99 protein-coding genes and 4 tRNA genes (2 of these 103 cut by a window edge) are annotated in these 115,343 nt (G+C 42.9%); 32 read left to right on the top strand and 71 right to left on the bottom strand.

The window, feature by feature from the left end; translation table 11 throughout:
* The 3 genes from smc to MSG93_RS15615 form a co-directional block, all read right to left on the bottom strand.
* Window positions 1–1,298, bottom strand: the beginning of a protein-coding gene (gene smc, locus MSG93_RS15605; protein WP_324622436.1) for a chromosome segregation protein SMC. 2,152 nt of this gene lie to the left of the window's left edge; only the first 1,298 of its 3,450 coding nucleotides appear in the window; the start codon lies at window positions 1,296–1,298; its stop codon lies beyond the left edge, outside the window.
* A 10-nt stretch (window positions 1,299–1,308) separates the two neighbouring features.
* Entirely contained in the window at window positions 1,309–2,004 is a 696-nt protein-coding gene (locus tag MSG93_RS15610; RefSeq protein WP_312049628.1) for a GntR family transcriptional regulator, read from the bottom strand.
* 367 nt (window positions 2,005–2,371) lie between these two features.
* Complete coding sequence (locus MSG93_RS15615; protein ID WP_150955288.1) at window positions 2,372–3,172, bottom strand: sulfite exporter TauE/SafE family protein; 801 nt, start codon at window positions 3,170–3,172, stop codon at window positions 2,372–2,374.
* A gap of 6 nt (window positions 3,173–3,178) precedes the next feature.
* On the opposite strand from MSG93_RS15615, the gene MSG93_RS15620 reads away from it, so the two are divergent.
* Entirely contained in the window at window positions 3,179–3,955 is a 777-nt protein-coding gene (locus tag MSG93_RS15620; RefSeq protein WP_324622437.1) for a biotin--[acetyl-CoA-carboxylase] ligase, read from the top strand.
* Window positions 3,956–3,970: 15 nt separating this feature from the next.
* Complete coding sequence (locus MSG93_RS15625; RefSeq protein WP_032874788.1) at window positions 3,971–4,714, top strand: pantothenate kinase; 744 nt, start codon at window positions 3,971–3,973, stop codon at window positions 4,712–4,714.
* Here MSG93_RS15625 and MSG93_RS15630 read toward each other — a convergent pair.
* On the bottom strand, window positions 4,684–5,271 hold the full coding sequence (locus MSG93_RS15630; RefSeq protein ID WP_324622438.1) for an RBBP9/YdeN family alpha/beta hydrolase: 588 nt from the start codon (window positions 5,269–5,271) through the stop codon (window positions 4,684–4,686). The two genes, MSG93_RS15625 and MSG93_RS15630, sit on opposite strands and share 31 nt — an antisense overlap.
* 161 nt (window positions 5,272–5,432) lie before the next feature.
* On the bottom strand, window positions 5,433–6,842 hold the full coding sequence (gene ffh, locus MSG93_RS15635) for a signal recognition particle protein (RefSeq protein ID WP_004770827.1): 1,410 nt from the start codon (window positions 6,840–6,842) through the stop codon (window positions 5,433–5,435).
* A 147-nt stretch (window positions 6,843–6,989) separates the two neighbouring features.
* Here ffh and MSG93_RS15640 point away from each other — a divergent pair, with 147 nt between their 5' ends.
* Both MSG93_RS15640 and MSG93_RS15645 read left to right on the top strand, forming a co-directional pair.
* Window positions 6,990–7,799 carry a cytochrome C assembly family protein gene (locus MSG93_RS15640; RefSeq protein WP_324622439.1) on the top strand — a complete coding sequence of 270 codons (810 nt, stop codon included), beginning with the start codon at window positions 6,990–6,992 and terminating at the stop codon, window positions 7,797–7,799.
* A 78-nt stretch (window positions 7,800–7,877) separates the two neighbouring features.
* Window positions 7,878–8,807: a tRNA dihydrouridine synthase gene (locus tag MSG93_RS15645; protein WP_005283752.1), complete on the top strand. Its 930-nt coding sequence runs from the start codon at window positions 7,878–7,880 to the stop codon at window positions 8,805–8,807.
* Between the two features lie 67 nt (window positions 8,808–8,874).
* On the opposite strand, the gene MSG93_RS15650 is transcribed toward MSG93_RS15645, so the two are convergent.
* From MSG93_RS15650 to MSG93_RS15690, 9 genes are all read right to left on the bottom strand, one after another.
* On the bottom strand, window positions 8,875–9,894 hold the full coding sequence (locus MSG93_RS15650; RefSeq protein ID WP_324622440.1) for a DUF6160 family protein: 1,020 nt from the start codon (window positions 9,892–9,894) through the stop codon (window positions 8,875–8,877).
* A gap of 115 nt (window positions 9,895–10,009) precedes the next feature.
* Window positions 10,010–11,506: a hypothetical protein gene (locus MSG93_RS15655; RefSeq protein ID WP_324622441.1), complete on the bottom strand. Its 1,497-nt coding sequence runs from the start codon at window positions 11,504–11,506 to the stop codon at window positions 10,010–10,012.
* Window positions 11,507–11,524: 18 nt separating this feature from the next.
* Entirely contained in the window at window positions 11,525–13,924 is a 2,400-nt protein-coding gene (locus MSG93_RS15660; protein ID WP_324622442.1) for a DUF6160 family protein, read from the bottom strand.
* A gap of 18 nt (window positions 13,925–13,942) precedes the next feature.
* On the bottom strand, window positions 13,943–14,641 hold the full coding sequence (locus tag MSG93_RS15665) for a hypothetical protein (protein WP_324622443.1): 699 nt from the start codon (window positions 14,639–14,641) through the stop codon (window positions 13,943–13,945).
* 12 nt (window positions 14,642–14,653) lie between these two features.
* On the bottom strand, window positions 14,654–16,735 hold the full coding sequence (locus MSG93_RS15670) for a hypothetical protein (protein WP_324622444.1): 2,082 nt from the start codon (window positions 16,733–16,735) through the stop codon (window positions 14,654–14,656).
* Between the two features lie 503 nt (window positions 16,736–17,238).
* A complete protein-coding gene (locus tag MSG93_RS15675; protein ID WP_324622445.1) occupies window positions 17,239–18,939 on the bottom strand; it encodes a ShlB/FhaC/HecB family hemolysin secretion/activation protein in 1,701 nt (566 codons plus the stop codon).
* Between the two features lie 80 nt (window positions 18,940–19,019).
* Window positions 19,020–21,977, bottom strand: a complete 2,958-nt coding sequence (locus MSG93_RS15680; protein ID WP_324622446.1) for a filamentous hemagglutinin N-terminal domain-containing protein — start codon at window positions 21,975–21,977, stop codon at window positions 19,020–19,022.
* Between the two features lie 339 nt (window positions 21,978–22,316).
* Window positions 22,317–22,886: a dCTP deaminase gene (gene dcd / locus MSG93_RS15685; protein ID WP_002120290.1), complete on the bottom strand. Its 570-nt coding sequence runs from the start codon at window positions 22,884–22,886 to the stop codon at window positions 22,317–22,319.
* A gap of 107 nt (window positions 22,887–22,993) precedes the next feature.
* Window positions 22,994–23,587 (bottom strand): LysE family translocator, encoded by a 594-nt coding sequence (locus tag MSG93_RS15690; RefSeq protein ID WP_324622448.1) that lies wholly within the window; start codon window positions 23,585–23,587, stop codon window positions 22,994–22,996.
* Between the two features lie 313 nt (window positions 23,588–23,900).
* On the opposite strand from MSG93_RS15690, the gene MSG93_RS15695 reads away from it, so the two are divergent.
* Window positions 23,901–24,458 (top strand): DUF2062 domain-containing protein, encoded by a 558-nt coding sequence (locus tag MSG93_RS15695; RefSeq protein WP_005283725.1) that lies wholly within the window; start codon window positions 23,901–23,903, stop codon window positions 24,456–24,458.
* A gap of 24 nt (window positions 24,459–24,482) precedes the next feature.
* On the opposite strand, the gene MSG93_RS15700 is transcribed toward MSG93_RS15695, so the two are convergent.
* The 4 genes from MSG93_RS15700 to MSG93_RS15715 form a co-directional block, all read right to left on the bottom strand.
* Window positions 24,483–25,358, bottom strand: coding sequence for a 5'-methylthioadenosine/S-adenosylhomocysteine nucleosidase (locus MSG93_RS15700; protein ID WP_324622449.1), 876 nt, complete (start codon window positions 25,356–25,358; stop codon window positions 24,483–24,485).
* 147 nt (window positions 25,359–25,505) lie between these two features.
* Window positions 25,506–26,735 (bottom strand): iron-sulfur cluster carrier protein ApbC, encoded by a 1,230-nt coding sequence (apbC, locus tag MSG93_RS15705; protein WP_324622450.1) that lies wholly within the window; start codon window positions 26,733–26,735, stop codon window positions 25,506–25,508.
* Between the two features lie 301 nt (window positions 26,736–27,036).
* Window positions 27,037–27,486 (bottom strand): hypothetical protein, encoded by a 450-nt coding sequence (locus MSG93_RS15710; RefSeq protein ID WP_324622451.1) that lies wholly within the window; start codon window positions 27,484–27,486, stop codon window positions 27,037–27,039.
* 187 nt (window positions 27,487–27,673) lie between these two features.
* Window positions 27,674–28,210, bottom strand: a complete 537-nt coding sequence (locus tag MSG93_RS15715) for a GNAT family N-acetyltransferase (protein WP_324622452.1) — start codon at window positions 28,208–28,210, stop codon at window positions 27,674–27,676.
* A gap of 109 nt (window positions 28,211–28,319) precedes the next feature.
* On the opposite strand from MSG93_RS15715, the gene MSG93_RS15720 reads away from it, so the two are divergent.
* Window positions 28,320–28,817, top strand: coding sequence for a hypothetical protein (locus MSG93_RS15720; RefSeq protein ID WP_005283714.1), 498 nt, complete (start codon window positions 28,320–28,322; stop codon window positions 28,815–28,817).
* A 56-nt stretch (window positions 28,818–28,873) separates the two neighbouring features.
* Here MSG93_RS15720 and MSG93_RS15725 read toward each other — a convergent pair whose 3' ends face one another.
* Window positions 28,874–29,320: a hypothetical protein gene (locus MSG93_RS15725; protein WP_324622453.1), complete on the bottom strand. Its 447-nt coding sequence runs from the start codon at window positions 29,318–29,320 to the stop codon at window positions 28,874–28,876.
* Window positions 29,321–29,669: 349 nt separating this feature from the next.
* Here MSG93_RS15725 and metG point away from each other — a divergent pair, with 349 nt between their 5' ends.
* The 3 genes from metG (at window position 29,670) to MSG93_RS15740 (ending at window position 33,408) form a co-directional block, all read left to right on the top strand.
* Window positions 29,670–31,727, top strand: coding sequence for a methionine--tRNA ligase (gene metG / locus MSG93_RS15730; RefSeq protein WP_324622454.1), 2,058 nt, complete (start codon window positions 29,670–29,672; stop codon window positions 31,725–31,727).
* Window positions 31,728–31,798: 71 nt separating this feature from the next.
* On the top strand, window positions 31,799–32,242 hold the full coding sequence (locus MSG93_RS15735; protein WP_324622455.1) for a hypothetical protein: 444 nt from the start codon (window positions 31,799–31,801) through the stop codon (window positions 32,240–32,242).
* Window positions 32,243–32,436: 194 nt separating this feature from the next.
* Window positions 32,437–33,408: an MBL fold metallo-hydrolase gene (locus tag MSG93_RS15740; RefSeq protein WP_324622456.1), complete on the top strand. Its 972-nt coding sequence runs from the start codon at window positions 32,437–32,439 to the stop codon at window positions 33,406–33,408.
* Window positions 33,409–33,470: 62 nt separating this feature from the next.
* On the opposite strand, the gene MSG93_RS15745 is transcribed toward MSG93_RS15740, so the two are convergent.
* The 3 genes from MSG93_RS15745 to MSG93_RS15755 form a co-directional block, all read right to left on the bottom strand.
* The gene (locus MSG93_RS15745; RefSeq protein WP_005228946.1) at window positions 33,471–34,094 is read right to left on the bottom strand and encodes a LysE family translocator; all 624 of its coding nucleotides are present in this window, start codon (window positions 34,092–34,094) and stop codon (window positions 33,471–33,473) included.
* A gap of 140 nt (window positions 34,095–34,234) precedes the next feature.
* The gene (locus tag MSG93_RS15750) at window positions 34,235–34,996 is read right to left on the bottom strand and encodes a class I SAM-dependent methyltransferase (RefSeq protein WP_324622458.1); all 762 of its coding nucleotides are present in this window, start codon (window positions 34,994–34,996) and stop codon (window positions 34,235–34,237) included.
* A 96-nt stretch (window positions 34,997–35,092) separates the two neighbouring features.
* Window positions 35,093–35,773, bottom strand: a complete 681-nt coding sequence (locus MSG93_RS15755; protein WP_005283696.1) for a DUF1345 domain-containing protein — start codon at window positions 35,771–35,773, stop codon at window positions 35,093–35,095.
* A gap of 185 nt (window positions 35,774–35,958) precedes the next feature.
* Here MSG93_RS15755 and MSG93_RS15760 point away from each other — a divergent pair, with 185 nt between their 5' ends.
* From MSG93_RS15760 to MSG93_RS15780, 5 genes are all read left to right on the top strand, one after another.
* Entirely contained in the window at window positions 35,959–36,507 is a 549-nt protein-coding gene (locus tag MSG93_RS15760; RefSeq protein WP_005228943.1) for a TetR/AcrR family transcriptional regulator, read from the top strand.
* Window positions 36,508–36,520: 13 nt separating this feature from the next.
* Window positions 36,521–38,167, top strand: coding sequence for an MFS transporter (locus MSG93_RS15765; protein WP_199949666.1), 1,647 nt, complete (start codon window positions 36,521–36,523; stop codon window positions 38,165–38,167).
* A gap of 125 nt (window positions 38,168–38,292) precedes the next feature.
* The gene (locus tag MSG93_RS15770) at window positions 38,293–39,360 is read left to right on the top strand and encodes an HlyD family secretion protein (protein ID WP_420714320.1); all 1,068 of its coding nucleotides are present in this window, start codon (window positions 38,293–38,295) and stop codon (window positions 39,358–39,360) included.
* A 65-nt stretch (window positions 39,361–39,425) separates the two neighbouring features.
* The gene (locus tag MSG93_RS15775) at window positions 39,426–40,298 is read left to right on the top strand and encodes a 1-aminocyclopropane-1-carboxylate deaminase/D-cysteine desulfhydrase (protein WP_324622460.1); all 873 of its coding nucleotides are present in this window, start codon (window positions 39,426–39,428) and stop codon (window positions 40,296–40,298) included.
* Window positions 40,299–40,353: 55 nt separating this feature from the next.
* Window positions 40,354–41,550, top strand: coding sequence for an NAD(P)/FAD-dependent oxidoreductase (locus MSG93_RS15780; protein WP_324622461.1), 1,197 nt, complete (start codon window positions 40,354–40,356; stop codon window positions 41,548–41,550).
* A 46-nt stretch (window positions 41,551–41,596) separates the two neighbouring features.
* Here MSG93_RS15780 and MSG93_RS15785 read toward each other — a convergent pair whose 3' ends face one another.
* The 3 genes from MSG93_RS15785 to MSG93_RS15795 form a co-directional block, all read right to left on the bottom strand.
* A complete protein-coding gene (locus MSG93_RS15785; RefSeq protein WP_005228938.1) occupies window positions 41,597–41,776 on the bottom strand; it encodes a hypothetical protein in 180 nt (59 codons plus the stop codon).
* Window positions 41,777–42,053: 277 nt separating this feature from the next.
* Window positions 42,054–43,751, bottom strand: a complete 1,698-nt coding sequence (locus MSG93_RS15790; protein ID WP_324622462.1) for a mechanosensitive ion channel — start codon at window positions 43,749–43,751, stop codon at window positions 42,054–42,056.
* A gap of 230 nt (window positions 43,752–43,981) precedes the next feature.
* The gene (locus MSG93_RS15795) at window positions 43,982–44,182 is read right to left on the bottom strand and encodes a hypothetical protein (protein ID WP_005228936.1); all 201 of its coding nucleotides are present in this window, start codon (window positions 44,180–44,182) and stop codon (window positions 43,982–43,984) included.
* Window positions 44,183–44,388: 206 nt separating this feature from the next.
* On the opposite strand from MSG93_RS15795, the gene MSG93_RS15800 reads away from it, so the two are divergent.
* Complete coding sequence (locus MSG93_RS15800; RefSeq protein WP_004770789.1) at window positions 44,389–44,811, top strand: hypothetical protein; 423 nt, start codon at window positions 44,389–44,391, stop codon at window positions 44,809–44,811.
* A gap of 29 nt (window positions 44,812–44,840) precedes the next feature.
* Here MSG93_RS15800 and MSG93_RS15805 read toward each other — a convergent pair whose 3' ends face one another.
* Window positions 44,841–45,164 (bottom strand): hypothetical protein, encoded by a 324-nt coding sequence (locus tag MSG93_RS15805; protein ID WP_324622463.1) that lies wholly within the window; start codon window positions 45,162–45,164, stop codon window positions 44,841–44,843.
* 51 nt (window positions 45,165–45,215) lie between these two features.
* Entirely contained in the window at window positions 45,216–45,977 is a 762-nt protein-coding gene (locus MSG93_RS15810) for a ferredoxin--NADP reductase (protein ID WP_324622464.1), read from the bottom strand.
* A gap of 84 nt (window positions 45,978–46,061) precedes the next feature.
* On the opposite strand from MSG93_RS15810, the gene gigC reads away from it, so the two are divergent.
* On the top strand, window positions 46,062–46,946 hold the full coding sequence (gigC, locus tag MSG93_RS15815) for a LysR family transcriptional regulator GigC (protein ID WP_005228933.1): 885 nt from the start codon (window positions 46,062–46,064) through the stop codon (window positions 46,944–46,946).
* A 52-nt stretch (window positions 46,947–46,998) separates the two neighbouring features.
* On the opposite strand, the gene MSG93_RS15820 is transcribed toward gigC, so the two are convergent.
* The 17 genes from MSG93_RS15820 to MSG93_RS15900 all read right to left on the bottom strand — a co-directional run bounded on the left by MSG93_RS15820 (window position 46,999) and on the right by MSG93_RS15900 (window position 66,436).
* On the bottom strand, window positions 46,999–49,179 hold the full coding sequence (locus tag MSG93_RS15820; protein WP_324622465.1) for a TonB-dependent receptor: 2,181 nt from the start codon (window positions 49,177–49,179) through the stop codon (window positions 46,999–47,001).
* Window positions 49,180–49,418: 239 nt separating this feature from the next.
* On the bottom strand, window positions 49,419–50,114 hold the full coding sequence (locus tag MSG93_RS15825; RefSeq protein WP_324622466.1) for a cold shock domain-containing protein: 696 nt from the start codon (window positions 50,112–50,114) through the stop codon (window positions 49,419–49,421).
* Window positions 50,115–50,229: 115 nt separating this feature from the next.
* A complete protein-coding gene (locus tag MSG93_RS15830; RefSeq protein ID WP_005283667.1) occupies window positions 50,230–50,520 on the bottom strand; it encodes a cold shock domain-containing protein in 291 nt (96 codons plus the stop codon).
* A gap of 123 nt (window positions 50,521–50,643) precedes the next feature.
* The gene (gene upp, locus MSG93_RS15835; protein ID WP_324622467.1) at window positions 50,644–51,279 is read right to left on the bottom strand and encodes a uracil phosphoribosyltransferase; all 636 of its coding nucleotides are present in this window, start codon (window positions 51,277–51,279) and stop codon (window positions 50,644–50,646) included.
* A 106-nt stretch (window positions 51,280–51,385) separates the two neighbouring features.
* Window positions 51,386–52,882: an NADH-quinone oxidoreductase subunit NuoN gene (gene nuoN / locus MSG93_RS15840; RefSeq protein ID WP_005228929.1), complete on the bottom strand. Its 1,497-nt coding sequence runs from the start codon at window positions 52,880–52,882 to the stop codon at window positions 51,386–51,388.
* Between the two features lie 3 nt (window positions 52,883–52,885).
* Window positions 52,886–54,484, bottom strand: coding sequence for an NADH-quinone oxidoreductase subunit M (gene nuoM, locus MSG93_RS15845; protein WP_005228928.1), 1,599 nt, complete (start codon window positions 54,482–54,484; stop codon window positions 52,886–52,888).
* A 1-nt stretch (window position 54,485) separates the two neighbouring features.
* Complete coding sequence (nuoL, locus tag MSG93_RS15850; RefSeq protein WP_032868073.1) at window positions 54,486–56,381, bottom strand: NADH-quinone oxidoreductase subunit L; 1,896 nt, start codon at window positions 56,379–56,381, stop codon at window positions 54,486–54,488.
* A complete protein-coding gene (gene nuoK, locus MSG93_RS15855) occupies window positions 56,378–56,686 on the bottom strand; it encodes an NADH-quinone oxidoreductase subunit NuoK (protein ID WP_004770776.1) in 309 nt (102 codons plus the stop codon). Before nuoK ends, nuoL begins: the two co-directional genes overlap by 4 nt.
* Window positions 56,686–57,204, bottom strand: coding sequence for an NADH-quinone oxidoreductase subunit J (nuoJ, locus tag MSG93_RS15860; RefSeq protein WP_171062196.1), 519 nt, complete (start codon window positions 57,202–57,204; stop codon window positions 56,686–56,688). Before nuoJ ends, nuoK begins: the two co-directional genes overlap by 1 nt.
* Window positions 57,204–57,746, bottom strand: a complete 543-nt coding sequence (gene nuoI / locus MSG93_RS15865; RefSeq protein ID WP_005228926.1) for an NADH-quinone oxidoreductase subunit NuoI — start codon at window positions 57,744–57,746, stop codon at window positions 57,204–57,206. Before nuoI ends, nuoJ begins: the two co-directional genes overlap by 1 nt.
* 18 nt (window positions 57,747–57,764) lie before the next feature.
* Complete coding sequence (gene nuoH / locus MSG93_RS15870) at window positions 57,765–58,781, bottom strand: NADH-quinone oxidoreductase subunit NuoH (RefSeq protein WP_004770773.1); 1,017 nt, start codon at window positions 58,779–58,781, stop codon at window positions 57,765–57,767.
* Between the two features lie 3 nt (window positions 58,782–58,784).
* A complete protein-coding gene (nuoG, locus tag MSG93_RS15875; RefSeq protein WP_324622468.1) occupies window positions 58,785–61,469 on the bottom strand; it encodes an NADH-quinone oxidoreductase subunit NuoG in 2,685 nt (894 codons plus the stop codon).
* Between the two features lie 11 nt (window positions 61,470–61,480).
* Entirely contained in the window at window positions 61,481–62,806 is a 1,326-nt protein-coding gene (gene nuoF / locus MSG93_RS15880) for an NADH-quinone oxidoreductase subunit NuoF (RefSeq protein ID WP_324622469.1), read from the bottom strand.
* Complete coding sequence (gene nuoE / locus MSG93_RS15885; RefSeq protein WP_004770767.1) at window positions 62,803–63,312, bottom strand: NADH-quinone oxidoreductase subunit NuoE; 510 nt, start codon at window positions 63,310–63,312, stop codon at window positions 62,803–62,805. Before nuoE ends, nuoF begins: the two co-directional genes overlap by 4 nt.
* Before the next feature lie 12 nt (window positions 63,313–63,324).
* Window positions 63,325–65,112, bottom strand: a complete 1,788-nt coding sequence (nuoC, locus tag MSG93_RS15890) for an NADH-quinone oxidoreductase subunit C/D (protein WP_005228923.1) — start codon at window positions 65,110–65,112, stop codon at window positions 63,325–63,327.
* A gap of 88 nt (window positions 65,113–65,200) precedes the next feature.
* Complete coding sequence (locus MSG93_RS15895) at window positions 65,201–65,878, bottom strand: NuoB/complex I 20 kDa subunit family protein (protein ID WP_004638049.1); 678 nt, start codon at window positions 65,876–65,878, stop codon at window positions 65,201–65,203.
* 6 nt (window positions 65,879–65,884) lie between these two features.
* The gene (locus MSG93_RS15900) at window positions 65,885–66,436 is read right to left on the bottom strand and encodes an NADH-quinone oxidoreductase subunit A (protein ID WP_005228915.1); all 552 of its coding nucleotides are present in this window, start codon (window positions 66,434–66,436) and stop codon (window positions 65,885–65,887) included.
* 581 nt (window positions 66,437–67,017) lie between these two features.
* Here MSG93_RS15900 and MSG93_RS15905 point away from each other — a divergent pair.
* Window positions 67,018–67,374, top strand: coding sequence for a hypothetical protein (locus MSG93_RS15905; protein WP_005228913.1), 357 nt, complete (start codon window positions 67,018–67,020; stop codon window positions 67,372–67,374).
* 115 nt (window positions 67,375–67,489) lie between these two features.
* On the opposite strand, the gene bfmS is transcribed toward MSG93_RS15905, so the two are convergent.
* Window positions 67,490–69,130: a sensor histidine kinase BfmS gene (gene bfmS, locus MSG93_RS15910; protein WP_005228911.1), complete on the bottom strand. Its 1,641-nt coding sequence runs from the start codon at window positions 69,128–69,130 to the stop codon at window positions 67,490–67,492.
* Window positions 69,131–69,237: 107 nt separating this feature from the next.
* Window positions 69,238–69,954 carry a response regulator transcription factor BfmR gene (gene bfmR, locus MSG93_RS15915; RefSeq protein WP_004770762.1) on the bottom strand — a complete coding sequence of 239 codons (717 nt, stop codon included), beginning with the start codon at window positions 69,952–69,954 and terminating at the stop codon, window positions 69,238–69,240.
* Between the two features lie 544 nt (window positions 69,955–70,498).
* Here bfmR and MSG93_RS15920 point away from each other — a divergent pair.
* From MSG93_RS15920 to MSG93_RS15930, 3 genes are all read left to right on the top strand, one after another.
* Window positions 70,499–73,339, top strand: a complete 2,841-nt coding sequence (locus MSG93_RS15920; RefSeq protein WP_005283648.1) for a ribonucleoside-diphosphate reductase subunit alpha — start codon at window positions 70,499–70,501, stop codon at window positions 73,337–73,339.
* A gap of 69 nt (window positions 73,340–73,408) precedes the next feature.
* Window positions 73,409–73,540, top strand: a complete 132-nt coding sequence (locus tag MSG93_RS15925; protein WP_004655460.1) for a hypothetical protein — start codon at window positions 73,409–73,411, stop codon at window positions 73,538–73,540.
* Window positions 73,541–73,683: 143 nt separating this feature from the next.
* Complete coding sequence (locus tag MSG93_RS15930; protein WP_324622470.1) at window positions 73,684–74,967, top strand: ribonucleotide-diphosphate reductase subunit beta; 1,284 nt, start codon at window positions 73,684–73,686, stop codon at window positions 74,965–74,967.
* A gap of 451 nt (window positions 74,968–75,418) precedes the next feature.
* Here the strand turns inward: MSG93_RS15930 and MSG93_RS15935 are convergent, their stop codons facing one another.
* From MSG93_RS15935 to MSG93_RS15955, 5 genes are all read right to left on the bottom strand, one after another.
* Window positions 75,419–79,345 (bottom strand): hypothetical protein, encoded by a 3,927-nt coding sequence (locus tag MSG93_RS15935; protein WP_324622471.1) that lies wholly within the window; start codon window positions 79,343–79,345, stop codon window positions 75,419–75,421.
* A 516-nt stretch (window positions 79,346–79,861) separates the two neighbouring features.
* Window positions 79,862–80,422, bottom strand: a complete 561-nt coding sequence (locus MSG93_RS15940) for a helix-turn-helix domain-containing protein (protein WP_324622472.1) — start codon at window positions 80,420–80,422, stop codon at window positions 79,862–79,864.
* 706 nt (window positions 80,423–81,128) lie between these two features.
* Entirely contained in the window at window positions 81,129–81,611 is a 483-nt protein-coding gene (locus MSG93_RS15945) for a hypothetical protein (RefSeq protein ID WP_227554523.1), read from the bottom strand.
* A gap of 385 nt (window positions 81,612–81,996) precedes the next feature.
* Complete coding sequence (locus MSG93_RS15950) at window positions 81,997–82,611, bottom strand: hypothetical protein (protein ID WP_324622473.1); 615 nt, start codon at window positions 82,609–82,611, stop codon at window positions 81,997–81,999.
* 175 nt (window positions 82,612–82,786) lie between these two features.
* Window positions 82,787–83,176 (bottom strand): hypothetical protein, encoded by a 390-nt coding sequence (locus MSG93_RS15955; protein ID WP_324622474.1) that lies wholly within the window; start codon window positions 83,174–83,176, stop codon window positions 82,787–82,789.
* Window positions 83,177–83,952: 776 nt separating this feature from the next.
* On the opposite strand from MSG93_RS15955, the gene mqo reads away from it, so the two are divergent.
* From mqo to MSG93_RS15970, 3 genes are all read left to right on the top strand, one after another.
* Window positions 83,953–85,593, top strand: a complete 1,641-nt coding sequence (gene mqo, locus MSG93_RS15960; protein WP_005228893.1) for a malate dehydrogenase (quinone) — start codon at window positions 83,953–83,955, stop codon at window positions 85,591–85,593.
* A 97-nt stretch (window positions 85,594–85,690) separates the two neighbouring features.
* Window positions 85,691–86,932: an MFS transporter gene (locus tag MSG93_RS15965; protein WP_324622475.1), complete on the top strand. Its 1,242-nt coding sequence runs from the start codon at window positions 85,691–85,693 to the stop codon at window positions 86,930–86,932.
* A gap of 42 nt (window positions 86,933–86,974) precedes the next feature.
* Window positions 86,975–87,430 (top strand): hypothetical protein, encoded by a 456-nt coding sequence (locus tag MSG93_RS15970; protein ID WP_005228889.1) that lies wholly within the window; start codon window positions 86,975–86,977, stop codon window positions 87,428–87,430.
* A 53-nt stretch (window positions 87,431–87,483) separates the two neighbouring features.
* Here the strand turns inward: MSG93_RS15970 and MSG93_RS15975 are convergent, their stop codons facing one another.
* Together MSG93_RS15975 and MSG93_RS15980 are read right to left on the bottom strand one after the other, a co-directional pair.
* Window positions 87,484–89,544: a choline transporter gene (locus MSG93_RS15975; protein WP_005228888.1), complete on the bottom strand. Its 2,061-nt coding sequence runs from the start codon at window positions 89,542–89,544 to the stop codon at window positions 87,484–87,486.
* Window positions 89,545–89,660: 116 nt separating this feature from the next.
* Window positions 89,661–91,271, bottom strand: a complete 1,611-nt coding sequence (locus tag MSG93_RS15980) for a BCCT family transporter (protein ID WP_005228887.1) — start codon at window positions 91,269–91,271, stop codon at window positions 89,661–89,663.
* Between the two features lie 264 nt (window positions 91,272–91,535).
* Between MSG93_RS15980 and betI the strand changes: the two genes are divergently transcribed.
* The 4 genes from betI to MSG93_RS16000 all read left to right on the top strand — a co-directional run bounded on the left by betI (window position 91,536) and on the right by MSG93_RS16000 (window position 96,262).
* Complete coding sequence (gene betI, locus MSG93_RS15985; RefSeq protein WP_005228886.1) at window positions 91,536–92,162, top strand: transcriptional regulator BetI; 627 nt, start codon at window positions 91,536–91,538, stop codon at window positions 92,160–92,162.
* Complete coding sequence (gene betB, locus MSG93_RS15990) at window positions 92,155–93,627, top strand: betaine-aldehyde dehydrogenase (RefSeq protein WP_324622476.1); 1,473 nt, start codon at window positions 92,155–92,157, stop codon at window positions 93,625–93,627. Before betI ends, betB begins: the two co-directional genes overlap by 8 nt.
* Before the next feature lie 90 nt (window positions 93,628–93,717).
* Window positions 93,718–95,412, top strand: a complete 1,695-nt coding sequence (betA, locus tag MSG93_RS15995) for a choline dehydrogenase (RefSeq protein ID WP_202741234.1) — start codon at window positions 93,718–93,720, stop codon at window positions 95,410–95,412.
* Window positions 95,413–95,479: 67 nt separating this feature from the next.
* Window positions 95,480–96,262, top strand: coding sequence for a TorF family putative porin (locus MSG93_RS16000; protein ID WP_005283579.1), 783 nt, complete (start codon window positions 95,480–95,482; stop codon window positions 96,260–96,262).
* Between the two features lie 57 nt (window positions 96,263–96,319).
* Here MSG93_RS16000 and MSG93_RS16005 read toward each other — a convergent pair whose 3' ends face one another.
* On the bottom strand, window positions 96,320–97,495 hold the full coding sequence (locus tag MSG93_RS16005) for a zinc-binding dehydrogenase (RefSeq protein WP_005283576.1): 1,176 nt from the start codon (window positions 97,493–97,495) through the stop codon (window positions 96,320–96,322).
* 355 nt (window positions 97,496–97,850) lie between these two features.
* Between MSG93_RS16005 and MSG93_RS16010 the strand changes: the two genes are divergently transcribed.
* From MSG93_RS16010 to MSG93_RS16020, 3 genes are all read left to right on the top strand, one after another.
* Entirely contained in the window at window positions 97,851–98,729 is an 879-nt protein-coding gene (locus MSG93_RS16010) for a phosphoribosyltransferase family protein (RefSeq protein WP_324622477.1), read from the top strand.
* Between the two features lie 25 nt (window positions 98,730–98,754).
* Window positions 98,755–100,242: a nicotinate phosphoribosyltransferase gene (locus MSG93_RS16015; protein WP_324622478.1), complete on the top strand. Its 1,488-nt coding sequence runs from the start codon at window positions 98,755–98,757 to the stop codon at window positions 100,240–100,242.
* A 320-nt stretch (window positions 100,243–100,562) separates the two neighbouring features.
* Window positions 100,563–101,318, top strand: a complete 756-nt coding sequence (locus MSG93_RS16020; RefSeq protein WP_324622479.1) for an NUDIX hydrolase — start codon at window positions 100,563–100,565, stop codon at window positions 101,316–101,318.
* Between the two features lie 23 nt (window positions 101,319–101,341).
* Here the strand turns inward: MSG93_RS16020 and MSG93_RS16025 are convergent, their stop codons facing one another.
* The 16 genes from MSG93_RS16025 to rpe all read right to left on the bottom strand — a co-directional run bounded on the left by MSG93_RS16025 (window position 101,342) and on the right by rpe (window position 114,082).
* The gene (locus MSG93_RS16025) at window positions 101,342–102,946 is read right to left on the bottom strand and encodes a GMC family oxidoreductase (RefSeq protein ID WP_032868291.1); all 1,605 of its coding nucleotides are present in this window, start codon (window positions 102,944–102,946) and stop codon (window positions 101,342–101,344) included.
* Window positions 102,947–103,123: 177 nt separating this feature from the next.
* Window positions 103,124–103,525: a nuclease-related domain-containing protein gene (locus tag MSG93_RS16030; protein WP_324622480.1), complete on the bottom strand. Its 402-nt coding sequence runs from the start codon at window positions 103,523–103,525 to the stop codon at window positions 103,124–103,126.
* A gap of 53 nt (window positions 103,526–103,578) precedes the next feature.
* Complete coding sequence (locus tag MSG93_RS16035) at window positions 103,579–104,046, bottom strand: DMT family transporter (protein ID WP_324622482.1); 468 nt, start codon at window positions 104,044–104,046, stop codon at window positions 103,579–103,581.
* Window positions 104,047–104,794: 748 nt separating this feature from the next.
* Window positions 104,795–104,871: transfer RNA gene (locus MSG93_RS16040), tRNA-Pro, on the bottom strand.
* Between the two features lie 4 nt (window positions 104,872–104,875).
* Window positions 104,876–104,951, bottom strand: a tRNA-His gene (locus MSG93_RS16045).
* Window positions 104,952–104,986: 35 nt separating this feature from the next.
* Window positions 104,987–105,063, bottom strand: a tRNA-Arg gene (locus MSG93_RS16050).
* Between the two features lie 70 nt (window positions 105,064–105,133).
* Window positions 105,134–105,210 (bottom strand) — tRNA-Pro (locus MSG93_RS16055).
* 140 nt (window positions 105,211–105,350) lie between these two features.
* On the bottom strand, window positions 105,351–106,415 hold the full coding sequence (gene nadA, locus MSG93_RS16060; RefSeq protein ID WP_005228872.1) for a quinolinate synthase NadA: 1,065 nt from the start codon (window positions 106,413–106,415) through the stop codon (window positions 105,351–105,353).
* 143 nt (window positions 106,416–106,558) lie between these two features.
* Window positions 106,559–107,779, bottom strand: a complete 1,221-nt coding sequence (gene argJ, locus MSG93_RS16065; RefSeq protein WP_324622483.1) for a bifunctional glutamate N-acetyltransferase/amino-acid acetyltransferase ArgJ — start codon at window positions 107,777–107,779, stop codon at window positions 106,559–106,561.
* Between the two features lie 349 nt (window positions 107,780–108,128).
* Entirely contained in the window at window positions 108,129–108,617 is a 489-nt protein-coding gene (locus tag MSG93_RS16070; protein ID WP_324622484.1) for a methylated-DNA--[protein]-cysteine S-methyltransferase, read from the bottom strand.
* A gap of 18 nt (window positions 108,618–108,635) precedes the next feature.
* A complete protein-coding gene (locus tag MSG93_RS16075; protein WP_005228866.1) occupies window positions 108,636–108,953 on the bottom strand; it encodes a DMT family transporter in 318 nt (105 codons plus the stop codon).
* Between the two features lie 160 nt (window positions 108,954–109,113).
* The gene (locus MSG93_RS16080) at window positions 109,114–109,605 is read right to left on the bottom strand and encodes a cobalt transporter (protein ID WP_324622485.1); all 492 of its coding nucleotides are present in this window, start codon (window positions 109,603–109,605) and stop codon (window positions 109,114–109,116) included.
* Between the two features lie 82 nt (window positions 109,606–109,687).
* Window positions 109,688–110,593 carry a copper resistance protein B gene (locus MSG93_RS16085; RefSeq protein WP_324622486.1) on the bottom strand — a complete coding sequence of 302 codons (906 nt, stop codon included), beginning with the start codon at window positions 110,591–110,593 and terminating at the stop codon, window positions 109,688–109,690.
* Window positions 110,580–112,535 (bottom strand): multicopper oxidase domain-containing protein, encoded by a 1,956-nt coding sequence (locus MSG93_RS16090; RefSeq protein WP_324622487.1) that lies wholly within the window; start codon window positions 112,533–112,535, stop codon window positions 110,580–110,582. The genes MSG93_RS16085 and MSG93_RS16090 overlap by 14 nt, the downstream gene beginning before the upstream one ends.
* Window positions 112,536–112,610: 75 nt before the next feature.
* Window positions 112,611–113,027 (bottom strand): hypothetical protein, encoded by a 417-nt coding sequence (locus MSG93_RS16095; protein WP_199974525.1) that lies wholly within the window; start codon window positions 113,025–113,027, stop codon window positions 112,611–112,613.
* Window positions 113,028–113,395: 368 nt separating this feature from the next.
* Window positions 113,396–114,082: a ribulose-phosphate 3-epimerase gene (gene rpe, locus MSG93_RS16100; RefSeq protein ID WP_032874902.1), complete on the bottom strand. Its 687-nt coding sequence runs from the start codon at window positions 114,080–114,082 to the stop codon at window positions 113,396–113,398.
* On the opposite strand from rpe, the gene MSG93_RS16105 reads away from it, so the two are divergent.
* Both MSG93_RS16105 and MSG93_RS16110 read left to right on the top strand, forming a co-directional pair.
* Window positions 114,081–114,269, top strand: a complete 189-nt coding sequence (locus tag MSG93_RS16105; protein ID WP_202741222.1) for a hypothetical protein — start codon at window positions 114,081–114,083, stop codon at window positions 114,267–114,269. The two genes, rpe and MSG93_RS16105, sit on opposite strands and share 2 nt — an antisense overlap.
* Window positions 114,266–114,541, top strand: a complete 276-nt coding sequence (locus tag MSG93_RS16110) for a DUF2218 domain-containing protein (protein ID WP_005283533.1) — start codon at window positions 114,266–114,268, stop codon at window positions 114,539–114,541. Before MSG93_RS16105 ends, MSG93_RS16110 begins: the two co-directional genes overlap by 4 nt.
* 26 nt (window positions 114,542–114,567) lie before the next feature.
* On the opposite strand, the gene fghA is transcribed toward MSG93_RS16110, so the two are convergent.
* On the bottom strand, window positions 114,568–115,343 hold the 3' portion of the coding sequence (gene fghA, locus MSG93_RS16115; RefSeq protein WP_324622488.1) for an S-formylglutathione hydrolase. The gene runs 70 nt beyond the window's last position; the window shows 776 of its 846 coding nt (coding positions 71–846); its start codon lies beyond the right edge, outside the window; it ends in the stop codon at window positions 114,568–114,570.

Here is a 115,343-nt window from a genome sequence, read left to right on the forward strand (position 1 = left end):
ACCTGCGCACGGATCTGACCACTTTGCGATTGTAGCGTTTGCTTTTGCTGTTCGATTCGCAGCACATTTTTGGCAAGCTGCTCAATTTGTGCAGCCATCTGCAATTTTTGCTGTTGCTGTTTGTCGACCTGGGCTTTCAGTTGCTCAAACTGCTGCAATGCCTGCTTGTGCTGAGCCTGTACATCACTCACATTTTGTTCAGCCGTTTGTGTTTGCTGTTCTAATGCCAACAATGTTTCATTTTGCTCATCAAACTGGGCAGATAAAGTTTCGATCTGGAGTTCAGACAACTGTAAACGTTCTTTGGTCTGGATTTTTTGCTGCTCAAGCTGCACCAGGCTACTGCTATTCTGCTGGTACAGACTCTGCTTCTGTTCCAGTGTCATTTTCAGCTCAGCCAGTTTTTTCTCTGCCTGTTGCCACTCCTGTTGCAACGGTGAAGACTGCTGAATCAGACGCTGGAATAAAGCACTGGTTGCTTCCAGATCATGTTCAATAGTCTGTGACTCGGAACGCACCAGCTTAAAATTTTCACCCAATGCCGTCATTTCAACGGTATATTCTTGCTGTAGTTTTTGGCTTTGATTGGCTTGGAAAGACAGAATCTCAATTTTTAAAGTACGGATCTGACCTTCTAAGGTTTTGTATTGAATCGCAGCTTCAGCTTGACGCTTCAAACTTCTCAGCTGTGATTTCAGTTCTGCGGCAATATCATCTAAACGCGCCAGATTCTGTTCAGTATGTTCTAAATGCTGCAAAGTCTCGCGACGACGCGCCTGATAACGTGATACCCCAGCCGCTTCTTCAATAAAGACCCGCATTTCTTCAGGCTTGGCATCCACCAGACGGTTGATCATGCCCTGTTCAATCACCGCATAAGAGCGCGGTCCTAAACCGGTCCCCAAGAAAATATCGGTAATATCACGACGACGGCAACGTGTGCCATTCAAAAAGTATTCAGACTTGCCTTCACGCGTTACCTGACGACGGACGGCCAGCTCATTATAGGCGTTATATGCCCCACCCAATTTGCCATAGGTATTGTCAAAACGAAGTTCGACACTGGCGACACCAACAGGTTTACGCTTGGCGGTCCCGGTAAAGATGACATCCTGCATGCTACCGCCACGCAATTGACGTGCGTTGGACTCGCCCATAACCCAGCGAATCGCATCAATGACATTGGATTTACCACAACCGTTCGGCCCCACAACCGCAGTTCGGTTCGCCTTGAAATTTAATGTTGTACTATCGGCGAAAGATTTAAAGCCTGAAAGTTTTAAACTACTTAAACGCATACTGCCCTAACTAGCGGCGTGAGCGTCTAGCCCAGGCCAATTCAATCTGTTTCATACGTGTCAGAGATTCCAACACAAGGTTACGCAAGTGTCGACAAAAATCTTCCATAAATAAAGCGGCTTGTTGTGATTTTCGGATCAAAATAGCATCAATCACCAGCTTAAACAGGGTAAATGATTCTTGCAGCTCCCGACGCGAGGTATTCAGGGTGAGAAAATAGCTACGACGCAAGGACGGCAACAGTTCCTTATAAAATTGCATCAGGTATGGATTTGCCACCATTTCATGTTGTTCGGCTAAATATTTAAAAATCGCATCGTAAAATTTTTCAATGTCACCAGCGCGTACGAACTCCACCAATTGATCCAGTAAAGTTTGTAAATGCTCTGCTTCATTGACACGCCAGGTTTCGCTAATCCGTTGCACGATATGCCCGAGTACCATCACATTGGTATCAAACAACGCTTTGACCTGTTGTGCCGACATTTCCGAGACAATCGCACCACGTCGTGGAAAAATCTCGATTAAATAGGTACGTTCCAGTAATAACAATGCTTCACGGACAGAACCGCGACTGACATCCAGTTCTTTTGCAATGCGCAACTCTTGAATACGTTCGCCTTCAACCAGCTCGCCGCTAATAATTTGTTCACTAATATATTTTGCAATCTGTTCAGAAAGACTATCAGCCTCTTCGAGATTCATGAGCGCCTCACTATCTTTGTTATACGCATTGTCCAATGCTATTTACGCTTTTTTGTTTTAACTGATCTCACCCTATAAATTCTATATCATTGTCTGACAATTTTATTGCTTTTTAAGCCAATCGTCCTGAAAAAACACCGATCCATTCTCAAGATAGACTAAAAAATCATTTTTTCTCTGTTAAGTATCAAATATTTATCTTTTTGATGAGTCGTGAACCATTCATCTGATCCAGCATTAGTTTCATGAAATAAATCACAAAAAATATTATTTATATTAAAGCAATCGCAATTTAATCATGGATGAATACCCACATAAGCGTCTTCATCCATTGTTGACGTTCATAACCGAAGAGATAAATTAAAACCTACATCAGCCCTTTGTAGATGAAATAACAGCCCACCACCACCAGTAAGCCGGCAAAGCATTTTTTCAACATGGCGGGCGATAAGCGATGAGCAACTTTGGCACCAAATTTCGCGGTGATAAAGCTCATGACACTAATGCCCAAAAAAGCATAAACATGGACATAGCCAATGGTATTGGGAACGTTAATCTGCTCTTTGGCTCCAAACCACATAAAGCCCAGAGCACCCGCCACAGCAATCGGTAATCCACAAGCAGCAGAGGTTGCCACGGCTTTTTGCATCACCACCCCATGCCGGTTCAGGTAAGGAACGGTTAAGCTGCCACCGCCAATACCAAAGATCGCCGATGCCACACCAATGCCACCACCTGCAGCCAGCTGTAACGCTGCGGATGGCAAGTGTCGATTTGGATCAACCACAGCATGGGCCCCTTTAAACATCTTATAAGCCATCCAGACCGCAAATACGCCAATTACCAGTTGCAAATGCTGCCCTGACATCAAGTCGGCAATACCGGCGCCTAAGAATGAACCCGCTACCAGTCCCGGTGCCAGATTACGGAACACGGACCACAGCACCGCACCTTTCTTATGATGGGCTGTTACCGAACTGATTGAGGTCACAATAATGGTGGCTAATGATGTCCCCACTGCAATATGCATAATGACATTCGGGTCATAATTCATTTGCGTGAACACAATATATAAAATCGGCACAATAATTAAGCCACCGCCCACGCCAAACAGCCCCGCAGCAAATCCGGCAATTGCACCAATCAGCAAATATATGATTAACTCCATAAACACATGACCACGCTACTTGTAAAAATGATGGATGATTTCGCAACACGCCAGCTTCAACAGTTATTGAACGCAAAAAATCAGTTTCCCGAAGTGGTCTTACTCAAGACCACCACGACATCAACCAATGATGATATGCGTGAGATTGCAGAAAAAGGGATTACCACAGGACTGGTGTGTAGTGCACAACAAACACAAGGTCGTGGTCAACATCAACGGCCATGGTCCTCTCCTGAAGGAAACATTTATTTAAGCACACTGATCCAGACCAAGACAGCACTCGACGGTCGTCTGGCATTGGAAATTGCGTTAAATATTCTACAGATGCCGAGCTTACACGGTCTTCACCTACAAGTGAAATGGCCCAACGATTTATATAGCCCTCAAGGCAAATGGGGTGGCATTCTGGTCGAACCGCTATCGACCCATCAAGCGATTATTGGGGTGGGTATCAACCTCACCACACCACCGGTAGAAAATCCAGACCAGCAAATTAGCTCATTACAAATGCTCGGTTTAGATCCGATTGACCGAATCGGCTTAATTGCCGAGCTCTACACAGCAATCCAGCAGGCTGCCCAGTGGTTTGAGCATGGTAGTTATAATCTGGCAGAGCGTTTTAACCACCATGCTATCTGGCTCAATCAGCAAGTTGAATTTGAACATACTCTAGGCAAGGTGCAAGGGCTATTCCAAGGGATTTCCAATGAAGGGGCAGTATTGATCAAGACCGATCAAATCCAGCAATTTTATCAAGGCCGTTTACGTCTCGCATCGATCTGAGGAAGTGAAGATTCTATGAAAAGTTTATGGCTTGATATTGGTAATACCCGCCTAAAATACTGGATTACGCAAAACGATCAGGTGCTTGAACATGCAGCCGAATTACACCTGCAATCCCCTGCTGATCTGTTGCTCGGTTTAATCCAGCATTTTCGTCATCAAAAGCTAACCCAGGTCGGTATTTCCTCAGTCCTGGATTCAGAGAATAATCAGCGGATTCAGATGATTCTGGATATTCTGGATATCCCGATTATCTTTGCCAAAGTGCATGCCGAGTATGCCGGCCTGAGATGCGGTTATGATGTGCCAAGCCAACTCGGGATTGACCGTTGGCTGCAAGTATTGGCTGTGGCCAAAGCTGATGAAAACTTTTGTGTGATTGGTTGCGGGACAGCGCTGACCATCGATCTGGTGGAAGGATTACAGCATTTGGGCGGTTATATTCTGCCAAATTTATATCTGCAACGGGATTCACTGATCCAGAATACCAAAGGGATCAAAATTCCAGACTCTGCTTTTGATAATTTAAAACCGGGTCATAACACGGTCGATGCAGTCCATCACGGTATTCTGCTGGGTCTGATCAGTACCATTGATCAAATCATGCAGCAATCCCCGAAAAAGTTGATCTTAACCGGTGGCGATGCCGCTTTGTTTGCCAAGTTCCTTGGTCATTATCAGCCTCAAGTCGAATCCGATTTACTGTTGCAAGGTTTAAAACACTATGCTCAGCTCAATTCAGCTTTGAGCAAGGTCTGAAGTGCCTGCAACAACTGTGGAAATTCCTTAAAACCATCTTCCGCACGGAAATGCCCTGCCTGAGTGACCTCAATCAGTTGGGCATTCAGCAGGTTTGAAAATTTAAAGGTCAATGGCACAGGAATCACGGGATCATTACTGGAAAAGAACACCAGTCGTCGCTGAATATTCGCCCTCAGCATGCCGCTCTCAAACTGGGCCTGCTGAATAAAAGCATTAAATTCTGGACGTTGAGCAATCGGGTCATTAAAACCCGCAATAAAAATTCCCGCCTTGATGCGCATGTGCTGCAATTTCTTGGCTAAAAATCTTGAGAGCGCCACACAGGACAGCCCATGTGCCACGACAATACTCCGCTCATTCAGTCCTTTTAATTGCGCTTCCAGACAAGTTTGCCAAATCTCGGCTTCAGGATGACTGGCATCGGCAAGAAATACACGCTCAACGATCAGATCATCGCTTTTCAATTGGTGTTCTAACCAGGCATACCAATGCTGGTCGGGATCGGCATGTTCACAATGCAGAATAAATACGCTATTTTTTGAATTATGTGACATATTTAACACTATTTTTCAATAAAAACATAAACTTATAAAGTATATTGCTCTTTTTTAATCACGCTTAACATTGCTATTTTGTATCAATTTTATACAACACTACTCACAACATGAGCATAAAAAAAGGCGCATTACGCGCCTTTTCAGGAAGTCGATAGAACTTACTTTTTCTGGTCATTACTACCAAATAAAGGGCCCATTCCACCGCCACCGCCGAATTGTTTTTGCATATTACCCAATGATTTCAGCATTTTGCTCATACCTGATGGATTCGCAAATTTCTTCATCATTTTCGCCATTTGTGCCTGTTGCTTGATCAGTTTATTCACTTCAGCAACGTCCATACCACAGCCGGCAGCAATACGTTTTTTACGACTTGGGTTAATCAGATCAGGATTACGACGTTCCTTGATCGTCATGGACTGAATGATGGCTTCCATACGCTTGACTTGCTTTTCAGGGTTGGCTTTTTCAATTGCGTCCTGAATACCCGCATTGCTCATGCCTGGTAATTTATCCAGGAAGCCCATCATGCCGCCCATTTTGCTCATTTGCTCAAACTGCATCAGCATATCTTCAAAGTTGAAGTTACCGCCTTTTTGCAGTTTTTTCGCCATTTTCTCGGCTTTTTCTTTGTCGATCTTGCGTTCAACTTCTTCGACCAAAGAAAGGACGTCACCCATCCCCAAGATACGTTGTGCAACACGATCCGGATGGAATGGCTCAAGAGCATCCAGTTTTTCACCAATACCCAAGAACTTGATTGGTTTACCGGTAATGGCACGAACCGAAAGTGCTGCACCACCGCGTGCATCACCATCGGTTTTGGTGAGAATCACACCCGTTAAAGCTAAAGCATCATTAAAGGCTTTGGCAGTATTGGCAGCATCCTGACCGGTCATTGCATCGACAACGAATAAAGTCTCGGTTGGTTTCACCGCCGCATGTAATTCTTTGATCTCGTCCATCATGTCTTCATCGACATGTAAACGACCTGCGGTATCGACAATCAGAACATCAGCAAACTGGATTTTCGCCTGCTCAATGGCACGATTGACAATATCAATCGGCTTTTCAGACGCTTCAGATGGAATGAAACCGACACCGACTTCATTCGATACTGTTTCTAACTGCTTGATCGCTGCTGGACGGTATACGTCGGCAGACACCGTCATCACTTTTTTCTTTTGGCGTTCTTTTAAGAAACGTGCCAATTTTGCAGCAGTCGTGGTTTTACCCGCGCCCTGCAAACCGGCAAGTAGTACAACCACCGGTGGTTTTGCACTTAAATCTAATGTTTCATTAGCCTCACCCATCATCTTGGTGAGTTCATCATAGACAATCTTTACAAATGCCTGACCAGGAGAAAGCTGAGTCATGACTTCCTGACCGAGCGCTTCTTCCTTAACTTTCGCGATAAATTCACGAGTTACAGGTAACGCGACATCGGCTTCAAGAAGTGCCATACGTACTTCACGCAGGGTATCTTTAATATTGTCTTCGGTCAGCTGCCCTGAGCCAGTAACATTTCTTAAACTCTGTGTGAGTCGTTCTGTTAAGGTATCAAACATTGCGAAATCCGCTTAAAATGGCTAGTTGCAAAAAAATCTTTCTTAAAATAGAAAATTTATGCATAAGATGCTATAGGATACTGTAGTTCGAAGCGAATTTATATCTTATATGGCGAATATTATTCATCCTCCTAAAAAAGGTTTGACATGATCAGTCTCCCCTTGGTTTACACAATTTTGGCACTTATCGCCTATACCAGTTCATTTTGGTATTTGTTTATTCGATTGATGTCAAAACGTACTCCAAATCTTTGGTGTTATGGCCTGATGGTCGGTTTAGGACTGGTGCTACATGCCACCGTTCTTTCCCAAGACATGCTGACATCTATTGGGGTGAACTATGATGTATTCAACCTGATGTCCTTCACTTCCGGACTGATGTTGGCACTGAGTCTGATCCTGAGCCTGATTCGCCCGATCCTGCCTCTCAACCTGATCGGCACCCCTGTAGCTGCCTTTGGTTTAATTCTGGGCTTCGCATTTAGCCAACCCAATCAGGTGATTGAACAACATAGCTTTGGTCTGGACCTACATATCATTCTGTCACTGGCAGCTTATGCTGTGCTACTGATGGCGACCATCCATGCGGTGCTTTTATGGTTTCAGGACCGGGAACTGAAAAAGAAACAAAAACGACGCATCTGGGTGAATTTACTTCCGCCCTTTCAGGTCATGGAATCTGTGTTATTTGACCTGATTATTACTGGATTTGGCCTGCTTACTGCCGCATTATTGTTCGGCTTCTTTACCATTGATAACTTTTTTGCCCAACATCTCGCACACAAAACTGCATTTAGTATCATTTCATGGTTCTTGTACGGCGCGTTATTGATCGGACATTACAAATTTGGCTGGCGTGGACGTAAAGCAATTCGTTTTACCATTAGCGGCTTTGTCCTGCTTGCGATTGGTTTTATGGGAAGCAAATTTGTTTTAGAAATGATATTAGGACGTTAGTTTTTACATTTTAATAAAAACTAGACAGCCTATCTGAAAATGCGTATAACGCTGTTTTCGCTTCGCTAGGTAAAAATCGTGAAACTTGTACTCGCTCCAATGGAAGGTCTGACTGATCCGATCATGCGTGATGTGCTCACCCATGTTGGCAGTTTTGATTGGTGCGTGACCGAGTTTATCCGTATTACCGATAGCATTCAGCCCGATCATATCTACTACAGCTTTTGTCCAGAACTCAAAAATGGCGGCAAAACTGCGGCTGGCACCCCGGTACATGTACAGTTTCTAGGTAACAATCCAGAGATGCTCGCAGCCAATGCAGCCAAAGTGGTTGAACTGGGTGCACCTGCAATTGACCTGAATTTTGGTTGTCCGGCCAAAACCGTAAATCGCCATCGTGGTGGTTCTGTATTACTGGATGAGCCGGAAACCGTACATCTGTTGGTCAAAGCCGTTCGTGATGCCGTACCAGCACATATCCCAGTCTCAGCCAAAATGCGTTTGGGCTATCTTGATGAAAATCATACCTTAGACAATGCCCATGCCATTGAAGATGCTGGCGCCAGCTGGCTCACCGTACATGCGCGCACCAAAGCGGATGGTTATACCCCGCCAGCCTATTGGGAAAAGATTCAACCGATTACCAAAGCATTAAAAATCAATGTCATTGCCAATGGTGAAATCTGGAACAATACCCATGCAAAAGCCTGTCTGGAACAATCTCATTGCCAAGATTTAATGATTGGCCGCGGTGCGGTGACTACACCAGATTTAACCTTATGCATTCGTCAGGATATGGATCATGCGCTGCTATCTTGGCAAGACTTGGTAGAACTGCAGCTACGCTTCTTGAGTGGTCAATACAAGACCGAAATTGGCATGGTCGGACGTTATAAGCAATGGTTAGGAATGATGACCAAGGCCTATCCTGAAGCCCAGCAACTGTGGGCACACGTGAAGAAGATCAAACAGCTTGAAGATATCCTTCAGTATTTAAAACAAAGCTGAGGCTTGTACTTAAGTTTAAATAAAAAAAAGCGGCCTAAGCCGCTTTGGAAAACCCAAAAATACTTCATTACATGCCACTGACTTTCATCTTCAGGTTCGTTACAGAAGCACCCGTCATACCAATATTACCAATGGAAGCATTAGGTAAATTATTAAAAGCACCAGCCTGCTGAGCACCACTTGTACCTAATAACACATTGTTTAATTGTAAATCGAACTTGTTGCTTGTGCCAGTATTGCCAAAAATCACTCCACCTTTATCCGTTGTACCAGAAGGACCATAGATTCCAGCATAAAATCCTTTCAGCCCAAAAGGATTACCATTATTGCCGGTCAGTTTAAAGTCAAAACTTGCACCAACAGGTGCTGTCGTCGAGTTTCCTGGCGTCGCATAATCTGAAACCAGCATAATGTTACATCCCGTCCCTGTGCCACAGATAGACTCGATCGCACCATCAAACATCACCATATGCCCTTGTGGTGCGGCACCCATTTGAATATTCATGCTAGGTTTATTTGCTGCAAAAACAATATCAATTCCACCTACACGCAATAATTCTTTCACATCACTTTTTAGTAAGGTCCCAGAACTAAAAATAGAATTACGTGTATAAGTGCTTCCATTTAAACTGGAAAGAGAAGCAGGGCCAGCAGTGTAAATCGAAAATGGAGAAATCCGAAGACCCGTTACATTATTATTAAAAGCTAAGGCGATATTCGCAAATGCACCGCCTTTTGCTGCGGAACCAGCATCCGTATCCACGGCAGCTTTAAAACCGAGTATTGTCTCGGCCGTGCCATTTAGGCCAGTCACTTTTACGGGTAGAGCCGTGGCTTGCCCAGCTACGCCAGCAATCACCAAACCTGCACGGTTGGTATATGAAGGAGATGTATAGCCACCATAAGACAGGCCATCATTATCAATAATCGCCATTTGATTAAATTGAACATTGGCTTGAACACCGATCGTTAAGCCATCTTGGCCCGTCATTGCAGAAAGACTTTGATCATCCATCGGCTGCATTGCCATTGAGATCGGGCTCAATAACAATAGCGAAAACCATCCTAATTTCTTGTTTTTATTCATTGTCCTCATCCGTAGACAAATGTTTAAAATATGTACTATAGCTTAGCATACTTAAAATAAAACATTAACTGCTATTGCTATAAAGGCAGCTTTTATAAAATTTTCTATAAAAATTCTAACAGAACTTTAAACCGCCAAAACAGTTAGAAACAGGCTTCTGGTTACTGTCAAGTAAGAGGTTTTCCAAGACCATCACCGCACGTGCATTGTCTGCTAGCCGTACATCACCAATTCCTTTATAAATAGGAGTTCCGAATAATGCCCCAAATGCCTCCCCAATACTGAGGTCAATTCGATTATTTGACAAATAATCTGTAATAAAGGTAGCTATTTGAGGAAGTACATCCTGCATCGGAATACCTGTCGTTGGATTTAAGGCACCAAAATCTAATGGATCTTTAAAGGATAGCCACCAACCTGGTTGTGCGATATCTGCAGCGTCGGCACCTGGCCATTGTAAAGCGGTATTCTGTAAAGCGAGATATCCACCACTAGTAATTGGTAGGTTATGAATTAGGTTAAAGTTTTGATTCACCTGCACATTGGCTTTAAGATTAGTAATATAGGAGCAATTAGTTTTATTAATCACTGCAGCACAACCAGCTGATGTAGTCCCTTTTGCCCCCATAAAGAATGTTGCTTCATCAACTAGTCCAAGAATTGACTCATCTAAAGTCATCGCAATTCCACCATTATCTGCACCAATCGCAATAGTAGGAATCGGCACATCTTTTACTACCAAATTTAATTGTTTCATTCGACTGCCAGTTACGATAGTTTCAGGGAAATTAAATGCTACCGTTTGGCTAGGCACATTAATACCCCAGATCGGACTCCCATTATAATTATACAAATTCTCAGAACCCTGTGCTCCAGCAGGATTTTGGTAGCTTCCAGATCCAGATGTCATTTTATTTGAATTCGTAAATGCAACTCGATCCATTCCAAGTGCTCTTATTTTCGCATAAATCAATTGGTCTGCTGTTGTACCAAACATTGCTGAGTCCGTAAAAGCATTTACAGGCGTTTGACCAACCTTGATAAATCCACTAAATGTATTGATCCCTCCTCCTGTAGATACACCATTACCATTAATATCGTTAGTGGTACCTGCCGATAAATAGCCTAAAATTTCTTCAGCACTAAGGCGAAAACCCGAAACCTCTCGTGTTGAGGCACTATTTGGATTCTTGATTGCAAACTCAATAAAAGGATTGGTCAGCATCGCACTAGTATTAGCACGGCCCTTGGACCATGTCGGGGTACCATCAGCCAATTTTCCATCGGGTGGCCCACTCAGTGAAACATTCTCCATATCGATATCACAGGCTCCTGCGCCATTTCGACCACCACAACCCAATTGTAAACCACGAATATTAGCATTTAATTCTAATTTTGCTTCCAGACCCAATTTATAATAGCCAAAATTCTTTAAAGCATTCGAAGTATCAGGTGCCGTATAACCCAATGATAATAATGCCTGTCCTCGAGCAGCAGATAACTCACTATCACTCATTTCAACCAAACCATTACTGGCCCAGGTCTGTGTTGCAAATACAGACATGAGTAAACAAGAGGTCAATATTGATTTCTGCATTCCTTTTTTCATCATTTTCTTCCTGTTATTCAGTTAATTACGCGGTCTGATCGAGAATTCAGTCCGGAGTTGTCCACCCGTCATCACCATCTCTCCAAGACGTTGTGCTTTATTATTGGCGGCATCTACCCGTGGATAAAAGTTAATGTCTTGCACCCGGAAAACATCATTCGGTGTCCGGTCTGGATTAAAGTTAAAACCAAGATTAAAACCAACATTGTCTTTGTTCACTACAATCGCGTTATTAAACTGAACTAAGCCGGTCATATTGTCGAAACCGATGCTGGCTTCATCAATTGGGTCACTAATTTGTAATGAGCCATCTTTGAGACGATAGCGCCCAATAAAAGACAATCTGTTGCCATTATTCGCTGTAATTTCATTATTGGGTACCAAACTCAAATTCATATCTCCCAAGAATTTCAGCTTAAGACCGAATAGCACATCATCTTTGGTATTAAATGGATTGACGATAACTGGTGTCGCACTGTTAGGGTTGCTATAAGTAGGTAGGTATCCGGCAGCAATTTCAGCTGCCATCACCATCAACAGGTCTTTTAACTCAACATTGACATTTCCACCTTCAAACCCCATGCTGCCATAGCCACGTAATAACATATCAATATTACGTAGTCCCATATAATAATTCTTATCGCCATCTACAATTAAAATTGAAGTGGTTTTACTTCCATCGGCATTGCGTCCTTCTGTGCTTAATGCCACCGCAAGTCCTAGACGCTGTGAATTGGTCACTGCTGAGCGAGTAATACTATTGTTCAGATTATTTAAACCAAAAACCTCACCGGTATAATTGGTTGCGTAAGTCGCCAGATTGGCATTAACGTTATAGAATGGTAGACCTAGCCCCCATTTATTAGTTAAGCCAGCATTCGATGCAATGGCGTTGCCAGCAGACACACCACTACTTGAGGTAAAACGACCTCTCCTAGAAAGTGCTTGGAAGTCAGCTCCACGAACAGCCACCACTAGACTATAAGGATTCACAGCATTATTATGAATTTGCTGGATATAATCAGTCGCACTGGTTAGGGTACCGCCATTGCCCCCCAAACGTGCATTACGTAGCACGGAGTTTTCAGGCATTCTTAAATTCCGTGTATTGGCAAGGTTAATATATACATTGCCGCTGTCAAAATATGCACGTTGATTCGAGTTAATCACTAAAGGACTTAAGTCTCCGAACTCAAAACCAAAGGTATTCGAGCCTGCACCACCAATTTCTAATGTGGTTGCCTTGCTGTCGTCCCCACCTAACATGGCATCTCCTTTTTGGGTAAACTCCCCTCGGAGACGAAGTGCCAGACCACTAGAGCCCATCACCGTTCCATTGGCTCCGGTGGCCGTCGTGCCAGAGTCACTAGCGAAACCTAAAACATTGTTTAAAGTATGGGTATTAGTGGCATTATTATCCGCAGGCGCAGCTAGCCCATTGGCACTAGTTCCTCTAACCTGAAGCGCACCGTTGACAATACGCCCACTCATCCCAAGACGAATCAATCCTTTACTGTTATCCAGGTTATAGACTGGATTACTTGGATTAATGGTTGTATTACTTTTGGTCATTAATTCAATATTTAAGCCTGAACTGGTCCCGGCATACGTTCCGGTTGCAGCTCCTAACTGATTGGGGTCTGTCACACGCGTAAAGTCGACATAACCGTAGGTGCTATCTGGACTGGTGGTCTTGGTTGCCGAATTACTGCCCAAATTGGTTTGTAAAATCAAACCCTTAACCGGGTCAACATACATTGCGCCCTTGCCTAAAAAGTTAAAGTTAAAATTCTTTAAAATAAGCTGGTTATATTCATTTGTTGTACCAGTTCCCAAACCCGCATATAAATTAATGTTCTGTAAACCTAGCTGCAAAGAGGATTGTGAATTTGCACTAAATAAACCATCTTTGGTATTAAAAGCAATAATTTGTGGGGAACCTGTCTGAATCGCGAAGTTACCAATACTGGCATTACAGCTGACAGTTGGCGTTTGGGCACAAATCTGGAAACTTCCAACCGAAATGGTCGATGGCATACTTTTGATTTGCAGATCTAGACCTGTTTTAGAACCGCTTGAACCGGTATTAATTTTATAATCGGTACCCAAGTTATAATTACCTGCACCCGCGCCCGCATCATAGGCAAGGTTTTTACGAACCCTGACATCATTTGCAACAGCTCGCAGCGTCTGCTCCGCGTTGCTGGCCATTCCTGCCCGGTCTTCCCAGTACAGTTGATCGACCTTAATTTCATCATAGGTGGTTTGTAAAGATACCCCGTCCTGACCATTCACCTGTCTTAGATCGGTATCTTGCAACTCCTGCAATGCATGTGCTGTGTGAGTCAGACATAAGATACTACTTGCCAGTGTTGTTAAAACAAAATGGCGTTTCTTGTTTTTATTGACCTTCCGTTTCATACCCATTCCCTTTTTATTTTAACAACGTGGATGTGATGTACCACAGGAAAAGATTTTAACCTGGCCTGTCATAGACAGGTTGCCATTCATATTTACACCAATAAAACCTTTTTCCTTATTGGCATCAAAGCCAGTGCCACCATACGTTGTAGCAGGTGTCAAATACCCTGGTAGGTTGGTAGAACCTGCAGAACAGTTTTGATTACCCTCCGTACATGTATCGGTTTCTATAGATAAGGATTGGAAACCAACATTACGAAACTGAATGGGCTTTACTGGATCAAAACCTAACTTGATCGCGGCATGACTAAGACCACCATAAATCACGTCTTCACCATCGAGCTTGATTTGTTGAATATTGACAGTCCCTTGAATCCCCTTCATGACTAACCACTGCTTACGCCCTGTGGCAGAAGGCACACGATTACCTTGAGTATCATACGTATCTTGCGTGCCATCGTGATAACGGTTATTTAATGACAAGGCAAGCCGACAATAGAGTAAATCTGCACATAAAAAATTTGCATTATCATCCTGATTTAAAATCATTTTTAAAGAGAGATCTGCGCCCGCCTGACCCGTAACATTCTCCAGACTGGTGTCATCCAAACTTTCCATCGCATAAAGAGAAGTTGAAAGTAATAGCACACCCCATCCTTTGATTAAGCTCACTAGCAGATCACGATAATCGTAATTTTTATGATTGTTAAACTTCATCGTCTTATATCCTTATAAGCCCGTTGTGGTTAGCTTAAGATGCTGAATCAGTAGACCATCAATTGCAGCTGAACCAAAGTTATTGTTGACCGTTGCACCTGGTGGCTGCATATTATTAATACGCCCAGCAATATCTGTTGGTGTGGTGGTTTGGATGCCTAAGATCTGATTATTAAAGTTTTGACGCCATGTAGTTTCGTAGGGATTTGGACGATTTAAAGAAGGATGAGGCTGTCCTGTCACAGGTGCTTTAGGGGAAACAGGGTTCCAAGTTGTACTCCACGCCTGCCAGGTAGTTGGTAATTGACAAAAGCAGGAAAGACTAAAAGAAGTGTTATATCCACGAGTTCTTCCCCAAACCTGAGTAAAATCTTCCTGCATTGCACTTGATAGACCAGTCCCCGATTTTAATTCACCAATCGAAACACCATAAGAACCTATTCCTTTATGGGCAGATAGTTTATTGGTCGTAGTATCATAATCCGTCGCACCAATCGTAATACTACTGTGTGTCGCGCTACTTCCTTGATAACCAGCAACAGTCGAAGTACCACACCGGTAAATATTACAAGTTGAACCTAAATAGGTAACCCCTGGATCGACTGATGCCGCTGGGTCAATATTTTCATAACGGGTATAAATACGGCGATACACCTCTTGTGCGTTTGGAATACGCGCCAATTCAATCGAGAAATTATTGCCATCTGTACTAAGCATTAAAGGTTGATATAAATTACCTAAAACCAGATTTACATTCATATCATAGAGAAAAATACCGTCTGCATTGGTATTAGCCTGGAAATTGGGCACTGCACCGCCTAATGCCGGGGTACTATTATCGTAAGTTCCACCTGCTATTTCTTGCGTACTAATCCGAAATACACTGGTTGATGTTGGTGCTGTCCAGTCATTGGTGCCTTTTGCTCTTAAACGACGTGTAGTAAATCCATTTTGATTGTAACACTGCCCTACTTGTACAGATCCACCCACAGTATTTGGTTTAGGTGATGTACACATACCCCCACTTGGAAAACTTCCTGAAACAGTGGCGTTAGTGGGCGGATCATAAGAGGTACGAATACCATTGGTATTATTTGATGCATTAGCTTGTGCGCTAGTAATCGTTGTACCTGTTGCCAATACGCCATTCTCAAAAAAGGTATTTGTCGTTGGATCATAATCAACTTGTACAATTTCACGCGTCGTAGTTTGATTGCTGACCGTGCCACGCTTGGTATCGGTTGCTCCACTGTTAAGACGGACTAATCCTGCTACACCAAAGGTTTTGTTATAGTTAGTATTCATCCCGTAGTTAAAGGTTTTTACCGTCGGGACGTTATTAATCTTCAAAGTTGCATTATAAGTCCCCCCCATAGATGGTGTCACACCGTCCAAGGTTTGAAATACTTTCAGGTTCGAACCATTGATACTAAAGCCATCCCACACCGTAGCAAGACGTAAACGATTACTTAACCCATTTAAACCATTTTCAGCAACAGTTGCGTCCCGTTGAAAAATATCAGTCCATAAACCCAATTTTAAATTGTAAGCAGAGGACTCTGCTGTACCTGCTGCAGGCAGCACCATTTTACGCAAAGGCGCTTCAAGTGCTAAATAGGTGACATTGCTGATTGTGCCTGCAAAGTTAGGAACGTTTTGGTCATTTAATGTAGTAAGCACCCAAGGGTTATCTGCAGTGCCCCAAGAGTCAATAGGACGACCATATAAAGTCCCCCAATCACTACCATCAATAGCAGCACCTAAATTTTTATTGGATTGTGATATAGATAGCCCATACAACCATGCATCTGCTTTTTTATAACCTTTTGCAGTGGCAGTGGCGCTTAAAGGCCCAACAGGAATTAGACGGATCGAACCTGCGCCATATGTTCCAGCGCCATTGTTGGCATTGTCTGCACCATTAAAACGGAAAGAAAAATTTTCAGGCAGAAGTGCGATCCCTTCACCTGTGGTTTCACTCAAAGCATCATCGGAAATTTCTTGTAATGCAAAAACAGATTGACTTACGCATAAGCTAATAAAACTTGCTAAAACAGTTTTTTTAAATAAAACCGTAGAAGTTAATTTAGTCATCTTGACCTTCCTATTACTTGATGCTCCGCATCATCATTCTTTTTCTAACATCCTTTTTTTGAGTGACGCCCTACAAACTCTAGGAAAAACTGCATTTATGCTTCACTCAAATGCAGGCAATCTGCCTACCTAATCTCATTCTTCATTATGCTGATAATTTACACAAATGCAAAATAATTTAGGTAAACGGTATACTTTCCGATGAGTGAAATACACCTTTGAATATTTTTAATATAATTAGATCGATGATTTTCATCTTGTTATTATTTTCTATATAGTCAAATTAAGCTTTTCACCAAGCGCCCATGATTGTTGCAAAATGTAAGTGCATGGCTTACGCTTCAACAGCTTTAATTTATGCATTGATCAACATTTCTGTTATACAAATTTTTATAATTTGTATTGATAGCAACCCAAGATTAATCAGATAGCGCTAAAAATATAGCCGTATTGATCTCTCACATCTAATCAAACACGTCTCATTTAAATTATCAAATGAGACATTAAAACCTCCACCCTATTGCAAATTGTAACCGTGGTTGCTTATCCTGATCACTTTTCGCAGCTGACGTATTTCGCCATGCTAGGGTGGTATTAAAATCGAAATCTCGATACCCTCCGCTCAATCCTATGCCTGTACTGGCTAAAGTGCGGCTATTTTTATCAGCAAGGTAGGGATTTTTATTTTGCTGAGTTTGCCCGAACTCCTGAAATAAATACGGGGTTAAAAACGGAGTCAGTTGATAATAAATATGAATTGATGTCCCCCAGCCTTGATCTCCAAGACCTTCTGCTACTGGATAAGCACGCATCGGAGCCAAAGAAAATTTTTCCGCAGAATCGAGGTTCTTTGAGGCGAGCTGCCCGTAGAGTTCACTGGTTAACCATGATGATGCCGTTAATCTCTGTTGTCTGGCAAGTTTAAGTTCGTATTTATTAAAACTACCTTGAGTCTTCGCAGATAAACGATCTATGTTTAAAGCAGAAGGACTTTGTATTTTCAAATTTCCGACTGTAGCGATCAGTTCAAGTTGATTCATACCACCTTTGGCTTTGCCGACACCCCAATCATCGATATGATTAAAATTCAGTGCAATTCGACTGGCGTCTATCTGCTTTGAAGTTTCTGTATCAGTCGCTGCAATTTCATCGAATAGCTTTCTTTTTTCAGCCAACAGCTTTAAATTCAAATTCGTTTTTTGGCTTCGAATCAATGGATAAGTTAGGTTTAAATTATAGTTTTCAGAGCTTCCTGTAGCGTCTAATAATTTAAATTGTTCTCCCAGTTCATACTCTGTTCGGCTATAGCCTCCCCCAAGCAGTAAGCCATTTCCTGCAATTGGAAAGTGGGCATTCAAGGCACCTGAGATTAAGTCTTGATTACTGCCTAACACTTGTACCGATAACCTTTCTCCATAGCCTAACAAGCTGTGACTTTCCAGATATCCCGAAAGTCGATATTTTCCTGTATAGCGACTACCAGAATTATCGACACCGATACGCCCTAGCCAGGTTGGCTGCCCCAGAATATCCAAAACAAGATCTGTTTGTCCTGTTTCCTCACCAGCCTGTAGGTTGGCCTGAATTTGTCCTACACCTGATAAATCAGAGATGAGAAGCAATGTTTGGTTGCTTTGTTGCTGTTGTAAAGCTTGATCAAGAGGAATCTGATCGGTATAGCGCTGAATCGTTGTATCTTTAAGTTTAGACTGATTCATTAAAATAACTTTGCCAAGTTTTCCTTCTAATACTCGAATGACTAATATTCCATTTTCTAACTTTTGTTGAGGTAGATAAGCTTTGGCTAAAAAATATCCCTGTTTTTTATAATATTGTGTAATTCGGTCTGTCCCTGCCTGTAGGTCGGCAAGTACATTGTTCCTATTTTCTAAAGATTCAACCAGCCTATGCAGAACTAAAGCTTCAATTTGTTGATTGCCTTCAATTTGAACTTTGTTAATCCATATTGGCGTTTGATCCTGACTATAATTTTTCTGCGATGATTCAGAACCCAAATACTGTTGATCTGTTTTAGGCGTTTGTTTGAATTGTGCAGGACCTAGTTGTTTGGTAATGGTTCCACTATCTGGTATAACCGTTTCGGCCTGCGCAGTTAAGCTGCTTGCAAGAGTACAAACGAGCCATACAAACTTATAGCTACTACGATATAGCATTTCTTTCTTTTTATTGAAATATAACGTCATTGTTCATCTAGCTTTATTACGGGTTGATTTGACAGACAAGAATTCAAAATTCTTGCCTGCCTCTCACTTTTATTTTTAAATTAATGATTATAGCGAAGCCATGGGGCCTTCTGATCTTCGTCAATCACCCACATTGAGGTTGAGTTTGGATCTGAAACATCGGCAATATCCCAACCTGAGAAAGTTAAGATTTGTTGAAGTTCAGCCGTGGTTTTGCCAATACCTCCAGCACTGTTAGATTGACCTGATGTTTCAGTATTCCAGTAGCTCTCATTCACTGTACCTAAAGAGGAGCTATTTTCTCCAATAAGTCCCCCAATATTATTTACGCCTGTTACAGCTCCATTCGAATAGCTATATTCAATCGTTCCTGCATTACTACCAATCAACCCACCCACTGAGCTATTCCCGTCCACCCAGCTTGTTGAATATGAATTTGTAACAGTACCATCATTTCGACCAACTAATCCCCCAACAACCAAATCACCTTTGACTAGCCCCGTAGAAAAACTTTCCTGAATTATACTGTTAGGTGTATTATAACCAACTAGACCACCAACATATTGACTTTGGACAACACTATTTCCGATTACATTACCAGTAGAATAACTATTATTAACATACAAGCGTGATATTTGAGAATTACCTACGACTTGTCCTACTAAGCCTCCCAACGCAGATAATCCACTAATATTTCCAGTTGCATAACTATGATCTATATAATAATTTTCATTTTGTCTAGGAGAATACGTGAGCACCCCTGCTAAACCACCCGCGCCAATGAAAGCAAACTCTGGATGCCAATTTCCATTGATATACGCTCCTGATAAAATATCGCCTGTCGCATAGCTATTATAAATGCCTACTGCTTGGCCTGCTAAACCGCCAGCATAGGCCCCAAATGTAACTCCAGTATTATCTTTATCCCATTGTTCTGCTAATCGAGATAAATCTGCAAAAGCAATATTACCAGTTGCATAACTATCATAAATAGGCAGAAGGCTCATTCCAACTAAGCCTCCAACTCCCATAAAGCTTGTCACTTGCGTATCTGAATAGCTATGACTAATTTTACCCTGATTATTACCAAAATATGGATCTCCCGCTTGACCAATCAAACCACCAGTAAATAACAGTCCATCCACACGACCTGTACTATAAGTATTTTTAACATTGCCATCAAAATGAAGCCCTGATAAAGCTCCAACATAAGCGAATCCATCCAAAGATATATTAGTTAAACCAATATCCCTTAACTCACTTCCATAAGTAATGCCAAATAAACCTTGGGGCAAAGCTTCTATTTGACTAACACCATTTGGTTTATGGATTGTTAAACTATCTATCTGATGACCAAGTCCATGAAAATTACCTTGAAAAATAGGGACTGCTGAAGAAATTCCTTCACCTTGTAAATATTGATAAACATCCCCGACCCTAAGCTGCCCAACAGCATAAAAACCCTCACCATTATTCCAATCGGCAGTAGCTGAAGCATCAATATTGCTGCCCAGTGCATAATTACCCGTAAGATTATTTTGCATGCCCTGCAAGGTATTACTACTTGTATCTCCCTCCACCCCTAATTCATTAATCACAATATATGATTTATCATTGATCACTAAATTGGATGAAGAACCACTGATATTAATTTTGGCACCATTATTTAAGTTGTAATCTGAACTCGCGCCATAATTCATAGCTAATTTAGCCTGATCACCACTTAAGTCTAAATCACTATTGAAGTTAATATCTTTGGAGGCTGTCAGTGTAAGTGCTGTATTGGCATTCCAGCTGGTTGCGTCATTAAGATTAATATTGCCCTGACCTGCTGCTGTGCCTACAGCATTCAAGGTGACATTACCCTTGTTTAAGGCGTCACCTAATGTGGTACTACTCACACTCCCGCCAAAGAACTCGACATCTATATTTTTTGCTTGTAATTCCCAACCACTTGTAGTTGGTGGTAATCCTGTCGTTGAATTACGTTGTGTTGTTATATTCGTACCAGAAATAATCTGTACATTGGCAGCAGATGTTTTAATTTGTCCACCACTACCACCATTGGGTGCAGAAGCATCTAGGGTACCACCTATGTTCAGGGTACCACTGGTTAGATCGCTGCCTAATTCAATTACACCACGGACATTATTGACAGTTTGCGCTTGAATCACTCCAACACTATTCACTACGGCATTACTTAACTCATCAATCCCCTTTGCGGTAAGCACAACTTTACCACCATCGGCTTGGATCATTCCGCCAGAGTTAATCAAGGCTTGGGCCTTACCCTGATTAATGGTGTAACCCAATAAACTACCATTATTTAAATTCAAGGTAATATCACCAGCAGCAGCCAATAAAACATTGCCTTGTGATGCTTTAATGGTGCCAGTATGCTTTACCGTCGGGGCAAGCAAGGCAACCGTTCCTCCCGTTGGTACTGTAATTTTCCCACGGTTTTCGATGCTTTTGTTATTCCCGGTATTATTAAAATTGAATAAGTTATTATTAAAGTCACTATTACTCAGATTTAAAGTAGAGGCGACTAACCCTGCTGTATTTACCTGTGATGTACTACCAAATAACACCCCATTTGGATTGATAATAAAAACTTGTCCATTGGCATTGAGTTGACCATTTAAATTTGAAGCACTAGAGCCTGTCACTCTATTTAAGGTAATTGAACTCGAACTTGGTTGAACAAAATTGACTACCTCATTGTTATTGGTGGAAAAACTACTCCAATCGATCGCAGCCTTAGCTGTGGATTGATTAATTGTTGTCGTTGTTCCTGCGGTTGAAATCGTTGCTGTACCTGAACTTACCACACCACCTGTCGGACCGGCTAGAGCAATACTAGCGCTTAATAGATTCACAGCGAAAACTGTTGTTTTTGTGCTCACCTCCAATAACGGTTTATTTAATTTATTTCTCTTAATGGATGACTCTACAACTGTTCCCCCTTTGGCGATTTCACTTACGGCTTGCCAGCAAAAATGTGTAGCGTTCCATATAACCTGATAGATCTTATTCACAATTATTCCTACCTATTTTTAATATTTTAAAAAAATTGCAATTTATTTTTAGCACATCTTTTTATATTTTGATGAATTCCATTAACTTTTCTGACCAATGGCAATATAAAAAATTATTATTAGAAAATTATTTAAAATACAACTTGGGGGCTAAGAGCTTAAAATGAGATGTATTTCATCTTTTCAATTTAGAAAAATAAATAAAATAGTGGAAATAAAAAATATTGACTGAAGATTTTATGGTTTTTAAAGTTATCTCGAAAAGCAAGATTCTAATTTTTTATTATAATTGAACCATTGACCCGTGGATCAATGGTTCTTTTTGACAACTAAAAAACTTTAGGTCTTCGGCAATGTCACGCCAGTTTGACCTTGGTATTTACCACCACGATCTTTATATGAAGTTTCGCATACTTCATCGCTTTCAAAGAACAACATTTGTGCCACACCCTCACCTGCGTAAATACGTGCTGGCAAGTTTGTTGTATTCGAGAATTCCAGGGTAACGTGACCTTCCCACTCAGGTTCTAACGGCGTCACGTTTACAATAATGCCGCAACGTGCATAGGTTGATTTGCCAAGGCAAACAGTTAATACGTTGCGTGGAATACGGAAATATTCAATGGTACGTGCCAAGGCAAACGAGTTCGGTGGAATGATACACACATCAGACTCGATATCGATAAAGCTTTTATCATCAAAATTCTTAGGATCAACAATGGCTGAGTGCACATTGGTAAACACCTTGAACTCACGTGCACAACGGACATCATAGCCATAGCTCGATACCCCGTAAGAAATCAACTTTTCACCGTTTTTATCAAAACGAACTTGATTTTCCGCATAAGGTTCAATCATGCCGTGTTTTTCGCTCATTTCACGAATCCAACGATCAGATTTTATAGCCATGACTTTTTATCCAAAGACGAAGTTAATAATTGGCGAGTACTTTAACTTAAAATGCTATTAATGAAAACAACACCTCTCATGCGTTCGCTTCAATAGAGGTGGGAATGTTATAAATTGTTGAGCGCTGAATAGCTAATTGGAATCGCAAAGCTGACCAGAACCACACAGGCGGTGCGTTGCAGTTTCGCTTGAGAGAGCCAGTTCACCTTCTTGCTTGCCAGCATTGCACCGACTGAAATCCAGAATAAAGCAATCGGAAGGATTAAAGCCACAAATGTCCCCATGTGTGCCAGATAAATATCCTGACTTTTCCAGGCAGCAGCAGGGAAAATAGCAGAAGCAAATAGTAAAGCCTTAGGATTGAGCAAGGTTGCGCAGAGGAGTTCTTTAGGGCGAATAGTCGGCTGGTTTAAAACCACATCCTGATTCGCCGTACGCCATAACTTGATGGCAAGAAAAATAATATAAGTCGCACTCAATAATTTCAAAAACGTGGGTAATAAAGGAAAAGTGGCCGATACTTTACCAATCAACATGCCCCAAGCCGTAATGGCAATAATATAACCGACCGCTTCCGCTGGAATAAGCAATAAAGATTGACGTAATCCGACCTGAATCCCTGAAGATGCAAGTAAGGTATTAGTTGGGCCTGGTGTCAGCAGAATGGTGATTACTAAACCAATAAAAAACCATGAAATCATTGAATGACCTCACTATGAGAGATTTTCAGATTAATCCAATTACTCAGCTATAGCAAAAAAATAACTGTAAGGACTTATGACGAAAATTCTTATAAGCTTTTATTTTATTTATGTTTTTAAAATTACAAGTAGTACCAACTGCACAGTCACAGGCAGATGCCTGAGTATTTAAGATTCAAATTCTGGAGATGGCTTGATAAGTGCCCCCGCTACCCCCAGATAAATGGAGACATGATTTTAAGTTTTTGCTAAGTAATTAATGTTATTTTATAAGCTGTTTCCCCTCCTATCTCTTATTCGCTCCACATGATTTATGCCTAAGCAATTTTTTCATAAGTGGCTACCTTCTTCGGAAAAAGTCGCTCGACTAAAATTTATGAAGATTTTTGGTGAACGCACCTTAAATCCACTGCTTTGGTATGTAAATCGCCGTTCTATTGCAAAAGCCATGTTTATTGGCACCTTCTGGGGTATTTTACCGGTTCCGTTTCATAGTGTGTTTATTATCCTGACCGTGCTACTGTTTGAAGTGAACTTGCCGATTGGATTATGCATGGCATGGTTAACCAATCCCTTTACGGTTGTGCCGATTCTTTATTTAGGGTTCTGGTTCGGTAGCAAGATTTATCACGTCAATATGATCAATAAAGACATGTTGCTTGGTGTTCTGCATCAGATTCTAAACTGGATCAAAAATTTTGGGCATGGACATATTGATTTTAGCCTTGCCAAAATTCTGGTTTCAGGGCTGATGATTGAAGCGATTTTATTTGCGGTTTTATTTTATGCGGCGACACACTTACTCTGGCGTTGGAGTGTGATTCGGAGCTGGAAAAATCGTGAGAAAGAGAGAAAAGAAGAAACCATCTAAATGATTTCTTCTTAACAAGAATACTTATTTCGCTGCGGCTTTGGCCTTCATATATTGTTCTGCCACATCGAGTGCATATTCCTGACATGCTTCACCTGCGGCAGGGTCATAGGCACCATTATTGGTAATGTTATTGGATAATACACGGATCCCCAAGAATGGCACATTGAATTGATGAGCAATCTGGGCCACTGAAGCTGCTTCCATCTCTTCTACCGAAGTCCCATAAACCGTATGGAACTGCTTGATGCGATCAAGCTCGTTATTCCAGGTATCTGCCGAACCAATCGTACCTTCCACCACTTGTCCTTTGGTGTAATTTGGTTTTGCCTTGTAAGCAGCAAGCAAGAGTTCTTTGTCACCTTCAAATTTACGGATTGCAATTGGCTCAGGATCAGACTCATCATCGGGTAAGACATCAAAAGCTTCATTCCACTCTAAAGCATTTGAACCACCACCAAGGGGTTTATTGGGTGTTTTAAACGCACCGATATTGGTGGTGTATTTACCTAACACAATATCAAAGACATGTAGATCTGGATCATGCCCTCCGGCTGTGCCCTGATTGATAATTGCAATCGGTTGATAATGTTGAATTGCAAGTGCAGTGGCAGCAGCAGAATTACTCATGCCCATCCGGGTTTTAGAAATCACCACAGGATAACCTTTATAGGTACCCTTCCAGAACTTCCATTCCCCAATCATTTCTACAGTCGCATTCTCTAACTGGGCAGCCATTTTTTCCGACTCGACAGGTAATGCCCCCTGAATCACGATCGGCTGGAGTTTCGCTTGTTCTTGCGGTTGAGTCGAATTTGAGTTGCTATCACCATTACATGCAGCTAAAAAAAGCGTCGTACATAGCGTGGCAATACCGATAAAAGATTTGAATTGCATCATTCACCTGTCTTAAAAAAGAAAGTCTATACAAAGCAAGTTACGTACCTACTTTGTTTTTAAAAGTGAGTTATGGAATGGTCTAGATCAAAATTTGATTTCGATTAGAAAGCAAAAACCCAACATTTGCGTGTTGGGTTTTCGGTGGGCTTAGAAAATTCGTTTATCGTCTTTCTGACGCTTCGGCAGCTTATCCATGTGTTGCAACACGGCTTGTGCAATATTGAGATAGCTTTCGGCAGCGGCATCCTTCGCGATTACACTTGGTGTGCCCTGATCGGCATGCTCACGGATTTTCGCATCTAAAGGTAAGCGTCCCAGTAATGGAATCTGGTATTGCGTTGACAACTGATCGCCACCGCCTGTACCAAAAATCTGCTCTTCATGTCCGCAATTCGAGCAAATATGGGTCGACATATTTTCAATCACACCCAACACAGGAATATTCACTTTATTGAATAGCTCAATGCCTTTGGTCGCATCCATTAACGCCACATTTTGTGGGGTGGTGACAATCACCGCACCCGTGACCGGAATACGTTGTGCCAAGGTCAATTGAATATCGCCAGTTCCCGGTGGCATATCAATGACCAGTACATCCAGATCAGGCCATAAAGTCTGGTTAAATAACTGCATCAATGCACCGGTAGCTTTTGGTCCACGCCATGCCACAGGCGTATTGTGCTCACCGATTAAATGACCAATCGACAGTACGGCCATGCCATAGGCATCTAAAGGTACAAAGTGTTCATTTTCAATCAGTGGGGTTTTGCCGGCATTGCCCAACATGGTTGGAATACTTGGGCCATAAATATCAGCATCCAGCACCCCAACTTTTAAGCCGAGCTGCTGTAAAGCCAATGCAAGGTTTACTGTAGTAGTTGATTTACCCACACCACCTTTACCCGACGATACCAGAATCACATTTTGAATACGGGGATGAGCAGCAACATCACGCTGTTGCGGTGCAGCTTTTTGAATCGGCGGATTATTGGGATCTGCTTCTGCTTGAGGTGCGGCATCCATCACTGGCGGTAGATTGCTATTTTCTGCTTTTGGTTTGGATGAGCAGCTATGACCTGCCTCACCATGCGCCGCATGTTTTTGCTGAATAATATGTAGGTTTAATTCCTGAATGCCACATTTTTCCAATGCTTCTGCAAGTTCGTCATGAATCTGTTGCAAGTGATCTTTTTCTTGGGGAAAGGTATTGATGGTCAGCTGTAGAATGCGGCCTTGTACATTGACCTGACTAATCCGATCTTTGAGCGCATTTTCTGAATGCGGTAACACATAACTTTGTAGAACTGTTTGAATCTCGTCTTCCTTCACTTCTTGCGCTGGTGAAAAAACAGATTTTAAGGAAGAAAGCCACGACATTTTGTTTACTCCAAAAACAGATCAACATAGCATTGAGTTTGCTTAGTTTAGCAGTATTGAACAATTGACGCTCCTCTCAAAGCAGATAATTGCTCATTTTTTATAGCAACTTTTCTGCTTTAGATTTCTCTGCCCAACAATACACATTTTTGTTAGAAAAAGCTTAGATCGAACAACGCTAGACTGGATAATCGATCTCATGTCGCCCAGATATTTTTAAATCCCTTTAAATAAAAAAATCCCCAAACATCGCGTGGATATGTTTGGGGAAGTCTTTCATCCTATTCGCAGATTAAACATATTAACCTTTGAATTTATTGATAGTATCCGTTGCCGCTTTCTTTAAATCATCCAGCTTGTGACTGGCCTGAGCTTTAAGATCATCAAATTTTGCTGCAGCTTCATCTTTCAATTCAGCGGCTTTGGATTTGGCATCATCCAGTTTATGGCTGGCTTCTTCTTTCAAGTGGTCAAATTTGTCTTGAACCGCATGCTGGGTATCTTCCAGTTTTGCTTTGATATCATCCACTTTGCTCGAAGCCGCTTCTTTACCTTCAGCATTTTTTTCAGAAACATCTTTCTTTAGATCATCGACGGCTTTTTCGCCTTTTAACTTCAGTTCTGCGGCAGAATGTTTTAAGTCATCAATTGCCTTTTCACCTTGTAGCTGAGTTTCTTTTGCTTTGTGTTTTAAGTCATCGCCCAATTCAGCGGCTTGGTTTTTTAATTCATCAAGTTTTTCATTTGTCATGGTATTTCCTCACTATAGGTAAAAAACATATTGTTTGGAGCAATCTTAGTTATACCGCGTTTAACGCTATTTTTTGCTGGGCGCTGCAAATTGAAACAAATGAAATACAGGAAGATTCAAATTATTGCCGAACAATAAATTATTTTATTATCAGATATAAAAAGCATATAAATGAATAACATCCTGCCTAGCGAACAAAATCCTTGTGTAATATCTCGTAGAGCACGTGCCAACTGAGTGGATGATCTTTGGCTATAGCGGGATGCTGAAATTCACCAACTTTATTCATGTTTAATTTATGCATGACTCTTTGCGATTTCGCATTGTCCAACGTGGTAAAGGCCACCACTTTATCCAGCTTTAACTTCTCAAAAGCAAATGCAAGCGCAGCTTGGGCAGCTTCAGGCGCATAACCCTGTCCCCAATAAGCCTGATCAAGTCGCCATCCAATTTCCACACAAGGCGAAAAGGAGAATTGTGTCGGTTGATTATGCAACCCGGTAAAGCCAATAAATTGCTGGTTATGTTTTAACTCAACCGCCCAGAACCCCCAGCCTTGCGTGTCAATAATTGATTTCATGCGCTCAATCAAGGCATCACTTTCTGCCCGTGTCAGCAGGTTTGGAAAATACTGCATTACTTGAGGATTGCTACTCATGGCCGCAAAGGCTTCATTATCCTCTGCTCGCCATTGTCTGAGACGTAATCTGACTGTTTCGATCATTTTTAGAACCAATAAATATGTATTAAAAACTATTAACAATATAAGGAGATAGATCGGATATACTGCTGAAAATATCTCAATCATAGACCTTGTCGTCAAAATTGCCTATATGAATGAAAATGAACTTCTAGAAATTCAACAGGAACTTCAGGCCCAAGAAAAACGCTTGAAGTACATTGTTTCAAGTAAAAGAAGAATCCAAAACATGATTCTGTCTTTTGAAAAGGATTTGGCTGAACAGTTAATTCCGGTTATTGATCACATCAGTGATGATAAAGCGCCGGTTGAAAGCAGTTTGGCGCTGACCATTTGCTGGAAATTTTCGAAAGCCGAGTTTCCTAAAACGGAACATTGGTGCAGCGAACTGAGCATTACTGACCTTGAAATCAAAGATCAATTTACTGTGGTGTTAAAAGCACAGGCATGGTTAGGCACATTGGGCAGTGATGAGCTTTGGCAAACGCCGATGTTTGCTGAGATTACCCTTGATCCGAAAACGGACGGCTTAAAAAGCTATTTCATCCATTTCCTGTCTAAAGGAAAAGTCATTTCGTTAAGAAAGAACTCCAAGCACAGCATCACAGTCAAGCAAATGCAAAGTATGTAATCCTTCGGGATGCATACTCTATGCTTTTTAAAGTAAAAATCTCAGATTTTGGTTCTCTAATTTTTAAATATATTTGCAATTATAAATCCTAATATCAATGGTAATAATATAACCATAAATAAGAAAATAGACGTCATAAATAACTCTAAATTAAAATCTGGAAGCCCCCATACAACAATAAAACTAATGACATACCCTCCTAGTAAAAATCCAACGCCTTTTAGCAACTGAGATATGTCGATTAACTTTTTTGGATGTCGTAAAAAATAATAACTAATAAAATAAAGAAAGCTATGCCAACCAATTAAAACTGGCGTGAACATGATGATTGCAGCAACACCTCTAAGAACCCCATTAGAAAGTTCTTGAGGTGAAAAATCCTGTTCATAAATCAAAAATCCCCAAACAAAAAACACGATACTGAGCGTTGCAACTGTGCCCGAAATCACTGAACGGATACACCACCAGACAAAAGAAGTCTGCTCGCCATGATAATTTTTCATCTATTTCTCTTTTTATTTAATATAAATATTAATCACTTACACAAATACCTGACAAAGCAAGCATGTAAAATTTATTATAAGATAGATTGAGATAATCATCTTCAAATAACATCATAAATGCTAAATATTAGTTCAATTTAGATGACCTATAGAACAAGATCATAGAGAGAAAAAGCAAAGCCCATCCAGAAGTTATATCGTTAATTCTAGGGCAAATGAAGCCTGTATAAAGCCGTCAAAATTGCCTCCGAACCTAGCTTGAAAAGATTTCACTGAATCCCTTGTGCAAGTCGGGGGCAAGTCATGTAAAATCATCTGCCTTGCAAATACGAATGAGAGAACAATATCCGTGCGTAAAATTTTAGTCACCAATGCCCTACCTTATGCCAATGGTCCTATCCATATGGGTCACTTACTCGGTTATATCCAAGCAGATATTTGGGTTCGTGCGATGCGTGCAATGGGCCATGATGTGACTTATGTATGTGCGGATGATGCTCACGGTACCGCGATCATGCTGCGTGCTGAAGCCAATGGCATTAGCCCGGAACAGCAAATTGCCAATGTTCAGAAAGAACATATCCGTGACTTTGATGGTTTTGGCGTACATTTCGATCACTATGATTCAACCAACAGTGATGAAAACAAAGCGCGTTCAGAAGAGATTTATATTAAAAACCGTGAAGCAGGCAATATTGCAATTCGTCCTGTTACCCAGTTATTCGACCCTGAAAAAGGCATGTTCCTGTCTGACCGTTTCATTAAAGGCACATGCCCGAAATGTAAAGCCGAAGATCAATACGGCGATGCCTGTGAAGTGTGCGGTACAACCTATAATGCCACTGAACTGGAAAACCCGCGCTCAACCTTAAGTGGTGCAACCCCTGTTGAGAAATCATCAGATCACTACTTCTTTAAACTTCCGAATTTTTCAGAATACTTACAGAAATGGACCCGTGACCAAGGTCGTCTGCCAGTTTCAATTGCCAATAAATTAGACGAATGGTTTGAAGCAGGTTTATCGGATTGGGATATTTCGCGTGATGCGCCTTATTTCGGTTTTGAAATTCCAGATGCGCCAAACAAATATTTCTACGTTTGGGTCGATGCACCGATTGGTTATATGTCGAGTTTTGAAAACTACATCAAAACTAAACGTCCAGATCTCAGCTTCGATGATTTCTGGAAAAAAGACAGCGATAAAGAAGTTTATCACTTCATCGGTAAAGACATTGTTTACTTCCATGCCCTGTTCTGGCCGGCAATGCTTGAAGGAGCCAATTACCGCACTCCATCAGGTTTATTCGTAAATGGGTTCTTAACCGTGAATGGTCAGAAGATGTCGAAGTCTCGCGGTACATTCATCAAAGCTGAAACTTATTTACAGCACTTGAATCCTGAATATTTACGTTATTACTTTGCATCTAAGCTGTCTGACAAAGTTGAAGATTCAGATTTGAACCTGGATGACTTCGTTCAGAAGGTGAATTCTGACCTTGTGGGTAAAGTGGTGAATATTGCCAGTCGTTGTGCAAAATTCATTAACAGCAACTTTAATAATACCTTGTCGAATACATGTGCAGAATCTGAACTGGTGCAAAGCTTTATTAATGCAGGCGATTCAATCGCACAAGCCTATGAAGCACGTGAATTCTCAGCAGCAATCCGTGAAATCATGGCGTTGGCTGACCGTGCCAATCAGTATATTGATGAGAAAAAGCCGTGGGCACTTGCCAAGCAAGAAGGTCAGGAACAACAAGTTCATGACGTGTGTTCGGTGGGGATTAACCTGTTCCGTCAACTTGCGATTTACTTGGCTCCTGTATTGCCAACGCTTGCTGCACAAGTTCAAGCCTTCTTACAACTTGAAAGCTTCGACTTTGCATCACGTCAGCAGATCTTGCTTGGTCATGAAATTGCTCAATTCCAACCATTGATGCAGCGTGTTGATGCCAAAGCGGTTGCTGCCATGGTGGATGCATCTAAAGATTCTTTGGCTGCGGCGGCAGAAGCGCCAAAAGCAGAGAAGAAAAAAGAAAAGAAAGCCGAGAAGAAGCCTGAGCCAAAAGTAGGTGAAGCTGACATCATTGGTATTGAAGATTTCATGAAAATTGATCTTCGTGTAGCAAAAGTATTAGAAGCTGCAACTGTTGAGGGTTCTGATAAATTGCTGCAATTGACTTTGGATGTCGGTGAAGCTGAACCGCGTAATGTGTTTAGTGGTATTCGTGAATTTTATCAGCCAGAAGACCTAAAAGACAAATTGGTGGTGATGGTGGCTAACCTTGCACCGCGTAAGATGCGTTTTGGTATTTCTAACGGTATGGTACTTGCCGCAGGTAATGGCGAAGGTGTTTGGGTAATTTCTCCTGAATCTGGCGCTAAACCAGGCGATAAAGTGTCTTAATTTATAAAATATCAAGGGCTTCTTCGGAAGCCCTTTTATATTATTTTTAATTAAATCAAATAAAGCTCAAAATGAATAAAAACAACTCAGAAACAACCACATTTACACGTTATGGTTCAACTATTGGAACATTTATCATTGTAATCAGTTTCCATATCTTGATTTATCTAGACCATCCAATCCGTTTTTTACAAAGTCTAATCACACCCAGTATAGTTATTCCTATGCTTTGCTTAATGTTAATTGCGATCGCAGTCGGATATGTTGTTGGCTACATTCCTGCCTATATTACAGGTGAGTTATTTTTACATATATTCAAAGATAAGTTAGTAAATGCAAATCTATACCAAGCCATCGCTTACGGTTGTTTTACTAGTTTATTATGGGCACCTCTTTTATTACTACTTTCACAATTTTCTCACGAATGGTTGCTGACTTTTTTATATCTACAATTTGTTTTAATCCTGCCAATTACGACTATTTGTGCCGTTATTGAATGGAAAAAATCAAGATAATAGTTAATACTTTTAATCAAATAAATTCTCTCAAACTAAATACAGGCTGTACCTTTCTTCCAGCCCAAGCGTAACTACAAACAATAAAGCAATCGGAGATTATAGTATTTTTTCGATAATGATTATTCCCTTTTAAAGAATAGATATCCGTGCTAAAAAGTAGACAATTCAATTAAATTTGAGAATATTTATAAATGAAAAGAATAGTTGCTTTGGCTTTATTAAGTTCATACTTCCCGCTACTCAGCCATGCAGAAACTAGCAAAACGCTGCCAGTCATTGAACCACAAAAACAGGTAGCAGGCTTCTATCAACACCAAGTAGGCGATGTGCAAATCACTGCCCTGCTCGATGGCACTAACTTTATGTCACCAAGCCTGTTTAAAGATATTTCACCGCAACAAGTCCAACAAATTCTGAAAAAGCACTACGCAGACCAAGACAAAGGAGTGCAAACCTCCATCAATGCTTTCCTCGTCAATACAGGAAAATCACTGGTACTTGTCGATAGCGGTGCAGCCAGTTGTTTTGGCCCACATTTAGGTTCAATCCTGAAAAATCTGGTTGCTTCGGGTTATAAACCTGAACAGGTTGATACTATTTTATTGACACATTTACACCCTGACCATGTTTGCGGCATTAGTAAAGATGGCGTTGCTAACTTTCCCAATGCAACCGTGTATGTCTCGAATGATGAAGCCAGTTACTGGTTAGATCCCAAACAGGCAGCCAAGCTTCCAAAAGACAAACAAGCGGGTTATGAAGCAACGGTGAAGCAAATTAAACAGGCGATTGCACCTTATCAAGCCAAGCAACGCTTTAAAACTTATAAACTCGGTGATGATATTCAGGGCTTTAAAGTCATTAACACGGCGGGACATACTCCAGGCCACTTTAGTTATGAACTCAAAAGCAAAGGCGAAAGCGTGGTCTTTATTGGCGATATTGTGCATTCACATACCGTGCAATTTGATCAACCTAAAACTGCTATTGAATACGATATTGATCCGAAAAAAGCAGTGGCAACCCGTTTAAAACAGTTTGCTGATTTCGCCAAGAATGGACAAACCATTGCCGCCCCACATTTACCCTTCCCGGGGATTGGACATATTTATTCTGCTGATGGGAAGAGCTATCAATGGATGCCGGTGCATTTTAAAGATTAAGCTGAATACGCTGATTCTAGGCAATAAAAAAAGCGACCTTTGTGGTCGCTTTTTCTATGGCATTATTTCATGCCAAAAATCAGTTTTAATCCCAACAGCGTCATCACACCGCCTGCGATACGGTCAAACACGGATTTGGATTTTAAATAGACTTTGCGTGGCCCTTCTGCTGACAAGGCAACCGCCACCAGCGAATACCAACCTGCGTCAATAAAGAAGCACAACATCGGTAACACCACATAGTAGTAGCTTGGGATATCTTTCGGTAATAAGGCCGTGAAAATACTGGCCAAGATAATGGCAATTTTCGGGTTACTGAGCTGGGTAATCAGCCCTAAACGAAAGGCTTGTGCATAGCTCATCTGATTCACAGTACCATTGACTGCTTCCATTGGCTCTTTGGCATGCTTGATAATTTTATACGCCAGCCAAAGTAAATACAGGCCGCCAAATACTTTTAAAGCGATATAGGCAGAAGGCACAGCCAATAAAATTGCCTGTAAGCCCATGACTGCCAGCAAACCAAACAAGGCTGCCCCCGTGCCTGTACCTAAAGCGGTAAATAGGCCATGTTTACGTGAAATCGCAATTGAATTCTTCGCCACATAAATAAATGTAGGGCCCGGGCTAATCGCCCCTAACATTAAGGCCAACGCAATTGAGCCTAAAATCAATAACGATTCCAAGATAACCTCTAGATTAGAATAATTTTCAAGCAATGATTTTACTTAAAAACTGGATCAAGGTGATAGATAAATTTTGAGTTGTCCTCTTATTTTTCACGCTTGAACATAATATTTTTGAGCCTATTCTTTTTAAATAAAACTTAAGCCCGACTCAAGACCAGATACATCACTTCACTACGAAATGAGCCATCGGCCTGAATCTGATAATATTGGCGTGTCTGATCGGAAACTTTGTGCTGCAAATCCCGTATGGTCTGGACTGCATAATCAGGCGTTTGCATCCGTTCTGTCCAGCTCTGAAACTCTAACTCTAAATACTGTTTTTCAACACATTCGATTCGAAATCCTGCGCATTCAGCAAAGTGCATCCATTCTTGCAAACTATAATTGCGCACATGACTTGGATCGCGAATACTTTCAATCATCTGAAAGAAGGTATCCATGACGGGATTCGAATGCCCTAAAATATCCACCATAATCACCTTGCCTTGTGGCGCCAATACACGGCTAATTTCCGCCATCGCCTGTGCCACGTTCTGCCAGTGATGCGCTGAATAACGGCTAATGATGCAATCAAAACTTTGATCGGCAAAAGGCAGTGCCTCGGCAGCCCCTTGTACGGCCATGACATGATCAAAGCCCTTTTGCTGGGCCTGCTGAGCCACCAGTTCGACCATCGATGGTGTTAAGTCGTAGGCAGTCACCTGATCTACAAACGGCGCAACCTGATAACTGACATGCCCACCGCCACAGCCCAAATCCAGTACTGTTTTAAATTGATGTGACTGTATCAACTGCTGCATTTTCTGAAATTCAATCCCCTGCGCATGCACGCTACTGGTTAAATAGGCCTGAGATTTATCCTGATATTGCTGTTGATTGACTTGATGCTGGGTGGTCATATTCTTATCCTTGCTGTGTCTGATTCTCTTTACAATAGACAGCTAAAATCAAAAATAAAAATGATCAATTTTAATTTTATTGATAAAAATAAGTTATTAATTTAATCCGATTAAACTCGCCGCGACATTGATCGCAACCGCCAGAATCACGGTATTAAAGATAAAGGCCAGTACACAATGAAAGATATTTAAGTGTCTGAGTGCAGAACTGGTAATCGACACATCTGCTGTCTGAGCCGAGGTACCAATGATGTAGCTGAAATAAATAAAATCCAGATAGTCGGGTTGATCTGTTTTAGGAAAGTCCAGTCCTGCTTCTTCATGTCGACTTTTGGCCAGATAATAGTCATGGGCATAGTGAATCGCAAATAAAGTATGCAGCAATAACCAGGTTGAAAATATGGTGCCGATGGTCAGTAGAATCAGGGCGCTTTTTAAAATAGGAAAATCTTTCGGCACATGACTGAGCTGTACCACAATTGAAATAAAACAGACCACAATCGCAATCAATACCACTGTGAGGATCACCCACTTGCCTTCATCCTGTTGCCGGGCACGTTTTAAAATGTGTGTTGCATCTAGATGCCACATCATTTTCAGGGTCAGAAACAAATACAGCCAAATAGCAATATTCCAGCCTAACTGTAAACAGGTGGCCCATTTCCAGTCGGTAAAAAAGTGCAATGCCGCATAGATCAGCAACCCCAGACTAAAAGTTGCGGACAGGTAAGGACGATGTTTTATCCCTCTCGCAAAACCCTGTACAAATCCTTGCATGCTTCACCTGATTGTATTTTTTATTCATGATTCATTTCACTTTATTTTTTAACACTGTATGCACTTGGAAAAATATCTTCTACGATGGATTTTACCGAAAATAAACAAAATAAATTTTCGCTACATATTTACTTCGGACAAAAATGTCCGTTTAATTCACATTATATCTTCCACGAGTCTTGGTCATGGCAAAACGTCAGCAATTGGCGGCTCACAATCGTGATGAACTCCTCAACGCCGCAGAGGAAATTTTCCGCAAGCAAGGGGTTCATGTGCCTTTACAGGCCATCATTGATCATGCCGGTGTGGGACGGGCAACTTTTTATCGTAATTTTGCTGATCGTAAAGCCTTGATTGCAGCTTTGCTGGAACGGGCCATCACTCGTCTGGAGCAGAAGGCCAAAGAATTACGGGTCTTTAATGATGGCTTTATCCGTTTAATCGAAGGTCATATCGAACAGATTCCACAGCTGGTGGTGCTGATTGATTACTGGCGCATCATTGATCGTCAAGACCCAATCATGCTAAACATTTATGAACGACGGGATAAAGCATTACAACCGCTGATTGATCAGGCGATCCAACACCAGTTATGTCGTGCTGATCTTACCCCTCAGGATTTTGGTATGATCACCGCGATTTTGGGGTCCTCCTTTCAGGGACATCAGGCGAGCGACCAGCTACGGCTGGCGAAACGCGCAATAGAATTATTATTAAACGGCATTAAAGTGTAGTTCGAGGAAGAATATGGATAAAAACCCTCGCTATCTAGAGACTCCTCCGGATTGGTCTGCAGACGAGCGTCCAACCTTACCTGGCTCGCCTGCAGCGATTGCACATGCTCGCCCGAAACGTTTCGCCTACTTTGTTATTGGCCTGCTGATCTGTATTGCTGCCAGTCTCAGTAATGGCTTCATTGTTGCCAATTTACCGATTTTTCAGGGGGAATATGGATTAACCGCTTCACAAGCGGCCTGGCTCCCTGCGGCCTATGTCATGGCTAATGTCAGTTCAAACCTGATCCTGTTTAAGGCCCGTCAGCAATATGGCTTACGCTTGTTTTCAGAAATCGGGTTACTGGTTTTTATTGGCGTACTGATTCTGCACATCTTTGTCAAAACCTATGAAATGGCGCTCTTTGTCCGTTTCATTGCCGGTCTGGCCGCAGCTCCCCTCAGCTCGCTCGGCATGTATTACACCATGCAGGCCTTTGGCAAGGCCGATATGGCCAAAGGTATTTATCTGGCTTTTGGCTTTCAGCAATTGGGATTGCCATTGGCCTGGATTATTTCACCGTTCCTCCTCAGCGCAAACCAGTGGGATGTGATTTATACCTTTGAGCTGGGTCTGGCCATTTGCTGTTTTGCCATGGTGGTATCGCTCAAATTGCCACGCAGCTTGCGTCTGGAAGTGTTCGAGAAGCAGGACTTCTTTACCTTTGCGCTGTTGGCACCCGGCTTTGCCTGTCTGTGTATTGTCCTCACCCAAGGACCAATTCTATGGTGGTTCGATAGTCCGTGGCTGGCTTATACCCTGATCGTTGGCTTCTGTCTGATTGTGTTGGGTCTCACCTACGAACATTACCGGACCAATCCGCTAATCATGACCCGTTGGCTGGCGGCGGGTGATTTACTCAGTTTTGTGGTCAGTGCGTTTGCATTACGCCTGCTGATGTCAGAGCAAAGTTATGCGGCCGTGAATTTCCTGAAGACCATGGGCATGGGGCCAGACCAGTTCGTGCCGTTATATGTGGTGATCTTTTGCGGAACCATTGCCGGTTCGGTTTTTAGTGCCCTGACCTTCCACCGTGAACGATTAATTTTAAATTTATTCCTTGCTGAAATCCTGATTCTGATTGCCTGTGCACTGGATTATCACCTGACCAGTGATGTACGCCCGGCCAATTTCTATCGTAGTCAGTTTTTAGTGAGCTTTGCCGGTGGTGTGTTTATTGGGCCACTGTTGCTGATGGGCTTTATGCGGACCTTGCAACGGGGGCCGCAATATGTGGTGACCTTTATTGTCCTGTTCTCAGCGACGCAAAACTTTGGTGGTCTGGTCGGTTCATCATTCTTTAATACCTACCAGCAACACCATACCTATGATTATAAAGTCGAGATCAACAGCAATCTTGACCCGACCGATCCATTGGTGGCCCAACGCTTACAGGCTTATCAGCGCAGTGCCATGGCGAGTACCAATGATCCGGTCCTGCAAAATAATCAGGCCTTGCAAAACCTGAACAAAGTGGTAACCCGCGAAGCACAGGTTCGCGCCTATAACGATGTGATTGTCTTAAATGGCATTTTTGCTGTGGTTTTACTGCTATGGGGCTTATTTAAATATGTGCGTAACAAGTACATGACCCGAAAAAATCTGCAAGCAGCCAGTTAACCCTGATGGTATTTGATTGAGAAAACACTATGTCTGAACAAGATAAACCAGAAAACACCAACGCTCAGAACAACGGGCAAAACCAGACGGTTCCAGCTGAAAAGGCGCCAGAAGCGGTGGCTCAAATGCCACCGCCGCCTCCACCGCCGACCAGTAAGCTGATCAAGACCAAGCGTTCAACCTTATGGTGGATGCTGCTGGTGCTTATTGTCGGGATCACTATTATTTTATGGGCATGGCGAATCGGGCCATTCCACACGGCGATTGAACAGACCGACAACAGCTATGTGAAAGGTAAAACCACCATTCTTTCCTCACAGATTAATGGTTACATCAAGGATGTGCTGGTCAAGGACTTTGATCACGTCAAACAGGGTCAGGTACTCATGCATATTGATGCAACCACCTATGACCAGAAAGTGACTCAAGCTGTCTCTGGTGTAGAGCAGGCACAAAATAGTCTGGCCAATCAGACACAGGCCATTGCCCAGCGTCAGGCTGATGTGGCTGCGGCGCAGGCCAAAATGGATCAGGTCAAGGCACAATACGATTTATCCATCGCGCAACTCAAACGCTACCAACAACTTGGCGATAGTGGTGCGGCATCAAAATCAGAGCAGGATAAAGCAGCAGCCGATGCACAAAATAATCTTGCCTTGCTGAAACAGGCCCAAGCCAACATTAAGGTCGCGCAAGAAGCCTTAAAAACAGCGCAAGTGGCCCAAGCCGGTTTAAAGGCTCAGGTCAATAGTGCACAGGCACAACTGGATCAGGCCAATACCACCAAGGATTACAGTACCATTGTGGCACCGCTGGATGGTCAACTGGGCGAAGTCAATCCACGCGTGGGCCAGTACGTTGCTGCGGGTACACAATTGCTGTATTTAATTCCGCAACAAACCTGGGTGATTGCCAACTTTAAGGAAACCCAAATCGCCAATATGAAAATTGGTCAAAAAGCTTCTTTCACGGTAGACGCCCTGAATCATCAAAAATTCACCGGACAAGTCGAACAGATCTCGCCTGCGGCTGGCTCAGAATTTAGTGTACTAAAACCGGACAATGCAACCGGTAATTTCACCAAGGTGGTACAACGTATTGCGGTGCGGATCACCGTAGATCCGAATCAGCAAGGCATAGAAAATTTACGTCCCGGGATGTCGGTGATTACTTCGGTAGATACCAGTTCCTAAACGATACTGACATTCTCAATCAAATCCATTTACAATGTGGTCAAATTTATTGCTCTTGTTCGAAAATGTTTGATCACATTGCTTTTCCTACTCCCTATCAAACATTAGCGCTTCCCGGTACGGTCCAACTGACCATTAAGCGTCTGGACCAGATTCATCCCTACATTTCAGGCAATAAGTTTTTTAAGCTCAAATACAACCTGCTTGCCGCACAGCAACAAGGTCTGACACAAGTACTGACCTTTGGCGGTGCATTCTCCAACCACATTGCAGCAACCGCTTATGCTGCCCAGCACTTCGGTTTGCAAAGTATTGGCATGATTCGGGGTGAAGAGCTGGCTTTGCAATCCTTAAACCCTACCCTACAAACTGCACAAGATATGGGTATGCAGCTGCATTTTGTGAGTCGGGCCGAATATCGGCTGCGCCATGAAGCCGCGTATTTACAGCAATTACAACAGCGCTATCCGCAAGCATTGATTATTCCTGAAGGAGGCAGCAATGCACTGGCGCTAAAAGGAACACAGGAAATCTTAACTGAAGATGACCGCGAAAATTATGACGTGATTTGCTGTGCAGTCGGCACCGGTGGAACCATTGCCGGGCTGATTGAAAGCAGTTCCGATCGACAGCATGTGCTGGGCTTTTCTGCCTTAAAAGGGGATTTTTTGAAACAAGACATTCAACAATGGACCAATAAACAGAACTGGTCTTTAACTGATGCCTATTGTTGTGGTGGCTATGCCAAAACCAATCCAGCACTCCTGCACTTTATGCAACAGTTTGAACAGCAATACCGAATTCCTTTAGAACAGGTCTATACCGCCAAAATGATGATGGGTCTGTTTGACCTGATTCAGAGGCAGCATTTCCCAGAACATACCCGTATTCTGGCGATTCACACAGGGGGGTTACAAGGAAAATTGAAAACATACTAAAAGCTGCATAAATCTTTTATAATTGCCCGCTTTTCCGCTCTTGAGTATTTATCCCATGATTCATCAAGTTGATGTTGTTGTTTTAGGTGCAGGGGCATCAGGCTTGATGTTGGCTGCAGAAGCAGGCAAACGTGGGCGCTCGGTTGCTGTGCTGGAAAAAGCCAATAAAGTCGGTAAGAAGATTTTGATGTCTGGTGGCGGTAAATGCAACTTTACCAATCTGGAGGTCGAACCTGCGAACTATCTTTCTGAAAATCCACATTTCGTCATTTCTGCCCTGACCCGTTATACCAACTGGGATTTTATTGGTCTGGTATGCGAATACGGGATTGAATATGAAGAGCGCAAGCACGGTCAGCTGTTTACCTTGAAAGGATCAAAAGAAATCCTGGAACTGTTACTGGCAGAATGTGCGAAAGCCAAGCGTGTACAGATTCAGACACATTGCGAAGTCCTGCAAGTCAAGGCACAAGCAGAGTCAGGTTTTAGCATTGAAACCAGTCAAGGGACTTATCAGTGTGAATCACTGGTGGTGGCCACAGGTGGCTTGTCTATTCCAACTTTAGGCGGTTCAGGCTTTGGTTATGAGCTGGCACAGCAGTTCGGGCATCATGTTTACCCGACCCGTGCAGGTCTGGTTCCGTTTACCTTTTCTGACCAGTTTAAAGAAGTAACGACACGTCTAAGTGGTAATGCACTGGATGCAACGCTAATGAATGAACGTCATCAATTCACCGAAGCCTTACTGTTTACCCATCGCGGACTTAGCGGCCCAAGTTCCTTGCAACTTTCCAACTACTGGCATGTCGGTGAAAGCTTTAAAATTGATTTATTCCCAAGTCAGGACTTTGCTGAGTTTTTCAAGGACAAGAAAAAATCTCAACCCAAAGTACTGCTACGGACCCTACTTAGTGAATTTACCGCCAAAAGTATCGTGCTGGAATTGCAGCAATTGATCTGGGCGGAACACAGTGAAACTGCGATTGGCAATATCAGCGACCTGCAACTGGAACAGATTGCAGCACAACTCCATGCCTTCTCGGTCAAACCTTCTGGAACCGAAGGTTATCGCACAGCAGAAGTGACATTGGCTGGTGTCGACACCAGCGAAGTTTCATCCAAAACCATGGAAAGTAAAAAACAAAAAGGTCTCTATTTTATTGGCGAAGTACTGGATGTGACCGGACACTTGGGTGGTTATAACTTCCAGTGGGCATGGTCATCTGCACAGGCAGCAGCCCAATTCGTTTAAATAGGGTCTTGACGCAAACCACCTGCTTTTTCAGATGAATTAATACTTAATGTTGTTCATCTGAAGAATTAGCGGCTTCTGACGAAGGCATTTTCTGTGTTTTTTGCATTGACTTGTCTTTGCTTGGGCTTGATTTCGCCACCACAAATTTGTAGGCACTCGCCAAAAAACCGACAGTAATACCTGCAATAATAACTGGTGCAAATACACGATTTGGCCTCTTCATTCTGTTCTCCTATCGACTTTTTATTGAGAGACTAGGACGACTTGCTCTATAAATGAATTGCTTTTTAGGCCAAATTTTACTTCGACCACCTCAAATGCCCCATCCATACTTTCGACATCATTCAGGATTTAGGTCATTTCCCGTTCGGCGATATTAAGACGCTTATGTCTTAATATTGCTAATCTGGTTATAACCGAAGGCCCTTCCTACTCATAAAAAACAAAACGACCACCCTGTTTAGAGTGGTCGAATTGCTAAAAAAAATCAAAGATTATTTTTACGACTCATCCGAATAAGGCGGAGTCGGTGGAGTTGAGTTATCCGGAGTATTTGGTGACACTGGTGTTGGGCTCACTGGAGTTGTTGGTGAGGTAGGTGTCGGACTCACAGGATTAGTCGATGAAGCAGGTGTTGGACTCACAGGATTAACTGGAGACACTGGCGTTGGAGTCATAACATTGTTTGATCCAGCATCATCTTTGTGCAATGGGTTGGGTTGCTTCCCTTCTGTTTTTGCCTTGTCTAATAAATCACTTAACAGACGCTCTGCTGGCTGGCGACCGCCTAAACCGAACGCCAGAGCAAATGCGACAGCAACTGCACCCAGGGTTAAACCAAATGCCAGATTGACGATAGAATCGGCAATACCCATTGCTCTTAAGCCCATCGCAATCACAAGGCCCATAATTAAGACACGGACCAGATTACCTAACCAGCGTGAGCTATTATATTCGCCGCGCTGAACCACATTGGCAACAACATTCGCCAGCCAGAAGCCAATCACCAGAATTACCGCACCCAGCAGGATACTTGCACCGAACTGGATGAACATGGCAATCAGCACACTCACCTGTTCCAGACCCAAACGGTCAGCCGCTTCTGACACCGCAAACAGCATGGTGAAGAAAACGATCAGATAACCGACAATGTCAGAAACACGTGTTTGACCTAGAAAACGCTGTAGATCGAGTTTCGACGGGATTTCATCAACGCCTGCACCTGAAATCAGTTCAGCCACCAAGCGTCCAACAAAACGTGAAACGATATAAGCCACGATTAGAATCAGGCCTGCTGCAATAATTTGTGGAATTGCATGCATGATTTCATTCAGCATCGAGGTTGCCGGTTGCGAAATCGCCTCAATACCCAATGCTTCAAATGCCACAATTAAAGTGGTAATAATAATGACCGCAAAAACAAACGATCCTAAAAATTTCGAGACATTTGAATTTTTAAATAGACCGACTTTTTCAGCCTGAGCCTGTAAACCGAAGCTATTACTGAGACCTTCCACAATGCCACGGACAATCTTCGCAAGAATATATCCGACAAAGATAATCACACCTGTAATAAACAGATTCGGTAAATAAGCCACTGCTTCATTGACCATGTTCTGTACAGGAATCAGTAGACCTGTTAAACCCAGAATTGACAGTACAATCGGCAAGAACAGTAATAAAACCAACCAGTAGAAAATTTCGGCAATATTGCTGCTCAGTGAACTGACACCCACCTCGCCACTAAGTTTCTCATCCAGTTGGGTTCTTGCCAGAACATTGGTCAAGCCTGCACGTACCAGACGGGCAACGATCCAGCCGATAAAGCCGACTGCAACTGCAGCAAACAGATTCGGGATAAAGGCCAGAATACGCCCGACCATATTGCTGAATGGATCACTTACACCACTAATATTTAAAACATTTAATGCACCCACGACCGCCAGAATCATGATAAACCAGAACACCAGCTTGGAAATAAGATTCTCAATATTTGGGGTACGGCCAGTTGCAGACGACAATTTATGATTGGTATCAAGTTTTTGCAGTAATTTTTTCACGCCGGCAGCAATCAGCAACGCGATAACCCAGCCCACCAGCAGGATCACGATTGCAGCTAAAATAGGGTGAAATTGATCCCAATAATACATTGCGTCAAATCCTCCACGGTTGGAGGGGTCATTAAAAAAATCATTCATGTTGTTATCCTTATGTTGTGTTTTTCAGTTTTGGTCTAAACCACCCATGCTTGCTCTATGAACTAAGAACATGATTTATGGATGCTTCCACCATAATTTTTGTCTATTTTCCAATCAATAAATGGCAGCACTAATACAACAAAAAGTGCGCAAAATATTGCAAAAAAGCTCATTGATTCACACCAATGAGCTTTTTGAAGAATTAATTCTCGGTCTTAAAATATGCTTGTCTAAGCATTCAGAACTGCCGACTGCATTTGTGACAAGATCACTTGCGCAGTTGGATTGGCCGAATGGTCAGCAACCATATAAACAAGTAATGCAACCAGAAAGATTCCCACTAGAATCAAAATATAAACGGGTAATCTTCTCTTTTTGGTAACTTCTTCTTTGCTCGCCACATGGGGTTGTGGCTTACTAAAATCATGCATGATAGCAGCCCTCTTCCTTATTACTTTTCAATATTTATATTAGCAATCCCCTATGTAGCATTGTGTGAAGAAGCTTCGGACTATCGTTGCGCCAGTTGCAGAACTCTACTTTTTTTATTTTATTTTTTGTTTAAAATATAGTCGGCTTTAGCGGGCAACAAAAATAAGCTATACTATCCAGTCCCGTTTTTTAAATGTTTTGCTTTATGTCCTATAGCCAACAAAGCGTTTCTCTTGATTTGGACACTGATGTTACGCATCAATGTTTTTTACATCACACGCGCGATGAACATTTGATTGGCATTATTGAATTTAATAAGCCAAGCTATATCCTGAAATGGGGAGATCTGGAATATTTTCGTCGCCGTACAGAAGAGTTTTCGGTGATGCCCCTGCCTGACTGTATCAATGCCATGATCATTGATATTCGTAATGTACAGCCTTTCCTCGACAATGAAGTACCCATTTTACCTTGGCGCTTGCTTGAAGAAGATTGTCCAGTCCGTCTGGTCGTTCCCCAAGAACGCCTGGAGCACTATATCGGGTTATTTGAACCGACCTGGTTAACCACCGATGTAGACACCGCAATTCAGGAAATCCGTGAATTTATGGATATGTTTGTCCATTAATTGGGTATTTAATTTATGCTCTTATGGCTTTAGCTGCCTGCAAAAAACAATAATATCAACCCCACTGCCAAGCCATGTAGTCCCATAGCCCAATTTGTGAGAGACAAATCCAAGTTGGGCTGTTTCTGATAAACCACCCAAAGATACAGCGAACAAATAAAAAAGAATAAGCAATACACAGCAAAAGCCAATAAAGTTAGCCCTAGCATGATATTCCGGCTTAAATCACCCCAGCCTCCTGCATAAACCGTCGTGTAGCTATAAATGAACAGCACAAGCATCAACAGCAGACCGACAAAAAAAGCCATATAAGGTACTTTGCCTATTCTCTTTTTTTTATTTTGTTCTTGCATACCATTGTTTTTCCTTGTTATTGAGTAAGCTGGAATCACTCAATCCTGACCTTACCAATAATTCTCCACAGCAATATTGCCTTCACCACGGCGGTTCATAATCAGACCCCGTTGCTTCAAGGCTTCCTTGGTATCTTCCACCATCTGCGGATTACCACATAACATCACATGACTACTGTCTCGATTAAAAGAAAGTCCTGCTGCTTTTTCCAGTTCACCATTGCCAATCAGAACCGGTAAGCGATCATGTAAGGCTGCATTCGGATCACGGGTAATAATGGGAATAAACTTAAAGCCGGTATGCCCTTCACCAAAGAGTGCTGCAATCTCCTGAATACGCTCGACATAAGCCAACTCAGATTCGGTACGAACGCTATAAACCAGATTGATCTGCTGATATTTATTCCATGTTTCAAAATCTTGCAACATCGATAAGAACGGCGCTAGCCCCGTCCCAGTTCCCAACAACCATAAATCATGTGGCAAAGGTTGCTGATAACGAGCAAGGGTTAAATAACCATAGGAGATCTTTTCCAGATACAGCTCATCACCCACTTTCAGATGTTGCAGATTAGAGGTAAATGCGCCATCGGGGACCACAATCGAAAAGAATTCTAGCGTTTCATCAAAGGGCGAAGACACCACAGAATAAGCACGGACCACCAGTTCGTCATCCACCATTAAACCGATTCGGGCAAACTGCCCTGCAGTAAATTTAAAATGGGCTGGACGGGTCATGGTAAAACTAAATAGATTGTCAGTCCAACGCTGTACAGATAAAACCTTTTCTACGCTAAATTTTTCAATTGACATGATTTGAACGTGGCACGAAACAGTAGGCTCATGTTAGCATGATCGAATAAATGATGGATACTCAAAACATTAAGGCTATTTAACATGCGCATGACTTTACGCCAGTTGGCTGTTTTCGTGGCGGTCGCTCAAGAGGGAACTGTAACCAAAGCGAGTGATGCTGTTCGTCTCACACAAAGTGCGGCAAGTATGGCCTTAGCAGATTTAGAAGATGGTCTGGGTGCACCACTGTTTGACCGTCTCGGGAAACGCCTACAACTCAATGATTTAGGCCGCTTTCTACTTCCTCAAGCCCTTGAAATTTTAGGTCGTTGCGATGCTTTTGAGCAGGCAGCCAAAGGTGAGTTGCAAAGCATTGATTTACGTCTCGGGGCGACACTCACCATCAGTGATTATTTAATGCCCGATTTAATGGCTGACTTCTTACAGCGTCATCCACAAGCGCATCTGCAATTGCAAGTGGGTAATACCCGTCAAATGATCGAAGCGGTGAATCAGTTCCAGCTTGATCTGGCCTTAATTGAAGGTTCCTGCCATTTACCGCAACTGCAATGCATTCATTGGCGCAATGATGAACTGGCCGTGTGTTGTGCGCCGGAGCATCCGTTGGCACAACTCAACCGCCCGATTACCCCGGCAGATTTTCATGAAGTAGAATGGATCTTGCGTGAAGAAGGTTCAGGCACACGTGAAGTATTTGATAACGCCATTTTACAAGATTTACCCGATGCCAATATCCGTTTAACCCTGGGCCATAACGAAGCAATTTTAAAAATTGTCGCCGGTGGTTTAGGCATGTCCTGTATCTCCAAACTGGCAATTGAACCGCTTCAGGAAAAAGGTCAGTTGGTGATTCTGGATACCCCTTATTGGGAATTAACCCGTCCGCTGTATATGCTGGTACATCGTCAGAAATATCAGGGTCCCGGTTTAAAAGCCTTTTTGCAATTCTGCGAAGCTCAGGTTTAACTTTTAAAATAAAAAATGCTTCCAGTTGGAAGCATTTTTTATACCGTTCAATTTAGAAATCGAAGCTCACCCCGAGTTTATAAGTACGGCCTGCGCCAACTGTAGTAAAGCCACTGGTAAATACACCATCCCAATATTTCTTATCAGCGACATTATCCACATTGGCACGGAAAGTTGTATTTACTCCACCCAGTTTAGTTGCGTACTTCGCACCTAAATCAACCAAGGTATAATCAGGTAATTTTAAATTATTGTTCGCAGTTAAATATTGGTCATCCACATAAGTCACAAATGCATTCACGCTTAAACCTTCCACATAGGGCAAGGTGTAATCTACACCAACGCCTGCGGTAATCTCTGGTGTACCCTCAATGGTATTGCCAGATATATCGACTCCGCCCGTTAAAAGTCCTTTCTTATATTCAGTATCAATATAGGCCAGATTACCGTAAACGATTAAGTCTTCCGTCACTTTACCAGAGAAACCGTACTCAACACCTTTTGATTCAGTCTTCGCACCATCCGTTGTGATTTGCTTAATATTGGCATTGTTCGGATCACGATAGCCTGTATCCGTCATCGTGCTCGGTTTTTTAATTTGATACAGCGCTAAAGTATGTAACCAATGGTCCCCTTGATATTTCGCACCAATTTCATATTGCTTACTTTCAAATGGAGCAAATGTTTTATTGTAATTTGCATCTGCCTCATTAGATACCGTTGCACCTCGAACCAGACCTTCCACATAACTCGCATAGAATGAAGTTTCTTCACCAAAAGGTTTGATAACAATGGCAGCACTTGGAGATAACTTATCATCTTTCAATTTGGTATTGGTGGTGAGCGCTTTTAAATTCATATCTTGATAACGCACACCTAAAATAAACTGTAATTTGTCATCTAGCATGGAAATCTGGTCACTCAGACTATAGCTGACATAAACATCATCTGCTGTCGGAACAATTTCTGGCCATGTATCAGGCATATGCCCTTCGCTACTTGGATTATAGATATTGGTCGGGAAATAAACTTCTTTTGCGCCACGACCTTTATGCTGGCTATATTTACGTTTCAGGTAATCAGTGCGAAAGGCCAGCGTATGAGAAATATCACCGGTAAAAATCTGACCTTCCAAACCTGCATTAAAGGTGGTGTTATGTTCTTTTGAGCCTACACGATAATATTGTGCCAGTGCATCACCATTCGCGCCAACCAATGGACTGGTATTGCCCATACCCTGATGATTCATAGGATAGTCACCCACAATCATACGGGTACCAAATAAATGCCCACGGTATTCACGCTCATTGAATCCAGCGCCAGCAAATACTTTTAAATTCGGTAGTAGCTTATATTCTCCTGATAAGCCCACATAATTAGCACTTTGCATACCTTCTAAATGTGGGAAATAATTCAGTTTTCCATCTGGTGCGGGTAAAACACGCCCTAAAGTCGCAAAAGAGATCATTGCTGGTGAACCACCATCACGCTTATCTCTTACCGAATAAGCATCAAAGTTAATTTTGGCCTGATCGGTCGTATAGTCGAGTGCCAGTACCGCAGCCGTATTTTCATCTTCCAGCCCGTCAACAATATGTTCACCTTGTCCATAAGTCGCACTGACACGCGCACCAAATTTGTTGTCTTCACCAAAACGGCGAGATACATCAAAACCTGATTTGTAATAACCACCATCTTCGTACATCGCAGAGACTTGGGTCAGATCCCGATCCGCACGTTTGGTTGTTGCCATCACGACTCCACCAATACTCCCGCCTGGTGCCATGCCTGCGATTAACGCATTGGGACCTTTCAATACACTGGCAGAACTTAAAATATCAGTCGGTGTACGACCACTTGGTGACATACCATAAGCACCATTAATGTTGGCATCTTCCCATGTCACCGCAAAGCCGCGAATCATAAAGTTTTCGTTTAAATGCCCACTGTTAGTCGTGGTACGAATACTTGGATCATTTTTAAGAATACCTGCGATCGAATCCGCCTGCTTATCCTTGATTGCCTGCTCGGTATAGGACTGGATACTGAATGGTGTATCCAATACAGCTTTCTCACCAAGGATGCCTAAACTGGCATCTTTTTTAAGCTTACCTGTTGCATCTGTTGCTTGTGAATCAGCCTTCACGACAATCGTGGGTAAAACCGTATTGTCTTCAGCAACGGCAAACATCGGTAATGCAATGAGAGATAAAAATAATAAATTCTTTTTCATGTAATCAGTCCCCGATAAAAATTTGATCACATTATATAAGAATAATTAACAAATGATAATAAAAACCATTAATAAAGTAATAACTATTTATCAATTTAACATTAAGAACCAATCTCTGAAATTTATCTCCGAGTCTAAAGAGCTACCTTAACAACTCTATGTTTATTATCATAATTTTATTCTATTCAACAACATATGTTATTTAAACAGTACTCTCCATCACTGCCTATGCTCCGTATTTAACGTCCGAATTGACGTTCACAAGGAATACCGTCCCCATCACCATCCATTTTTGTATCAGGACAATTTCTTAAAAAGAACAGTGCTTCCTCATAAGAACCCATTTGGGAACAGTGCTCTCGTCCATCACACTGGAATTGGTTATTTGCTTTAGTGAATGATTCGTTCTGAACAGATTGGACATGACTAGGTTCGAGTGCCCTCTTGGTTTTTTCCGACAGCTTTACTTGCGGTAACTCACCAATTGCTTTGCGCTGTTGTTCTATAATTCTGCTTTGTTCCTCTGCCAATCGTGCGACTTTAAGTTGTTTTGATTGCTGGTAGGACTGATATTTTTGAAAAACCAAAGCACTTAAGATTGCAATTATAATCAAGCCTACAATGGTAAAGGTTAGCCCTTTGTTCGGCTGAGATCGACTACGGCCAGATAATGCGGATACGGACAATTTTTCATTTGCCGTGACTTCAGAAATAGAACGTGCTTCTTTTAAGTCCAGCCTGACAATATTGACTGCTTTAAATTTTCCACTTTCTTCAACCACTAGAAATTTAAGTCTTTCCCCAAGTTTCGGTTCACCCGTCTTCTTCGGAAAATCAGAAATATGAAAGAAAATATCTGATGTTCTTCCTTCTACCTGTATAAAACCGAAACCACGCTCAGTATTATATTTTTTAATTTTCCCCTCAAGAATCATGCTCTATACTCTATTTTTATATAGGCTCTATTCTAATAAAAAAGAGGCATTAAAGCCTCTTTTCTCTTCATATTTAAATGGATAACTGAACAAAGAAATAATAAATAAAGCACAGTTAACGGCGGAAGTTTGACAATAATGCCGATGTAATCGAATTATTGTGCTCAGCAATTTTGGTCTTCTTGGTTTTAGCAGGATTCGGATCAAGACGTTCAATCTTGGTCGCTTTGTACTTCCCGTCATTTTCAACCACGATAAATTTTACTTTTTCATTTCTTTTCGGCTCAGCATCCGCTGGATATTCAGAAATATGAAAAAATACGTCTCCTTCAGAAGTGCCAATAAAACCAAAGCCTTTGTCTGGATTATATTGTTTAATTTTGCCTTGATAGAATTCTTGCTTCATGACATTTATCCTATTTTCTCAATGCGATGATGACAGTATATAAAAATAAAAAAGAGACTATCAATCGATCCCCAAAACAGCCTCAGGATGAGATCAAGTCTCTTTTTATGAATGTGTCAAAAATTAGTCTTTTTGAACACTACCAAAGATTTTATCGCCTGCATCACCCAGACCAGGAACGATATAACCTTCTTCATTTAAACCTTGGTCAATCGATGCGGTATAAATGCGAACATCCGGATGTGCCGCTTCAACTTTAGCTACGCCCTCTGGTGCAGCCACCAGCACCATAACACGAATATCTTTACAGCCACTGGCTTTCAATACATCAATCGCAGCGATGAGTGAATTACCCGTCGCCAGCATTGGATCAATAATCATGGCCAGGCGATTGGCAACATCTGGTACTAACTTTTTATAGTAAGTACGAACTTCTAAAGTTACTTCATCACGCTCTAAACCCAAAACACTCACTTTGGCACTTGGGATCAGGCTCAATACGCCTTCCAGCATCCCAATACCCGCACGCAAGATCGGTACAATGGTGATTTTCTTCCCTGCGATACGCTGAGTTGAGACTTTCCCTGCCCACCCATCAATTTCATGCTCAACAACAGGAAGATCCTTTGTTGCTTCATAAGTCAGTAACATCGTGACTTCTTGCGCTAATTCACGAAAGTTCTTGGTACTGATGTCAGAACGACGTAGTAAACCAAGTTTATGGCGAATTAGCGGATGACGAATTTCTTGAATCGACACGAGTGAGTACCTAGGTAATGTTAATCTTTGTCTATTATAAAGCGTTTTTTTACTCGGCAATAAAAAAGCCCCCAATTTTGGAGGCTTTTTTGTACAAATCAGACGATTACTGTTGTTGAGACAACATAAAGTGCAATGGAGACAAGATCTCAGCCTTCAAAGCCAGATTAATCATCGGATCTGGGTAGACACCCATCACGAACACCAGTAATGCAGCAGCAAGCACCATCAAGCCACCCACTTTAGTTCCCCAGTGTGCATCGGCATCAATACGTGGTACATCTGGTGGTGTCATGTACATCACCACCATCACACGTAAGTAGTAATACAAACCGATACCACTACCTACCACGATCATGGCAGCCAGGAACCAGTGCTGAGTGGTGACCGCAGCCATCACTACAAGGAACTTACCAATAAAGCCTGCAGTTAATGGAATACCCGCTAAAGACAGCATCATTACCGTTAATGTTGCAGTCAAGATCGGACGGCGCCAGAACAAACCACGGTAGTCGGCAAGACTTTGTGCTTCATCAACATTGTTATACGGGCTCGACATCAATGCAACTGCACCGAACGCACCGATGGTAGTGAGTACATAGGTAATCACGTAAACCGTTACGCTACCGAGGCTTGCATAAGTCATGCTGATCAAAGCAATCAACAAATAACCAAAGTGTGCAATTGATGAATAACCGAGGATACGCTTCAAGTTGACTTGACGTACTGCAAGTAAGTTACCCACCACAATCGACAAGACTGCAATGATGGTAATCACTGTCACAATCGACTCAATCAGGATCGCGCCCGAAGTGAGTAAGTAACGCACAAATAAACCGATCGTTGCCACTTTCGCAGCCGTAGCCAAAAAGGTAGCCATTGGCGCTGGTGCACCGGCATACACATCTGGCGTCCATTTATGGAATGGCGCAAGTGAAAGTTTGAATGCCACAGCAAAGATAATTAAGCCTAAGCCTAATAACACCATTGGTTGTTTGATAGCAGTAAACAATGCCTGAACAGAGTCATAGAATGACAATGAACCGGTATAAGCATAGATATACGCCATACCCATCAACAACATTGCAGACGCAGTCGCCGAAAGTACCAGGTATTTAATCCCCGCTTCCAAAGACTGGCTACGTTGATAGGTATATGCCAACATGCCGTACACAGGAATCGACATCAACTCCAGGCTGATGAAGAATGCTGCATAGTGCGAACTTGCCACCAATAACATTGCACCTGCCACTGAAGATAGCAGCAAGATGTAAAGTTCTTCGCGGTTTTCCTTATAGGTCTCGATATACGCATGAGACAAAGTACAGCACGCCAAGGCAGCAATCAGAATCAGGAATTGATAGAGCATGGTAAATGGATCAACCATAAACATGCCCATCACGTTGACTGGGGCAAAGTGCCCAGTAAACATGGTGTATGCAATAAAGATTGCAGCAAGGTTTAAACCGACAACCGAAGTGGTCGCAATGAGGTTGTGATTACGTTTAATCGCAGTCAACAACATCACGACGATTGCGGTCAGTGCCACAATCATCACGGGAGCTAAAGGCATCAGCTCAGAAAAAGAAATTGTGAAGTTCATGGTTTATTGCATCTCCACATGTTCAAGTTGAGTTGCAGCCTGTTGAACAGTTTCAACAACTTCTTGTACTGGCATATAACTATTTACTAACCACTGCATGCTTGAATGTGACATATCCAGGAATGTTTGCGGGTAAATACCTAACCAAACCAGACCGATCACACAGATCATCAAAATGCTAACTTCACGCACTGATAAATCTTTCAGAGGAGTTTTGTAGTGTTGCTTTTGCTCTGGGTTTGGCTCACCAAACAATGCTTTGTGAATCAGGATCAGACCGTAAAGACCAGCAAATACCAGGCTCACTGCTGCAATGATGGTGAAAGCTGGATAAGCTTTGAATGAACCCATCAAGATCAGGAATTCACCAATAAAGTTACCTAGACCTGGTACACCAACCAATGCTGCTACAAAGAACATCAGGAAGAATGGTAAGTATTGCAGCTGACCACGCAGACCGCCCATTAAACGTAAATCACGTGTGTGTAAACGCTCATACACCTGACCCGACATAATGAACAATGCAGCAGATGACAAGCCATGTGCCAACATCATGATCATGAGGCCCTGGAATGTCAGGATATTACCTGCATAGATTGCAAGTAAGATGAAACCCATGTGCGAAATAGACGTATACGCAAGTAAGCGCTTCATATCGGTTTGCTGGTAAGCAAGGAATGCGCCGTAGAAAATACCAATCAAGCCCAGAATAATGGCGATATCAGCAAATTGTGCTGACGCTGCCGGGAAGAATGGAATAACGAAACGAAGTAAACCGTAGGCAGCTGTCTTAATCAAGATACCCGCTAAATCCACAGAACCCGCTGTTGGTGCTTGCGCATGCGCATCAGGCAACCAGCCGTGTAATGGGAATACTGGTAATTTCACCGCAAAACCGATGAAGAAACACAGCATGAATGCATAAGCAACTTCAGGTGGTAAGTGGTTCGCAACCGCCAAGAGGTAGTTGTAATCGAAACCGATCATGCCTGTCATCATGTAGCCATAGACCACGAGGCCCAAGATACCAATCAACATGATCAAACCAGCGATTTGGGTATAGAGGAAGAATTTGGTTGCAGCGTAAACACGTGAACGACCATTCGAACCTTTATGACCCCATAACGCGATCAGGAAGTAGATTGGTACCAGCATCATCTCCCAGAAGAAGAAGAACAGGAACAAGTCAATCGCCAAGAATACACCGATGACCCCACCTAAACTCCAAAGTAAGTTTAAATGGAAGAAACCAACATTCTTCTGAATCTCACCCCATGAACAGCCAACTGCAAGTACACCCAGTAATGCAGTCAACAGCACCATAAGAAGAGATAAACCATCCACTGCCAAGTGAATGCTAATACCTAAAGTCTGAATCCATGGAAGATGGAATTCAGCTGCCCAAGTCGGGACTTTACCGCCCAACTCGTAGCTATATGTACCACTTTGCCAAAGTGCAATGCCCAAACCAAAAGTAATGAGCATACCAATTAAGGCAATCCAGCGCGGTAAGTGCTGGTCGAATTTATCAACCAACCAGCAAATAAAACCAGCAATGAAAGGAACTAAAATCAGTGCGGGTAAAATTAAATTGTTTTCCATTTTATTTCCCCACAACCTGAATCACGATCAAGATCATCAATAACACCACTACACCGAGTGACATGCTTGATGCGTATTCACGTAATGAACCTGTTTGACGCGAACTTGTAAAGCTATTACCGCCCTTCACAATGGCAGGGAGCACTAACCATAAACCGTCAACCGGATCACGACCTAAAATTTTCGCAATCAATAAATAAGGTTTTACAAAGACGATGTCATACAAGGCATCGAAACCGAATGCAGTACGGCAGATATGGGCTAAACCTGAACCCAAAGAACTTTGAGCAAATGATTTAACTGCACCATACGCAAAGGCAAACAAGAAGATACCTACAGCCAGACCCACAAGTGCAACACCACTTGCTAAGTGTTCAGCATGAGAAACAGCAGCTTCTAAGCTTTCAGGAATCACAAAACTTGGAATATTTGCAGTCGTCAATAACTTGGCAACTGGTGCTTGAAGGAAGTAACCAATCCCTGTTGACAATGCAGCAAGAATCGCAAGCGGGCCCCAGTAAGTGACACCATGAATGGCATGTGCATGGGTTTTCTCTTCGCCGAAGAAGACCACCCAGATTAAGCGGAAGGTATAGATCGACGTTAAGAATGCGCCTGCAACACCTACCCAGTACAAGGTATTGTAAAGTGGAAGGTTAGCAATGGTCGATTGAGCATATACCGCACCCAAGATCGCATCTTTAGAGAAGAAGCCCACGGTTACGATTGGAAGTGCTGCCAATGCGCCACCACCAATGACAAAACACCAGAATACGAATGGGATCTTGTGACGCAAACCACCCATTTTGAAAATGTTCTGTTCGTGATGACATGCAAGAATCACTGCACCTGAAGAAAGGAACAATAATGCTTTAAAGAAGGCGTGAGCCAGCATGTGGAATAAACCTGCCTGGTACGCTTCAGCACCCACCGCCATGAACATATAACCGAGCTGACTCATGGTTGAGTAAGCCAGAATACGTTTAATATCGGTTTGAACCAATGCGGCAAAACCAGCCACAAGCAAAGTCACTGCACCCGTAATCGAGATGAACTGCATTACTTCTGGTGCCATTTCCATCACAGAGAACATACGGCAGCATAAGTACACACCCGCTGTTACCATGGTCGCAGCGTGGATCAATGCAGATACTGGTGTAGGACCCGCCATCGCATCGGCTAACCAGGTTTGTAATGGGATTTGCGCAGATTTACCTGCTGCACCCAAGAACAACATCAATGCGGTCCAGATCGACAATGATGAGCTTTGCGTCATCACGGTCGCTGCATTTTCAACAATGTACTGTGTATTCAAAGTACCAAACTGTTGATAAAGCAAGAACAATGCAATCAGTAAGAAAACGTCACCCACACGTGTTACGGTGAATGCCTTGATTGCTGCCCAGCCATTTGCAGGATTTGAGTAGTAGAAACCAATCAACAGGTATGAACACAGACCTACGCCTTCCCAACCCAGGAATAATAACGCCAGGTTATCACCGAGTACCAACAACAACATGCTGGCAACGAACAGGTTGAAATAAGAGAAGAAACGCGCATAACCTTCTTCACCACGCATATACCATGATGCGAAGATGTGAATCAGGAAACCAACACCTGTGATCATGCCGGTCATCAATAATGACAAGCCGTCTAAATGTAAGCTGATGCCTGGCTCAAAACCGCCAACACTGAACCAGGTCCATAAGTGCTGAACAAAAACGGTTTGACCGCTGCTGGTAAATGCAAGACCAGCAATTAAAGCAAATAACGCAGATAAACCAACTGAACCGACACCAATAATGGCAGCGACATTTTCAGAAAGTTTGTCACGCCCTGCCGCTAAAAGGATAAAACCAATGAGCGGGAATAAAACGGTTAAATATAATGTACTCATCCGCGCATCTCACTAGCAGCATCCACATCCAGATGATGGAAGCGATGATAAAACTGAAGGACGATCGCAAGACCGATACATGCCTCTGCTGCAGCAAGGGTCAGAATCAGGATGAACATGACCTGTCCATCTGGCTGTGCCCAAACACTACCTGCCAAAACGAATGCCAACGCAGCAGCATTCATCATGATTTCAAGGCTCATTAGCATAAATAATAGGTTGCGTCGCACCATCACACCGTAAAAACCCAGTGCAAAAAGGATGGTTGCAACGATCAAACCATGTTCTAAAGGGATGTGTCCCATTATTCTTTATCCTCTTCTGCACCTGGTTCACGTTTGCCTAAGTGGAATGCTGCAACCAGTGCTGCAAGCAATAACATCGCGGCAACTTCTACCAATAATAGATAGTGAGTAAATAGGGCTTGACCGACTGCTTTCGGGCCAACAACTTCTGTACCCATTGGCGCAGAAATTGTGGTGTATTCACCGCCTAACATCCATACCAGAATCAAGCCTAACAAGAAGCTCATCAGTGCAGGATAGGCCCAGGCATCTGAGGTCAACCATTTGCTTTCCTGTTCAATCGTATCCTGGCCAAGATTCAGCATCATGACAACGAAGACGAACAAGACCATGATGGCACCTGCATACACGATGATCTCAAGCGCACCAGCAAACGGCGCGCCTACGATCATGAAAATGCCTGCAACAGCAAGAAGAGAAACGATCAAACTTAATAATGCATGCACAGGATTGGTGTTGGTCACAACACGTACTGTCGAAACAATGGCCACGAGTGCCATCAAATAAAATGGCCACATCATGGTAATAAGCTCCGTACATCAACTGGTGCACTTTCTTTTTGTGCCTGACCTTTGTCTTTACCGCTCACAGCCATACCGGTAACACGGTAGAAGTTGTAGTCAGGATATTTACCCGGTCCAGAGATGAGTAAGTTTTCTTTCTCATAGACCAAGTCCTGACGTACATATTCACCGAGTTCGAAATCTGGTGTCATTTGAATCGCAGTGGTCGGACAAGCTTCTTCACACATACCGCAGAAAATGCAGCGCGAGAAGTTGATACGGAAAAATTCCGGATACCAACGTCCATCTTCTTTTTCCGCTTTCTGCAATGAAATACAGCCAACCGGGCAAGCAACCGCACAAAGGTTACATGCCACACAACGCTCTTCACCATCCGGATCACGTGTTAACACGATACGACCACGATAGCGTGGAGGTGCAATTTGTTCACCTGGTACTTCTGGATACAAGATCGTGTCACGTTTACGTGTTACATGGCTGAACACCATCCATAACGAACGTACAATCGATCCAAAGCCAGCTAGAATTTTATACATTTTGTACTCCCTGCTGTCCTAGGCCTGATTCATCAGAATCACAGCACCAGTCACTAACAAGTTGACCAACGCCAATGGCAAACAAACTTTCCAACCAAAGTTCATCACTTGGTCATAACGCGGACGCATTAACGAACCACGTGCCAAGACAAACATCATTACAAAGAATGCTGTTTTGATAATGAACCAGAATAATGGTGGAACAAATGGAATTTCCAGGTTAAATGGTGCAAGCCATCCGCCGAAGAATAAAGTTACGATCAAGGCAGAGATCAAGACCACGTTGACATATTCCGCAACGAAGAACATCCCCCACTTCATCCCACCATATTCTACGTGGTAACCTTCGGCCAATTCTTGCTCAGCTTCCGGTTGGTCAAATGGATGACGATGCGTAACCGCAACACCGGCAACCACAAAGATCAGGAAGCCTAAGAATTGCGGAATGATGAACCACATATCACGTTGTGCTTCAACAATCTCACGCATGTTGAATGAGCCTGCAATCGCAACCACACCCATTAACGAGATACCCAAGAACACTTCGTAAGAAATGGTTTGAGCAGCAGAACGCAGACCACCGAGTAATGAGTATTTGTTGTTAGATGCCCAACCACCAAATAGCACTGCATAAACTGCGATACCCGCCATTGCCATAAAGAACAATAGGCCGATACTCATATCCGCAACGCCCAGTGTAGGACTTACTGGAATGACCATAAACGAAAGTACCGCAGTTGCCATCGCAACTGCTGGTGCTAAACGGAAAGTCAGCTTATCCGCAAACTTTGGTGTCCAGTCTTCTTTGAACATGATCTTGAGCATGTCGGCAACGATCTGGAACATACCACCCGGACCAACACGGTTTGGACCATAACGGTCTTGCCATAATGCCAAGAGACGACGCTCAATAAATGACATTAACGCAGCAACCAAAACCACCACCAGCAAGATCACAATGGCTTGAATCACTGAATAAGCGATTGGCCAGTTCTCAGCCCAAAGTGGCGTTTGACGTATAATTTCTTGATTCATGAATTACACTCCTACCGCCACAGACACTGGCTCTGCCAATGAAACTGTTGGTGCCAGACCAATTGGATAACCGATATAACCTGTTGGTAAATATTCGATCACTTGTACAGGTAAGCTGATGCTGGTCTCGCCCGCTTGCACGGTAATACGTTGACCATCCTGAACATTTAAACGGGTCGCATCTTGCTCGCCCACCGCAAACATTGCTTCAGGAATACGAGATTCCATTGCAGGTGTTTTAATGGTGAATTCGCCAGAACCAAAAATATGATGCATTGGCACAAGACGGAAGCTTTCCGGATTCACAACAACTGCTGACGGCGCAACATAGCTACGTGCAGGACGTTTTGCTAAACGATCGAATAAACGCACACCCGAATCACCACCTTTTAAGTGACCGCCCACTTCATCCTGGTATTTATTCCAGGCTTGTGGTGAGTTCCAGCCCGCAGACCATGCGAATGGGACCAGTGACGATGCAGTCTGATTCCCCACATAACCTTCCATTGAGAAGGTTAATGCCGAATCAGGATCAGTCGGTTGTTTCGGTTCGTGAACCGATAATGGCGCACGCATTGCAGTACGGCCAGAATAACGACGTGGTTCACGTGCAATCTTCAAACCGTGAATACGATAGCCCGCATCCGGTGCAACATCTTGAATCGCTTCAAGCACAGGAACATTCTTCACGATGTCATCAATCACATCATCAAGGAGTGTCCAGTCTACCGCTTTGCCTTTAAGACCCGTCTCAATGGCATGTAACCAGCGCCAAGATTCTTTGATCGCATATTCAGGCTTGTAGTAGCTTGGGTCATACACTTGATAGAAACGTTGTGCACGGCCTTCTTGGCTCACGACAGTACCATCACCCTCAGCAAAGCTTGCTGCTGAAAGTACGATATCTGCAAGTTTCAAGGTTTCAGTTTCGCTATGATCGAGGACGATCACAGTTTCAGCCTTGTCAAATGCAGCTTTCACTTGCGCTACAGGTAAACGACGAGTCAAGTCATTTTCAATCACAACCACTGCATCATAATCTTGTGCAAATGCTTGTTCTAAGCTTAAGCCACCAAACAGTGCCAAGCCCATCGAGTTCACTTCTGGAACAGTCAATGACAAGCCTGCATGTTCACCAAGGTTTTGCGCAACTTGAGCCGCAGCTTCCATGATGGCAGGATCTTGTAAGCTGGTACCCGAGATAATCAATGGCTTTTTCGCAGCCTTCAATGTATCTGCTATGGTTTGCGCAAATGCTTTGGCATCATCCGCCAAACCAGAAAGCGTTTCACCTTTAACCGCCGCAGCAACCGCGAAACCTAAACGTGCGATATCATTTGGTGATGCAACCACTTCACCTGTTGCCACATCCGCTAAACGGGTTTGTGTTGCAGCAAGGATATAGATCGGTGATTTTGCATCTTGACCGATACGTTGAACAGGTTCAGCTAACCAGTCTGGGGTACGTGTTGCAGCAGCCATTTCTTTGGCTTTGTTTTTCGCAGCTTGACGAACCGATAAAGCCATACGTGGCGCAGTTTGGGTTAAGTCTTCACCCAGAATCAACACGGCATCATAGCTTTCAATTTCACGCATGTTCGGGTTATAGATGCCCTGTGTTTGCATGATTGATGCTGCTAACTCAACCAGATTCTGGTCTTTTTGCGACATGCCGGTTGAATAGTTATCTTGTCCAACCAATTCACGCAGTGCGTAGTTTGATTCCAGGCTTGCGCGCGGTGAACCAATACCTAACACTTTCTTGCCTTGCAGTTGGGCAATCACCTGATCCAGTGCCTGATCCACACTCACAGTTGCAACTGTTTCAGCATTGCGGAATTGTGGTTGACGTGGACGGTCTGCACGGTTCACATAGCCTGTACCAAAACGGCCTTTGTCACAAAGGAAGTACTGGTTGACTGAACCATTGAAACGGTTTTCAACACGACGGATTTCGCCATAACGCTCACCCGGAGAGATGTTACAACCTGAAGAACAGCCATGACATACGCTTGGCGCATACTGCATATCCCATTTACGGTTGTAGCGTGCTGAGTGGGTTTTATCGGTGAATACACCGGTTGGACACACTTCAGTCAGGTTACCCGAGAATTCAGATTCTAAAGTGCCTGATTCTGGACGACCAAAATAGACACGTGAAGCATTGGCATAAACACCAAAGTCAGTACCGCCAGCATAGTCTTTGTAGTAACGCACACAACGGTAGCACGCGATACAACGGTTCATCTCATGCGCAATAAACGAACCTAACTCTTGGTTATAGTGGGTACGTTTGGTAAAGCGGTAGCGACGACGGTCGTGCTGGGTCATCACCGTCATATCTTGTAAATGACAGTGACCACCCTCTTCACAGACTGGACAGTCGTGCGGGTGATTGGTCATCAAGAATTCAACGATCGATGCACGGAAATCCGTTGCTTCTTTGTCTTCAATCGAGATATAGGTATTGTCGGCAGCAGGTGTCATACATGACATCACCAAGCGTCCACGTGTGTCCTCAGGATTTGCATACTGAGTCACCGCACATTGACGACATGAACCAACAGAACCTAAGGATGGGTGCCAACAAAAATACGGGATGTCGATGCCAAGGCTGAGACATGCTTGTAGCAAGTTTTCTGAGCCGTTAACTTCATACGATTTTCCATCGACATGAATTGTAGCCATAGTCGAATTCCTTAAGCTTGTTCTACGTCTAGAGCTGGAGCATGGGTTTTAACCTTTGCTTCAAACTCGCTACGGAAATATTTAAGTGCGCCCATAAGCGGCTCCATCGCACCTGGTGCGTGAGCACAGAAAGTTTTACCGATCCACAATTTACGCGTCAGTTCTTGTAAATGGTCGATATCTTCTTTCTTGCCTTCGCCTGTTTCCAGTGCTTTAAGCGCTTTCACTGCCCAAGGTAAACCATCACGGCATGGTGTACAGAAACCACATGATTCACGCGCAAAGAATTCTTCTAAATTACGTGTCGCAGAAACCATACATTGAGTTTCATCCACCACCATCAACAGACAGGTACCTAAACGTGAACCTGCTTTCATGATGCTTTCAGAATCCATTGGTAGGTCAATGTGTTCAGCGGCCAGGAAGTCCGTCGATGCACCACCCGGTAACCAGGCTTTCAAGGTCAAACCGTCACGCATACCGCCCGCATGTTCTTCAATCACTTCACGCGCAGTGGTACCGAATGGCAGTTCCCAGAGACCCGGGAATTTGACTTTACCTGATGCACCATAAATCTTGGTGCCTGGATCTTTCGACTTACCTGCTGAAAGGTTGATATACCACTCAGGACCACGCAACATGATGGCTGGCAAGTTATTGTAGGTTTCAACGTTGTTGACAATCGTTGGACGGCCCCATGCACCTGCAACTTGCGGGAATGGTGGCTTGGTACGCGGATTGGCACGACGGCCTTCAAGCGAGTTAATCAATGCAGTTTCTTCACCGCAAATATAACGGCCTGCACCGGTATGAACGTGTAACTCAAAGTTCCAGCCCGTTCCGAGGATGTTTTCACCTAGGTAACCTTTAGCACGGATTTGCTCTAATGCTTCATTTAAGTATTGAGCTGCTTCGATATATTCGCCACGGATGAAGATATAACCTTGAGTTGCCTCTAGGGTATAACCTGCAATCAGCATCCCTTCGATCAATTGATGTGGAAGTTTTTCCATCAACAAACGGTCTTTAAAGGTACCCGGCTCCATTTCATCGGCATTACAGATCAAATAGCGAGGACCACCATCATTTGGCGCCATCAATGACCATTTGATCCCTGCCGGGAAACCTGCACCACCACGACCTTTTACTGTCGCAGCTTTAATCACTTCAAGTACATCTTTTGGTGGCATGCCGAGTGCTTTTTTAAAGCCGGCATAGCCTTCTAGTGTTTCGTACTCGTCAGCATTACGTACTGCATCCTGTTTGCTCAAACGCCAGGTCAGCGGATGAGTTTCTGGATTACCGTCGCCATAAATTGGTTTTGGTTCAGTATTCATACATACTTCTCCAATAACTGTTTAACTGATGACACATCCACTAAACCGTGAGTATCTTCATCAATCATTAAGGTTGGCCCTTTGTCGCAGTTGCCTAGACAGCAAATCGGGAGCAAGGTAAAACGACCATCTGCTGTGGTTTGTCCATACTGGATACCCAACTCGCGCTGGAACGCTTCTGCCAAAGTTTCCGCACCCATCAAGAAGCATGCAATCGAGTCACACAATAAAATCACGTGACGACCCACAGGTTGACGGTAGATACGGTTATAGAACGTTGCTACGCCTTCCAGATCCGCCACACTCATGCTGAGCAATTGTGCAATCGCATTCATTTGTGCGTCATCTACCCAGCCATTACGTCGCTGTACACACTTCAACGCATCCAGAGAGGCTGCACGTGGGTATGGATAGTGACCAATGTGATGTTCAATCTCATGGATTTCGTCCGCAGTCAAAATCCCTTCAACATTCACACGTGGTTTTTTATCAGTCAAAATCATCATAATCGTTTACCCCTAGCGATCCACGTCAGCCATAACCACGTCAATGGTCGCCAAATAAATGATCAAGTCAGACACCAGACTGCCGTTAATCACCGATGGCATTTGCTGTAAATGCGTGAACGTTGGCGTACGAATACGGGTACGGTAGCTCATGGTTGACTTATCAGAAGTGAGGTAATAGGTACTCGCACCCTTCACTACTTCAGTCATGAATGAAGACTCGCCTGCTGGCATTACAGGACCCCAAGATACGCTTAGGAAGTGCGTAATCAAGGTTTCAATATCTTGTAATGTCTTGTCTTTTGGTGGTGGAACAGCCAATGGGTGATCCGCTTTATATGGACCAGATGGCATGTTATCCAAGCACTGTTGAATAATTTTCAATGATTCAGTGATTTCACGGAAGTGAACCAAGACACGTGCGTATGCATCGCCTTCATATTCCACTGGAATATCAAAGTCGAAATTTTCATAACCACTGTATGGACGATATTTACGAACGTCAAAATCAATACCTGTCGCACGTAAACCTGTACCGGTCACACCCCAAGCCAACGCAGATTTAGCATCGTATTGCGCAACGTTACGCGTACGACCAATAAATACCGAGTTTTTAAGTGCAGCCGTGTAGTACTCGTTCAAACGCTTCGGCATCCAATCCAGTAAATCTTTCACCAGTTTTTGCCAGTTGTTTGGAAGGTCGTGTGCTGTACCACCGATACGGAACCATGCTGGGTGCATACGGTAACCGGTAATCGCCTCAACGATGTCATAGACTTTTTGACGGTCTGCGAACATATAGAATACTGGTGTCATACCACCAGCATCCTGAATCGCGGTACCACAGAACAACAAGTGGTTATTGATACGGAATAATTCGTTCAACAACACACGAATGACTTGTGCACGCTCAGGAACTTTAATTCCTGCCATTTGCTCAACAGCCATGACGTATGGCATGTTTTGCGCACAACCACCAAGGTAGTCAACACGATCGGTATACGGAATGAATGAATGCCAAGTTTGACGTTCAGCCATCTTTTCCACACCACGGTGGTGATAACCGATATCCGGCACACAGTCTTTGACTTCTTCACCGTCCAGCTGTAACACCACACGGAACGCACCGTGCGCAGATGGATGGTTAGGACCCAAGTTCAGGAACATGAAGTCTTCGTCATCATTACCGCGTTTTAGACCCCAGTCTTCAGGGACAAAGCGTAAGTGTTCTTGCTCGAAATCCTGCTTTGCCTGGTCTTGCATATACGGCGTATATTCTGTCGCACGGGCAGAATATTCTTTACGTAACGGATGACCTTCCCAATAGGTTGGCAACAAGATACGACGAAGCATTGGATGCCCGGCGAAATCGATACCAAACATATCGTAAGCTTCACGCTCATACCAGTTGGCGTTTGGCCAGATATTGGTTGCGGTTGGAATGCTTAAATCATTTTCATTCAACGCAACTTTGATACGGATATCACTGTTACGCTCAAGCGATAACAAATGATAGAACACAGTAAAGTCAGATGCTGGCAAACCGTCACGGTGAACACGTAAACGCTCATCTACCGCAGACAAGTCAAACAGCATGACATAAGGACGTTCCACTTTACGGAGGAACATGAGGACTTCTTGCACGCGTGCGCGCTCAACCCAGACTGTTGGAAACTCTTCAAAAGTCGCCTGCACGTAAAAGTTCTCACCAAATTTGGTTTTGAGCTCTTCTACGATTGCAAATGCTGGGCGTGAATCAACTGGCGTTGATTCTGGCATAGCAATGTCAGTTTCAGCCATTGGCTTGGCTTCCTATTTAATACAAATTCTGGAAATTTTTCCGATGACCATACCCATCACGGGACATGTCAAAAACTCATCGTTAAAATTATTTAATTTCATCCATAGAGCGTAAGTTTTTCACCGCAATACGTTCAGCATTTTTACGGTCACGTTCTGGCATCATCTTTGGCTTATACACAGGCTGAAGATCATCACCAATAACCGCTGAAAGTGGACGGCGCTCTAGTTGAATTTGGTCTTGAAGTAACATCAATGCTTGGATCAATGCTTCTGGACGAGGCGGACAACCTGGGATGTACACATCAACAGGAATAATTTTGTCTACACCCTGAACCACGGAATAGATGTCGTACATACCACCTGAGTTAGCACAAGCACCCATTGAAATGACCCATTTAGGCTCAAGCATCTGTTCATACAAACGTTGAATGACAGGTGCCATTTTGACAAAGCAGGTCCCTGCAACAATCATCAAGTCTGCCTGACGCGGTGAAGCACGAATTACTTCGGCACCAAAGCGTGACAAGTCATGAACGCCTGTTAATGTAGTTGCATATTCAACGTAGCAGCATGAAGTACCAAAGTTAAATGGCCACAAAGAGTTTTTACGCCCCCAGTTCACTGCGGTATGCAACACATCTTCTAGACGCGTCATCATCACACTTTTATTCACTTCTTCCTCAAGTGGATCAGTGACGATTTGACGATCTTGTAATGGATATTGATCGGCATCCGGATTCGCACGGGTTAAAGTATATTTCATCCCGACTTACTCCTGTTCAGATGTTGAGGTAGTCGGTGTTTTAGATTTAACACGACCAGAAGACTGTGCTGGAATATGACCAGTAGGATCGACAACCAACTCTTCAATGTTATTGAATCGGGTAATGTCAGCAATGTTCATATTTGGCGAACCGATATGGGTTTTGACACCGGCAGCTTTACGGCGATCAGAAGGTGCCCAGTTCAGTGCACCGGTTGAAAGTTCGTAAATCAAACCAATTAATAAAACCAGAATAAACACGGCAGCCGTTGCAAAACCCACCCAACCCACTTCACGAACTGAAGTTGACCAAGCGTAAAGATAGAGGGCTTCCAGATCGAAGACCACAAAGAAAATTGCAACTAAATAGAACTTGGCAGACAAGCGGATACGAGCACCGCCCGCACCAACTACACCTGACTCAAACTGCTCTTGCTTCGCACGTCCCCATGCTTTACCCCCTAGGAGTAAGGGAACAGTGAGCATAAAAACGCAAAGAAATGTAACGCCGATCACGAAGGCAATAATTGCCCAATCGTATGGAGTAATGGCACTCATGCGGGGATAACTCCTGGCAGGCCTATTTTTAACAAAGAATGTATGTATTGGCCTTCAAATACACCAAACACAAAATTAATCCCGCCAATTGTACCTGATTTCTAATTTCTCATGCTAGTTGAAGCGCTTTAGTCTTTCGGATGATTTTGTCCATAAAGTTACGGATATAGACGGGATCATGCTTAATTCACCCCTAGAAATCGAATTATCTAATCAAACACCCTATATTGATCATTTTTTTCTTTATTAACGCATCAAAGACATTCAGCATTTCTGCTCAATGCACAAAAATATGGCAACATGAACCCTATGATTGCATTGCTGCAAATCTGTGTTGAAAATTTAACCGCAAGCTGTATATATCCTGCGACGGATTATTTTTATCTGGCCAGAAAGCAGTATTTTAATGAATCATAATTTTAACTGGCAGATCAGGCGATTGATCCAGCCAGATAACAATATCGAAACCGGGTTGCCCTTTCGACATAATATGTTGCAATTCAGCTAAATACTTTAATTATCTTTATACACAGCTCTAGCAATAGATCGTTATTCTAATAGAAGCAAAGAAGGAGAAAAACATGCATCTAGAATACACACACGACTCGGATTATTTCTTTTTTTCACAACTACTGATGCGTCATATAGAAAGTTATGTTCGAAAACATCCAGATGCTGATAATGCGATTTTTGATTTAAGAGACATCTACCAGGTTTTTAGAGAGGATTTTGCCGCTACCACCACCAATTTAGACAGTATTCTCAATATTGCCGACAGCTATAAAGTCGAAACCTTAAATGGAGATCAGGCACTGATTCAGGGCTATAAAATCGACATCAAGAATAATTCACTCCTGATTGATTTCAATGCCGATGCATTACAGGCGCTTCGCTCAGGCAAATCCTTGATCGAACCCGATCCTTCGGTACATGAATAAATACAGGTAGATGGATCAGTACTGTTCTGATCAATTGAGCCAAGGCAGTTAACGCCTTGGCTTTTTTATCGGGCTAAAACAAAAAAAGGAATGGTACTTGCCATTCCTTTTTTAATTATTTCTTCAAGCCTTGCTTATAACGTTTTGCCGGCCAGGTCATGATAAACCGTGCACCGCCCAGATTTGGACTCTGATCCACCTGAATCGTGCCGCCAAACCAGTAAGCAATACGACTGACAATCGACAAGCCCAGGCCATAACCACCCGAAGCACGGGTACGGCTATCATCCAGACGCGCAAAGGCTTCAAAGATACGGGCACGCTCTTGCTCAGGAATCCCCGGCCCATCATCTTCAACACAGACATAGGCATTACCATCGGCACGGATACCGCCACTAATGCGCACCTTATGATCACAGTAGCGTACCGCATTTCCAACCAGATTCTGCACCACACGGTGTAGATAACGACGCTCTGCATCAACCTGCAAGGCCAATGGCGGTGCAATCAGCTCGATTTCCTTTTGCGTCTTCAACGCTTCGGTTTCCATTGCCACCTGATCCAGAACTTCAACCAGTACAATTTCTTCGAAATCCAGCGAAGGAGTGCCCTGCTCCAGTTTGGCATAGGTCATGATTTCATCGATCAGGGTATTGAGTGCTTCAATATCCTTATCGATCATGTCGACTTGCTGGATACGGTAATTATAGTCATCTTCCTCTGCCAGCATTTCCATACCAAAACGAATCCGCGCGACAGGGGTTCTGAGCTCATGTGATACCGCACGCATCAATTCACGCTGCGCCTCAATCAGACGCTGAATATGATCCGACATGTTGTTATAACTGGAAGCCAGATTGGCCATCTCATCACTTCCCTCAATCGGGACACGCAATGACAAATCACCGGACTTCATCTTGTTCAAGGCATGGCGCACCTGACGGATTTTACGTTCCAGCGGCAGAATCAGACCATAAACGCCCAGACTCAGCAAGAACAGGCTGAACAAGGTAATCCCCGCAGAAAGCTGGAACGGCATCCAGTTAAACATCGGTACCGGACCCAGAATCAATACCTGCGCAGGGTGATTAGGCATTGGAGACACAATTGAAATGGTGGTCCCACGAACGGTTGCACTGTCTTTATACAGCAGGATGCTTTGATCCTGACGTAAACGACCAATTTGCTCCGAATCCAGATTGATATCTTTAATATCGGCAATTTCAATCGGGTAATAGAAATGTTTTTTGATCCGCTCTAGATATTCGCGTTCCTGCCCCGGATAGAAAATCAGATAATCCAGCACAAAGATCGGCAGCGCTTTCATCTGGCGTTCGCCAATTTTATCGACCTTGATATACAGGAAGTGTTTAGGATCGTCTTTCAGACCGATAATGATATAGCCAATGCCGTTATTGGCATCGTAACGAACTACTGACTTTTGCTCGGCAATGCGTTTTTTCTCGGTACGCGATAACTCAACCCGCTCCGCATCCACATAGTAGATCGGCAATTCCAGCAAATCAGAAGCATCGGAAATCCAGTCGAGTTTCTGCTGTTTTTCTGGCTGGCGAGATACCCCCTCACTAATGACATAGGAAATGCCATCGGTCAGAGATTCACGATATTCCTGCGCCCGTTGGTAGTTGATAATCTGGACCAGCAAATAACAGAATGCGGCAACCACAACCACCAAAACCACCAAGCCAGCATAAATACGCAAGAATATGCTGTTTTTCAGTACTCGACTTACCATAAGCTAAATAATTCCAAGCTCATTAAAACCCCACTTGAGCAGCGCTACTACGCAAGTCCTTTGTGGAAAGGAAAAAATCCCCCTGAATGCAGGGGGATTCCAGGGATTTAGATCCCGTTGGTTTCTTTAACGAATAAATAACCTTTACTGCGGACGGTTTTAATACGTTTTGGATTTTCCGGATCATCACCGATTTTTGGACGAATACGGGAAATACGCACATCGATCGAACGGTCCTGACCGTCATACTCAATACCGCGTAAACGCTCGAAGATATCTTCACGAGATAGGATGCGACCAGCATTTGAAGCAAGTAACCATAACAGGTCATATTCAGCGCTGGTGAAATCAACCAGATCACCATTTAAAGTCACTGAACGACCACCGTTATCAATTACCAGATCATCAAACTCGATACGTTGTGCGACTTCATCTTCAACCGTTTTATCGGTACGACGTAATAAGGCACGAATACGCGCTAACAGGACGCGTGGCTGAACAGGCTTGGCAACATAGTCATCTGCACCCATTTCCAGACCCAGTACCTGATCCATATCTTCGGTACGTGCAGTTAACATCAAGATCGGTTGATGATAATGCGGACGTACTTCACGACAAACGGTTAAGCCATCTGCACCAGGTAACATCACATCAAGCACCACTAAATCTGGCTGCTCGCTGATAATACGACGAATGGCACGATTACCATCAGTTTCAACACCAACTTCTAAACCGTTACGAATCAAATACTCTTGTGTTAAACGTGCTAAACGCTCGTCATCTTCAACAATCAAAATCTTCGGTAACTTTTCTTCTTGGCTCATTTGTTGCCCCTAAAATCTGAGTGAATCTGTCTATGAAATCTGACAGATACATTGGTTTATGAATTGCAATATACACACGTTTACATTGTAAACAAGTAGCCGTTCACCAAACTGATACACGCTTACCCTGTTTTGTTATCTTTTTATTAAAATTATGAATTTTAATATATTTTTCAGAATTGTAAGCGTTTTTTCTTCAGGATGGATGTTTAGTATAGATTTTGTGCCAATGTTAAACAATTTGTTTCTTTCTTCGCCTATAACAATTTAAGTGTCTGTTTTTTGACTTATCCACAGAGTTATCTATAAGCCTTTTTTAATGGCTTTGTTATGCTATGTCCCTGTGAATTCAGCAGTTAAGACATGAAAAAAAAATTAGTAAAATGTCAAGGATTGATCTAGTACTAAAAATCCCGTATCTTGTGTTGAAAATAAACTTTAACCACTAAGTATTGTGTTTATCCCTCAAACATCGTGGCATGCTTTTTGCTCGATTCAAACGGTCAATGAACATAAAAATAGATGATAATGGAGCTATGCTGACATGAGCATCATCACTTCTACTCCTGGCCAACTTCAGGTCATTAAGCGCACCGGTGAGATTGCGCCATTTAATGCCGAGAAAATTTCTGTTGCGATTGGGAAAGCATTTCTGGCTGTTGAAGGTCAACAAGGTACCGACTCTAGTCGTATCCATGACCGCATCACCCAATTGACAGAAATGGTTATGAACACATTTAACCGTCGTTTACCTTCGGGTGGCACGATTCATATCGAAGAAATTCAGGATCAGGTTGAACTGGCCCTGATGCGTACTGGCGAGCAAAAAGTTGCCCGTGCCTATGTGATCTATCGTGACCAACGCGCAAGTGCCCGTCAGCAAACTGGTGCGAACCATCACCCTACCCTTCAGATTACCGACAACAATGGCCAGCTCCAGCCATTGGATCTTGATGCGTTGACTGCAACCATCCAGACGGCAAGTGAAGGCCTGGAAGGGATCGATGTTCAGGCGATCGTGGATGAGACCGTAAAGAATCTCTATAACGGCGTAAAAGAAAGCGACATCGCCACCACGATGATGATGGCGACTCGTACCCGTATCGAACAAGAGCCAAACTATACTTATGTGACTGCACGTTTATTATCAAATGAATTGGTCAGCACAGGTCTTGAATTCTTAGGTCTACCTTCAGATACACCAGAAGGCAATGCTTTAGAAACCTTCTTGAAGAAAGGTATTGAGCTTGATCTTCTTTCTGCTGACCTGCTTGACTTTGACCTTGAAAAATTGGCAGCTGCAATCAAGCCAGAGCGCTCAAACCAGTTTACCTATTTAGGTCTACAAACTTTATTTGACCGTTACTTCATTCACTCGAATGGCGTACGTTTCGAATTACCACAATTATTCTTTATGCGTGTATCGATGGGTCTTGCACTCAACGAAGAACATAAAGAAGACCGCGCAATCGAATTCTATGACTTGCTGTCTAGCTTCGATTACATGGCGTCTACACCAACCCTATTTAACTCAGGGACATTACGTCCACAGTTATCAAGCTGTTACTTAACCACGATTGGTGATGACCTGTATGACATTTATGGTGCAATGCGTGACAACGCAATGCTGTCAAAATGGGCTGGCGGTTTAGGTAATGACTGGACACCTGTACGTGCATTGAACTCTTATATCAAAGGCACCAACGGTAAATCACAAGGTGTTGTACCATTCCTTAAAGTTGCGAATGATACAGCGGTTGCGGTTAACCAAGGTGGTAAGCGTAAAGGTGCAGTCTGTGCGTACCTCGAAACTTGGCACTTGGATGTTGAAGAATTCCTAGAGCTACGTAAAAACACAGGTGATGACCGTCGTCGTACCCATGACATGAACACTGCAAACTGGGTTCCTGACCTATTCATGCAACGTGTATTTGAAGATGCGGAATGGACACTGTTCACCCCTTCTGAAACACCAGACCTGCATGACTTAACAGGTGCTGAATTTGCTGAGCGTTATGCACACTACGAAGCGGTAGCAAAAGAACAAAACATGCTACACAAGAAAGTACGTGCGAAAGACTTATGGCGCAAAATGCTTTCGATGTTATTCGAAACTGGTCATCCGTGGATCACGTTCAAAGATGTATGTAACTTACGTTCACCACAACAACACGTGGGCGTGGTTCACTCATCGAACTTGTGTACAGAAATCACCTTAAATACAAACCAAGACGAAATCGCGGTATGTAACCTCGGTTCGATCAACCTTGTACAACACGTTCAAGGTGGTGTGTTAGACCGTGAGAAGCTTGCACGTACCATCAAAACAGCAGTACGTATGCTCGATAACGTCATCGACATTAACTACTACGCGGTACCACAAGCGAAAAACTCAAACATGAAACACCGCCCAGTGGGTATGGGGATCATGGGCTTCCAAGATGCATTGTATGAAATGAATCTTGCTTACGGTTCTGACGCAGCAGTTGATTTTGCTGACGAATCAATGGAAGTAATCAGCTACTACGCAATTCAAACATCAAGCGATCTTGCAATTGAACGTGGTGCTTACTCAACATTCAAAGGTTCATTGTGGGATCAAGGTATCCTGCCAATCGACTCTTTGGAAATCGTTGCCAAATCACGTCCAGAACGCATGTTCGAAGTGGATCGTACCCAACGTTTAGACTGGGACACATTACGTGCCAAAGTTCAAAAAGACGGTATGCGTAACTCAAATGTGATGGCAATTGCACCGACTGCAACCATTTCAAATATTTGTGGTGTGTCTCAATCGATTGAGCCGACTTTCCAGAACTTGTATGTGAAGTCGAACCTGTCTGGTGAATTCACCGTAATCAACCCTTATCTGGTTCGTGCATTAAAAGAGCGCGGTCTTTGGGATAGCGTGATGGTGAATGACCTGAAACATTTTGAAGGTTCGGTGCAGAAGATTGCGCGTATTCCTGAGGAATTAAAAGCCATCTTCGCAACCGCATTCGAAGTGGATACCCGCTGGATCGTTGATGCTGCTTCTCGTCGTCAAAAATGGATCGACCAAGCACAGTCATTGAACTTGTACATCGCTGGCGCGAACGGTAAGAAACTTGACATCACCTATAAGATGGCATGGTTACGTGGTCTTAAAACCACTTATTACCTCCGAGCTTTAGGTGCAACCTCTGCCGAGAAATCAACCATCAATACAGGTGCACTGAATGCAGTAAAACCAGCGTCGGTTGAAGCTCCGGTTGTTGCAGCAGCACCTGCGGCGGTTGCAGAGAAAAAACCAGAAACTCCAGTGGAAGAAGATGGTTTTACGACAGCAGCACCAGTACCAATGGCTTGTTCGATCGACAATCCAGACTGTGAAGCTTGTCAGTAATTAAATCCGCATACGCCCTTCTCACTCTGGAAGGGCCTTGCAAGATTTAAATCTATAGAGGCATAGATCATGTTCCATCTCAGTCATAATTATCAATTTGGTGTGATAGTGCTGATTTGTGCCTTTCTAGTGTTTTATATCCCCCTCGTTTACGCGTTTTTTAAAATACGTAGACAACAGCGTAATCAAAATAAGTCTTAGGGATTGCGAGTGACGACTGGTCACTTTTAAAAAATCAATCAATAAAACTTAATTTTGCTTACACAAATTGAGCGTATAGTAAGGACATCTTCTTGATTGAGATGTCTTCATAAAAGATATAAAGCAACGAAGAGAGAATTGATATGTCTATCCTTAGTTGGGACGATTTTGAAGATGATTCGCAAAAACCGACTGCACCTGAACACAAGTCTGCGCCCATCGACACGCAAAAAACGGTTAATACGCAAGTGGTATCTGATTCAGAGCAATCATCGCCGCGCGTGGCAGCTGCACAATCCGCTGGAACCAGTACCGTGCGATCAACAGATTCAGCCGATTCGCTGGCTCGAGCATCTGCAGCCCTAGAACACCTAGACGTTGCCCCTGGCCTGGAAGAACTTGAAATGGGCGCTCAGCGCGTTCAGGTTGATGATAAAGCCATGATCAACTGTCGTGCAGACTTGAACCAGCTTGTGCCATTCAAATACGAGTGGGCTTGGCAGAAGTACCTTGACGGGTGTGCAAACCACTGGATGCCGCAAGAAGTCAACATGAACCACGATATCGCGCTTTGGAAGTCTGAAAATGGCTTAACCGAAGATGAGCGTACCATTATCATGCGTTCTTTAGGTTTCTTCTCGACTGCGGACTCATTGGTTGCAAACAACCTGGTATTGGCGATTTACCGTCACATTACCAACCCTGAATGCCGCCAGTACATCTTGCGTCAGGCATTTGAAGAAGCGATTCATACTCATGCTTACCAGTACTGTATCGAATCTTTGGGTATGGACGAAGGCGAAGTCTTCAACATGTACCGCGAGATTCCATCTGTTGCGCGTAAGGCATCTTGGGGCTTGAAATATACGCAATCTTTAAGTGATCCGACGTTCAACACAGGTACACCTGAAAACGACCAGCGTTTACTTCGTAACCTGATCGCATTCTACTGTGTACTTGAAGGGATCTTCTTCTACTGTGGCTTTACTCAGATCTTGAGTATGGGCCGTCGTAACAAGATGAACGGTGTTGCCGAGCAATTCCAGTACATCTTGCGTGATGAGTCTATGCACCTGAACTTCGGTATCGACATGATCAACCAGATCAAGATCGAGAACCCGCACTTGTGGACGGCCAAGTTCCAGGAAGAAGTGATTCAAATGATTCTTGAAGGCACCATGCTTGAGATCGAATATGCGCGTGACACCATGCCACGTGGTGTATTGGGTATGAATGCAAGCATGATGGAAGAGTACTTGAAGTTCATCTGTAACCGTCGTTTAGCGCAGCTTGGTTTACCAGAGCAGTTTGCCGGTGTTACCAACCCGTTTGGCTGGATGTCTGAGATGATGGACTTGCGTAAAGAGAAGAACTTCTTTGAAACGCGTGTAACGGATTACCAAACTGGTGGTGCGTTAAGCTGGTAAGTTGGATTACCCGCCGTTGAACGACAGTTGATGTAAGATTTTTGACACATATTTCGAGATTATTACAAATTACATCAATCGCATTAAATAAAAAAATAGGGCCAATGGCTCTATTTTTTTATTCGAGAATAAGTTTGCAATATAATTATAAACCTTCGAAAAACGACGCTGAATGACAGTTGATGTGAGATTTTTGACACACGTTTCGAGAAGACTATTACGAGCTTTATCAACCGCACTAAATCAGAAAATAGAGCCTAATGGCCTATTTTTTATTACTTTCTATATATGTACTTAAAGCTAAACCAACAACTGTGCAGATAGCTCTATGGTATAAAAGAAAAACTAAATCTAATAAATATAAACCTGCCTATAAAACTGTAACAGGTGAATATATCAATCAATATAGCCTACTTAATAAAGTTATCAACAGCCTAAAATATTCATGAATCTAATCAAATCCTCTTAACATTTCTTCTTCTGCCTCTCGCTTAGTTTCTACATCAATTTGCCTATCGATAGAATCAACAAATAGCTTTGACCAATTTCTAACTTTCAAGCTTTTATGATTGATTAAGGTTTCTATCAATTTTTTATCCTCTTGTAAGTAAGGGATAAGAGACCCCATCCAAGATCTACTTGAAAAGTTTATCCAGACTGCACTATCAAAAGATTTATTACCACTGTACTCAGCTATTAGACATAGAAGCAAAGGATTAAAATATCTATGCTCACCATTTGAAACAAACATTTTTAATGCTCTAGCAGTGATTAACAAAGCAGCTTCATCTTTACACCATTCAACGATACTATTTGTATCCAACAAATCAAAGATACTGTTGTCACGCTTATGATATGATTTTCCACTTCCTAGTAAATCTAATAATCTATACGGTTTTTTATTGTTAATATCTAAAAACTTAGGTGAAACTCTAGGCCACAAGTATTCACCATGAAGCTCAAACGCTTTATAGAATGCTTCGCCAATATAGTCCCACAAATCATTATAATCAATATCGCAGCTATCTACTTGATCAATCAAGTAAAGACATAGCTTTAAAGCGAACTCTTTATCTTCTGCACTTAATAATTTTTCTACTGAATTAAGCCAATTATAGCTATCAAACTGATATAATTTATCATTTTTATTGAAAGAAACATTCAGAACTAAAACAGCTAAAGTCGGATTTATCAATTTTAAATCAAGATCAGCACGACTAAACATATACATACTTAAATTATCTAATGCAACCCAAACTGCTGTAGCATCAATTTTGCTTAAAGATAAACAAAAGTCTGTAATTTCTTTTTCAGTGAGATGATGAGTTACACTACCATAATTCAGTATTGATGCCGTACTACTTGGCAGCCTACCTGTACTTATTAATCCAAGAAAAATATCCAAATGATATGAGTCAAACTTTCCTGTTGAGACTATTTCTGGATAATATTGAACTAAAGCCTCATCCGCAGCAATTAACTCAATTAATTCATTCCATTTATTAGCATTTTTATCATTAATCCCACTTGAAAATCCTGAAAAGAATTGGATGTTAGTTGGTCTTTCGCTACGTAAATAATTTAGAAGATTACTCAAAATTATATCTATAGCATTTTCATCTAATCCTACAGCTAGATATTTAGCAAAGATCCAACTTTTTTTCTGTTCTGGAAAGGTCAATATCATCTTAAGATGAGGAATTAAATCACTATATGTATCCTTAATGGATTCTGCTAGATCTTTAGCAGCTTGAGCTGCCAAGTCAACATATCGACCATCAGCATCTTCCACATATTCTCTAGAAGGATTAAGAACAATTAATTTCAGTTTTTCTTCAAGGTCATTTTCATTAGGTGATAATAATTGTTCCCAAGATCTTAAAATTATAATTTGTTCTTGATGCAAAAATTTTATATCGAATTGCAAAGCATGTGTTATCGCTTGAGAGGCTGCAGGCCAATATTTGCCAGTAAGCTTAATAATCTCTTTAAAAGTTAGATCCAATTGTTGGTGTATTGGGTATCTTATTAGTCCTCTAATTTCATTTCCAAACAAATTTTTAACTTGTTCTGTAATATGACCATGCTTAATAAGGCTAACTAAAATATTCAAATGATATTGGATATAATCATAAATTTCTGATTGTTTAGTAGGTTGCCATTCTTTCAGCTCTGGTTTAGTTCCTTGATATTCTGCCCCAATTAATCTTGTACTTACATGGGTACTAATAGCTGATTTGACTGCCTGACTGATAACAGAGTCAGCATTTTGATTGTTTAGTGCCATTGCTCTGTCTAACAATGCTATTCGCTCTTCGAAATTTACTTCAGTACCACACAAGTTTATTCTAAATAATTGTGCAAATTGCCCAGTAGCATTGTTACCGTAACTTTCATTTTCAAACTGTGCAAACTTAAACAAGCACCAAGCAGCTTTATCAAAACAAGAAGCATGAAACACTAACATTTCCAATGACCAAATAAAGTTTCGTCTTATATCTCCAGAAATAGATAATATATCTGTGTCACTTAAATTACTAATAATTCTATATATAAGTTGAGTTGTAACTATAGGGTTCACTTCAACTAGTGCGCGAAAAAGTCTTGAACCCGCTTTAGTAAGCAACAGTTCCGCTTGGCCAAAAGGGCGATTGGAAGCACAAAAATTCTCAACAAATTCTTGAACATTCATTGATGAATCTAAATATTTTATTTGTTTACAAAAGCTTTCTAATAATGATTGAGGTAGTTGGCCTACTAAATCTGCTTGCCGATCAAATAAACTTGTCTGCCACCATTCCATAGCTAGATTAAGAGCTAGTGGTTTTGGAACTACACGTGCAAAATTACTCGTACAATTAATTAGTTCCTTTTGGGTAAAAATTCTAATTGTTTCATCAAAAGCTTTTTGATCAGTTCCTGCAATAGAATTGATGAATTCTATATCTAAGTTTGCAAGCTGGTTACCATCATTTTGAAATTTAAAGTAATCAAATAGAGAAAAAACTTTTAGTAGTTCTTTAGATTCCTTAGTAAGAGTACCATCACCATTAATTAATTTTTCGACTAGTTGTGGTTCACTAAAAGTTGTTGTGATTTGCCCACCTTGTTGTAATTCATGAGTAGTCATTTGAGCTAATAAGGGAAAACCTTCAATAAATAGCTCCAACTGCGCTTTAGAACTAGCATCAAGATTTGGTAAACGATCAGATATAATATCCTTAATTTGCTGAGAGGCTAATGCTTCCAATTTAATTCGAATAGTTCCCTTAAGCTGTTTTACGTCTTCATGATAAAAATAAGTTGTTATTAGCTTAAGAAGAGAACCATTTTCAGCAATAGCATTTACAGCATAATTGTGTAATTCAACTGTACAGTTATCAATAACAACATATCCAGTTGTACCATTTTCAGCAACTCTCAATATCTCATTTTTTATAGTTTTATCAATATCACCTCCATTAATAACTAAAAACTCTTCATCCTCAATGTTTTTATTTTTTTTATATTCTAGTATTAATCTAGATTTACCTAAGCCTGATAGCCCCGTAAGTCTAACATAAGGTGTGTTTGAGCTAAGTGCTTGCGTTAATGCATCAAATGCTAATTTTCTAGCATCATCAGCTTTGTAAGGAAGTTCATGTTTACGTTCATCATATCTAAGCCATTGGTATATTGGTTTACCAATCCCTGAATTGAATTTTCCAACCAAAGGTTTTGATTTTATGAATTTTTTTAATAAAACAACCACAAGATCACTCTCTAATTTAGGCTTTACAATCGAACTATGGTTTACATTATTTATAGTCTCTATAGGATGATATCTAAAGATACTTTTAGAGCTTGCAGATGAAACTATAGTCTGATTGGCATCGATAATACTTAAGATATTTAGAGATTGATCAATTCTTTGATCTGTCCATTGCTCATTAATATCCTCAAGTTCATCAGAATTAGTAACTAGTGACCTTAAGTGTCTGTTTCTCCAACTAATAAATTTACCAATATTAGCTAAACCAGAACCTTGATGCGGTACATCAAAAAAACATACTTTTCTAATGTTATGTTTGATACCTTGAGCATTCAACCTTAATAACATTTTTCTAATAACTAACCCACCCATACTATGGCCAACTAAAATTATGTCATCATTTTCTATATCACATTTAGAGTTGATTTCAGTCAACACACCATTTGCAATATTAAGAATTGTTGGACCTGACTTTAAAAATAACCACGCAAGATTTGGCGATGTATAACCACATTCAATCACTTTATATTCAATAGATTCGTCCTCTTCTATAAACTTTGGAAAATTTCCCCATGTGGTACCAACCTTGCCAGTTAGACCATGAACAAAAATTACATATTTATTCATAATAGCTATCTTTTATTTACATTTAAATCACATTGATAATATTCAATAATTTGTAACTTTACCAACATTTCTTTAAATACTTGCTAGGGCAAATACAAGGATTGTTAGATATAGAAGTAAGATCCTATAGTATATTAAATAATTGGTGCTTTTTGACTTAAAGCTATTTTCACTCCAACTCCCACTTGAAAAAATATTTTTTATTTAGATTTGAATTTTTACGAGAAAACTAAAAACCGTATTAACTATCAAAACTATTGCTTAATGCAGCATTCATACTTTTTTGTATATTCGAACCTCATTACCCCTTCCAACAACTTTCCTTTATCCACTTTATTACCACTCAACAACTGCAACACTCCCCCATCCACCACAAACAACACTATCTCCACATCAATTTTAGAGAAACTCGTATCAGCCACCAAAAGCCATCAGTTCCAAGGCCCAAGCACGACTACATAAACTCCTGACTCAAGTATTTTTAATGATTTAATCCACCTTAAATAGTAAGACTCCTCACCTCCCCAACCCTACTAAAAATCCCTCAATCAACCGCTCTGGATCGTCCACTCCATTCCTGCCGCCCAAAAGCAAAATCATCGCCCCATCGACCACAAATAAAAACATATGCGCATCCTTTTTAGAGGCATGTACCGAATTGGCTGAAAGCAGCTTAAAAATTTCATTAATCAGCCATTTCCGATAATTCGCTACAATCTGATAAGCCGCAGGATAACGCTTTTCAATCTCAAAAATGGCTTTAAACGGCAAATGATAAGGCCCGTCCAGATGCGCATGTAAAAAGAATATCTGTTTCAGTTTTTCATGCAGCGTAAGCTGTTTTTGCCGATAAATCAGTCCAAACACGTCTTCTTTGAGTGCTTCGGTTTGAAACCCCAGACTCATTTCAACCAGTTGTTCTTTCGATTGAAAATATTTATAGAAGGTTGCTTTGGCGATTTGAGATGACTCAATAATCAGATCAACCCCGACGCCATGAAAACCATGAGCATTAAACAATTTTCGGGAAGTCTCGAGCACCTTTAAAGCGCGAAATGAAATTTCTAAATGCGACATATAGTGTCCCTATAATTTTTTTGTTCTAACTGAGCCCGCCAACGTGTTAGCGGCAAAAAAGGCATACAAAAGCCCGAAAAGACGGCTCAAGCACATCTCTGATTTTATTGTTGAATTTGGATTTTTAAGTCATGACGACCTAATGCCTAAACACCTAAAAGCATTTAAACGCAATCAAGCACTATTTAGGATAAATAAGAATACGATACATGGCCAACTCCTACAAAATTCGGAAGGCTGCCAAGACATAAAGATTATGGTGGCAGGGTGAAAGAGGGTTAGCAGACTGAACCTAAGAATCAGCACGCCCGGAGGCGTCCCCCTTTCGCCCTACCGCTACAAAAGGGGGACGAACGAGTCTACATCAAAAAAACAAGTTTTTTCAATGTACTTAGGATACGGTCTGCTAAAACCGGCTGGCATGTAGGCCAGCGTTTAAAGAATAATCGGAGTATTGATGAGTGTCAATGTGCGGATTGATCATAAAAAAACAGGTTTGTTATTAATATTCAATAGCTTACTATTTTTATTATTTAATATTTTTAATTTATGATGTAAGCATATTTTATCAGTCCTATGTAGTCTTTACGGCCACTTTATAATGAAAGCCTGCCTTGTGATTCTCAACCTTCTTTTCAGATGAGTTGGCCAGCAGTTCAAAGCATTATTGATGACCATTACTTGATTAGAAGGGCGTTAACCCTACTCATGTATACAAACAGATCAACAGATAAGCTGACAAAATCGCGATAGCACTAATCAATGAACTCAAACGTTTAACATTCATTAATCCATAGAGTAAATTAGACACCAGCCCGATCAGCACAAATAACGTGGCGCACATACTTTGTAAAATGATTCGGTGTTCTGTGCCGTTATAATGCTGCCAAAGCTTTAAGTTTTGATAATTCTTTGAGCCAGTAACAAATTGTTCTGCAAATACCAGAATCGATAGAGGCATGGCATCTACAATACTGCTTACCAACCATCCCAGCACAGCTGAAAGCATCAATCCCAATAAGGGATCAATTGAATCCCGATAATGATAAGTATTATCTACAATATCAAAAATTTGGTAGACCAATTTTAGAAAGTGTAGCAGTGCACCGATAATTGCAATCATCAAAAGAAAAAAATGAAATTGATCAAAATAGACCAGATAGTTCATCACAACGATGAGCGTCACCATGAAACTACCTAAACAGACAGCCATCGTATTCGAAAATTGAGTATTGACATAACCTCTCACACCCCTCAGGGAGCACAAATGAGGATACCAAACAGCATGCTGATTATTTTTCGCAGTGTTTGTCTTTGTTCTATCTTTCAAAACGCCCTCCTTCTGTTTATTGAATAAAAATTTAACCCTTTAAAAAGCCTTAGAAAATAAATGGAATAAGCGCTTCAATAACATCTATAAACAGCAGCAATGGCAAACTTGCAGCGAAATCACAACGCTGAATCACTATAGTAGGTAATTTTTTCGGCCTAATTTTAAATTTTCGGTATAAACACTTATCAGCTAAATTTTAAAAATAACTTGGCAGCTAGCTCTATCAGTTTGATATTTTTCATTAAGCAAGAGCCAGTACACTATATGCAGCCAGACTCATCACCACGACCCATATCGGGCTGTACGGCTTAAATAGGTTAAAGCCATACAACAAATTGAAGAAAATCCCGATAATTAAACTCAGGGTAGCGCCTATATTACAAAGAATGATTTTATGACCCAACGGTTTAAACTGCGTCCACAATAGCCAGGCCTGATTCCAGACATTCCCTGAATCCATGCTAAGCTCTTCAGCAAAGATCAGTATTTGCTGTGGCATCGCTTTATCAGTTATATGAATCATGAGGGCCAACAGACCGGCAAGAACCAACCCGATAATGGAGTCTGTCAGATCCCGAAAATCCTCCAGCTTATTAATAAGTGGATAAATAATTTTAAATAGGAATAGGACAACGCTTAGCCCCACAAAAAACTTGAGAAAAAAAATAATCTGATCAAAATAAATCAGGTAAAACATCATGATGAACAGCATAAACACAAATATTCCACCAAAGTACACAATACCATTTAATATGGAATCTTCTGATGAATGCTCCCGCCCATCGCCCTGATTGTTCGTTTGCTGAATATTATTATTATTGCCATTCACCACACCAATATTGATATTATTTTTCATTCTTCACCTCTAAACAACTTGATCTTTAATTTACTTTTACTAAGCACTAGAGCAAATAAATATCATAATTATTTTTTTAGGCATGATTTTCACAATGATATTAAAACATCTACAACGTGTAATTGAAAATCTTGAATCCTGTCAGACCTGGAATATATAAATCGTATATTTATCTTCAATCTGAAATTGCATATCCACTCATTACGCCCTGAGCATTAAAATAGATGGCAATTGAAGCCCGTGGTTCACTAGAAGCATTTGCGCTCTGCGGACCAAACTTTGTCGGGCTATTCTGGCGAGCTTGAGTCATGATCACTTTTTTTGGACGATCTTGTTCCGCATAATAGCTCCAGATCTCAGTGTTATCGGGATATAAGGTTTTATCTCGTGTGGTGCCATACAACGCAATAACATCGGTCTTTGTGGTTTTGCTCTTGATCAGGTGCGTTTCGGTAAACACTTTTTCAAATCTTTCCACCGGCTTGGCACCGACCGGATTTAAACTGGATGCACAGCCACAGCACCACATCATGATAAAGATAAACAGGATTTGATTTTTGTACATACCGAATAACTTTTACTCATATAAAAGTTTCTATTATATTTTTTTAGACTTTATTCATTTTATATATACTTTTGAAATTCCTTAAAATACAGCTTTAAAATAAACAAGGTAATAGACAACATTTTAAGTTTTTCGTATTACTGATTTAATTCAGGAGCATTCTAATTCTAGAAGATATTTATCTATATTGATCACAGCAGTTGAGCTACCGATATATACAACAGGCAGAATTGAAGAACTGGCCTCAATATCGGTATCGGACAACAACATCAAGCGACTTTGAAATTTTGTTCAGCTTGGTCAAAATGGACGACAACTATTCCACGCGATACCGCCACACGATCCACAAAAGTCAGGTCGATTCAGTTAAAATAACAAACTGCTTATCCATGCATTACTGTCGAGCATGACACCGCAATACGAATGACCCAAGCTTAGGTTTAAAAATTTACAGATCGGCGAAGCAAACAAGGTTATTGTTATTTGATCAAAATGTGACACATTTCTCTAAACGATAAATCAGAGATTTTCCAGTATTTTATACAAATTAAATACATAAAATAATTAAAAGCCACTTGATTACTACATTTTGAAACATTCGTTAACTAAAACACTGTCTAATTTAAAGTAAAATTCATGAACTAACTCCTCTAACGTCAGTGACAAGGTCACCCCTTGACTGATGTGCCTTTAATTGCGTCTGTATCATCATTTAAATTCTTTCTCTCTATATGGTCTGTCATATAGAGCGTCATTTAATTTTTAAGGTAAATTGAATGAAAAAATTTTGGAAATATTTATTAGTACTGCTCGTGGTACTAATTATTATTGCAATTGCCTTTCTTTTTAGACCAGTTGCGTCTAAGGCAATTAAAACAGCAAATGACGAACCGACTGTTGATGTTGTACTCATCGGCGGCGGGATCATGAGTGCCACCTTGGGGACTTACCTCAACGAATTACAACCCGACTGGAACATCCGCATGTATGAGCGTCTTGATGCAGTAGCACAAGAAAGTTCAAACGGCTTCAACAATGCGGGTACAGGTCACTCTGGCTTTATGGAAATGAACTATACCGAAGAAAAAGACGGTAAAATGGACATTTCTAAAGCCATCAACGTGGCAAGCCAGTTCGAAATTGCAAAGCAGTTCTGGGCTTACCAAGTGAAGCAAGGTGTGCTTGAAACGCCAAATACCTTCATTAACCCGGTGCCGCATATTGCATTTGTCTGGGGCGATAATGTGAACTTTATGGAAAAGCGTTATGCTGCCATGGTTCAAAACCCGTTATTCGCTGGCATGAAAATGAGTGAAGATAAAGCTGAAATTCAACAATGGGCACCATTGGTGATGGACGGTCGCGATCCTCAACAGAAAGTTGCTGCAACCCGTATGGACGTTGGTTCTGACGTAAACTACGGTGCAATCACCAAGCAGTTGATTGGCAACCTTGAAAAGAGTCCAAACTTCAAACTCAGCACGTCAACTGAAGTGACGGGCATCAGCAAAAACGATGACAACACCTGGTCTGTGGCTTTTAAAGATGTGAAATCTGGCAAAGTTGATCATGTGAAAACACGTTTTGTGTTTATTGGTGCGGGCGGTGCGGCAATCAAACTCTTGCAAATGACTGGCTTACCAGAAGCGCAACAATATGCTGGCTTCCCTGTAGGTGGTGAGTTCCTTGTCACTGACAATCCAGCAGTAACTGCAAAACACACGGCTAAAGTCTATGGCCGTGCTGATCTTGGTGCGCCGCCAATGTCTGTGCCACATATTGATACCCGTTATATCGACGGTAAAAAATATGTACTGTTTGGCCCATTCGCAACCTATTCAAACAAGTTCCTGAAAAATGGTTCTCAGCTTGATTTGCTTGCATCGACCAACAAAAACAATGTGTTGCCAATGGCAGCGATTGGTCTACAAAATGCTGATTTGGTTCAGTACCTTGTAAGTCAGGTATTGATGTCGGATGCTGACCGTTTCAACGAGTTGAAAAAATACTACCCTGAAGCAGATCCAAAAGACTGGCATCTTCAACAAGGTGGTCAACGTGTTCAGATCATCAAGAAAGAGCCAGGTAAACCAGCTAAATTGCAATTCGGTACAGAAATCTTTGCCTCTAAAGATAAATCTGTAACTGCATTACTTGGTGCTTCACCAGGTGCATCGACCTCACCTTACATCATGCTTAACCTGCTTGAAAAAGCATTCCCTGAGCAAACCAAAGGTGTATGGAATGACAAGTTGCACGAAATTGTCCGTTCTTATGGTCAAGACCTTGCCAATGATCCAGCCTTGCTTGATCAAATCCGTCATTATTCAAGCTCAACACTTGGCTTGAACTATACGACACCAGCCAACATGGTTCCTGCAAAAAAAGCGGTAAAAGCTGAAGCTGTTGCTCAGTAATTCCGTGTAGGAACATGTTAAAAAGGGAGGAGTTTCGGCTCTTCCCTTTTTTTATTTTCTCGCTGTTTTTTTATTTTCTCTCTGTCTTTTTAAATCTATGTCTTCTGCTATAAGCCCATCTGCTTTTGCCGCATTTGCCTGTCGTGACTTCAAGTTATTGACCATCAATCAATGCTGCTTAACTTTTGCGGTGCTGATTCAGGAAGTGCTGATTGCCTTCCATCTGTATCAGATCACCAAGAATCCGCTGCTGTTGGGGCTGGTCGGAATCATGGATTTTTTGCCTTTTCTGGTGCTTTCTTTATGGGGCGGTTATATTGCCGACCGTTTTAACCGGCAGCGTATTTTACAGATCAGCTTTAGTATTGCCATTCCCCTTTCCATCGCTTTATGGCTGTGTTTCGACCTGTTTCAATCTGAAAAAATCACCACTACGGTGTTAGTAATTTCCAGCTTTAGCATTTTATTTTTATTTGGCTGCATTCGCGGTATTTATAGCCCGTGCTTTAACTCGTTACGACCTTTTGTGGTGCCTGAACATCTTTATACCAATGCCGCAACCTGGACCAGTATGTGCTGGCAGGCAAGCGGTATCCTTGCCCCTGTGCTCGGTGGCTTTTTGCTGGCGCATTTTGATCTGGATATTAGCTTTGGCATTATTGTCGGATTATTTGCTGCCGGCAGTTTTGCGTTATGGAACTTACAAACACGAGAGTTTCCTCAACTCCAGACTGAATCCATTTTCCAAAGCCTGCAACAGGCACTGCAATTTATTTTTAAAACCAAAATTATTTTCTGGGCCATGTTTCTCGATCTGGGCTCGGTCTTTTTTGGCGGCATCATAGCCCTGCTGCCGATTTTCGCACAGGATGTATTGCATATCGGCGCCGATGGTTTTGGTCTATTGCGCGCTGCGCCTGCGTTTGGTGGCCTGATCATGATGATCGTTCTGGTGCGTTATCCCCCGAAACACAGACCCTGGCAGATCATGCTGCTGGCGGTTGCAGGATTCGGATGTTGCACATTGTTATTCGCTGTTACCAGACACCTCTATTTTTCTGTCGCAGTTCTCATTATCATGGGGGCTTGTGACAGTATCAACATTGTCATCCGTCAAACCATACTGCAACTTATCCCTCCCAAGGACATGCTTGGACGTATTGCGGCCATTAATGGCATCTTTGTCACGTCTAGTAATGAGCTAGGCGCCTTGCAGTCCAGTGTGATGACACGCTTTTTCAGCGTAGTCCCAGCAATGCTGATTGGCGGTACACTTTCTTTGCTGTGCGTGGCGATAACCCGAAGCAGAAGCAAAGAGTTATTTAAGTTTCGTTTTTAAATTCTTTTATATCGCTGTTTAGAAAAAATCAATGTAAGTCATATGAAACACACGTTGCCCGCGTCCTCTGGCGCATCCAGGTTTATTCTTGTTTCCATTTTTGTATGGCTGGTGCTGTTGTGCCTGCAATCGGTCTATATCGTGATTATTGGCGGCAGTGCCTATCTGTTCTGGACCGCTTTGGGCCTACTGATTTTAAATGTACTCAGCCTTCATGCAACCGTGCTAAAAAACCGGATTGCCACTGCACTGACTGCGGTGTTGTTGATTTATCTGGTGCTGAATTCATTGTTCTGTACTTATCTGATTGTCGCTTTCTATTGTATTTTTTACTTATATTCCGACGAATATAAGAATAAACGCCTGATCAAACTGGCAGGTTTATTCCTGATCATGATCATCTTTGCGTTGTATCAAAGCCAGTCACTGCATGAATTAAAACAAAAATATGCACCCTATGAAACTGGTGAAACCTGGCAACAACACGGCGCTTTATAAAAACATGCTAATAAAAAAACCTCACATGCTGTGAGGTTTTTTGTTGGATCAGACTAGTCTTGCGAGTCTGGATACAAAGGACGGTTACCGGGACTAATGCGGTTGATATGCAGGAAAGTCATGTGACGTTCATACTTGTCCAGAATGTCATTAATCACCTGTTCTTTGGTATAACCGACCAGATCATTGTCCTGCGACCCTTCATACAGGAAGGTCTCTAAACGGTAGTAATGTTGCTTACCACGTTTGCCACGTTCACTGAAGGTCGGTGCGATATAGCGCACAGGCCAGATCTGGTACACGAAGTTATGCTCTTCTTCGATGTAAATGGTCAGATCAAGATGATACAGCGTATCGCTGTCTTCCACTTCACCTTGCGTGACTTCAACACTCATACCACGCTTGACCAATTCATCTGCCACAGTCTGCACCGCAGGTTTACACACACTGTCGAGCATGCGCTGGGTCTCGCTACTGCCGGGATGGTGCATCACACGCGATAAACGTTGCTTCCAGTTCAGGATATCCACGTTACCCACTACAGGTGCAGCATTCAGGCTGCGACTGGCTTTACGATAATCTTCCAGTCGTAAGGACTTATACAGCCCCGCCATGACCAGCAACATGACAAAACTAAATGGCAAGCCCATGATGACAGTGGCACTTTGCAAGGCGGTAATGCCGTTTGCCATCAGCATGGCAACCGTCAACAAGCCAATCGCCGTGGCCCAGAATATCCGTAACCAGCGCGGTGCATCATTATCGACATTGGAGAATTTAGTGGTGAAGTTACCCAGTACCAAAGCACCAGAATCCGCCGAAGTCACATAGAACAGCAAACCTGTAATGGTGGCAATGCCTGCAATAAAGGCAAAGCCGGGATATTGCGCCAGCAAGTCATAGAAACCATGCGCAGGATCGGTCAATACCGTTTGTGCCAGTGCGGTATTGCCATCAAAGATCACGCTATGTAAGGCACTATTACCAAAAATAGATAACCAGGTAATGGTGAACAATAATGGAATGATCAAGGTACCACAGACAAATTCACGGATGGTACGACCACGCGAAATTCGCGCCAGGAACAGACCAACAAATGGCGACCACGCCACCCACCATGCCCAGAAGAACAAGGTCCAGCTATTCATCCAGTCTTTTGGACGATCAAAGGCAAAGCTTTCCAGTGCTAGGCTCGGGAAACGACTAATATAATCGCCAAAGTTTTGTACCAGTGCATTGAGCAGGAATTCGGTATTGCCAAGGAACAACACAAACAGCATCAGGCCAATGGCAGCATAGATATTGATTTCAGATAAAATCTTGATGCCTTTATTGACCCCTGCTGTCACTGAAATAATGGTGACGATTACCGCAAGGCCAATCAGGGCAATCTGAATCCACAGATTCTCAGGCAGGCCAAATAGTACATGCAGACCATAATTGATCTGTACTACCGCAATACCACAGGTAGTCGCGATACCGAAAATGGTACCGATTACGGCGGCAGTATCCACGGTATGACCAATCGGGCCATCAATTTTATTCCCGAAAATCGGGTACAAGGCTGAACGGATGGTCAGTGGCAGGTTATAGCGATAACTAAAGTAACCTAACGCCATCCCGACCAGTGCATACATGCCCCAACCGGTTAAACCGTAATGGAACAATGTCCACACCATGCCTTGACGGGCCGCCTCAAAGGTCTGACCTTCGCCCACAGGCGGATTCATATAGTGGGAGAGCGGCTCTGCAACCGAGAAGAACATCAAGTCTGTGCCGATCCCGGCCGCAAATAGCATGGCTGACCAGCTCAGTAGACTGAACTCAGGTTTGGAATGCTTCGGGCCAAGCTTGATATCGCCATAACGCGAACAGGCAATAAACACCACAAATACCAGATAAAGCGTCGCTGCTAACAGGTAGTACCAGCTAAATTTATCACTGACCCAGGCCAGTACCACATTCAATAAGTGGTTGGAGAAGTCGTTAAAAAAAATCGTAACCAGTGCAAATGTTAAAATAAGTAGAGCTGAAACATAAAAGACCACACGATTCAAATGATCTTTATTCGCTAATGTAGAATCATCAACCGCTCTTGGATTATCTGTTGCCATACAATCCTCAGGGAGTTAGAGAACAAAAAGAAAATATTCAACCTCGTCTTTCCATTGCATTTTCAATGAAAAGACTGGACTGAATAAAAAATGAAAAATAAAAGTCATGCCACAAATTACAATGTTTCTGATTTTTCAGTTGCAAAATGTGATGGCGGAGTTACTGGTGCTATTGTTTGCGGTGGTTGAGGGCGAAAAGCATCCTGCTTCAGGGCTTTGGCCAACCCAAACATATACAGCAAAATAATAACGGAAAATGGCAAACCACAGAGTACCACCGCGCTTTGCATGGAGTGGAAACTCCCTGCCAAAAGCAGACCAATACTGACAATGGTAATCACCACCGACCAGAAAACTCTTAACCAAATTGGCGAATCACTTTCATTGCTACCCCCTTTCGAGGACAGATTTGCGATCATGAGTGTACCAGAACCCACCGGGGTCAAAAACAATACGAAACAAATCACCACAACAATGCCAGCAATATAGGGGTTGAATGGTAAATATTCGAGAAGCTTGAATAGCGATAAAGCGGCATCGGTCAGCACCATATCACCGAGCGCCTGCTGCTTCTGGTTTAAAATCAGGTCAATTGCGGTATTTCCAAAAATCGAGATCCAGGCCAGCGTAAAGCCCAGCGGCACCAGACACACGCCCAGCACCACTTCGCGAATGGTACGGCCTTTAGAAATACGGGCAATAAACATACCGACAAATGGCGCCCAGGCAATCCACCATGCCCAGTAAAACACCGTCCATGCACCCTGCCACTCACTTGCCTTGCCATTGTAGAGATACATATCAAAACTCTTGGCAATGAAATGATCGAGGTAATCCCCAGTGTTCTGCACCAGACCATTGAGTAAATGATTGGTTGGGCCGGTGAGAAAGACGAATAACAATAAGGCATACAGCAAACGCAGATTGATACGTGACAGCCAGGCCAGACCTTTTTCAATACCGACCACCGTGGTAATGGTCGCCACAAACATCATCAATAACACCACAGCAATCAGCGTTGTATTGTTATTGGGAATGTCTGGGAGCAGATAGTGCAGCCCTGATACCAGCACCAAGGCACCAATACCGAGGTTGGTGACCAGGGAAATGACGGTCGCCAATATGCCGAAACCATCAACAAAATCACCGACCAGTCCATAAATACGCTCACCAAATATCGGATACAGTGCAGAACGCAGTGCCAGCGGCAAATCCAGACGGAAGGCAAAATAACCCAGCGTCACACCGAGCAAGGCATATAGCACCCAGCCATGTATACCCCAATGCAGGAAGCTATACATCATGGCATCGCGTGCTGCCTGTACTGTACCGCCGGTCCCTTCTGGGGGGCGCAAAAAGTGATCCACCGGTTCAGCCACACCGTAATACAGTAAGGCAATCCCGATTCCGGCTGAAAACAGCATCGACACCCAAGCCAGATAACCGAACTCGGGTTTGTCGTCATCGCGTCCTAATGGAATCTGTCCGACCCGCGAAAATGCCAGCCAGGCCACAAAACCGAGACACAGAATAATGACCAGCATGTAATACCAGCCGAATAGCTGGTTGGCCTGTCCTTGGACATAGGTCAGCCAGAACTGGCTTTGCTCAGGAAACAGCACAAACAACAGGCCAAAAATGCCAATACTGATTGCGGAGCTCCAAAAAACAAACAAATTTAAACGTATCGGTTCGGATGCGGATCCTTCATTACTTTTTGACACCATGTTCTTGCTCCTTGCAATTGGTGTACCTTCTTAAAAAATAACAAGATAAGTTCTGTTGAGCCCTTACCTGCTTATCCATAAGAAGCCTTCATTTATTACTTTAGTTCTATTCTTGCCTAGCAAAAATTCATTGATTTTTACAGATTATACTTTTTATTGATTGAACGTTCAATCAATAAAAAGTATGATAAAAAAATGTTATGATGCTCTACATTGAGAAATGTTGAATAAAAAGCACCTTGGCAGGGCTTTAAATGGATAAGCATGACAAAGCGTAGAGTAAAACCGGAACATGTGCGACGTGAAGAAATCATTAACGCCGCATTTTATGTGATTTCTGAAGTGGGGTTATCCAATACCACCATTGCACAGATTGCAAAAAAGGCCGAGCTATCAACCGGTATTGTGAGTCACTATTTTGGTGACAAACAGGGATTAATTAATACCTGTATGCAGGAAATGCTTAACGTTTTGCGTCAGAAAACTGACCAATATAAAACCGAAGCAGATCCACATCCAGAAAGCCAGATCAAGGCGATTATTGATTCCAACTTTGATATCAGTCAGGTCAACAAACAAGCCATGCGGGTCTGGTTAGACTTCTGGTCTGCCAGTATGCACCTTCCCGAACTTGGACGTTTACAACGAATTAATGATCAACGCCTGTATTCCAACCTGAAACATTATTTCCTCATGTTGGTCGATGATAAACAGCAGGCAAGCATTGCCGCCCGCGGACTGGCGGCTTTGATTGACGGATTATGGTTACGTGGCAGTTTAAGCAGTCATGATGAGTTTGACAGCCAGCTGGCCCGTTCCATTGCTTACGATTATGTAAAAACGCAATTGCAATTTGCGAACAAGCCTTTGCAGGAGAAACAGAATGAGTGATGCACAAGTTCATCAATTGTATATCCACGGACGTTATGTCGCAGCGACCAGTGGTAAAACATTTACCAGTATTAACCCTGCCAACGGTGAAGTGATCGCAATACTTCAACAAGCCTCACAACAAGACATTGAAGCGGCTGTTCAAAGCGCACAACAAGGCCAGAAAATCTGGGCTGCCATGACCGCAATGGAGCGTTCTCGTATCCTACGTCGTGCAGTAGATATCTTACGTGAACGTAATGATGAGCTTGCCCAGCTCGAAACCCTCGATACCGGTAAAGCCTATAGCGAAACATCAACTGTCGATATCGTAACCGGTGCCGATGTACTTGAATACTATGCTGGCCTTGCAACCGCCATTCAGGGCGAACAGGTTCCTCTGCGTGAATCAAGCTTCTTCTATACCCGTCGCGAACCCCTCGGTGTCGTGGCTGGGATCGGTGCCTGGAATTATCCAATTCAAATCGCAATGTGGAAATCTGCCCCTGCCCTGGCTGCAGGAAATGCCATGATTTTCAAACCAAGCGAAACCACACCGCTGACTGCATTCAAACTTGCTGAAATCTATACTGAAGCGGGCGTGCCAGACGGCGTGTTTAACGTGGTGCAAGGTGCGGGGCGTGACATCGGCCAATGGCTGACTGAACATCCGGTGATTGAAAAAATCTCGTTTACGGGCGGCGTCGAAACCGGCAAGAAAGTGATGGCCAGTGCTGCGGGTTCAACTTTGAAAGAAGTGACCATGGAGCTTGGCGGTAAATCTCCGCTGGTTATTTGTGATGATGCCAATCTTGACCGCGCTGCAGATATTGCAGTGATGGCCAACTTCTTCAGTTCGGGTCAGGTCTGTACCAACGGTACCCGCGTATTCGTACCAAAAGCCATGCTGGCTGATTTTGAAGCAGCGATTGTAGAGCGTGTAAAACGTATCCGTATCGGTGATCCAATGGCAGAGCAAACCAATTTTGGTCCACTCACCAGCTTCCCGCATATGGAAAAAGTATTGTCATTCATCGAGTCTGGCAAACAGCAAGGTGCGAAAGTGCTGATCGGTGGTGGCCGTGCTACTGAAGGCGATCTGGCCAAAGGTGCCTATGTATTACCAACCGTTTTCAGTGATTGCCGAGATGATATGGCAATTGTACAGGAAGAAATCTTTGGTCCGGTGATGAGCATTCTTAGCTATGACACTGAGGAAGAAGTGATTCGCCGTGCCAATGCCACAGATTTCGGTCTGGCAGCAGGTGTGGTGACTCAGGACATTACCAAGGCACATCGCATTATTCACCAGCTTGAAGCCGGCATCTGCTGGATCAATACCTGGGGTGAATCCCCTGCGGAAATGCCGGTCGGTGGCTATAAGCAATCAGGCGTGGGCCGTGAAAATGGCTTAACCACATTGGGTCATTACACCCGTATCAAATCGATTCAAGTTGAGTTAGGTGAGTATCAAAGCATTTTCTAATGCGCTCACCCTTCCCCCTCAAGATTAATCCTATGTGCCCTGCCATCAGCTGATGGCACTGGCACTCTCCAGAATACAAAAGGGATAACGATGAATACTCAAGCATATGACTACATTATCATTGGCGCAGGATCTGCCGGAAATGTACTTGCAACACGTCTGACTGAAGACAAAGATGTGTCTGTTTTACTGTTGGAAGCCGGTGGCCCAGACTACCGTTTAGATTTCCGTACTCAAATGCCAGCTGCTTTGGCCTTTCCATTGCAAGGCCGTCGCTATAACTGGGCTTATGAAACCGATCCTGAACCACACATGAACAATCGCCGTATGGAATGTGGTCGTGGTAAAGGTTTAGGTGGTTCTTCCCTGATTAACGGGATGTGCTATATCCGTGGTAATGCCATGGATCTGGACCAGTGGGCAACCATGAAAGGTCTGGAAGACTGGACCTATGCAGACTGCTTACCGTATTACAGAAAAGCTGAAACTCGCGATATTGGTGCCAATGATTATCACGGCGGTGATGGCCCTGTTTCAGTAGCAACGCCTAAAAATGGCAATAACGTACTGTTCCATGCCATGGTTGAAGCAGGCGTACAGGCAGGTTACCCACGTACCGATGACTTAAATGGCTATCAACAGGAAGGCTTCGGTCCAATGGACCGTACCGTGACCCCAAATGGTCGTCGTTCAAGTACAGCACGCGGTTATCTGGATATGGCCAAAGGTCGTCCAAACCTGACCATCGTCACGCATGCCACCACCAACCGCATCCTGTTTAATCAAAAGCAGGCAGTAGGCGTGGAATATATTATTGGTGCAGACCAAGCCAATATGAAACAGGCTCAGGCCAAACGTGAAGTCTTGCTTTGCGCAGGTGCGATTGCTTCACCACAAATCCTGCAACGTTCAGGCGTAGGTGAAAGCACTTTCCTGAAATCGATGGATATTGATGTCGTACATGATCTACCGGGTGTCGGTGAAAACCTGCAAGACCATCTGGAAATGTATTTGCAATACCAATGTAAGCAACCGGTTTCACTTTACCCTGCCCTGCAATGGTACAACCAGCCTATGATTGGTGCCGAATGGTTATTCAACGGTACCGGCGTTGGTGCAAGCAACCAGTTCGAGGCAGGCGGCTTTATCCGTAGCTCGGAAGAATTTGACTGGCCGAATATCCAGTACCACTTCTTGCCTGTGGCGATTAACTACAACGGTAGTAATGCGGTGAAAGAACACGGCTTCCAGGCGCATGTTGGTTCAATGCGTTCACCTTCGCGTGGTCGGGTCAAATTGAAATCAAAAGATCCGTTTGAACATCCAAGTATCCTGTTCAACTATATGTCAACCGAACAGGACTGGCGTGAGTTCCGTGATGCGATCCGTATCACCCGTGAAATTATGGCGCAACCAGCGCTTGATCCATATCGCGGTGAAGAAATCAGCCCGGGTAAACATATCCAGACCGATGCCGAGCTGGATGAGTTCGTGCGTACCCATGCCGAGACCGCGTTCCATCCATCATGTAGCTGTAAAATGGGTGAAGATGAGATGGCGGTGGTCGATGGTCAAGGTCGCGTTCACGGCGTACAAGGCTTACGTGTGGTCGATGCGTCCATCATGCCATTGATCATTACCGGTAACCTGAATGCCACCACCATCATGATCGCAGAAAAAATTGCCGATCAGATTCGTGGCAAAAAGCTGCCGCGTTCAGAGGCGGGTTATTACAAAGCGGGTACAACCCCGGCACGCCAAGCGCCGTTACGTCCAATACAATAAAAAGGAAATTCCTCTAGGGGACACCCGGGGCTTCGGCTTCGGGTTTCACTTCATTCAGGGAGAAATGATGAAAAAAACGTTGTTTGTAATTGCACCCTTGGCTTTTTATTTTCAAAGCACCCACGCCACTGAACCCACCTCACCTTACTCTGCCAATCTCACCGCTGCCAGCCAATACGTCTCACGTGGTTTCCAGCAAACCTGGGGTAAAGCTGCCTTGCAAGGGGGACTGGACTACAACCATGACAGCGGTTTTTATGCAGGCACCTGGGCATCGACCGTAAGCGATCGTTTTATTCGAGATGCATCAGTTGAATGGGACGTGTACACGGGTTATAGCCGTACCATCGGGGATTTTACCGTCGGCACTAAAGTCGCCTATTACTATTATCCAGGCGCAAAAACCACGGCTGACACAGGCAACACCCGCTTTGACTATGGAGAAATCATTCCTGAAATCAGTTACGGGCCGCTCAGCGTTAAATATGCGATTACCTATACACAGGATTATTTTGGCAATAATTCAGATACGCTGGGCATCGGCAATAATAAGCACTCACGTGGCTCAGGTTATCTGGATGTAAACTGGTATCAACCGATTACTCAAGGCTGGTCAGTGAATGCCCATTACGGCAATCAGCGCATCAAAAACTTCTCGGCAGCCAACTTTCAGGATGCCAGTTTTGCAGTCAACAAAGAATTGCCCTATAACCTTTCCGGCAGCCTGACCTATAGCAAAGCCTGGGATAAAGACGGTTTTTATCAGCAATATAGCAATGGCAATCCCAATGCCAAGGTCTCCAATCCGATTGATTCCACCGTGACATTCTCACTGACCAAAACCTTTTAATCAGGTCAGTATCAATCAAAGCCGCTACATTGACAGCGGCTTTTCTCATTTTCCCCATTAAGACTTGATCAGTTCAATACCTGAACCCGCCCGTTTTGGATCAATCAGAATTTTGGCATGTTGCTCTGGATCACGTAAGGCTTCAAAGGCATGGCTCACCCCTTCCAGCCCTACGACACCGGTGATCAACGGTGAACAATCGACCTTACCTTCCGCAATCATATGCAGGGTGTCACGGAATTCCAGCGGGGTATAGCCCAGCACATACTGGATTTCCAGTTCCTTATTGATCGCCAATGCAGGTTCAATCTTGTCGCTTTGCATGCAGACACCCACGCCGATAATCCGTGAGAACAGCGGTGCACCCTCCAGAATCTGCTGCATGATCCCAGCCACACCCACGCATTCAAATATCACCGGACGTTTCGGTAATACGCCGAGTTTATCGCCAACGCGCATGGCATTGACCCAAGGTAGTGAGTAAGTCTGAACCTTGTCAAAAATCCCCATGCCCATATTAATCGCTTCGGAGACATTGCCTAATAAGCCAAGCTCTTTCCAGTTACTAAATGGCGATTGCTGTTGAGGATCAATCAAGATATCCGCACCGCATTGCTCAGCCAGACGACGGCGGTTCGGCGAGAAGTCACTGGCAACCACGGTTTTAACACCTGCCGCCTTGAGCATAAGAATTACCCCCAGACCAACAGGGCCGCAACCGATCACAATGGCAGGCTCATTTTTCTTGATTCGGCTGCGACGTACCGCATGTAAGGCAACAGCCATCGGCTCGGTCAAGGCAGCACGATCCGCGTCCAGACCATTTGGTACGGCAAACATCAAACTGGATTGCACCAGTACCTGCTCGGCATATCCCCCTGAAGCACTCGGTGACAGCCCAGTCGGCATATAACCTTGCGGATCGACATTTAATAAAGGCATGGCACACACCAGCGTATCAGCTTTCAATTTACGTCGTGTTTTTGGGCCGTAATCCAAGACCTTGCCGCAGAACTCATGACCAAACACCAGTTTATCCGAGGACTTTGCCACCCCATTGAACCCGACTCGTGCAGCCAGATCATGCATGTGGTCACAGTGATGCTGCATGTGTAAATCTGAACCACAAATCCCGCAACGGATCACTTCAAGTAAGACTTGTCCCTTTGCAGGAACCAATTGAAGACTGTCTTCCAGTTTTAACTCAGCGTTATGACAAATCAGAGATTTCATCGGATGCTTTCCTTTTTTGTTTTATTCCCATTGTTCGCTTTTAGCACTTTAATCTATTGCAATGACAAGCAAACAATACATGACTCAATCCTGACAAGGATAATTGTCAAAAACTATGGCCTAAACATCAATATATCGCAGTAATAAAGTCAGCAGCTGGCCCATTTTAGAATAGTCCCAATGATTAAAAAAAGTTTAAAAATTATTCTCTTTTAACTTCAAGTAGATAAATCTAGTTTTCTAAATAACTTCCCTATTTTTATTAAAACGATCAAATTTAAGCCTTGCATTTAATAGTGTCATTATGCCAATATATATTTACTGGCTTTAAGCCACTATAAAAGAGAAGCTAAAAATGGCGATTCAACTTACGACAGCTCAAGCCAATGTTCCCATCGAGTTTTTGCAGTTTTCAGGTGGTGAACGTCATATTCAACTACAAGCTGAGTTGTTAAACCAATTACAGGCCAATACCCGGATCAGAGCCTCACTACAGAACAGTACCGATGTGATGGATTATCTATTACTGGAAAATGTGTTGCTGCAACAAGGTACTGGCCTTTCGGTGGAAATTCCTTATTTTCCTTATGCACGTCAAGACCGGATCTGTGCACAAGGTCAGGCCTTCTCACTGGATTTAATGACCAGATTATTGAATAGCAACAGCGAAAAATTTGCAGGACAGCGTCAGAAAATTGTGGTGTGGGATTGCCATAGCCCAGTGACCCTTGAGCTGTTACGCAAAAATACCCGCTTCCAAGCGGTGATCAATATCGAACCGATTGAGATTATCCAGCAAAGCCCTGCCTTGATGCAGATTTTAAGCGCTGACAATACGGTATTGATCTGCCCTGATGCAGGCGCAACACAACGCACTCAAGCCATTGCCAACGGTATCAATCCGCAACGCCAACAGGTCATTGAGGTGATTCGCTGTGAAAAAAAACGCGATCCAAGCACTGGAAAGATTAGCACAATTGCGGTGGATAGCCCTGATTTGACAGGAAAAACAGCCGTGATCAGCGATGATATTTGTGACGGTGGTGCTACTTTTATCGGGATTGCCAAACAACTCCGCAGCCTAAATTGCCAAAACATTATTTTGTATGTCACGCATGGCATTTTTAGCAAAGGTCTGGCGGTCTTTGATGGCTTGGTCGATCAGGTCTTTACCAGCAATAGCCTGCCACAAGCAGAAGCAAGCAAACTCAGCATCATCAATTTTCAAAATTAAGATTTAAAGCACGAGGCTGATAACAATGAGTATTAAAATTAACCCGCTCAATGCAATTGATTTCTACAAAGCAGATCACCGTCGTCAGTATCCAGTGGGAACTGAATACGTCTATGCCAACTTTACCCCGCGTTCATCACGTCTAGCCAAAATGCTGCCTGATTTTGATGACAAGATTGTATTTTTTGGTCTACAGGGCTTTATCAAGCACTTTCTGATTGAAACCTGGAATGAAGGCTTCTTCAATCAACCTAAAGCCAAAGTCGTCGCAGCCTATCAACGCCGTATGGACAATGCATTAGGTGAAGGCGCAGTGCCTGTCGAGCACATCGAGGCCTTGCACGATCTCGGTTACTTACCATTAAAAATTAAAGCCTTGCCAGAAGGTAGCCGGGTCAATATCAAAGTGCCAGTATTAACCATTATCAATACGGATCCGAATTTCTTCTGGTTAACCAACTATATTGAAACCGTGCTCAGTGCCGAGCTATGGAAAAGCTGTACCACGGCCAGCATTGCCTATGAATACAAACGCTTGCTGACCCAATATGCAGAAAAGACGGGTGCTCCTTTAGACTTTGTTCCGGTTCAAGGCCATGATTTTAGTAGCCGAGGGATGAGTGGGATCTATGATGCAGCCCAGTCAGGCGTGGGTCACTTGACCAGTTTTATCGGTACAGACTCGGTTGCTTCGATTGACTATGCCGAAGAGTACTACAATGCCACAGGTATTGTAGGCGTTTCAGTACCTGCCACAGAACACAGTGTGATGTGTATGGGCAGTGAAGAAAGTGAAATCGAGACCTTTAGACGTCTGATCTGTGAACTCTATCCTGCCGGTGTGGTCAGTATCGTGTCTGATACCTGGGATTTCTGGCGTGTCATCACTGAATTTAGCGTGGCATTAAAAACAGAGATTTTAAAACGCCAACCGAATGTCCTTGGCCTTGCCAAAGTGGTGTTTCGTCCAGACTCAGGTGATCCTGTGAAAATTATCTGCGGTGATCCTGAGGCAGAGCGAGACAGCCCTGCTTATAAAGGTGCAGTGCAGTGTCTATGGGAAATTTTTGGCGGTACCGAAACAGCGCAAGGCTATAAAGTCCTTAACGAGCGTGTTGGTTTGATCTATGGGGACTCAATTACCCTGGAGCGTGCCCAAAATATCCTAAAAGGTTTGCAAGCCAAAGGCTTTGCTTCAAATAATCTGGTGTTTGGGATCGGTAGCTACACCTATAACTATTTGACTCGCGATAGCTTTGGTTTTGCCGTCAAAGCCACTTGGGGTCAGGTTAACGGTGTCGGTCGTGAACTGTTCAAAGACCCAGTGACCGACTCTGGTGTTAAAAAATCAGCCAAGGGCTTATTACGGGTTGAACAAACTGAGAATGGTTTTGAGCTCTTTGATCAACAAAACTTTGAACAGGAGAACATGGGTGCACTGCAAACGGTATTTGAAAATGGCCAATTGTTAAGAGAATGCTCGCTTGATCAGATTCGGGAAAGATTAATGTGAAAAATCTCTTTCAATGCAGCCATATTGCTACATCAAGATTGATGACACATCTATCTGTCAAACAGGCATCTATTAGCTTTTGAAAAAAGGAGAATAGAGTGCCAAGCCAATAAAAAATCTTGCGCAGCTTAACTCGCTACTCACGGGCTGACGGTACCTGCTTGTTAACGCAGCCCAACAGGGAGATAACCTACCAGTGGCACTTCCGAGTTTTACATCTTAACTTACAGCTTGATACCTACATCACAGAAGCAAACATCTCACGCCATCTAAAATCATTTATACTCAATCTCAGATCAAATGCCCGAGATGTTTAAACCGTGACCCACGCCTCCGAACAAGAATACCTTGCCCACTATCAAAAAACCGACTATGACACCCCGCTGTTTACGGTCGATATGGCAATTTTTTCTGTGGCAAAAGGTCAGTTACAGGTATTAATGATCCAGCGCTCCAACTTCCCTGAAAAAGGTAAATGGGCCCTTCCCGGTGGTTTTGTTGATTTAAAAACCGATCCGGATTTAATGGCAACGGCACATCGTAAACTACTGGAAAAAACAGGAATTCAATCACCCTATCTGGAACAGGTTGAAACCATTGGCAATCAACATCGTGATCCACGCGGCTGGTCCATCACTGCTTTATATTTCGCTCTGATTGATTTTGAAAAATTTGCTATTCAAGCCACCAGCACTGCAGAACACAGTCAATGGCTTTCAATCGATCAGGCATTACAGCTGGATTTGGCCTTTGATCACAAACAGTTACTGCAGCTGGCATTTGAGCGTCTTTGCAATAAAACCCGATATACCACGCTGCCGGTCAGCTTGATGCCAGAAGTATTTACCTTGACCGAATTACAGAACATTTATGAAATTATTTTAGGGCATAGCTTAGAAAAAAAATCCTTTAGACGGCGCATGCAAGAGGCTGGTGCAGTTGAAGAGACAGGCCAGCAAAAAATTGTCGGCAAACGCCCTGCGCAACTGTTCCGTTATGCACTCGAGCATTATCATTTTACGTTTCCACGAATGCTGGAAACACCACGCAACCCAACTGAACATGAAAAGAGCTAAGGCAGAACCTTAGCTCTAAACGTTTATTTCCAGGTCTGGCGAATCATATCCACCGCTTTTTCAGCAATCATCACGGTCGGTGCATTGGTATTGCCATTGACCACGGTTGGCATGATCGAGGCATCGATTACACGTAGCCCTTCAACGCCATACACTTTAAGTTCAGGATCTACCACCGCCATCTCATCCACACCCATTTTACAACTACCAACTGGATGATAAACCGTATCGACACGCTGGCGTAAAACCTCACGGATTTCGTCATCGGTTTTTACATTGGCAGTAAACATATCTTCTTTGATTTTGTCTTGTAAAGCAGGCGCCTGCATCAACTTTTGCGTGACTTTATAACCATCGACCAAATCCTGAAGATCCTGTTCATCCTCAAGGAATTTAAAGTCGATCAGCAATGGATCATCGACATGCTTACCGCTGAGTTTGACCGAACCGCGCGCCCGTGGATTTAACAAACAGACGTGACATGAAATCCCGTGACCCATATGCATGGTTCGGGCATGGTTATCCACTACGGCAATCACAAAGTGTAGTTGCAGGTTCGGTTTGTCTAACTCAGGACGGCTCTTTAAGAAACCACCACATTCTGCATAGTTGGTGGTAAGCAGACCGCGACGTTCTTTACGATAACGTCCCACCTGCTTGAATAGATCCAGACTGCCCCCCATCGAAACTCCAAAGGTACCATCCATCAGCTTGGTTTTATAGGCAAAGATAAAATCTGGGTGGTCATGTAGGTTTTCACCCACTCCTGCAAGCTCTTTTATCACTGGAATGCCATGCTTTTCCAGCTCCTGACGTGGGCCAATACCAGAAAGCATCAGGATATGTGGTGACTGGAAAGCCCCCGCTGATAATAAGACTTCTTTATCGGCCTTAATCGTGGTGGTCTGGCCTTTATGCTTATACTCAACGCCTACCGCACGGCCATTTTCAATCACAATGCGTGAAACTTTGGCTTGGGTGACTACATGCAGATTCGGACGTTTTCCAATATACGGGAATAAGTAGCCACGTGCCGCACTCCAGCGCTCGCCTTTCTTCTGGGTGACCTGATAGACACCCAAACCCTCTTGTTCCGCGCCATTAAAATCATCATTCAGTGGATAACCGACCTGTTTTGCCGCTTCGATGAAGGTTTGCTGATAAGGATTATCTGAATGCAAGTCACTGACATTTAAAGGCCCATGCTGGCCATGATAGTCATTATGGATACGTTCATTATGTTCTGATTTTCTAAAATACGGCAGCACATCTTCATACGACCAGCCAGTATTGCCTAATGCAGCCCAGTGATCATAGTCACTACGATGTCCACGGATGTAAACCATGGCATTGACCGCCGAACATCCACCTAAACATTTACCACGCGGCTGATAGCCTCGACGACCATTGAGGCCTTTTTGCGGAATGGTTTCAAATGCCCAGTTATTAATTTTCGTGGGAATGCTGATGACTGCAGCGGCAGGTGTATTCACCAGCCAGCTATTACCCTCTCCACCGGCTTCTAATAAACATACCGAAATATTCGGGTTCTCGGTTAAGCGTCCAGCCAGCACCGAACCTGCCGAACCACCACCTATAATTACAAAATCAAAAGCTGTTTGTGTCATCTCAATACTCTGTTTTTTCTTTTTAAAAAGCGGCAATAGTATGCCGAACATGGCATTTCAATACTGTTGTATTTATCTAACCATTTTACTTCATCAAAATTAACTTAACTGGAACGCAATCAAACTACAAGCGCCAAATCTTTCAGTCGATATGCAATAAATCGCAAGTATGCAGAATCAGGAAACAGAGTCTTTCTCCAGTTTTTTCTGTTTTAAATATTCAACATGCTGTCGGTCTATTTTCCAAGACGGCTCCAGTACTTCTTTTTCTATACGATAATGAACTCTTTTTTGTTTCATTGGACTAATCACTTCTTGATTAAAACCTTTTATATAGTTTAACCAGGATTTACCACGGCATACATTTTCAGGCATTACTGTTTTAAATTCACTCCGTTCGGTAAATACAATAACTGAATGGATATGTTCAGGCGCCAAAACATCATTTAAAACCATTTCCAGCACTTTGCTATGTTTATAGTTCTGATGCAAAGGATTTTGAAACCTATAATTTTTTCCACTGTTTTTTGTCTTGCATTGCATTGTTTTGAGCTCAATAATCAAAACAAATAAAAACATATCTTTAATATTATTCCTAAATTTATTTTTATAAAAATATTTGTTATACCGACTCAAGCATTTATCTTTCTATATTCGTTATAAATTAAGATTAAGCCTCCTATAAATATAAAAAATAGCCCACACAACTTTAATCCATCTATTTTCCTAATCTCCACTCCTAAAAATCCAGTACCATCAACCACCGTTGCAAAAATCATTTGCCCCAAGAATACCCATAATAATGTATTTGTTACTCCTATTTTAGGTGCAGCAACAAACATACATAAGATATAAAGAGATCCAAGAAATCCTGGGAGCCACATCCACCAAGAAGCTTGCTGATATAATGCTGGTTTGATACCTCCATCAAGAATGAATGCAATAATCAGTGATACGATTGCTCCTCCCATATAAAGTACAAAAGTTGCTTGGATTTGAGTAGCACCACTTGAATTTCGAAAAGCACTGATCATTGCGAGCTGTAAGGGAACAATTATCCCGCCCAATAAGCTGATAAAGACATAACTAATGTTGTGCATAGGAATTTTCTCTTTTTATTTTTAGTTTAATCATAGTTTAAATTTGACACCAAACCCATCATTTTAGCCCTCTATTTTTAATAGAACAGGTCAACATATACACTTTGCTTAACTTTAAATTGACAAATATATCAAATAAAAAATTAAATAATTTTATTAAAACAAACGTTTAAATAACTCAATATAAGTTATTGGATAAAGAATGAAGGTACGTACCACCAATGGCAGTCATACTAATCTCGCTGACATAGTACAAGAAGCGGATCACCCCTTTCTCGTCAAAGGTGTGCCTGTACATATAGAAAGAATATTGATAGCGATCAATATACTGATTATGCAAAAGCTAAACGAATATTATTTTTGAGGTCAAATGTTAAAGAAAATTCTTTTCCCAATATTGGGGCTGCTTATCACTATTTTTTTAATGCAATTATCATATGAACTGTTCATTACACTAGTAAAAAGTAAAAACCCATGTGCAGAAGGATGTAGTGGAACATTTAAAATTTTCTTAATGTTTTATACAGGGTTCTGGTTCATTACAGGAACAGTAATGGGTTACCTTTTTGCAGTTAACAGGATTACTTACAAAGGCATCAGCTTATTAATTTTTATTTTCCTAATAACATCTTTTGCCGTTAATTGGTACGCTTCAACCTATGGTTACGGGCTCAACTTAAGCTATTGAAAACCTCCAGACGTAAAAAAACCGCTAAATTAGCGGTATTTTATCTCATCTTTAAGATGATGGTCGGAGCAGTAGGATTCGAACCTACGACCCCCTGGTCCCAAACCAGGTGCACTACCAGGCTGTGCTATGCTCCGAAATTGGGGTGAATGACGGGATTCGAACCCGCGACAACTGGAATCACAATCCAGGGCTCTACCAACTGAGCTACATCCACCATCAAAATTTAGTTCTATGTACCAAGCGACCAAATGGCGCGCCTGACAGGATTCGAACCTGTGACCATCCGCTTAGAAGGCGGATGCTCTATCCAACTGAGCTACAGGCGCATAACGATGATAATAATATCAAGCGATACTTCGCCGATCTTAAATTAATGTTTTACAACATTATTTTAAATGGTCGGAGCAGTAGGATTCGAACCTACGACCCCCTGGTCCCAAACCAGGTGCACTACCAGGCTGTGCTATGCTCCGATTTCTCAGCTTTTAGTGTATCGCACATCGTGCGGTACGGTGTGCATTCTAGGCGCGACGCTCTGGAACGTCAACACCTATTTTTCAAAAATATTAAAAATCCTTACCAAATGTATATTTAACAAGCATCTTGATGCTTTTTAACGCTTTAATGAGGCACTAAAGTTCAACATTCGATCTAAAGGTAATTTAGCGCGTTCTGCCAAAGCTGGATCAACGTGTATTTCTTGATCGGCATGCTGCAAGACATGCAAAATTCCATCCAGTTCGTTCATTGCCATCCACGGACAATGCGCACATGAACGGCAAGTTGCCCCCTCACCTGCAGTGGGTGCTTCAAATAATTCTTTATCAGGCACCGCTTGCTGCATTTTATAGAAAATACCCCGATCGGTTGCCACAATCATTTGCTGATGCGGTAAAGTCTGGGCAGCTTTGATCAGTTGAGAGGTACTTCCCACGGCATCGGCAATATCGACCACCGATTCAGGTGACTCTGGGTGTACCAATACCGCTGCATCTGGATAAAGCGCTTTCATTTGCGCAATGCCGCGGGCACGGAATTCTTCATGCACGATACAGGCACCATCCCACAACAACATATCAGCGCCGGTTTTCTTCTGAATATAGCGGCCTAAATGCTGATCTGGTGCCCAAATAATTTTTTCACCCAAACTGTCCAGATGCTCAATGATCTCAACCGCACAACTTGAAGTCACCACCCAGTCCGCACGTGCTTTAACCGCTGCTGAAGTATTGGCATACACCACCACGGTATGATCAGGATGCTGATCACAGAATGCCGCGAACTCATCCACAGGACAACCCAGATCCAGTGAGCAGGTTGCTTCCAGTGTCGGCATCAATACCGTTTTTTCAGGGGATAAGATTTTGGAAGTTTCTCCCATAAACTTTACCCCCGCTACCACCAGCGTGGTTGCAGGATGATCACGACCAAAACGCGCCATTTCCAATGAGTCAGAAACACAGCCACCCGTCAGTTCTGCAAGCTCTTGCACTTCCGGATCACAGTAATAGTGCGCCACAAGCACAGCATTACGTTTTTTAAGCTCTGCTGCGATTTGAGCGAACTTTTCTTGTTTCACTTCTGGGCTGAGGCTATTGTCCTTTGGCTCGCCCAAACGATCTAAATGCGCCTGCACAATATTTTTGGCTTCGTTCGCAATTAAATTCGCATCATTCATAAAACGTCTTCTCTATCCTGCGTGCTTGCATCATTGCAAAGCTATAACGTGGGTGTCGGGGTGATCATTTATTAAGAATCACACTGTCCACAAACCAGCTTATAAAAAAAGCCCCACTGTGGAGGCTTCATTATAACGCAAATTTATGAGCGATAATCGGCATTAATTTTCACATAGTCGTAAGAAAAATCACAGGTATAAACCGTGTCTTTTGCCGTACCACGACCAAGATCAATCCGGATGGTAATTTCTTTTTCAGCCATCACCGCAGCACCTGCTGCTTCGGTATAGTCCGGGTTTGCACCACCGTCCAGGCAAATTTGCACGTCACCCAACCAGACTTGAACCTTGCTACTGTCGAGATTAGGCACGCCCGCCTTACCAATCGCCATTACAATACGGCCCCAGTTTGGATCTGAGGCAAATAATGCAGTTTTAATGAGTGGAGACTCGGCAACGCTATAGGCCACATCACAACATTCTTGCGTATTTGCACCGCCCTCAACCTGCACCGTGATGAATTTGGTTGCACCCTCACCATCACGTACGATTAATTGCGCCAGACGATCCATAATACGGGCAAGCACATCGAGCACGTGTTGATAACGTGCATCGTCTTGGTTCTGGATTTCAGCACCGCCAGCTAGACCTGTCGCTACAAAGATACAAGAATCATTAGTCGAGGTATCACCATCAATGGTAATGCGGTTAAAGGAATGCTCAACCGTGGTGTGCAATAAGCGCTGTACCAGTTCTTGGCTAATCGGGGCATCGGTTGCAACGAAGCTGAGCATGGTCGCCATATTCGGACGAATCATGCCTGCGCCTTTACTGATTCCCGTCATGGTATAGGTCACACCATCCAGTTCAAACTGTTCAGATGCGCCTTTCGGCGTAGTGTCAGTGGTCATAATGCCAGATGCCGCTTCAGTCCAACGATCTGCATTTAACTCATTTAATGCAGGCTGAATACCTTGCAGTAAACGCTCAATCGGGAGCTGCTCACCAATCACACCGGTTGAAAACGGTAAAATCTGGTTCGTCTGTACACCAGTTAACTCAGCTAGTTTGGCACAAGTCGCTTCTGCATTTTGATAGCCGACTGTTCCTGTTGCAGCATTGGCATTACCCGTGTTGATAATCAGGTAACGTGGGGTATTTTCTGTTAAATGCTTTTTACTCAATTGAACAGGCGCAGCCGCAAAAGCGCTTTGGGTAAATACCCCGGCAACCTTTGATCCTTCAGCAAATTCAAAAATGACTAAATCTCGTCGATTTGGATAACGTACATACGCCTCAGTTGAGCCAATTTTTACACCCTGCACCACATGCATAAGTGGCATAGTTACGTCACCAACAGCCATTTTTAAACTTCCATTCAATTTGTTATGAAAAAGAAAATGAATACATACCCTATATATGAGACTCGGAAAGGTCATCTACAACCTGCGTGGTATTAGTAATATCTCGTTTCTGCGATAGATAAAACAAATGCAACAAGTGAACAGGTTTTGTAGATGACAATGCCTTTGGTTACTTTGGGCGAAACCAAAGTAACTCGAACCGAAGGTTATTCCTAATATTGGATTACACTAGGCAAGACACCGCCTCGCGAATAACCGAGTTACGGTTCCAGTCATAAAATATGTGGATTCATATCTGTTAAGTAGCTTATTCCAAAAAGAAATGAAAATCGAGTATTAACACTACAGATTATGGAATTTGGCTTTGCTCTAAACTGAGTAAAATCTGCTTCTTATCCAGACCACCCGCAAAACCCACCAACGCCCTACTCGAACCAATCACCCGATGACACGGCGCAATAATCGAAATCGGATTCTTGCCATTGGCAGCGCCCACCGCACGCACCGCTTTCTCATTCCCTAGCTGTACTGCAATCTCTTTATAACTGCGCGTTTCCCCATAAGGAATACTCAATAATGCTTGCCAGACCTGTTGCTGAAAAGCTGTTCCCTGAAAATCCAGAGGCAGGTCAAATTGCTGACGTTGCCCTGCAAAATACTCTTCTAATTGTTGTTTCACTTTATGCAACATTGGATGCTGGCGATCTTCAACCAGCTCGGCTAAACGAACCCGTTTATGGTCTTCGTTATCCCACATCACCGCAACCAGTGCCTGATCATGTGCAACCAGTTTTAACGCGCCTACAGGCGAATCCATATACATATAAACCAGTTGCATCATGTTCTCCTTAAATGGTTAATTTGATGAAAGTTTCATCAACATCAAACCCGATACGATCAAGACTGCTGCAATCATTCGCATCGCAGTCATCGGTTCGTTTAACACCATGATCCCGACAATAAAAGATCCAATTGCACCAATCCCGGTCCAGATGGTATATGCCGTTCCCAGCGGAAGGGTGCGCATTGACATCGACAGCAACACCACACTTAAAACCATGAAAACGATGGTCACGATACTTGGCGTTAACTTGGTAAATCCTTCAGACAACTTCATCGAGTATGCCCAGATGACTTCAAAAATACCTGCCAAAATTAAAATTGCCCACGCCATTTTATTACGCTCAACTTTATCAAGGGTTGGGTCGTCCCAACGTGATTCTTTCGAGGGAGGTCGTCCTCCTAAGCTCAGCAGTGTACTGTAAAATAAACCATGATGTGATCTGTTATGTTTCAACTCGGTTGAAAGTTTGAGTAATGACCAGTGACTGATGCTATTTCTTGCGTAAGGCCTTTAACCATTGTGCGAAACGTGCAAGAAGCTTGGATAAAAACTGTTGCAGCTGATATAAAGCATTTTCATCTGAACGGTTCAATTGGCCAGTAGCTGTCTTTTTCTTTGCAGTTGCAAGCTCTAAAGGCTCATAATGTGGCATGGTTTGCTGTAGCTCAGCCCCTAGATTGAGGCGCTGTAAAGCCACAGTGACAGTCTCAATCGGGTCTTGATGATAAAGCGCTAAATGTCGGGCATCTACATCAATACAGTGTTCAAGTAACAGTGCTGAAAAAGGAATAAGGGCCTGTCTTACCCGCTGTTCATGTGCAGCGCTACACATTGCCGGAATATGATAAAAACTGACATACATGCTACCTTCAGAGAGAATGCGTTCAGATTGAGAAGTAGAGACGTGTTGAGGCTTTTCACCCGCTGGAGTAGCGTGAGTATTTTTATCTGTTATTGAATTGTGTTGTTGTTCTAAAGCCATTTATGCACCATGAATGACTCAAAAAAGATACTGTTAGTATAAACCAACAGTATCCCGAAAAAATGACATTTTAAACAAAATATCAAAACTTTAGCGTAAGTCCTGCACCATAGATCCAACCTGTTTTAGAATCCGTAGCTTCTTGCCAGTCAGTCGCCTTGCGTCCCTTGTTATAGCCATAAGCCACATCAATAAACGGCATCACACGGTTCTTCACAATTTCATAGCGGGTTTTAATCCCGACTTCCGCATCGGCAAGCCCGGTTTTGGCTGCATATTTGGATTGATCTCGTAGCACCCATTCCATTTCCAGATAAGGTTGCATAATCAACTTTTGTGTGAGCAAGAAATCACGTTCAGTTTCTAGCACAAAGCGCCATTGCTGATCCTGTCCCGCATACAGATGGGCATCGGTTTCAAAGAAATATTGCGCCATACCGTGCACACCCACAACACCTTCAAACTGTTCCTTATCGACTTGATGCTCAGCGTTATAACGGTAATTTACGCCAGCTTGAACATCCCAAAAATCTGAAATATTACGGCTATACAGGGCCGCAATACGTTGCTCCGATTTTTCAGACTCGGCCTTGGCATAATCGGCGTTGATAAACAGTTTATTTTCATCGCTGCCCACCCAGGTTTTTAACTTAGATTTAACCGTACCCGTGCCATCTTCATCCAGCAACCATGCAGTATCCAACTGAGTCGATTGATAGATTTGCCCGCCATGTTCACGGGTATGGTCGTGCTGCCCATGTTCTGTTTCAGGTCGTTGCTGAACTGTTGGCTGGTGTTGGTGCTGTGAATGATCCATTGGAGATGCAGCAGCTACCGGCATATTCTGCTGTGCGGGCATCTCCATTTGCATCATCTGATCATGTCCTTCATGCGCATAGGCAAATGCACTTAACGAAGAAACCATGCCACCGATTGCCAACAATTGTGTATATCGCTTCATTTTGCAAACTTGCTTAGTGATGTGCATGGCTCGCTCCTTGAGATGATTGAACAGAGGCTTGAACTAGGTTTTTTGAATCGTCCACATTGGCAACAATCAGCTTGCTCATCATGCCTGCACTCATGTGATATAACAGGTGACAATGGATTGCCCACTCCCCTAATTCATCCGCAGTCAACAAGGCCGTAACCGTCTTGCCAGGCGGTACAATCACGGTATGCTTATTCGGCATATCTTGCGGTGCCTGCCCATTTTCTAGCTGCATAAACATGCCATGTAAATGCATCGGATGCGCCATCATGCTGTCATTGACGAATTTCAGGCGGATACGCTCACCATAACGCACCGTTAAAGGCTTAAAGTCAGGATCACTAAACTTCTTGCCATCAATGGTCCAGATATAACGCTCCATGGTTCCGCCCAAACGAATTACCACTTCACGTTCTGCTGGACGGCTATATTTTTCTGGCTGGGGTTGCAAAGATTGCAGATCGGCATAGGTTAAAGCTTTCTGACCTGCAGGTGTTGCCGCATTGGCCCAGCCCTGTACCGTATCCGTGTCTTCTTGTGTAGAAGAGTCTGCCATTTGATGCTGACCATGCTCCATCTCTTTCATGTTCATCTGTGCATGGGCACTATGATCCATTTGTGACATGTCCATATTTTCATGTGAAGCATGATCCATGCCTGCATGTTGTTTAGAGACATCAGCCTGTTTGTCCCGAGCAATCTGATGCTGGCTATGATCCATCTTGCTCGTATTCATTTCAGCATGTGCACTATGATCCATAGCAGGTTGTGAGGATGTTGCAGCGTTCACCTGTTGCTGTGGCATCTGGTGCTGACTATGGTCCATTTCGCCCATTTTCATTTGACCATGCGAGCCATGATCCATGCCCATGTCTTCCATGGTCAATAAAGCACGCGGACGTGCTTTTGGAATCTGGACACTGGTCGGACGGGTCAGCATTTCATTCTGCAATGAGCCGATGGCAAAACCAGAACGATCAATTGACTCTGCTTCAATTTGATAATGTGCCTGTTTTGGCTCGACCAGTACATCATAAGTTTCTGCGGTACCAATACGGAACTCATCTACAGGAACAGGTTTTACTGGCTGACCATCGGCACTGACCACGGTCATTTTCAGGTTAGGAATACGTACATCAAAAAATGACATCGCCGATGCATTGATAAACCGTAAACGGACCTTTTCTCCCGCCTTAAAAGCACCGGTCCAGTTTTGTTGCGGGGTCTGCCCATTGACCAGAAAGGTATAACCCGTAACATCGGACAAGTCCGTTTTTAGCATGCGCATCTGGTTCCACATCGAACGATCTTGCCAGGTTGCTTTCAACCCTTGTTGCTTGAACTGTTTCCAGACGTCACCGACTGTTTCACGCTGGTTCTGATAATACTCGGCTGATTTCTTCAGATTTGCCATGATCTTGTCGCTTTCGGTGTCATGGAAATCAGACAACATCACCACATAATCACGATTCGCTTGTTCATGGGCCGCGACAGGCTGTTTTCCTTTGGGATAAATCACCAAAGGACCATATAAACCATCCTGTTCCTGACCCTTGCTATGCGCGTGATACCAGTAGGTTCCGTTTTGGCGAACCTTAAAACGGTACTCAAAACTGCCATTCGGCTTAATACCTTTGAAACCGTTAAAGCCTGGTACACCATCCATGAGTCCGGGTAAAAGTAGGCCATGCCAATGTAAAGAGGTATCTTGATCTTTGAGCTGGTTATGTACATGAATGACAGCTTCATCCCCCTCCTCAAACTCAAGTAATGGGGCAATAAACTTGCCATTTACGGTAATACGTTGCACCGGTTTACCGGTCACATTGACAGTACCCTGATTAATATTGAGATGATATTCCTTGATTGCAGCCACACTATAAGGTGCAAACAATAAGCTTAGGCTAGCGACAACGCCAGCATATATTTTTGAGGACATGATGATTTCCTAATCTGTTAACTTTTAAAATGCTCAGCTCCCTTTTCACAAAGAGCAAGAGCCTGCAAAGACAGATCAGGTTCTAGGTGGGCGTAAGATCTCTTGCCAATAGCCTGCCAGATGCCGCGCCTGATAATCCGCATGAATATGCGTACTCAGCTCTAAAAGTGGCGAAGCAGAAAGGCTTGGGGTATTTTGGTCTAAAGCGAAATTGATGCTTTGACAATGCGAGGTACTATTACAATCCTGACAATGCAGATGGTCCTGCATTTGCCCGTCATGACATTGACCGGGACTCATGCGATCTGCATGTGAGCTTTGTGCAGAATGATGTTGCATCATTTGCTGATCATGACAGGATAAGCTTGAAACCGTAGATGAATGATGAGAATGAAGCTCTTGAACTGCTGCAACGGCCGCACTGCTGCCCCCAATGAAAAAGATCATCAGGAATACAAACCACAGATGTCTGTATTGCTTGCGAAATTGCACCAAGGGTTCCTTGTTTCCATCAATTCAGGTAATTGAATATGCCTAGCATAATTTCTTTTGACTTTATGCACAATGATCTCCCTGTTTAAATTCTTACCCCACCATTCAAAATCATTATGCTTTTGCTGTTTTATTGGTCACTCCTACCACTTTCACTCACTGCGCAAAAATAGTGCAAAATAAATAAGTTAGCGCATAAAAAAAGGACAAAAACTTGTCCTTTTTCCATTATTTTGCTGCCAATGTAAGCAACTGAAATCATTTTGTTTATTTTAACAACATCTTATCCACTTGGTTATCAACACGGTTATCCACCCAGTTATAAACAAAGTTATCCACAAGCCTAGGTGAAAAATAGGATGAAAACACTAAACTTCTGTTGCACCGACTTGAGCCAGCTCTGCACGCATTTGGTCAATCACGGCTTTATAGTCTGGTTGACCAAAAATTGCTGAACCCGCAACGAACATATCCGCACCCGCCTCGGCAATCTCACGGATATTGGCAGGACCCACACCGCCATCGACTTCCAGACGGATATCACGACCACTGGCATCAATAATCTGACGTGCCTGACGTAATTTATCCAAAGTCATCGGGATGAATTTCTGTCCGCCAAAGCCTGGGTTTACGCTCATTAATAAAATCTGGTCGACTTTATCCAGCACATAATCAAGGTAATGTAAGGGTGTCGCCGGGTTAAAGACTAAGCCGGCTTTTGCACCACCGGCCTTGATCAGTTGCAAAGAACGGTCAATGTGATCGGTTGCTTCCGGATGGAAAGTAATGATTTCTGCACCCGCTTCAATAAAATCACCAATCATGCGATCCACAGGCGAAACCATCAGATGCACATCGATGGGTGCTTTAATCCCGTATTTTTTCAGTGCTTTACACACACCTGCACCAAACGTCAGGTTGGGTACATAGTGGTTATCCATCACATCAAAATGTACAACGTCTGCACCTGCAGCTAGAACTTTTTCCACCTCTTCACCTAAACGCGCAAAATCAGCAGATAAAATCGAAGGAGCAATCAAATAAGGCTTGGACATGGATGACCTGGCAAACTCTGAGAAAAATGATAAGGCGATTATAACAAATTCAGCCCACTTAGGGCTGTTACAAAGTCATTATTCAAGCATTGCAAACTTGCAACAACGCGTTGCATCTCAACTATTTTTATCTGCTTTATGCTTTGTTATGTTAGTCAATGAAATAAGAGGAAGAAAAGCAACATGAATAGCAGCACCAACATCACGACGACTGAAGGAAAACGCATCAGTAAACGTTTGCTTAATCACTGGAAGCATAAGTTTGAAGTTGCAGAAACGGAAACAGAGACAAAAATCTTTATGCCTACTGCAACCGTTACCCTTACACCGCATGAACAACATTTGGCGGTGCTGATCGAAAACCAGCAAGAGGATGTCGCACATCTCGAACAGGTGGTGATCAATCACTTAAACCGTATGGCGCAGCAGGAATTTGTGGCTGAATGGCAGCACAATTAAAAAGAAGCTCAACATGAGCTTCTTTTTTATCCCGCTACTTTTTCAAGCTGAATAGCGTGAAACTGGAGATGATCATCAATAAAACTTTGAATAAAGTAATAGCCATGATCATAGCCTTTGTGTAGACGCAAAGTGAGCGGTTGCTTAGCTTCCAGACAGGCCTGTTTGAATTTTTCGGGGTTCAACTGAGCAAAGAACTGATCATCCAGTCCCTGATCAATCAGGATTTCTTCAAATAACCCACCTTTTTGCTGTACCAGCGCGGTCGCATCATGGGCCGCCCATTGCTGCTGATCCGGTCCCAAATATTGGCCAAATGCCTTTTCGCCCCACGGGCAAATACTGGGTGCGCAGATTGGCGCAAAAGCCGACACCGATTTGAATTGATCCGGATATTTAAAGGCTAAGGTCAATGCACCATGTCCGCCCATGGAGTGACCAAAAATTCCGATCTGGTTTTCAGCCACCGGGAATTCTTGTAAAACATGTGCATAAAGCTCATCAACCAGATAAGACTCCATTTGATAATGCTCAGCCCAAGGTTGTTGGGTGGCATTAATATAAAAGCCAGCCCCTTGCCCAATATCCCAATGATCACCTTGTGCAACATCATCCCCACGTGGAGAAGTATCAGGTGTAATTAAAATCAGGCTGAGTCGGGCCGCCATGCGTTGTGCATGCGCTTTAATTGCAAAGGTATCTTCAGTACAGGTTAATCCTGCAAGATAAAACAGGGCTGAACATGCTTTGCCTTCCAATGCAGCAGGCGGCAAATAGACACCGACTTTGGTGCTACCCTTGA

The organism is Acinetobacter sp. IK40, assembly GCF_035615075.1.
GTDB lineage: Bacteria > Pseudomonadota > Gammaproteobacteria > Pseudomonadales > Moraxellaceae > Acinetobacter > Acinetobacter courvalinii.

Bases quoted from the DNA above. Each gene is read 5' to 3' on its own strand.
- MSG93_RS15610 (WP_312049628.1), bottom strand. From the start codon at position 2,004: ATGAATCTCGAAGAGGCTGATAGTCTTTCTGAACAGATTGCAAAATAT.
- MSG93_RS15615 (WP_150955288.1), bottom strand. From the start codon at position 3,172: ATGGAGTTAATCATATATTTGCTGATTGGTGCAATTGCCGGATTTGCT.
- MSG93_RS15620 (WP_324622437.1), top strand. From the start codon at position 3,179: ATGACCACGCTACTTGTAAAAATGATGGATGATTTCGCAACACGCCAG.
- MSG93_RS15625 (WP_032874788.1), top strand. From the start codon at position 3,971: ATGAAAAGTTTATGGCTTGATATTGGTAATACCCGCCTAAAATACTGG.
- MSG93_RS15630 (WP_324622438.1), bottom strand. From the start codon at position 5,271: ATGTCACATAATTCAAAAAATAGCGTATTTATTCTGCATTGTGAACAT.
- ffh (WP_004770827.1), bottom strand. From the start codon at position 6,842: ATGTTTGATACCTTAACAGAACGACTCACACAGAGTTTAAGAAATGTT.
- MSG93_RS15640 (WP_324622439.1), top strand. From the start codon at position 6,990: ATGATCAGTCTCCCCTTGGTTTACACAATTTTGGCACTTATCGCCTAT.
- MSG93_RS15650 (WP_324622440.1), bottom strand. From the start codon at position 9,894: ATGAATAAAAACAAGAAATTAGGATGGTTTTCGCTATTGTTATTGAGC.
- MSG93_RS15655 (WP_324622441.1), bottom strand. From the start codon at position 11,506: ATGATGAAAAAAGGAATGCAGAAATCAATATTGACCTCTTGTTTACTC.
- MSG93_RS15660 (WP_324622442.1), bottom strand. From the start codon at position 13,924: ATGAAACGGAAGGTCAATAAAAACAAGAAACGCCATTTTGTTTTAACA.
- MSG93_RS15665 (WP_324622443.1), bottom strand. From the start codon at position 14,641: ATGAAGTTTAACAATCATAAAAATTACGATTATCGTGATCTGCTAGTG.
- MSG93_RS15670 (WP_324622444.1), bottom strand. From the start codon at position 16,735: ATGACTAAATTAACTTCTACGGTTTTATTTAAAAAAACTGTTTTAGCA.
- MSG93_RS15675 (WP_324622445.1), bottom strand. From the start codon at position 18,939: ATGACGTTATATTTCAATAAAAAGAAAGAAATGCTATATCGTAGTAGC.
- dcd (WP_002120290.1), bottom strand. From the start codon at position 22,886: ATGGCTATAAAATCTGATCGTTGGATTCGTGAAATGAGCGAAAAACAC.
- MSG93_RS15690 (WP_324622448.1), bottom strand. From the start codon at position 23,587: ATGATTTCATGGTTTTTTATTGGTTTAGTAATCACCATTCTGCTGACA.
- MSG93_RS15695 (WP_005283725.1), top strand. From the start codon at position 23,901: ATGCCTAAGCAATTTTTTCATAAGTGGCTACCTTCTTCGGAAAAAGTC.
- MSG93_RS15700 (WP_324622449.1), bottom strand. From the start codon at position 25,358: ATGATGCAATTCAAATCTTTTATCGGTATTGCCACGCTATGTACGACG.
- apbC (WP_324622450.1), bottom strand. From the start codon at position 26,735: ATGTCGTGGCTTTCTTCCTTAAAATCTGTTTTTTCACCAGCGCAAGAA.
- MSG93_RS15710 (WP_324622451.1), bottom strand. From the start codon at position 27,486: ATGACAAATGAAAAACTTGATGAATTAAAAAACCAAGCCGCTGAATTG.
- MSG93_RS15715 (WP_324622452.1), bottom strand. From the start codon at position 28,210: ATGATCGAAACAGTCAGATTACGTCTCAGACAATGGCGAGCAGAGGAT.
- MSG93_RS15720 (WP_005283714.1), top strand. From the start codon at position 28,320: ATGAATGAAAATGAACTTCTAGAAATTCAACAGGAACTTCAGGCCCAA.
- MSG93_RS15725 (WP_324622453.1), bottom strand. From the start codon at position 29,320: ATGAAAAATTATCATGGCGAGCAGACTTCTTTTGTCTGGTGGTGTATC.
- MSG93_RS15735 (WP_324622455.1), top strand. From the start codon at position 31,799: ATGAATAAAAACAACTCAGAAACAACCACATTTACACGTTATGGTTCA.
- MSG93_RS15740 (WP_324622456.1), top strand. From the start codon at position 32,437: ATGAAAAGAATAGTTGCTTTGGCTTTATTAAGTTCATACTTCCCGCTA.
- MSG93_RS15750 (WP_324622458.1), bottom strand. From the start codon at position 34,996: ATGACCACCCAGCATCAAGTCAATCAACAGCAATATCAGGATAAATCT.
- MSG93_RS15755 (WP_005283696.1), bottom strand. From the start codon at position 35,773: ATGCAAGGATTTGTACAGGGTTTTGCGAGAGGGATAAAACATCGTCCT.
- MSG93_RS15760 (WP_005228943.1), top strand. From the start codon at position 35,959: ATGGCAAAACGTCAGCAATTGGCGGCTCACAATCGTGATGAACTCCTC.
- MSG93_RS15765 (WP_199949666.1), top strand. From the start codon at position 36,521: ATGGATAAAAACCCTCGCTATCTAGAGACTCCTCCGGATTGGTCTGCA.
- MSG93_RS15770 (WP_420714320.1), top strand. From the start codon at position 38,293: ATGCCACCGCCGCCTCCACCGCCGACCAGTAAGCTGATCAAGACCAAG.
- MSG93_RS15775 (WP_324622460.1), top strand. From the start codon at position 39,426: ATGTTTGATCACATTGCTTTTCCTACTCCCTATCAAACATTAGCGCTT.
- MSG93_RS15780 (WP_324622461.1), top strand. From the start codon at position 40,354: ATGATTCATCAAGTTGATGTTGTTGTTTTAGGTGCAGGGGCATCAGGC.
- MSG93_RS15785 (WP_005228938.1), bottom strand. From the start codon at position 41,776: ATGAAGAGGCCAAATCGTGTATTTGCACCAGTTATTATTGCAGGTATT.
- MSG93_RS15790 (WP_324622462.1), bottom strand. From the start codon at position 43,751: ATGAATGATTTTTTTAATGACCCCTCCAACCGTGGAGGATTTGACGCA.
- MSG93_RS15795 (WP_005228936.1), bottom strand. From the start codon at position 44,182: ATGCATGATTTTAGTAAGCCACAACCCCATGTGGCGAGCAAAGAAGAA.
- MSG93_RS15800 (WP_004770789.1), top strand. From the start codon at position 44,389: ATGTCCTATAGCCAACAAAGCGTTTCTCTTGATTTGGACACTGATGTT.
- MSG93_RS15805 (WP_324622463.1), bottom strand. From the start codon at position 45,164: ATGCAAGAACAAAATAAAAAAAAGAGAATAGGCAAAGTACCTTATATG.
- MSG93_RS15810 (WP_324622464.1), bottom strand. From the start codon at position 45,977: ATGTCAATTGAAAAATTTAGCGTAGAAAAGGTTTTATCTGTACAGCGT.
- gigC (WP_005228933.1), top strand. From the start codon at position 46,062: ATGCGCATGACTTTACGCCAGTTGGCTGTTTTCGTGGCGGTCGCTCAA.
- MSG93_RS15820 (WP_324622465.1), bottom strand. From the start codon at position 49,179: ATGAAAAAGAATTTATTATTTTTATCTCTCATTGCATTACCGATGTTT.
- MSG93_RS15825 (WP_324622466.1), bottom strand. From the start codon at position 50,114: ATGATTCTTGAGGGGAAAATTAAAAAATATAATACTGAGCGTGGTTTC.
- MSG93_RS15830 (WP_005283667.1), bottom strand. From the start codon at position 50,520: ATGAAGCAAGAATTCTATCAAGGCAAAATTAAACAATATAATCCAGAC.
- nuoN (WP_005228929.1), bottom strand. From the start codon at position 52,882: ATGAACTTCACAATTTCTTTTTCTGAGCTGATGCCTTTAGCTCCCGTG.
- nuoM (WP_005228928.1), bottom strand. From the start codon at position 54,484: ATGGAAAACAATTTAATTTTACCCGCACTGATTTTAGTTCCTTTCATT.
- nuoL (WP_032868073.1), bottom strand. From the start codon at position 56,381: ATGAGTACATTATATTTAACCGTTTTATTCCCGCTCATTGGTTTTATC.
- nuoK (WP_004770776.1), bottom strand. From the start codon at position 56,686: ATGGGACACATCCCTTTAGAACATGGTTTGATCGTTGCAACCATCCTT.
- nuoJ (WP_171062196.1), bottom strand. From the start codon at position 57,204: ATGTGGCCATTTTATTTGATGGCACTCGTGGCCATTGTTTCGACAGTA.
- nuoI (WP_005228926.1), bottom strand. From the start codon at position 57,746: ATGTATAAAATTCTAGCTGGCTTTGGATCGATTGTACGTTCGTTATGG.
- nuoH (WP_004770773.1), bottom strand. From the start codon at position 58,781: ATGAATCAAGAAATTATACGTCAAACGCCACTTTGGGCTGAGAACTGG.
- nuoG (WP_324622468.1), bottom strand. From the start codon at position 61,469: ATGGCTACAATTCATGTCGATGGAAAATCGTATGAAGTTAACGGCTCA.
- nuoF (WP_324622469.1), bottom strand. From the start codon at position 62,806: ATGAATACTGAACCAAAACCAATTTATGGCGACGGTAATCCAGAAACT.
- nuoE (WP_004770767.1), bottom strand. From the start codon at position 63,312: ATGATGATTTTGACTGATAAAAAACCACGTGTGAATGTTGAAGGGATT.
- nuoC (WP_005228923.1), bottom strand. From the start codon at position 65,112: ATGGCTGAAACTGACATTGCTATGCCAGAATCAACGCCAGTTGATTCA.
- MSG93_RS15895 (WP_004638049.1), bottom strand. From the start codon at position 65,878: ATGAAATATACTTTAACCCGTGCGAATCCGGATGCCGATCAATATCCA.
- MSG93_RS15900 (WP_005228915.1), bottom strand. From the start codon at position 66,436: ATGAGTGCCATTACTCCATACGATTGGGCAATTATTGCCTTCGTGATC.
- MSG93_RS15905 (WP_005228913.1), top strand. From the start codon at position 67,018: ATGCATCTAGAATACACACACGACTCGGATTATTTCTTTTTTTCACAA.
- bfmS (WP_005228911.1), bottom strand. From the start codon at position 69,130: ATGGTAAGTCGAGTACTGAAAAACAGCATATTCTTGCGTATTTATGCT.
- bfmR (WP_004770762.1), bottom strand. From the start codon at position 69,954: ATGAGCCAAGAAGAAAAGTTACCGAAGATTTTGATTGTTGAAGATGAC.
- MSG93_RS15920 (WP_005283648.1), top strand. From the start codon at position 70,499: ATGAGCATCATCACTTCTACTCCTGGCCAACTTCAGGTCATTAAGCGC.
- MSG93_RS15925 (WP_004655460.1), top strand. From the start codon at position 73,409: ATGTTCCATCTCAGTCATAATTATCAATTTGGTGTGATAGTGCTGATT.
- MSG93_RS15930 (WP_324622470.1), top strand. From the start codon at position 73,684: ATGTCTATCCTTAGTTGGGACGATTTTGAAGATGATTCGCAAAAACCG.
- MSG93_RS15935 (WP_324622471.1), bottom strand. From the start codon at position 79,345: ATGAATAAATATGTAATTTTTGTTCATGGTCTAACTGGCAAGGTTGGT.
- MSG93_RS15940 (WP_324622472.1), bottom strand. From the start codon at position 80,422: ATGTCGCATTTAGAAATTTCATTTCGCGCTTTAAAGGTGCTCGAGACT.
- MSG93_RS15945 (WP_227554523.1), bottom strand. From the start codon at position 81,611: ATGGTGACGCTCATCGTTGTGATGAACTATCTGGTCTATTTTGATCAA.
- MSG93_RS15950 (WP_324622473.1), bottom strand. From the start codon at position 82,611: ATGAAAAATAATATCAATATTGGTGTGGTGAATGGCAATAATAATAAT.
- MSG93_RS15955 (WP_324622474.1), bottom strand. From the start codon at position 83,176: ATGTACAAAAATCAAATCCTGTTTATCTTTATCATGATGTGGTGCTGT.
- mqo (WP_005228893.1), top strand. From the start codon at position 83,953: ATGAAAAAATTTTGGAAATATTTATTAGTACTGCTCGTGGTACTAATT.
- MSG93_RS15965 (WP_324622475.1), top strand. From the start codon at position 85,691: ATGTCTTCTGCTATAAGCCCATCTGCTTTTGCCGCATTTGCCTGTCGT.
- MSG93_RS15970 (WP_005228889.1), top strand. From the start codon at position 86,975: ATGAAACACACGTTGCCCGCGTCCTCTGGCGCATCCAGGTTTATTCTT.
- MSG93_RS15975 (WP_005228888.1), bottom strand. From the start codon at position 89,544: ATGGCAACAGATAATCCAAGAGCGGTTGATGATTCTACATTAGCGAAT.
- MSG93_RS15980 (WP_005228887.1), bottom strand. From the start codon at position 91,271: ATGGTGTCAAAAAGTAATGAAGGATCCGCATCCGAACCGATACGTTTA.
- betI (WP_005228886.1), top strand. From the start codon at position 91,536: ATGACAAAGCGTAGAGTAAAACCGGAACATGTGCGACGTGAAGAAATC.
- betB (WP_324622476.1), top strand. From the start codon at position 92,155: ATGAGTGATGCACAAGTTCATCAATTGTATATCCACGGACGTTATGTC.
- betA (WP_202741234.1), top strand. From the start codon at position 93,718: ATGAATACTCAAGCATATGACTACATTATCATTGGCGCAGGATCTGCC.
- MSG93_RS16000 (WP_005283579.1), top strand. From the start codon at position 95,480: ATGAAAAAAACGTTGTTTGTAATTGCACCCTTGGCTTTTTATTTTCAA.
- MSG93_RS16005 (WP_005283576.1), bottom strand. From the start codon at position 97,495: ATGAAATCTCTGATTTGTCATAACGCTGAGTTAAAACTGGAAGACAGT.
- MSG93_RS16010 (WP_324622477.1), top strand. From the start codon at position 97,851: ATGGCGATTCAACTTACGACAGCTCAAGCCAATGTTCCCATCGAGTTT.
- MSG93_RS16015 (WP_324622478.1), top strand. From the start codon at position 98,755: ATGAGTATTAAAATTAACCCGCTCAATGCAATTGATTTCTACAAAGCA.
- MSG93_RS16025 (WP_032868291.1), bottom strand. From the start codon at position 102,946: ATGACACAAACAGCTTTTGATTTTGTAATTATAGGTGGTGGTTCGGCA.
- MSG93_RS16030 (WP_324622480.1), bottom strand. From the start codon at position 103,525: ATGTTTTTATTTGTTTTGATTATTGAGCTCAAAACAATGCAATGCAAG.
- MSG93_RS16035 (WP_324622482.1), bottom strand. From the start codon at position 104,046: ATGCACAACATTAGTTATGTCTTTATCAGCTTATTGGGCGGGATAATT.
- nadA (WP_005228872.1), bottom strand. From the start codon at position 106,415: ATGAATGATGCGAATTTAATTGCGAACGAAGCCAAAAATATTGTGCAG.
- argJ (WP_324622483.1), bottom strand. From the start codon at position 107,779: ATGGCTGTTGGTGACGTAACTATGCCACTTATGCATGTGGTGCAGGGT.
- MSG93_RS16070 (WP_324622484.1), bottom strand. From the start codon at position 108,617: ATGCAACTGGTTTATATGTATATGGATTCGCCTGTAGGCGCGTTAAAA.
- MSG93_RS16075 (WP_005228866.1), bottom strand. From the start codon at position 108,953: ATGGCGTGGGCAATTTTAATTTTGGCAGGTATTTTTGAAGTCATCTGG.
- MSG93_RS16080 (WP_324622485.1), bottom strand. From the start codon at position 109,605: ATGGCTTTAGAACAACAACACAATTCAATAACAGATAAAAATACTCAC.
- MSG93_RS16085 (WP_324622486.1), bottom strand. From the start codon at position 110,593: ATGCACATCACTAAGCAAGTTTGCAAAATGAAGCGATATACACAATTG.
- MSG93_RS16090 (WP_324622487.1), bottom strand. From the start codon at position 112,535: ATGTCCTCAAAAATATATGCTGGCGTTGTCGCTAGCCTAAGCTTATTG.
- MSG93_RS16105 (WP_202741222.1), top strand. From the start codon at position 114,081: ATGGATGACCTGGCAAACTCTGAGAAAAATGATAAGGCGATTATAACA.
- rpe (WP_032874902.1), bottom strand. From the start codon at position 114,082: ATGTCCAAGCCTTATTTGATTGCTCCTTCGATTTTATCTGCTGATTTT.
- MSG93_RS16110 (WP_005283533.1), top strand. From the start codon at position 114,266: ATGAATAGCAGCACCAACATCACGACGACTGAAGGAAAACGCATCAGT.